The 112,497-nt window shown below is 63.0% G+C and carries 107 protein-coding genes, 6 tRNA genes and 1 pseudogene (2 of these 114 cut by a window edge); 75 read left to right on the top strand and 39 right to left on the bottom strand.

Features of this window, described 5'->3' with window-relative positions; genetic code table 11:
- Window positions 1–18, bottom strand: the 5' end (the start) of a protein-coding gene (locus O0882_RS16585; RefSeq protein ID WP_289949682.1) for a cysteine hydrolase family protein. It extends 627 nt beyond the left edge of the window; the window shows 18 of its 645 coding nt (coding positions 1–18); its start codon is at window positions 16–18; its stop codon lies beyond the left edge, outside the window.
- Window positions 19–130: 112 nt separating this feature from the next.
- Between O0882_RS16585 and O0882_RS16580 the strand changes: the two genes are divergently transcribed.
- Complete coding sequence (locus O0882_RS16580; RefSeq protein ID WP_289949680.1) at window positions 131–1,138, top strand: helix-turn-helix domain-containing protein; 1,008 nt, start codon at window positions 131–133, stop codon at window positions 1,136–1,138.
- Here the strand turns inward: O0882_RS16580 and O0882_RS16575 are convergent.
- Window positions 1,115–1,975, bottom strand: coding sequence for a tetratricopeptide repeat protein (locus tag O0882_RS16575; protein ID WP_289949678.1), 861 nt, complete (start codon window positions 1,973–1,975; stop codon window positions 1,115–1,117). The two genes, O0882_RS16580 and O0882_RS16575, sit on opposite strands and share 24 nt — an antisense overlap.
- Window positions 1,976–2,089: 114 nt before the next feature.
- On the opposite strand from O0882_RS16575, the gene O0882_RS16570 reads away from it, so the two are divergent.
- Window positions 2,090–2,854, top strand: coding sequence for an AraC family transcriptional regulator (locus O0882_RS16570; RefSeq protein ID WP_289949676.1), 765 nt, complete (start codon window positions 2,090–2,092; stop codon window positions 2,852–2,854).
- A gap of 58 nt (window positions 2,855–2,912) precedes the next feature.
- A complete protein-coding gene (locus tag O0882_RS16565; protein ID WP_289949674.1) occupies window positions 2,913–3,857 on the top strand; it encodes a DMT family transporter in 945 nt (314 codons plus the stop codon).
- On the opposite strand, the gene O0882_RS16560 is transcribed toward O0882_RS16565, so the two are convergent.
- Window positions 3,823–4,170 (bottom strand): hypothetical protein, encoded by a 348-nt coding sequence (locus tag O0882_RS16560; RefSeq protein ID WP_289949672.1) that lies wholly within the window; start codon window positions 4,168–4,170, stop codon window positions 3,823–3,825. The two genes, O0882_RS16565 and O0882_RS16560, sit on opposite strands and share 35 nt — an antisense overlap.
- Before the next feature lie 147 nt (window positions 4,171–4,317).
- A complete protein-coding gene (locus O0882_RS16555) occupies window positions 4,318–4,818 on the bottom strand; it encodes an Lrp/AsnC ligand binding domain-containing protein (protein ID WP_034754979.1) in 501 nt (166 codons plus the stop codon).
- A 105-nt stretch (window positions 4,819–4,923) separates the two neighbouring features.
- Here O0882_RS16555 and O0882_RS16550 point away from each other — a divergent pair, with 105 nt between their 5' ends.
- From O0882_RS16550 to O0882_RS16475, 16 genes are all read left to right on the top strand, one after another.
- On the top strand, window positions 4,924–6,213 hold the full coding sequence (locus O0882_RS16550) for a D-amino acid dehydrogenase (RefSeq protein ID WP_289949670.1): 1,290 nt from the start codon (window positions 4,924–4,926) through the stop codon (window positions 6,211–6,213).
- Window positions 6,214–6,226: 13 nt separating this feature from the next.
- The gene (alr, locus tag O0882_RS16545; RefSeq protein ID WP_289949668.1) at window positions 6,227–7,345 is read left to right on the top strand and encodes an alanine racemase; all 1,119 of its coding nucleotides are present in this window, start codon (window positions 6,227–6,229) and stop codon (window positions 7,343–7,345) included.
- Between the two features lie 86 nt (window positions 7,346–7,431).
- Window positions 7,432–7,989, top strand: a complete 558-nt coding sequence (locus tag O0882_RS16540; protein ID WP_289949666.1) for an NAD(P)H-dependent oxidoreductase — start codon at window positions 7,432–7,434, stop codon at window positions 7,987–7,989.
- A 127-nt stretch (window positions 7,990–8,116) separates the two neighbouring features.
- Window positions 8,117–9,709 (top strand): diguanylate cyclase, encoded by a 1,593-nt coding sequence (locus tag O0882_RS16535; RefSeq protein WP_289949664.1) that lies wholly within the window; start codon window positions 8,117–8,119, stop codon window positions 9,707–9,709.
- A gap of 154 nt (window positions 9,710–9,863) precedes the next feature.
- Window positions 9,864–11,279: a cytochrome ubiquinol oxidase subunit I gene (locus O0882_RS16530; protein WP_289949662.1), complete on the top strand. Its 1,416-nt coding sequence runs from the start codon at window positions 9,864–9,866 to the stop codon at window positions 11,277–11,279.
- Window positions 11,269–12,276, top strand: a complete 1,008-nt coding sequence (gene cydB / locus O0882_RS16525) for a cytochrome d ubiquinol oxidase subunit II (protein ID WP_289949660.1) — start codon at window positions 11,269–11,271, stop codon at window positions 12,274–12,276. The genes O0882_RS16530 and cydB overlap by 11 nt, the downstream gene beginning before the upstream one ends.
- The gene (locus O0882_RS16520) at window positions 12,276–12,419 is read left to right on the top strand and encodes a DUF2474 domain-containing protein (RefSeq protein WP_289949659.1); all 144 of its coding nucleotides are present in this window, start codon (window positions 12,276–12,278) and stop codon (window positions 12,417–12,419) included. Before cydB ends, O0882_RS16520 begins: the two co-directional genes overlap by 1 nt.
- Entirely contained in the window at window positions 12,374–12,937 is a 564-nt protein-coding gene (locus tag O0882_RS16515) for a hypothetical protein (protein ID WP_289949657.1), read from the top strand. Before O0882_RS16520 ends, O0882_RS16515 begins: the two co-directional genes overlap by 46 nt.
- 41 nt (window positions 12,938–12,978) lie before the next feature.
- On the top strand, window positions 12,979–13,404 hold the full coding sequence (locus O0882_RS16510; RefSeq protein ID WP_289949655.1) for a hypothetical protein: 426 nt from the start codon (window positions 12,979–12,981) through the stop codon (window positions 13,402–13,404).
- Between the two features lie 113 nt (window positions 13,405–13,517).
- Entirely contained in the window at window positions 13,518–13,850 is a 333-nt protein-coding gene (locus tag O0882_RS16505; protein ID WP_289949654.1) for a hypothetical protein, read from the top strand.
- Window position 13,851: 1 nt separating this feature from the next.
- Window positions 13,852–15,210 (top strand): TolC family protein, encoded by a 1,359-nt coding sequence (locus O0882_RS16500; protein WP_289949652.1) that lies wholly within the window; start codon window positions 13,852–13,854, stop codon window positions 15,208–15,210.
- A 2-nt stretch (window positions 15,211–15,212) separates the two neighbouring features.
- Window positions 15,213–16,595, top strand: coding sequence for a copper oxidase (locus O0882_RS16495; protein ID WP_289949650.1), 1,383 nt, complete (start codon window positions 15,213–15,215; stop codon window positions 16,593–16,595).
- 184 nt (window positions 16,596–16,779) lie between these two features.
- Window positions 16,780–18,435, top strand: coding sequence for a methyl-accepting chemotaxis protein (locus O0882_RS16490; RefSeq protein WP_289949647.1), 1,656 nt, complete (start codon window positions 16,780–16,782; stop codon window positions 18,433–18,435).
- An 82-nt stretch (window positions 18,436–18,517) separates the two neighbouring features.
- Window positions 18,518–19,285 carry a transporter gene (locus O0882_RS16485; RefSeq protein WP_289949646.1) on the top strand — a complete coding sequence of 256 codons (768 nt, stop codon included), beginning with the start codon at window positions 18,518–18,520 and terminating at the stop codon, window positions 19,283–19,285.
- A gap of 93 nt (window positions 19,286–19,378) precedes the next feature.
- Complete coding sequence (locus O0882_RS16480) at window positions 19,379–19,891, top strand: hypothetical protein (protein ID WP_289949645.1); 513 nt, start codon at window positions 19,379–19,381, stop codon at window positions 19,889–19,891.
- Between the two features lie 20 nt (window positions 19,892–19,911).
- Window positions 19,912–21,210, top strand: a complete 1,299-nt coding sequence (locus O0882_RS16475; RefSeq protein ID WP_289949642.1) for an NAD(P)/FAD-dependent oxidoreductase — start codon at window positions 19,912–19,914, stop codon at window positions 21,208–21,210.
- A gap of 42 nt (window positions 21,211–21,252) precedes the next feature.
- On the opposite strand, the gene O0882_RS16470 is transcribed toward O0882_RS16475, so the two are convergent.
- Together O0882_RS16470 and O0882_RS16465 are read right to left on the bottom strand one after the other, a co-directional pair.
- Window positions 21,253–21,768 (bottom strand): DUF6265 family protein, encoded by a 516-nt coding sequence (locus O0882_RS16470; protein WP_289949639.1) that lies wholly within the window; start codon window positions 21,766–21,768, stop codon window positions 21,253–21,255.
- A 50-nt stretch (window positions 21,769–21,818) separates the two neighbouring features.
- The gene (locus tag O0882_RS16465; RefSeq protein ID WP_289949637.1) at window positions 21,819–22,532 is read right to left on the bottom strand and encodes an ATP-binding protein; all 714 of its coding nucleotides are present in this window, start codon (window positions 22,530–22,532) and stop codon (window positions 21,819–21,821) included.
- A 309-nt stretch (window positions 22,533–22,841) separates the two neighbouring features.
- Between O0882_RS16465 and O0882_RS16460 the strand changes: the two genes are divergently transcribed.
- On the top strand, window positions 22,842–23,237 hold the full coding sequence (locus tag O0882_RS16460) for a hypothetical protein (protein WP_289949636.1): 396 nt from the start codon (window positions 22,842–22,844) through the stop codon (window positions 23,235–23,237).
- Between the two features lie 75 nt (window positions 23,238–23,312).
- Here the strand turns inward: O0882_RS16460 and O0882_RS16455 are convergent, their stop codons facing one another.
- Both O0882_RS16455 and O0882_RS16450 read right to left on the bottom strand, forming a co-directional pair.
- Window positions 23,313–24,296 (bottom strand): diguanylate cyclase, encoded by a 984-nt coding sequence (locus O0882_RS16455; RefSeq protein WP_289949634.1) that lies wholly within the window; start codon window positions 24,294–24,296, stop codon window positions 23,313–23,315.
- 309 nt (window positions 24,297–24,605) lie between these two features.
- Window positions 24,606–27,068: an ATP-binding protein gene (locus O0882_RS16450; RefSeq protein WP_289949632.1), complete on the bottom strand. Its 2,463-nt coding sequence runs from the start codon at window positions 27,066–27,068 to the stop codon at window positions 24,606–24,608.
- A gap of 425 nt (window positions 27,069–27,493) precedes the next feature.
- On the opposite strand from O0882_RS16450, the gene O0882_RS16445 reads away from it, so the two are divergent.
- From O0882_RS16445 to O0882_RS16435, 3 genes are all read left to right on the top strand, one after another.
- A tRNA-Arg gene (locus tag O0882_RS16445) sits at window positions 27,494–27,570 on the top strand.
- A gap of 82 nt (window positions 27,571–27,652) precedes the next feature.
- Window positions 27,653–27,729 (top strand) — tRNA-Arg (locus O0882_RS16440).
- 78 nt (window positions 27,730–27,807) lie between these two features.
- Window positions 27,808–27,884 (top strand) — tRNA-Arg (locus O0882_RS16435).
- Between the two features lie 119 nt (window positions 27,885–28,003).
- Here the strand turns inward: O0882_RS16435 and O0882_RS16430 are convergent.
- Window positions 28,004–30,148 carry a hypothetical protein gene (locus O0882_RS16430; protein WP_289949630.1) on the bottom strand — a complete coding sequence of 715 codons (2,145 nt, stop codon included), beginning with the start codon at window positions 30,146–30,148 and terminating at the stop codon, window positions 28,004–28,006.
- Between the two features lie 271 nt (window positions 30,149–30,419).
- Between O0882_RS16430 and O0882_RS16425 the strand changes: the two genes are divergently transcribed.
- Window positions 30,420–30,496 (top strand) — tRNA-Arg (locus tag O0882_RS16425).
- A gap of 55 nt (window positions 30,497–30,551) precedes the next feature.
- Here the strand turns inward: O0882_RS16425 and O0882_RS16420 are convergent.
- Window positions 30,552–31,424, bottom strand: a complete 873-nt coding sequence (locus tag O0882_RS16420; protein WP_289949628.1) for an AraC family transcriptional regulator — start codon at window positions 31,422–31,424, stop codon at window positions 30,552–30,554.
- Window positions 31,425–31,539: 115 nt separating this feature from the next.
- Here O0882_RS16420 and O0882_RS16415 point away from each other — a divergent pair, with 115 nt between their 5' ends.
- Together O0882_RS16415 and O0882_RS16410 are read left to right on the top strand one after the other, a co-directional pair.
- Window positions 31,540–32,496 (top strand): phytanoyl-CoA dioxygenase family protein, encoded by a 957-nt coding sequence (locus O0882_RS16415; RefSeq protein WP_289949626.1) that lies wholly within the window; start codon window positions 31,540–31,542, stop codon window positions 32,494–32,496.
- A 92-nt stretch (window positions 32,497–32,588) separates the two neighbouring features.
- Window positions 32,589–33,734, top strand: coding sequence for an alpha-hydroxy acid oxidase (locus O0882_RS16410; RefSeq protein WP_289949624.1), 1,146 nt, complete (start codon window positions 32,589–32,591; stop codon window positions 33,732–33,734).
- Here the strand turns inward: O0882_RS16410 and O0882_RS16405 are convergent.
- From O0882_RS16405 to O0882_RS16395, 3 genes are all read right to left on the bottom strand, one after another.
- Complete coding sequence (locus O0882_RS16405) at window positions 33,731–34,273, bottom strand: ATP-binding protein (protein WP_289949622.1); 543 nt, start codon at window positions 34,271–34,273, stop codon at window positions 33,731–33,733. The genes O0882_RS16410 and O0882_RS16405 overlap by 4 nt on opposite strands.
- 100 nt (window positions 34,274–34,373) lie before the next feature.
- Window positions 34,374–35,024, bottom strand: coding sequence for a hypothetical protein (locus O0882_RS16400; protein WP_289949621.1), 651 nt, complete (start codon window positions 35,022–35,024; stop codon window positions 34,374–34,376).
- A 9-nt stretch (window positions 35,025–35,033) separates the two neighbouring features.
- Window positions 35,034–35,801 (bottom strand): CPBP family intramembrane glutamic endopeptidase, encoded by a 768-nt coding sequence (locus O0882_RS16395; protein ID WP_289949620.1) that lies wholly within the window; start codon window positions 35,799–35,801, stop codon window positions 35,034–35,036.
- A gap of 178 nt (window positions 35,802–35,979) precedes the next feature.
- On the opposite strand from O0882_RS16395, the gene O0882_RS16390 reads away from it, so the two are divergent.
- The 4 genes from O0882_RS16390 to O0882_RS16375 are packed head-to-tail and all read left to right on the top strand — an operon-like array spanning window position 35,980 to window position 38,522.
- Window positions 35,980–36,543 carry a GNAT family N-acetyltransferase gene (locus O0882_RS16390; protein WP_289949618.1) on the top strand — a complete coding sequence of 188 codons (564 nt, stop codon included), beginning with the start codon at window positions 35,980–35,982 and terminating at the stop codon, window positions 36,541–36,543.
- Window positions 36,544–36,563: 20 nt separating this feature from the next.
- Window positions 36,564–37,100, top strand: a complete 537-nt coding sequence (locus tag O0882_RS16385) for a GNAT family protein (protein WP_289949617.1) — start codon at window positions 36,564–36,566, stop codon at window positions 37,098–37,100.
- A 49-nt stretch (window positions 37,101–37,149) separates the two neighbouring features.
- Entirely contained in the window at window positions 37,150–38,013 is an 864-nt protein-coding gene (locus O0882_RS16380) for a hypothetical protein (protein WP_289949615.1), read from the top strand.
- On the top strand, window positions 38,010–38,522 hold the full coding sequence (locus O0882_RS16375; protein WP_289949614.1) for a DUF1993 domain-containing protein: 513 nt from the start codon (window positions 38,010–38,012) through the stop codon (window positions 38,520–38,522). Before O0882_RS16380 ends, O0882_RS16375 begins: the two co-directional genes overlap by 4 nt.
- Window positions 38,523–38,525: 3 nt before the next feature.
- On the opposite strand, the gene O0882_RS16370 is transcribed toward O0882_RS16375, so the two are convergent.
- The 3 genes from O0882_RS16370 to O0882_RS16360 are packed head-to-tail and all read right to left on the bottom strand — an operon-like array spanning window position 38,526 to window position 40,905.
- A complete protein-coding gene (locus tag O0882_RS16370) occupies window positions 38,526–38,981 on the bottom strand; it encodes a hypothetical protein (protein WP_289949613.1) in 456 nt (151 codons plus the stop codon).
- Window positions 38,978–39,949 carry a D-2-hydroxyacid dehydrogenase gene (locus tag O0882_RS16365; protein WP_289949611.1) on the bottom strand — a complete coding sequence of 324 codons (972 nt, stop codon included), beginning with the start codon at window positions 39,947–39,949 and terminating at the stop codon, window positions 38,978–38,980. The genes O0882_RS16370 and O0882_RS16365 overlap by 4 nt, the downstream gene beginning before the upstream one ends.
- Window positions 39,946–40,905 carry a LysR family transcriptional regulator gene (locus tag O0882_RS16360; RefSeq protein WP_289949609.1) on the bottom strand — a complete coding sequence of 320 codons (960 nt, stop codon included), beginning with the start codon at window positions 40,903–40,905 and terminating at the stop codon, window positions 39,946–39,948. Before O0882_RS16360 ends, O0882_RS16365 begins: the two co-directional genes overlap by 4 nt.
- Window positions 40,906–41,053: 148 nt before the next feature.
- Here O0882_RS16360 and O0882_RS16355 point away from each other — a divergent pair, with 148 nt between their 5' ends.
- From O0882_RS16355 to O0882_RS16335, 5 genes are all read left to right on the top strand, one after another.
- Window positions 41,054–41,266 (top strand): hypothetical protein, encoded by a 213-nt coding sequence (locus O0882_RS16355; RefSeq protein ID WP_158301236.1) that lies wholly within the window; start codon window positions 41,054–41,056, stop codon window positions 41,264–41,266.
- Window positions 41,263–42,123 (top strand): alpha/beta hydrolase, encoded by an 861-nt coding sequence (locus O0882_RS16350; RefSeq protein ID WP_071076623.1) that lies wholly within the window; start codon window positions 41,263–41,265, stop codon window positions 42,121–42,123. The genes O0882_RS16355 and O0882_RS16350 overlap by 4 nt, the downstream gene beginning before the upstream one ends.
- Before the next feature lie 271 nt (window positions 42,124–42,394).
- Window positions 42,395–43,639, top strand: a complete 1,245-nt coding sequence (locus O0882_RS16345; protein ID WP_289949603.1) for an efflux RND transporter periplasmic adaptor subunit — start codon at window positions 42,395–42,397, stop codon at window positions 43,637–43,639.
- A gap of 2 nt (window positions 43,640–43,641) precedes the next feature.
- Window positions 43,642–46,842 carry an efflux RND transporter permease subunit gene (locus O0882_RS16340; protein ID WP_289949602.1) on the top strand — a complete coding sequence of 1,067 codons (3,201 nt, stop codon included), beginning with the start codon at window positions 43,642–43,644 and terminating at the stop codon, window positions 46,840–46,842.
- Window positions 46,843–46,886: 44 nt separating this feature from the next.
- Window positions 46,887–48,332: an efflux transporter outer membrane subunit gene (locus O0882_RS16335; protein WP_289949853.1), complete on the top strand. Its 1,446-nt coding sequence runs from the start codon at window positions 46,887–46,889 to the stop codon at window positions 48,330–48,332.
- Between the two features lie 180 nt (window positions 48,333–48,512).
- Here the strand turns inward: O0882_RS16335 and O0882_RS16330 are convergent, their stop codons facing one another.
- The 5 genes from O0882_RS16330 to O0882_RS16310 all read right to left on the bottom strand — a co-directional run bounded on the left by O0882_RS16330 (window position 48,513) and on the right by O0882_RS16310 (window position 51,233).
- Window positions 48,513–48,776 (bottom strand): hypothetical protein, encoded by a 264-nt coding sequence (locus O0882_RS16330; protein ID WP_289949601.1) that lies wholly within the window; start codon window positions 48,774–48,776, stop codon window positions 48,513–48,515.
- A gap of 42 nt (window positions 48,777–48,818) precedes the next feature.
- Window positions 48,819–49,178 (bottom strand): hypothetical protein, encoded by a 360-nt coding sequence (locus O0882_RS16325; protein ID WP_289949599.1) that lies wholly within the window; start codon window positions 49,176–49,178, stop codon window positions 48,819–48,821.
- Between the two features lie 115 nt (window positions 49,179–49,293).
- Complete coding sequence (locus tag O0882_RS16320; RefSeq protein ID WP_289949596.1) at window positions 49,294–50,313, bottom strand: serine hydrolase; 1,020 nt, start codon at window positions 50,311–50,313, stop codon at window positions 49,294–49,296.
- Window positions 50,314–50,514: 201 nt separating this feature from the next.
- Window positions 50,515–50,853, bottom strand: coding sequence for a hypothetical protein (locus O0882_RS16315; RefSeq protein ID WP_289949595.1), 339 nt, complete (start codon window positions 50,851–50,853; stop codon window positions 50,515–50,517).
- A gap of 38 nt (window positions 50,854–50,891) precedes the next feature.
- Window positions 50,892–51,233 (bottom strand): hypothetical protein, encoded by a 342-nt coding sequence (locus O0882_RS16310; protein ID WP_289949594.1) that lies wholly within the window; start codon window positions 51,231–51,233, stop codon window positions 50,892–50,894.
- Window positions 51,234–51,486: 253 nt separating this feature from the next.
- Here O0882_RS16310 and O0882_RS16305 point away from each other — a divergent pair, with 253 nt between their 5' ends.
- Both O0882_RS16305 and O0882_RS16300 read left to right on the top strand, forming a co-directional pair.
- A complete protein-coding gene (locus O0882_RS16305; RefSeq protein ID WP_289949592.1) occupies window positions 51,487–52,782 on the top strand; it encodes a histidine kinase in 1,296 nt (431 codons plus the stop codon).
- Window positions 52,782–53,513 carry a LytTR family DNA-binding domain-containing protein gene (locus tag O0882_RS16300; protein WP_289949591.1) on the top strand — a complete coding sequence of 244 codons (732 nt, stop codon included), beginning with the start codon at window positions 52,782–52,784 and terminating at the stop codon, window positions 53,511–53,513. Before O0882_RS16305 ends, O0882_RS16300 begins: the two co-directional genes overlap by 1 nt.
- 74 nt (window positions 53,514–53,587) lie before the next feature.
- On the opposite strand, the gene O0882_RS16295 is transcribed toward O0882_RS16300, so the two are convergent.
- Entirely contained in the window at window positions 53,588–53,905 is a 318-nt protein-coding gene (locus O0882_RS16295; RefSeq protein WP_289949586.1) for a hypothetical protein, read from the bottom strand.
- A 373-nt stretch (window positions 53,906–54,278) separates the two neighbouring features.
- On the opposite strand from O0882_RS16295, the pseudogene ligD reads away from it, so the two are divergent.
- Window positions 54,279–55,169 (top strand): annotated as a pseudogene (ligD, locus tag O0882_RS16290) (non-homologous end-joining DNA ligase); the annotation flags it as partial.
- On the opposite strand, the gene O0882_RS16285 reads toward ligD, so the two are convergent.
- From O0882_RS16285 to O0882_RS16275, 3 genes are all read right to left on the bottom strand, one after another.
- Window positions 55,153–57,465 (bottom strand): PAS domain S-box protein, encoded by a 2,313-nt coding sequence (locus O0882_RS16285; protein WP_289949584.1) that lies wholly within the window; start codon window positions 57,463–57,465, stop codon window positions 55,153–55,155. The pseudogene ligD and the gene O0882_RS16285 overlap by 17 nt on opposite strands.
- Window positions 57,466–57,586: 121 nt before the next feature.
- Window positions 57,587–58,435, bottom strand: a complete 849-nt coding sequence (locus O0882_RS16280; protein ID WP_289949583.1) for a Ku protein — start codon at window positions 58,433–58,435, stop codon at window positions 57,587–57,589.
- 3 nt (window positions 58,436–58,438) lie between these two features.
- On the bottom strand, window positions 58,439–59,425 hold the full coding sequence (locus O0882_RS16275; RefSeq protein ID WP_289949581.1) for an SDR family oxidoreductase: 987 nt from the start codon (window positions 59,423–59,425) through the stop codon (window positions 58,439–58,441).
- Window positions 59,426–59,550: 125 nt separating this feature from the next.
- Between O0882_RS16275 and O0882_RS16270 the strand changes: the two genes are divergently transcribed.
- From O0882_RS16270 to O0882_RS16245, 6 genes are all read left to right on the top strand, one after another.
- A complete protein-coding gene (locus tag O0882_RS16270) occupies window positions 59,551–60,120 on the top strand; it encodes a TetR/AcrR family transcriptional regulator (protein ID WP_289949577.1) in 570 nt (189 codons plus the stop codon).
- Window positions 60,121–60,186: 66 nt separating this feature from the next.
- A complete protein-coding gene (sulP, locus tag O0882_RS16265) occupies window positions 60,187–61,827 on the top strand; it encodes a sulfate permease (RefSeq protein WP_289949575.1) in 1,641 nt (546 codons plus the stop codon).
- Window positions 61,824–62,213 (top strand): Imm1 family immunity protein, encoded by a 390-nt coding sequence (locus O0882_RS16260; protein ID WP_289949574.1) that lies wholly within the window; start codon window positions 61,824–61,826, stop codon window positions 62,211–62,213. The genes sulP and O0882_RS16260 overlap by 4 nt, the downstream gene beginning before the upstream one ends.
- A 1-nt stretch (window position 62,214) precedes the next feature.
- Window positions 62,215–62,496 carry a hypothetical protein gene (locus tag O0882_RS16255; protein ID WP_289949573.1) on the top strand — a complete coding sequence of 94 codons (282 nt, stop codon included), beginning with the start codon at window positions 62,215–62,217 and terminating at the stop codon, window positions 62,494–62,496.
- Window positions 62,486–62,863: a DUF2750 domain-containing protein gene (locus O0882_RS16250; protein ID WP_289949571.1), complete on the top strand. Its 378-nt coding sequence runs from the start codon at window positions 62,486–62,488 to the stop codon at window positions 62,861–62,863. The genes O0882_RS16255 and O0882_RS16250 overlap by 11 nt, the downstream gene beginning before the upstream one ends.
- Window positions 62,856–63,044 (top strand): hypothetical protein, encoded by a 189-nt coding sequence (locus tag O0882_RS16245; RefSeq protein WP_289949570.1) that lies wholly within the window; start codon window positions 62,856–62,858, stop codon window positions 63,042–63,044. The genes O0882_RS16250 and O0882_RS16245 overlap by 8 nt, the downstream gene beginning before the upstream one ends.
- A 6-nt stretch (window positions 63,045–63,050) precedes the next feature.
- On the opposite strand, the gene O0882_RS16240 is transcribed toward O0882_RS16245, so the two are convergent.
- On the bottom strand, window positions 63,051–63,758 hold the full coding sequence (locus O0882_RS16240; RefSeq protein WP_289949568.1) for a TetR/AcrR family transcriptional regulator: 708 nt from the start codon (window positions 63,756–63,758) through the stop codon (window positions 63,051–63,053).
- A gap of 221 nt (window positions 63,759–63,979) precedes the next feature.
- On the opposite strand from O0882_RS16240, the gene O0882_RS16235 reads away from it, so the two are divergent.
- The 7 genes from O0882_RS16235 to O0882_RS16205 are packed head-to-tail and all read left to right on the top strand — an operon-like array spanning window position 63,980 to window position 76,115.
- Entirely contained in the window at window positions 63,980–65,824 is a 1,845-nt protein-coding gene (locus O0882_RS16235; RefSeq protein WP_289949566.1) for an FAD-dependent monooxygenase, read from the top strand.
- A 10-nt stretch (window positions 65,825–65,834) separates the two neighbouring features.
- Window positions 65,835–67,718: an FAD-dependent monooxygenase gene (locus tag O0882_RS16230; RefSeq protein ID WP_289949565.1), complete on the top strand. Its 1,884-nt coding sequence runs from the start codon at window positions 65,835–65,837 to the stop codon at window positions 67,716–67,718.
- A 31-nt stretch (window positions 67,719–67,749) separates the two neighbouring features.
- On the top strand, window positions 67,750–68,346 hold the full coding sequence (locus O0882_RS16225; protein WP_289949563.1) for a VOC family protein: 597 nt from the start codon (window positions 67,750–67,752) through the stop codon (window positions 68,344–68,346).
- Window positions 68,343–69,320: a fumarylacetoacetate hydrolase family protein gene (locus O0882_RS16220; RefSeq protein WP_289949560.1), complete on the top strand. Its 978-nt coding sequence runs from the start codon at window positions 68,343–68,345 to the stop codon at window positions 69,318–69,320. The genes O0882_RS16225 and O0882_RS16220 overlap by 4 nt, the downstream gene beginning before the upstream one ends.
- A 55-nt stretch (window positions 69,321–69,375) precedes the next feature.
- A complete protein-coding gene (locus O0882_RS16215) occupies window positions 69,376–70,644 on the top strand; it encodes an outer membrane protein transport protein (protein ID WP_289949559.1) in 1,269 nt (422 codons plus the stop codon).
- A gap of 46 nt (window positions 70,645–70,690) precedes the next feature.
- Window positions 70,691–74,152: an indolepyruvate ferredoxin oxidoreductase family protein gene (locus tag O0882_RS16210; RefSeq protein WP_289949557.1), complete on the top strand. Its 3,462-nt coding sequence runs from the start codon at window positions 70,691–70,693 to the stop codon at window positions 74,150–74,152.
- A gap of 55 nt (window positions 74,153–74,207) precedes the next feature.
- On the top strand, window positions 74,208–76,115 hold the full coding sequence (locus O0882_RS16205; protein WP_289949555.1) for an acyl-CoA synthetase: 1,908 nt from the start codon (window positions 74,208–74,210) through the stop codon (window positions 76,113–76,115).
- On the opposite strand, the gene O0882_RS16200 is transcribed toward O0882_RS16205, so the two are convergent.
- The 7 genes from O0882_RS16200 to tssF all read right to left on the bottom strand — a co-directional run bounded on the left by O0882_RS16200 (window position 76,112) and on the right by tssF (window position 85,299).
- Window positions 76,112–76,438 (bottom strand): GNAT family N-acetyltransferase, encoded by a 327-nt coding sequence (locus O0882_RS16200; RefSeq protein ID WP_289949553.1) that lies wholly within the window; start codon window positions 76,436–76,438, stop codon window positions 76,112–76,114. The genes O0882_RS16205 and O0882_RS16200 overlap by 4 nt on opposite strands.
- Before the next feature lie 145 nt (window positions 76,439–76,583).
- Window positions 76,584–77,603, bottom strand: a complete 1,020-nt coding sequence (locus O0882_RS16195; protein WP_289949551.1) for a T6SS immunity protein Tli4 family protein — start codon at window positions 77,601–77,603, stop codon at window positions 76,584–76,586.
- Window positions 77,604–77,692: 89 nt separating this feature from the next.
- Window positions 77,693–79,615, bottom strand: a complete 1,923-nt coding sequence (locus O0882_RS16190; protein WP_289949549.1) for a hypothetical protein — start codon at window positions 79,613–79,615, stop codon at window positions 77,693–77,695.
- Window positions 79,612–82,209 (bottom strand): type VI secretion system Vgr family protein, encoded by a 2,598-nt coding sequence (locus tag O0882_RS16185; RefSeq protein ID WP_289949548.1) that lies wholly within the window; start codon window positions 82,207–82,209, stop codon window positions 79,612–79,614. Before O0882_RS16185 ends, O0882_RS16190 begins: the two co-directional genes overlap by 4 nt.
- 12 nt (window positions 82,210–82,221) lie before the next feature.
- On the bottom strand, window positions 82,222–82,476 hold the full coding sequence (locus O0882_RS16180; protein WP_289949545.1) for a PAAR domain-containing protein: 255 nt from the start codon (window positions 82,474–82,476) through the stop codon (window positions 82,222–82,224).
- Window positions 82,477–82,504: 28 nt separating this feature from the next.
- A complete protein-coding gene (tssG, locus tag O0882_RS16175; RefSeq protein WP_289949542.1) occupies window positions 82,505–83,494 on the bottom strand; it encodes a type VI secretion system baseplate subunit TssG in 990 nt (329 codons plus the stop codon).
- Window positions 83,494–85,299 (bottom strand): type VI secretion system baseplate subunit TssF, encoded by a 1,806-nt coding sequence (tssF, locus tag O0882_RS16170; protein ID WP_289949541.1) that lies wholly within the window; start codon window positions 85,297–85,299, stop codon window positions 83,494–83,496. The genes tssG and tssF overlap by 1 nt, the downstream gene beginning before the upstream one ends.
- A gap of 174 nt (window positions 85,300–85,473) precedes the next feature.
- Here tssF and tssK point away from each other — a divergent pair, with 174 nt between their 5' ends.
- The 12 genes from tssK to O0882_RS16110 all read left to right on the top strand — a co-directional run bounded on the left by tssK (window position 85,474) and on the right by O0882_RS16110 (window position 100,397).
- Window positions 85,474–86,820 (top strand): type VI secretion system baseplate subunit TssK, encoded by a 1,347-nt coding sequence (tssK, locus tag O0882_RS16165; RefSeq protein ID WP_289949539.1) that lies wholly within the window; start codon window positions 85,474–85,476, stop codon window positions 86,818–86,820.
- A gap of 162 nt (window positions 86,821–86,982) precedes the next feature.
- Window positions 86,983–90,048, top strand: a complete 3,066-nt coding sequence (locus tag O0882_RS16160) for a PAS domain-containing hybrid sensor histidine kinase/response regulator (protein ID WP_289949537.1) — start codon at window positions 86,983–86,985, stop codon at window positions 90,046–90,048.
- Entirely contained in the window at window positions 90,045–92,210 is a 2,166-nt protein-coding gene (locus tag O0882_RS16155; protein WP_289949536.1) for an ATP-binding protein, read from the top strand. Before O0882_RS16160 ends, O0882_RS16155 begins: the two co-directional genes overlap by 4 nt.
- 175 nt (window positions 92,211–92,385) lie before the next feature.
- Complete coding sequence (locus O0882_RS16150) at window positions 92,386–94,590, top strand: EAL domain-containing protein (protein WP_289949534.1); 2,205 nt, start codon at window positions 92,386–92,388, stop codon at window positions 94,588–94,590.
- 160 nt (window positions 94,591–94,750) lie between these two features.
- Complete coding sequence (locus O0882_RS16145; RefSeq protein ID WP_289949533.1) at window positions 94,751–95,593, top strand: urease accessory protein UreD; 843 nt, start codon at window positions 94,751–94,753, stop codon at window positions 95,591–95,593.
- Window positions 95,594–95,605: 12 nt separating this feature from the next.
- On the top strand, window positions 95,606–95,908 hold the full coding sequence (locus O0882_RS16140) for an urease subunit gamma (RefSeq protein WP_289949532.1): 303 nt from the start codon (window positions 95,606–95,608) through the stop codon (window positions 95,906–95,908).
- Window positions 95,909–95,938: 30 nt separating this feature from the next.
- A complete protein-coding gene (locus tag O0882_RS16135; protein WP_071076649.1) occupies window positions 95,939–96,268 on the top strand; it encodes an urease subunit beta in 330 nt (109 codons plus the stop codon).
- A gap of 1 nt (window position 96,269) precedes the next feature.
- Window positions 96,270–97,970 carry an urease subunit alpha gene (ureC, locus tag O0882_RS16130; RefSeq protein WP_289949529.1) on the top strand — a complete coding sequence of 567 codons (1,701 nt, stop codon included), beginning with the start codon at window positions 96,270–96,272 and terminating at the stop codon, window positions 97,968–97,970.
- A 13-nt stretch (window positions 97,971–97,983) separates the two neighbouring features.
- Window positions 97,984–98,499: an urease accessory protein UreE gene (ureE, locus tag O0882_RS16125; protein WP_289949528.1), complete on the top strand. Its 516-nt coding sequence runs from the start codon at window positions 97,984–97,986 to the stop codon at window positions 98,497–98,499.
- Complete coding sequence (locus tag O0882_RS16120; protein WP_289949852.1) at window positions 98,499–99,179, top strand: urease accessory protein UreF; 681 nt, start codon at window positions 98,499–98,501, stop codon at window positions 99,177–99,179. Before ureE ends, O0882_RS16120 begins: the two co-directional genes overlap by 1 nt.
- Before the next feature lie 22 nt (window positions 99,180–99,201).
- On the top strand, window positions 99,202–99,840 hold the full coding sequence (gene ureG, locus O0882_RS16115; RefSeq protein ID WP_096236144.1) for an urease accessory protein UreG: 639 nt from the start codon (window positions 99,202–99,204) through the stop codon (window positions 99,838–99,840).
- 11 nt (window positions 99,841–99,851) lie between these two features.
- Window positions 99,852–100,397: a HupE/UreJ family protein gene (locus O0882_RS16110; protein ID WP_289949525.1), complete on the top strand. Its 546-nt coding sequence runs from the start codon at window positions 99,852–99,854 to the stop codon at window positions 100,395–100,397.
- On the opposite strand, the gene O0882_RS16105 is transcribed toward O0882_RS16110, so the two are convergent.
- Window positions 100,394–101,005 carry a 1-acyl-sn-glycerol-3-phosphate acyltransferase gene (locus tag O0882_RS16105; RefSeq protein ID WP_289949523.1) on the bottom strand — a complete coding sequence of 204 codons (612 nt, stop codon included), beginning with the start codon at window positions 101,003–101,005 and terminating at the stop codon, window positions 100,394–100,396. The two genes, O0882_RS16110 and O0882_RS16105, sit on opposite strands and share 4 nt — an antisense overlap.
- Window positions 101,006–101,255: 250 nt before the next feature.
- On the opposite strand from O0882_RS16105, the gene O0882_RS16100 reads away from it, so the two are divergent.
- Window positions 101,256–101,477 (top strand): hypothetical protein, encoded by a 222-nt coding sequence (locus O0882_RS16100; RefSeq protein WP_289949521.1) that lies wholly within the window; start codon window positions 101,256–101,258, stop codon window positions 101,475–101,477.
- Window positions 101,478–101,526: 49 nt separating this feature from the next.
- Here the strand turns inward: O0882_RS16100 and O0882_RS16095 are convergent, their stop codons facing one another.
- The 3 genes from O0882_RS16095 to O0882_RS16085 all read right to left on the bottom strand — a co-directional run bounded on the left by O0882_RS16095 (window position 101,527) and on the right by O0882_RS16085 (window position 103,441).
- The gene (locus O0882_RS16095; RefSeq protein WP_289949520.1) at window positions 101,527–102,591 is read right to left on the bottom strand and encodes an alkene reductase; all 1,065 of its coding nucleotides are present in this window, start codon (window positions 102,589–102,591) and stop codon (window positions 101,527–101,529) included.
- 56 nt (window positions 102,592–102,647) lie between these two features.
- Complete coding sequence (locus tag O0882_RS16090) at window positions 102,648–102,944, bottom strand: helix-turn-helix transcriptional regulator (protein ID WP_289949518.1); 297 nt, start codon at window positions 102,942–102,944, stop codon at window positions 102,648–102,650.
- A 137-nt stretch (window positions 102,945–103,081) separates the two neighbouring features.
- Window positions 103,082–103,441 (bottom strand): DUF1304 domain-containing protein, encoded by a 360-nt coding sequence (locus O0882_RS16085; protein WP_289949517.1) that lies wholly within the window; start codon window positions 103,439–103,441, stop codon window positions 103,082–103,084.
- A gap of 196 nt (window positions 103,442–103,637) precedes the next feature.
- Here O0882_RS16085 and sugE point away from each other — a divergent pair, with 196 nt between their 5' ends.
- Window positions 103,638–103,958, top strand: a complete 321-nt coding sequence (gene sugE, locus O0882_RS16080; RefSeq protein ID WP_289949514.1) for a quaternary ammonium compound efflux SMR transporter SugE — start codon at window positions 103,638–103,640, stop codon at window positions 103,956–103,958.
- Window positions 103,959–103,981: 23 nt separating this feature from the next.
- Window positions 103,982–104,311 carry an SMR family transporter gene (locus O0882_RS16075; RefSeq protein WP_070280339.1) on the top strand — a complete coding sequence of 110 codons (330 nt, stop codon included), beginning with the start codon at window positions 103,982–103,984 and terminating at the stop codon, window positions 104,309–104,311.
- Here the strand turns inward: O0882_RS16075 and O0882_RS16070 are convergent, their stop codons facing one another.
- Window positions 104,312–105,265 carry a succinylglutamate desuccinylase/aspartoacylase family protein gene (locus tag O0882_RS16070; protein ID WP_289949512.1) on the bottom strand — a complete coding sequence of 318 codons (954 nt, stop codon included), beginning with the start codon at window positions 105,263–105,265 and terminating at the stop codon, window positions 104,312–104,314.
- 147 nt (window positions 105,266–105,412) lie between these two features.
- Between O0882_RS16070 and O0882_RS16065 the strand changes: the two genes are divergently transcribed.
- A complete protein-coding gene (locus tag O0882_RS16065) occupies window positions 105,413–106,525 on the top strand; it encodes an acyltransferase (RefSeq protein ID WP_289949510.1) in 1,113 nt (370 codons plus the stop codon).
- Window positions 106,526–106,542: 17 nt separating this feature from the next.
- Here O0882_RS16065 and O0882_RS16060 read toward each other — a convergent pair whose 3' ends face one another.
- Window positions 106,543–107,007, bottom strand: coding sequence for a hypothetical protein (locus O0882_RS16060; RefSeq protein ID WP_289949508.1), 465 nt, complete (start codon window positions 107,005–107,007; stop codon window positions 106,543–106,545).
- A 148-nt stretch (window positions 107,008–107,155) separates the two neighbouring features.
- Here O0882_RS16060 and O0882_RS16055 point away from each other — a divergent pair.
- From O0882_RS16055 to pheT, 8 genes are all read left to right on the top strand, one after another.
- Window positions 107,156–107,232: transfer RNA gene (locus O0882_RS16055), tRNA-Val, on the top strand.
- Between the two features lie 79 nt (window positions 107,233–107,311).
- Window positions 107,312–107,388 (top strand) — tRNA-Val (locus O0882_RS16050).
- A 210-nt stretch (window positions 107,389–107,598) separates the two neighbouring features.
- Complete coding sequence (gene thrS / locus O0882_RS16045; protein WP_289949506.1) at window positions 107,599–109,506, top strand: threonine--tRNA ligase; 1,908 nt, start codon at window positions 107,599–107,601, stop codon at window positions 109,504–109,506.
- A 51-nt stretch (window positions 109,507–109,557) separates the two neighbouring features.
- Window positions 109,558–110,079, top strand: coding sequence for a translation initiation factor IF-3 (gene infC / locus O0882_RS16040; RefSeq protein WP_081344545.1), 522 nt, complete (start codon window positions 109,558–109,560; stop codon window positions 110,077–110,079).
- A 227-nt stretch (window positions 110,080–110,306) separates the two neighbouring features.
- Window positions 110,307–110,504, top strand: a complete 198-nt coding sequence (rpmI, locus tag O0882_RS16035; protein ID WP_010399216.1) for a 50S ribosomal protein L35 — start codon at window positions 110,307–110,309, stop codon at window positions 110,502–110,504.
- Between the two features lie 26 nt (window positions 110,505–110,530).
- Entirely contained in the window at window positions 110,531–110,890 is a 360-nt protein-coding gene (gene rplT, locus O0882_RS16030; RefSeq protein ID WP_010399214.1) for a 50S ribosomal protein L20, read from the top strand.
- 147 nt (window positions 110,891–111,037) lie between these two features.
- A complete protein-coding gene (gene pheS, locus O0882_RS16025) occupies window positions 111,038–112,054 on the top strand; it encodes a phenylalanine--tRNA ligase subunit alpha (RefSeq protein WP_010399212.1) in 1,017 nt (338 codons plus the stop codon).
- 78 nt (window positions 112,055–112,132) lie between these two features.
- On the top strand, window positions 112,133–112,497 hold the 5' end (the start) of the coding sequence (gene pheT, locus O0882_RS16020; protein ID WP_289949502.1) for a phenylalanine--tRNA ligase subunit beta. 2,062 nt of this gene lie beyond the right edge of the window; the window shows 365 of its 2,427 coding nt (coding positions 1–365); it begins with the start codon at window positions 112,133–112,135; its stop codon lies beyond the right edge, outside the window.

The following is a 112,497-nucleotide window of genomic DNA, read 5'->3' as shown; positions in this document are numbered from 1 at the left end:
GGATAATTCGGTGGACATGGGTTCTCCTGAGATGGTTGAAAGAGGAAGGACTTCCCCGATACAGTCATTTTCAAGCCGTGCGTTACAAACAAAAAGTGGCCTGAAGGCCTATCTGCGATAAAATCGGGCCATGCCTACAATTTCCGATACTTCCGCTACTTCCGCTCCCTTGCGCATCGCCGTGATCGCCTTCGATGGCATGACGCCATTTCACTTGTCCGTGCCTTGCCTCGTGTTTGGCGCCCAGACGGACGAGGCCGATCTGCCGCCTTTTCACGTGCGCGTCTGCGCCGCCGATCCCGCGCCCTTGCGCACGGCGGCCGGCTTTTGCATCACGCCCGAGTTCGGCCTGGAAGGGCTGGAGGATGCCGATATCGTCATCATGCCAGCCTGGCACGACGATTGCCGCGATGCCGCACCGTCACTGGTCGCGGCGCTGCAGGCGGCCAGCCGGCGCGGTGCGCGCATGGTGGGCCTGTGCCTGGGCGCGTTTCCCCTGGCGCAGGGGGGCTTGTTGGATGGCAAGCGCGCGGCCACGCACTGGGGCATGGCGGAGCAGCTGGCGGCCCGCTATCCCAGGGTCAGGGTGGACCGCGAAGTGCTGTATGTGGACGATGGCGCCGTGCTGACGTCGGCGGGCGTGGCGGCCGGTCTCGATTGCTGTTTGTACCTGCTGCGCCAGCTGGCCGGCGCCGAGGTGGCCAACCGCGTGGCGCGCCGGCTGCTGGTGGCGCCACACCGCCAGGGTGGGCAGGCGCAATTCATCGAGCGCCCGCTGCCCGTGTCCGGCAGCGAAGGGCGCTTTGCCGAGGTGCTCGCCTGCGTGACCGCCAACCTGGGCCAGGCGCACAGCATCGACGCGCTGGCCGAGCGGGCCGCCATGAGCCGGCGCAACTTCACGCGCCATTTCCGCCAGGCCACGGGCACATCGTTCAAGCAGTGGTTGCTGAACCAGCGTCTGGCGCATGCGCAAGGCCTGCTGGAAAAAAGCGCAGCCTCGATCGATGTCGTAGCGCAAGAGGCCGGCTTCGGCACGGCCTTGTCGCTGCGCCAGCATTTCCGGGCAAACTTGCAGACGTCGCCGTCGGCGTATCGCAAGCTGTTCCGGCAGCAGCTAGGCCATGTGGGACAACCATAGCGTGGCCGGGTCGCGGCTGCCCTGGGGCAGCATCGCGCTGACGGCAATTTGCCGCGCGACAAATGCTGTGGCATCGAAATCGTAGCGCTCCTGGAAGGACACGGTTTCCGCGCTCATCAGTTCGGCATACGTCTGCATCAGGGTCGAGGCGCAAACATGCTTGCCTTGCTCCACATAGGTGGCGATGGCGGCCAGCAGCACGGGATAATCGGTATTTTCCTTGCTGCCGCCAAAGTTGAACGACAACTGCCCGCAGGCGCGCCAGATGGGGTCGAGTTCTCCGTCCGGCACCGGCTGCGTGCGCAGCCATTGCAAGGCCTTGAATGGCGGGCCGCCAAAGGACGGTGGCGAGATGATCGCCTGGATGGCCACCTTGACGGCTTCCCCGATTCTTCCCGCGCGCACATACTGGCCATGCAGCAGCACCAGGGCGTCCGTATATTCGGGAACGACGGCCAGCGCCGCTTCCAGCAGCGCGATGGCCGCCGCCGGGTTTTGCTGCGCAATCAATTCCTTGGCTTCCAGATAGGCGGCGCGCGGCGAGGCGGGATCATCGGCCAGCGACGGCGTGCCGACATACTCGTCCTCCGCGGCTGCATAGGCTTGCAGAAATGCCGCCAGGCTGGAAAAGTGCGGCTGGATGCGCCACTCGTCGTGCCAGGTCTCGACCACGATCGGTTCGGACGCTTCGCGCCCGATAGGCCAGTAGAGGCCGAAGGTGTCGCCATTGCCCAGCGCGCCTTCGGAAAACGGGGTGAAGCCGAGCGGTGGAAACGCTGTCGTGTGTTGCCAGTCTTGTTCCACCGAAATGTGGGCGAGGTTCGCAGGTTGTTGCATGGAGGCACCGGAATATAAAATGCCAGTGTAGGGCAAGCTGGCAGCGCCAGGCGCGCGTCTCGGTGCACCTGCCTGCTGATAAAATAGGGGCTTATTCACCCGGGCACCCTCGCCATGTCCAGCACACCACAGCCTGCCATCGACCTCAGCTTTCGCAGCTATGCGGAAATCGGTGCGCCGAACCGGCATGATTTCGTGCAACTGGTGCTGCCCCTGCACGGCCAGCTGTTGCTGGACATCGACGGCAGGGCGGGAAAGGTGGATGCGCAGCAGGGCGTGGTGATCCCGGCGCACACCTGGCATGCCCAGTATAGCCAGGTGGCCAACCATTCCATCATCCTCGACGTGGGTGCGGCCACCGTGACCAAGGGCTGCTGGCAGCTGCTGCTGGAGCGTCCTTATACGGCGATCGGGCCGGGCGCCCGCAAGCTGATCGAGTACCTGGGCGTCATGGCGCAGCAGCAGGCGCTGACGCCAGCCATCGTCGCGGGCTGGACGCCGCTATTGCTCGATACCTTGCTGCTGGGAGAGCCGCAGCCCCGTTCGCGCCTGGGCGCGCTGGTTGCCCGTGTGCAAGCCGAGCCGGGCTTGCCGTGGTCGACGGCGTCGATGGCGCGTTTTGCCAGCCTGAGCGTCAGTCGCTTGCACGCGCTGTTCCGCGAGGAAATGGATGCCAGTCCACATGCCTGGCTGTTGCAGCAGCGCATAACGCGGGCTTGCGAACTGCTTGCCGCCAGCGACGCCAGCCTCGCCGGGATCGCGCTGGCGACCGGCTTTTCCGAGCAGAGCGCGCTGACGCGGGCCATGCGTGACAGCATGGATGTCACGCCTGCCGCCTACCGGCGCGCATGTCGCGAGAAACAGTCAATAAGGCAGTAGCTGGCGCCAAGAATGGACGCGGCAGACTTGCCACAATCTCCTTTTCAGGAGATTGAGCATGCATCAAGAAAACAAGAGCCGGCTGGGTATGCTGGCTGGCATCGGCGCGGGCGCGCTATGGGGGCTGGTGTTCCTGGCGCCGGCGCTGATCCCCGCATTCCGGCCGCTGGAAATGTCCGTGGGCCGCTACCTGGCGTATGGCCTGATCGCGGCCGTGCTGGTCGCGCCGTCGTGGCGGCGTCTGCTGCGCACACTGACCTGGCGCGAATGGCGCGGGCTGATCTGGCTCAGCCTGACAGGCAATATCGTGTATTACGTGCTGCTGGCCAGCGCCGTGCAGACGGGTGGCGTGGCCATGACGTCGATGGTGATCGGCTTGCTGCCGCTGGTCGTCACGCTCGTGGGCAGCCGCGACCGGCATGCCGTGCCGCTGCGGCGCCTGCTTCCCTCGCTGCTGCTCAGCATTGCCGGCTTGCTGTGCATCAGCTGGCAGTCGCTGGCCAGTCCCCGTCATGCATCGCTGCCGGGTTTGCTGTGCGCGCTGGCGGCGCTGCTATCGTGGACGGTGTACGCGGTCGGCAACAGCCGCTGGCTGGGGCAGTTGCGTTCGGTCTCGGCGCACGAGTGGAATTTACTGACGGGCGTGGTCACGGGTGGTGCCGCGGTACTGCTGGCCATCCCCGTTGCACTTGCCGCACCTGTCCAGCATGGCGCCACGGCCTGGCTGCAGTTTGCCGGTGTCGTCACGGGTGTCGCGCTGCTGTGTTCCGTCCTTGGCAATGGCTTGTGGAACCATGCCAGCCGCGTCTTGCCGCTGACCCTGATGGGTCAGATGATTGTCTTTGAATTCCTGTTTGCCTTGCTGTACGGCTACTTGTGGGAGCAGCGCTGGCCCACGCTGGCCGAGGCTGCGGCCACCATGCTGCTGCTGGCGGGCGTGCTGGCATGCGCCGCAGCGCATCGGCCGCCTACTTGCGCGGCTCGTGTATCCGGAATTTCCTGACGACACCCGCCTGGTCGAACATGACGGCCACTTCGCGCGTGCCTTTTTCACCCAGCAGGGGGAGCAGCCGCGTCACCTTGGGGGTTTGCAACTGGTTCTTGTAGACCCAGACTTCATAGCCGGGATCGAAGCTGACGACGGTGGCGTTGCCCAGGGCCGCGTCGAGGTCGAGGCGGGTGGTCTTGCCGACCTGGATGTTCTGATAGATGGCGCCATTGTCGGGCGCGCGGTTGACCTTGTATTCACTGGCGGTGCACATGGCCACGGCCAGGCCCGCGAGGCAGGAAGCTGCCAGTTTTATCAATGTGTTCATATGGACTCCCGGTGTGCATCACTGCTTCCAATCTCAGAGGGGACGGGCGTGATGTCAGGAGGGAGTGTGCTTGGGTCGCCACGAATGTGCTACCAGATTATACAAAGGCGCACAAAATGATGCCTTTGGTGCCGGCTGGTGCTACCTTTAGCGGCTCTGCAGCACGTCGGTCGAGAGCGCCAGGGTTTCCTTGATTTCTTCCATCACCACATAGCTTTTCGATTGCGCGGCGCCCGGCAGCTGCAGCAGCATGTCGCCCAGCAGTTTGCGGTACTCGGCCATTTCATGGATGCGCGCCTTGATCAGGTAATCGAAGTCGCCCGACACCAGATGGCATTCTTGCACTTCGGGAATTTGCAACACTTCGCGGCGGAATTGTTCGAAGGCGGACGCCGACTTTTGATTGAGAGTAATCTCCACAAAGACGAGCAGCTTGGCGCCCAGCGCGGCCGGGTTCACCTTGGCATGGTAGCCCGTGATGACGCCGTCGCGCTCCATGCGCTTGACCCGCTCGATGCAGGGCGTGATCGACAGGCCCACCTGTTCGCCCAGGTCTTTCATCGAGATGCGGCCATCCTGCTGCAGGATGCGCAGGATGTGGCGGTCCAGCTTGTCGAGGCCACGTGCCGATTCTTTAAGGATTCTCATGATTTATTGCTGAATATCTCGATTTATACGTGAACAAATACTGGCTCTTTCCCAATATGATAGCGGTTAATCTGGCAATAGCCTAAAAAATATAATGAGGAAACTATGCGTATCGTGATTCTGGGTAGCGGCGTCATCGGCGTCACCAGTGCTTACTATCTGGCCAAGGCAGGACATGAGGTGACCGTCATCGACCGCCAGCCGGGCCCGGCACTGGAAACCAGCTTCGCGAATGCGGGGCAAATCTCGCCCGGCTACGCTTCGCCATGGGCCGCGCCCGGCATTCCCCTGAAAGCCGTGAAGTGGATGATGCAGCGCCACGCGCCCCTGGCCATCTCGCTCGACGGCAGCGCCGCCCAGCTCAAATGGATGTGGCAGATGTTGCGTAATTGCACACCGGAAGCGTATGCGGTGAACAAGGAACGCATGGTGCGCCTGGCCGAATACAGCCGCGACTGCTTCAAGGTGCTGCGCGCCGAAGCGGGCATCACGTATGAAGGCCGCCAGCAAGGCACGATGCAATTGTTCCGCACCGAAAAGCAATACAACGACGCCGCCAAGGATATCGAAGTGCTCAAGGATGCCGGCGTACCGTATGAAGTGCTGCAGCGCAACGAGCTGTCGCGCGCCGAGCCGGCCCTCGAAGCGGTCAAGCATAAACTGTTCGGCGGCTTGCGCCTGCCCAACGATGAAACGGGCGATTGCCAGCTGTTTACCACGCGCCTGTCGGAAATGGCCGAGGCGCTGGGCGTGAAGTTCCGTTACGGCGTCTCCATCGATGCCTTGCTGACGCAGGGCAACGAGATTGCCGGCGTGCAATGCGGCGCGGAAATCGTCAAGGCCGATTCCTACGTGGTGGCGCTGGGTTCCTACTCGACGGGCTTCATGAAGCCGCTGCTCGACATTCCCGTGTATCCATTGAAGGGCTATTCGATCACCGTGCCGATCGTCAACGCGGCCAAGGCGCCCGTGTCGACCATCCTCGATGAAACATATAAAATTGCCGTGACGCGTTTCGACGACCGCATCCGCGTGGGCGGCATGGCGGAAATCGCTGGCTACAACCTGAACCTGAACCCGCGCCGCCGCGAAACGCTGGAAATGGTCGTCAACGACCTGTTCCCCGGCGGCGGCAACACGGCCGACGCCACGTTCTGGACGGGCTTGCGTCCGATGACGCCGGACGGCACGCCGATCGTCGGCCGCACGCCGCTGCGCAACCTGTTCCTCAACACGGGCCACGGCACGCTGGGCTGGACCATGTCCTGCGGTTCGGCGCAATTGCTGGCCGACCTGATGTCGTCGAAACAGCCGGCGATTCTGGCCGACGACCTGTCCGTCAGCCGCTACAGCGGCGCGCAGCGCGGCGGCAAACTGCAATACGCGGGAGCCTGAGATGGCGGCCAGCATGCCTGCAAAGGAACGTAGCGGCGCCATCCTGACGGTGGACCTCGATGCCGTGCGCGCCAATTACCGCTTGCTGCGCGACAAGGCGCATCCGGCCGCCTGCTCGGCCGTCGTCAAATCCGACGCATATGGCCTGGGCGCCGCGCAAGTGGGCGCGGCCCTGTATGAAGAGGGTTGCCGGCACTTTTTTGTGGCGCATCTGGAAGAGGGCATCAGCCTGCGCCCGCACGTGGCGCCCGACGCGGCCATCTTCGTGCTGCACGGCCCGCCCGTCGATACGGAAGGCGAATTCACGGCCCATGGCCTGACGCCAGTGCTCAACAGCGAGCCGCAGGTGGCCGGCTGGCGCGCGCACGCCAAGGCCTTGGGGAAAACCCTGGACGCCATCGTGCAGGTGGACACGGGCATGTCGCGCATGGGCCTGTCGCCGCAGGAAATCGACGCCTGGCTGCTGGATGACCACTTTCTTGACGGCATCAAGGTGCGCTACATCATGAGCCATCTGGCCTGCGCCGACGAGCGCAGCAACCCGATGAATGGCGAGCAGCTGGCCCGTTTCATCGCCATCCGCGCCCGTTTACCGCAATACCGCGCCAGCCTGGCCAATTCCTCGGGCATCTTTTTGTCGCCCGACTACCACTTTGACCTGGTGCGCCCCGGCGCTGCCTTGTACGGCATCGGGCCGCAGGGCGGCGAACCGAATCCCCTGCGCTCGGTCGTGCGCCTGCAAGGCAAGGTGCTGCAGACGCGCACCATCGCCGCCGGCGACCACGTGGGCTACAGCCGCCGCTACACGGCCAGCGCGCCGCGCCAGGTGGCCACCGTCTCCGTCGGCTATGCCGATGGCTGGCTGCGCAGCATGAGCAACCAGGGCCTGGCCATCGTCGACGGCGTGAAAGTGCCGCAGATCGGCGCCATTTCCATGGATTCCATCACCCTGGACGTCAGCGCCATCGCGCAGGAGCGCGTCGCGCCGGGCAGCCTGGTCGACCTGATTTGCGCCGAACACCCGGTCGACGCCGTGGCGGCCATGGCCAATACCATCGGCTATGAAGTGTTGACCAACCTGGGCGGGCGCTATTACCGCGAGTATCAAGGCCTGGCGCAAGCTGCACGCTAGCGCGCAAAACCGATAATTGTGTGGCAAGATAGCCCTGACGTGCATCGCACCTCAGGGCTTTTTCTTAACCATCATCGGGGATTTTCATGAGCCAATATCAAGTCGCAATCATCGTCGGCAGCCTGCGCAAGGATTCCTTCAACCGCAAGCTGGCCGACGCCATCGTCAAGCTGGCGCCGCCCGAGTTTTCCTTCAAACATATCGAGATCGGTGACTTGCCGCTGTACAACCAGGATGACGATGGCGCGCAAGCGGAGCAGGTGCTGCGCCTCAAATCCGACATTACCGCATCGCAAGCCTTGCTCTTCCTCACCCCCGAATACAACCGTTCCATCCCCGGCGTGCTGAAAAACGCCCTCGACCACGGCTCGCGCCCTTACGGCCAGAGCGTGTGGGGCGGCAAGCCGGGCGCCGTGCTGGGCGTCTCCGTCGGCGCCACGGGCACGGCCCTGGCGCAGCAGCATTTGCGCAATGTGCTCGCTTACCTGGACGTGCCGCTGCTGGGCCAGCCAGAGATGTTTATCCAGGCCAAGGAAGGCCTGTTCGACGAGCATGGCGGCATCGGTCCGGCCAGCCTGGGTTTCTTCCAGGGCTGGATGCAGCGCTACGCGGACTGGGTACGCAAGCACGCCGTGCATGCCTGAATGGCCCAGGCTTGTCGGGCGGGGACAAATGGGGCAATAAACCGTTGTCCATGGCACTTTGTTGCTGTATGGACATGTATAATGGCCTTTTTTTTCAGGCGCAATCCCACGCTGCCCCGTCTCTTCCATGCCGCTTCAACCTGTGGCGCAACCTCTGTTGCGCATCAATCTGCGCCGTCTGATCGTGCTGGTGGCGTTTGCCAGCGCCGTGATCTCCCTGGTTAACAGCTTTTATGCCACGTATCAGGTGCAGCGCCAGTTGCTGATCGATACGACCCTGGAGGCCAACCACGCGTATGCGCTGAAGCTGGCCAGCAGCACGGAGAACTTCCTGCTGGCGGCGCGCCAGCAGCTGGCCTACAGCGCCAGCCATCTGCCCCGGCATTTTGCCGACCCGGCTGCCCTCAAGATGGAAGCCGAACGCTTGCGCGGGCAGACCAACAGCTTCAATTCCGTCCTGATCGTCGATGCGCAGGGCAAGGTGCTGGGCGTGTCGCCCGAGACGCTGGCCCTGCAGAACAGCCAACTGGCCTCGGAAGGGGCGCGCCTGGCGCTGCGCGAACGCCGCCCGCTGATCACCCGGCCGTATATGTCGTCGGTGGGCAACCTGGTGGTCTTCATTTCCCATCCCGTGTTCGATCACGGCGGACGCTATCTGGGCTATGTGGGCGGTTCGATTTACCTGAAGCAGAAAAACATCCTGTTCACCTTGCTGGGACAGCATTACTACCGCGATGGTTCGTATTTATATGTGGTCGACCAGAGCCGGCGCCTGCTGTACCACCCCGATCCTTCGCGGGTCGGCGAAGTGGCTGGCAAGAATACCGTGATCGACGCCATCCTGCGCCAGGAAAGCGGCAGCGGGAGCACCGTCAACAGCCGGGGCACGGACATGCTGGCCGGCTATGCCGTGCTGCCGTCAACGGGCTGGGGTATCGTGGCCCAGCGGCCCACGGCCGCCACTTTGGCGCCGCTGAACCAGCTGATGCTCAACACCCTGTGGTATTCCTTGCCCATTGCCTTGCTCAGCCTGCCGTTCATCTGGTGGCTGGCACGCCTCATTTCGCGGCCCCTGGTGCAACTGGCCGAAGGCGCCAGCCGCATGGACGCGCCCGGCATGGCCGAGCGCATCGGCGGCATCCGCGCCTGGTATCTGGAAGCGGCGCAGATCAAGCGCGCCTTGCTGGTGGGAATGTCCTTGCTGCAGAAAAAGATCGGCAAGCTGAAATTCGACGTGCAGACGGACCCGCTGACGGGCCTGTCGAACCGGCGCGGCATGGCGGCGGCGCTGGATGCCTGGCAGGCGCAGGCGCGGCCGTTTTCCGTCATCGCCATCGACATCGACCATTTCAAGCAAGTCAACGACCGCTGGGGCCATGCGGTGGGCGATGAAGTCATCCTGCACCTGGCGCAACTGATGCGCGCCTGCTCGCGCGATGCCGACGTGCTGTGCCGCAATGGCGGCGATGAATTCATCATGCTGCTGCCCGAGGCCGACCTCGACGTGGCGCTGCAGGTGGCCGAGCGCCTGCGCACCCGGGTGGCCGCCGCCGAGATCCCCGGCGCCGGTCCCGTCACGGTGTCGCTGGGCGTCGTGTCGTCGGAACAGGGGGCGGGCAAGGTGCTCGGTGCGGACGCCGTGCTGCTGGCGGCCGACGCGGCCCTGTATGTGGCCAAGGAAAATGGACGCAACCGCGTGGGTCTCGCCGAGCCGGCCTGAGGCGTTTTTGCGCCGGATCAGATTGACCTTGTCATTCGGCAAACGTCAAACTGATCCTATGTTTTCTCCCGTTTCTGAGTCTGTTATGTTTTGCCCGAAAAGCCTAGAGTGGAGGCCTGGGTAAAACAGACGTCACACGTCGGGAAGGCAACACATGTTAGGGCTCACTGCATTGGAACTGGCGCGCGTCCAGTTCGGCTTCACCATCTCGTTCCACATCATTTTTCCTGCCATCACCATCGGCCTGGCCAGTTACCTGACGGTACTGGAGGCGGCGTGGCTGCGCACGCAGGATGGCGTGTACCGCGACCTGTACCACTTCTGGTCGAAGATTTTCGCCGTCAATTTCGGCATGGGCGTCGTTTCCGGCCTCGTCATGGCTTACCAGTTCGGCACCAACTGGAGCTTCTTTTCCGATTACGCGGGCAGCATCACAGGCCCGCTGCTGGCCTATGAAGTGCTGACGGCCTTTTTCCTGGAAGCGGGCTTCCTCGGCGTGATGCTGTTCGGCTGGCACCGCGTGGGGCCGGGCCTGCACATGTTCGCCACGGCCATGGTGGCGCTGGGCACCTTGATTTCCGCCACCTGGATCATCGCCTCGAACAGCTGGATGCAGACGCCGCAGGGCCATGAAATCATCGACGGGCGCGTGGTGCCCGTGGACTGGCTGGCCGTCATCTTCAATCCCTCGTTCCCCTACCGGCTGCTGCACATGAGCGTGGCGGCCTTCCTCGCCACGGCCTTGCTGGTGGTGGCGTCGGCCGCCTGGCACTTGCTGCGCGGCAATGACAACGCGGCCATTCGCAAGATGATGACCATGGGCTTGTCGATGCTGCTGATCGTCGCGCCCATCCAGGCCGTGATCGGCGACCTGCATGGCTTGAACACGCTGGAGCACCAGCCGGCCAAGCTGGCCGCCATGGAAGGCCACTGGGAAAACAAAGGAGGCGAGGGCACGCCGCTGATCCTGTTCGGCTGGCCCGACATGGAGCGCGAGGAAACCCTGTACAAGGTGGAAATTCCCCGCCTGGGCGGCCTGATCCTGGCGCATGACTGGAATGGCACGATACCCGCGCTGAAGGAATTCGCGCCGCGCGACCGGCCCCCTTCCGCCGTCGTCTTCTGGTCTTTCCGCATCATGGCGGGGCTGGGCATGTTGATGATCGCGCTGGGCATCTGGAGTGCGTGGCTGCGCTGGCGCGGTACCCTGTGGCGCTCGCGCCTGTTCCTGCGCTGCGCCCTGTGGATGGGGCCCAGCGGGCTGGTGGCCATGCTGGCCGGCTGGTACACGACCGAGATTGGCCGCCAGCCGTGGACCGTGTACGGCTTGCTGCGCACGCAAGACGCCGTCTCGGCGCACGGCGCCACGCAGCTGGGCATCACCCTGGTGCTGTTCATCGTTATTTATTTTGCCGTCTTCGGCACGGGCATCGGCTACCTGCTGCGCTTGATCCGCGTGGGGCCGCAGCCGCATGAAGGCGAGCGCGTCGAACAAGGCGGACCGGGCCAACAACGTACACCCGCGCGGCCACTGTCCGCAGCACAAGGAGGAAATTCGCATGGGCATTGATCTGCCACTACTGTGGGCCATTATTATCTTGTTCAGCATCATGATGTATGTGGTGATGGATGGCTTTGACCTGGGCATCGGCATCCTGTATCCGTTTTTCCAGGAGAAGAGCGAGCGCGACGTGATGATGAATACGGTCGCGCCCGTCTGGGATGGCAATGAAACCTGGCTGGTGCTGGGCGGCGCGGGCCTGCTGGCGGCCTTTCCGCTCGCCTATTCCGTGGTGCTCAGCGCCTGCTACCTGCCGCTCAGCTTCATGCTGATGGGCCTGATCTTCCGCGGCGTGGCCTTCGAGTTCCGCTTCAAGGCGCGCGAGCATGAGCGCCATGTGTGGGACAAGGCGTTCATCGGCGGCTCGGTGGCGGCCGCCTTTTTCCAGGGCGTGACCCTGGGCGCCTACATCCAGGGCATGCCGGTCGTCAACCGCAGCTATGCGGGCGGCGCGCTGGACTGGCTCACGCCGTTCTCGCTGTTCACGGGTGTGGGGCTGGTGGTGGCGTATGCCTTGCTGGGCAGCACCTGGCTGATCATGAAGACGGACGGAGGCCTGCAGGCGCGCGCGGGGCGCATCACGTGCACGCTGGTCTGGCTGCTGCTGGGCGTGATCGCCATCATCAGTCTGTGGACACCCTTCGTCGATCCGGCTATCGCCGCGCGCTGGTTTGCGCTGCCGCAACTGTTCTGGTTCCTGCCCGTGCCGCTGCTGGTACTGGGCGTGGGCTGGCTGCTGCTGCGCACCGTGCGGCGCGGGCGGCAGACGGCGCCGTTCCTGTGTACCCTGGCGCTGGTCTTTCTCGGCTACACGGGCCTGGGCATCAGCGTGTGGCCCAACATCATCCCGCCGTCGGTATCGATATGGGAGGCGTCGTCGCCGCCGCAAAGCCAGGGTTTTACCCTGGTGGGCGCGCTGTTCATCATCCCCATCATCCTGATGTATACGGTGTGGTCATATTATGTGTTTCGTGGCAAAGTTCAGCCGGAAGATGGATATCACTGATGAAACAATTGGAACAGGAACAACAATCATGGCGGAAACGACTGGCGTGGCTGGCCGGCATCTGGCTGACCAGCGTGGCCACCCTGGGCCTGGCCGCGTGGGCGATGCGCCTGCTGATGCGGGCGGCGGGGATGGGCAGCTGACGGGCATCCGCTGCGAGGTCGGTGGCCAGCTGCACCCGCTGGCCTTCCTCGGCTGCCGCGAACTCAACTACGGCCAGCGCAGCGCATTGCCGCTGCAGCCGTTCCGCCTGAGCGTGCCGGAAGCGGCGCTGGCGGGCTTGCTCGACGAGCCGTTCAACAGTTTTATCCAGACTTGCCGCGCAGACGACTTGCAGTACGAGGAAAGCGACTTGCCCGAAATTAAGGAAGCGGGCTACCCCGACATCACGGCCATGCTGGCGGGGCAGCGGCCGCTGCTGGCCGACATGTTGCTCGACTTCATGATCGGCGACCTGCTGGCCGCCATCGGGCGCGCCAGCGGCTACCGGCCACCGCGCGCGCGCCATTGGGGCGACGTCGAGGCGGCCGATGGCCGCGCGTATTTCACCATCAATGAAGTGCAGACAGTGACTTTTGCCGATGGCCAGGCCCTGTTCGAAGGGCAGGGATATTATGGCGTGTACGTCATCTGGCTGACGCACGGCGACGGGCGCAAATAGGGGCTTGACCTTCCTCATGTGGGAAGGTTTATAGTCCTGCCATGAACCGTGCCTTTTTCCGCTCACTCGCCCGCTCGCTGCTCTGGCTGCTGGCCGTCACGCTGCCCATGCAGGGCTTTGCGTCGGCCATGCGCAGCTGCTGCGTGGACGAGCTGGCAGTGGCGGTCACGCTCGCCGCCGCGGCAATGCAGGCGCCACAGTGCCATGACATGAGCGACATGGCCGACATGCGGATGGCGGACCATCCGATGACCATGGCCATGGACGATGGCGGCGCCATGCAGCATGGCCACGATTGCAGCAACCATGGCGCTTGCACCGTGGGCGCCACGGCGCCACCGGGCATGCCCGCCTTGCACGCCCTGACCCTGCGCGCGCCGCCTCCGGCGCTGGCGCCCGATTCCCTGTTCGCCGGGCATATCCCGCCTGGTCCCGAACGTCCCCCGAGAAGCACGCACTCCGCCTGACCGCCCGTTGAACCTGGCGGTGCCGCCGTCGCACGTCCCTGCACGTTGCCGCGGCCGCGCCAGCGTTCCAGTCGCGCACCTGCCGCGCCATACCCTGTCAATCAAGGAATACCATGAAATACCTGTTCAGCTTCGTGCTGGCTGTGCTGCCGCTGGCCGCCGCAGCGCAATCCACGTCCGCCCCGCAAGAGGCGCAAGCATCCGTGCCGGCCACCACCTACCGCTCCGCCTTCGCCGGCTACCGTCCCGCCGCCGAGGACGATGCCACGCCCGACCAGGCCTGGCGCGCCGTCAACGAGAAAGTCGGCAAGGCTGGCGGCCACATGGGCATGATGAGGATGGAAGGCCACACCATGCCCATGCATAAGCCCAGCCCCAAGCCGGAGGCGAAGCCGGTCGCCCAGCCGGCCCCGCAACATCAGCAACACCAGCATGAAGGACATTGAGATGGCCCGTTTCACAAAATCAACTTGCCTCACGCCGCTGTCGCTGGCGGCTGTCCTGCTGCTCAGTGGCTGTGCCAGTTTCAGCGAGGATGGCGGCATGCGGACCGTGTCCACGCTGGCCGACGTCCGCACGGGCGCCCCTGCGGCATTGACGGACCAGGGCGGCGAGGAAAAATTGGCCTCCCTGCTGGCCCAGCCCCTGGACGCCGACAGCGCCGTGCGCATCGCCCTGATGAACAACCACGGCATGAAAGTGGCGCTGGCCGAACTGGGCGCGTCCGAGGCGGACCTGGTGCAGGCGGGGCGCTTGCGCAACCCCGGCCTGTCGTTCGGCCGCTCGCACGGCAGCCATGGCAATGAAATCGACCGCGGCGTCAGCTTCGACCTGGCCGGCTTGCTGACCATGCCGATGCGCGTCAACATCGAGCGGGGCCGTTTTGAACAGGCCAAGCTGCAGGCGGCCAGCAGCGCCGTGCAGCTGGCGGCCGACACGCGCCGCGCCTACTTCAATGCCGTGGCCGCCGTGCAGACGGAAGCGTTCATGCAGCGCGCGCTGCTGTCGGCCGAGGCGGGCGCCGAACTGGCCACGCGCTTGCAGAAGGCGGGCAACTGGAGCCGCCTCGACCAGGCGCGCCAGCAGGTGTTTTACGCGGACGCCGTCGGCGACCTGGCCCGCGCGCGCCACCAGGCCACCGCCACGCGCGAGCACCTGACGCGGCTGCTGGGCCTGTGGGGCAAGCAGGCCAGCTTTACTTTACCGTCGCGCCTGCCCGACTTGCCGGCCCAGGTGGTGGACGCGGGCAATATCGAGGCGCAGGCGATGGAGCAGCGCCTCGACGTGCAGATGAGCAAACTAGACGTGCATGCCACGGCCGACGCGCTGGGCCTGTCCAAGGTGACGGGTTTCGTCAATGTGCTCGACGTGGGCTATACCAACAAGAGCAGCAGCGAGGCGCCGCGCGAAAACGGTTATGAAGTGTCCCTCGAATTGCCCCTGTTCGACTGGGGTTCCGCGCGCAATGCGAAGGCGCAAGCCCTGTACGAGCAGTCGCTGCAGCGCACTGCGGGCACGGCGGTGCGGGCCCGCTCGGAAGTGCGCGAGGCGTATTCCAGCTACCGCACGGCCTACGACCTGGCGCGCCACTACCGCGATGAAGTCGTGCCGCTACGCAAGACGATTTCGCATGAAGTACTGCTGCGCTACAACGGCATGCTGGCCAGCGTCTTCGAACTGCTGGCCGATGCGCGCGAGCAAGTCGCCAGCGTGAACAGCGCCATCGAGACCCAGCGCGATTTCTGGATCGCCCAAACGGCATTGCAATCGGCCATCAATGGCAGCGGCCCTGCCGACAAGGAATAATGATGATTACACGTAGAAACTTTTTCATGAACGCGGGCGCCGTCGCCCTCAGTGCCGCGGCCGTCAGCCGTGTCGGCGCGGCGTCGCTGCCGGAAGCCGTCAGCATGGCCGGCGCCGACACCAAGGCGCCGCCACCGCCGCCGAACGGGCGGCCATACAACCCCGTCGTCACCCTGAATGGCTGGTCCTTGCCTTGGCGCATGAACAACAACGTCAAGGAATTTCATCTGGTGGCCGAACCCGTCGTGCGCGAGCTGGCACCGGGCATGATGGCGAACCTGTGGGGCTACAACGGCCAGTCGCCGGGGCCGACGATTGAAGTGGTGGAGGGCGACCGCGTGCGCATCTTTGTCACGAATAAATTGCCGGAACACACGAGCGTGCACTGGCATGGCCAGCGCTTGCCCAACGGCATGGATGGCGTCACGGGCCTGACCCAGCCGGGCATTCCTCCTGGTAAAACTTTCGTGTATGAATTCGTCGCCAAGCGGCCCGGCACCTTCATGTACCACCCGCATGCCGATGAAATGACGCAAATGGCCATGGGCATGATGGGGTTCTGGGTGACGCACCCGAAAGACCCGCATTTCATGAAGGTGGACCGCGATTTCGTCTTCTTGCTCAGCAACTACGATATCGACCCGGGCAGCTACACGCCGAAGATCATGACCATGACGGATTTTAATCTGTTCACGTTCAACAGCCGCGTCTTCCCCGGCATCGATCCCATGGTGGTGCGCCAGGGCGACAAGGTGCGCGTGCGCGTGGGCAATCTGACTATGACCAACCACCCGATCCACATGCATGGCCATGAATTCGAGGTGACGGGCACGGATGGCGGCTGGACGCGCCCCGAGTCGCGCTGGCCCGAGGTCACCACGGACGTGGCCGTGGGCCAGATGCGCGCCGTGGAATTTACGGCCACGGACCTGGGCGACTGGGCTTTCCACTGCCACAAGTCGCACCACACGATGAATGCCATGGGGCATGACGTACCCACCATGATCGGCGTCGACCACCAGGGCGTGGCGGCGAAGATCAACCAGCTCGTGCCCGGCTACATGGTGATGGGCGAACGGGGCATGGCTGACATGGGCGAGATGCAGATGCCGATTCCCGACAACACCTTGCCGATGATGGCCGGCGACGGCCCGTTCGGCGCCATCGGCATGGGCGGCATGTTTACCACGGTGAAGGTGCGCAAGGAGCAGAAACCGGGCGATTACCGAGATCCGGGCTGGTACAAGCACCCGGCAGGCAGCGTGGCGTATGAATGGACGGGTGCCTTGCCGGAACCGGTGCGCAGCCAGGGTGCAGGCAAAGCGGCGGCGAAAGGCGACGTCGAGATGACGGTGCGCAAGCCAGCCGGCCACAGCGGGCATTAATCGACGGTATTTCCTGGATGACAGCGGATGGCTTGCCTAGCATGGCAAGCCGTTTCGCATGTTGTTGCAGATCAATGAATTGTTGTTTGGTGACAATTCGAGCATTTTGTTTCGTGGTTTTTCTTTATATTCAAGCCAGTAAGCTCCAGTTACATCGAGTATCGGCCAGTCTACGGGAGAAATCATGTTGAACCGGATGAAGGTGGGAACGCGCTTGCTGGCGGCATTTTTTTGTGTCGCACTGATGGGGGCCATCGTGGCCGGCATCGGCATCTTCAACATGGGCAAGATCGATACCATGGCGGGGCAGATGTACAACAGCGAATTGCTGGGCCTGTCGCACATCAAGGAAGCCAATATCGCCTTGATCAAGGTGGGCCGTGCCCGTAGTAATTTCTTGCTGGCCACTACCGCAGAGGAGCGCGCCACGCGCCAGGCCGACATCGCCAAATTCCTCGAATTAAATAAAAGTTACCTGGACAAGGCCCGGCCGCTGTTCGTCACGCCGGCCGCCAAGGAACTGTTTGCCCGCTTCGCCGCTGTCCAAGCCGAGTATGTTGCCACCATGCAGCAGGCGCTGACCCTGGCCGCGGCCGAGCCACTGGCCCAGCGCAGCGCGCAACTGGTCGAGCTGCTCAACAAGACGCGCCAGCATGCGGACGAACTCGACGGTGTGCTCGATAAATTGTCGCTGCAGAAAGAAGAGCGCGCCAAGGCGGCGGCCGAGCAGGCGTCGGGCGTATACCAGGCCAGCCGCAGCTTCATGATCGCGCTGGTGCTGGGCAGCATGGCGGCCGGCCTGGCGCTGGGTGCGCTGATCACGCGCGGATTGACGCGCCAGCTGGGCGGCGAACCGGCGTATGCCGTCAAGATCGCGGGCGCCATCGCCGAGGGCGACCTGACCGTCGATATCCGTACGGCCAGCCATGACAACGCCAGCCTGTTGTTTGCCATGAAAGCCATGCGCGACAAGCTGGTGGGCATCGTCAGCCAGGTGCGTGCGGGCACGGACACCATCCATACGGCCTCCAGCGAAATCGCCCAGGGCAATCTCGACCTGTCGTCGCGCACGGAAGAACAGGCCAGTTCGCTGGAAGAAACGGCATCCTCGATGGAGCAGCTGACGTCGGCCGTGCGGCAGAATGCGGATAACGCGCGCCAGGCCAATGCGCTGGCCGGCGCCGCTTCCGACGTGGCCGGCAAAGGCGGCGCCGTGGTGGGGCGGGTGGTGCAGACGATGGAATCGATCAATGCCTCCTCGCGCAAGATCGTCGACATCATCAGCGTCATCGACAGCATCGCCTTCCAGACCAACATCCTCGCCTTGAACGCGGCCGTGGAAGCGGCCAGGGCGGGCGAGGAAGGGCGCGGTTTCGCCGTCGTGGCGTCCGAAGTGCGCAACCTGGCCCAGCGCTCGGCCAGTGCCGCCAAGGAAATCAAGACTCTGATCGGCGACTCCGTCGAGCAGGTGGAAATCGGCTCCAGGCTCGTGCATGACGCGGGCAAGACGATGGATGAAGTCGTCACCAGCGTGCGCCAGGTGGCCGACATCATGCAGGAAATCACGGCCGCCAGCGCCGAACAGAGCGCCGGCATCGAGCAAGTCAACCAGGCCGTCTTGCAAATGGACCAGGTGACGCAGCAGAACGCGGCCTTGGTGGAAGAGGCGGCGGCCGCCGCCGAATCGCTGCAAGACCAGGCGCAGATCCTGACGGAACTGGTGGGCGTGTTCCGCCTGCATGCCCAGGCGCAACAGCTGGCCGTGGCGCCGGCCAGCAATGTCACGCCGATGCGCCGGCCGGCGCCGGCCGCCAGGCAGGGCGTGCGGCGCCTGGCCTGAACCCGGCAGTATCGGCGCAACACGCACACCTGGGCTTGGTGGTAGGCTGTCGCTATTGCGCATTTGCCACTTCGGGTCTTCCATGTCTTCTCTCTGCTTGCCGTTGCTGTGTTTCTCCCTGCTGTCCCTGGCGCCATTGGCGCAGGCGCAGGAGGGTGATCCCGTCCTGCCTTACCGGCCTTCCGTGGCCAGTCCCGCCCAGCTGCCCACGCCGGGCCAGCTGGAATTCGAGGCCGGCGGCTTGCTGTCCAAAACGGACGCCACGCGCCGCGCCAGCCTGCCATACACGTTCAAACTGGCGTTCACACCCGAATGGGGCGTGCTGCTCGAAGGCGAGGGCATCGTGCGCGCGCGCGATGACACGGGCCGGCGCGAGACGGGCGTGGGCGACACGACCGTCGTGCTCAAGCGCGCCTTTTTGCTCGACAGCGCCACGGCGCTGGGCCTGGAACTGGGCTGGAAGTTGCCGACGGCCAAGGACAGCATCGGTAGCGGCAAGAGCGACGTGTCGCTGAACGGCATTTTCAGTCGCGACCTGGGCGCCGTGCACATGGACGCCAATCTGAACGCCACGCGCCTGGGCGCATCCGACCCGCATACTGGCAAGGTGCAAACGGGCTGGGCGGCCTCATTTTCCACGCCCGTCAGCGCGCGCTGGGGCGCCACGGCGGAAGTCTCGGGCACGCGTTTGCGCGGCGCGCCGGCCACGGCGCAGTTGCTGCTGGCGGCCACCTGGAGTCCCACGCCACGGCTGGCCATCGATATCGGCATGGCGCGCGGCTTGACGGCGGCGTCGCCGGACTGGTCGCTGTTTAGCGGCCTGGTCGTGCCTATTGGCAAGCTGTGGTGAGATTGGGACGCGATTCCTTATGTGTCCTTGCGCACAAACAGTTGGTCACACAAGGTCTACAATTGCGGCATAACTGATAAAAGGAGTGTCCTCATGAAAACCCTCATTCTCGCCGCCGTCCTGCTGTCGGCAGGTACCGCCGCTGTTGCCCAGGTTTCCGTCACCATCGGCCAGCCCGGCTTTTACGGACGCATCGACATAGGCGACTATCCCGCGCCGCAATTGATCTACGCCCAGCCCGTCATCGTGCAGCGCCCGCAATACTATGCGGCGCACCCCATCTATTTGCGCGTGCCGCCCGGCCATGCGAAACACTGGTCCAAGCACTGCCGCAAGTATAATGCCTGTAACCAAGAGGTCTATTTCGTCCAGGATAGTTGGTATAACAACCAATATGTGCCCCGTTACCGCCAACAGCATGGCGACCATGGCCGTCCCGATTACGGCGACCGCGACCGCGACCGTGATCGCGGCCATTACGACAAGCATGATGACAAGCGCGATAAACATGAAGGCAAGCGCGACAAGCATGATGACAAGCCGGGCCGAGGCAATGGCAATGGCAATGGCAATGGTCACGGCAATGGCAACGGGCACAGGGACTAAACAAATAAGCAGGAGGATCTTTGCATAGTAAAATCGTCATCGTAGGTGGCGGCGCAGGCGGCCTGGAGCTGGCCTGCAAACTCAGCCGCAAGCTCGGCCCCGGCCAGGTGACCCTGGTCGACAGCCGCCTGTACCATATCTGGAAGCCGTCGCTGCATGAAGTGGCGGCCGGCACCCTGGATATACACCAGGAGGGTCTGTCGTACCAGATGTTGGCGCATGACAATGGTTTTACCTATGTCTATGGCCCCCTGATCGCGCTCGACGCCGCGTCGAGCAGCCTCACCGTAGGCGCCATCGCCACCGACAAGCATGAACAGCTCTTGCCGCAGCGCACGGTCCACTATGATCAGCTGGTGCTGGCCGTGGGCAGCACCTCGAATTACTTCGGCGTGCCCGGCGCCAAGGAAAACACGATTTCCCTGAATGCCACGGAAGACGCCGAACGTTTCCGTCTGACCCTGCTGAAACTGCTGGCCATGGCCGAGCAGCGCCAGGGCGACGCGGGCCATCCCGGTGTCGATATCGTCATCATCGGTGGCGGCGCCACGGGCGTGGAGCTGGCGGCCGAATTGCGCGAAGCGAGCGGCGTGTATGCCGCGTATGGTTTCCAGAATCTCAACGCCATCAAGGATGTGCGCATCACCCTGCTCGAAGGGGCGCCGCGCATCCTCGCGCCGCTACCCGAGCGCGTCTCCATCGCCGCCTCGAAACTGCTGCATCAACATGGCATCAGCGTGGTGACCGATACGCGCGTCACCACGATCGAAGCCGACAAGGTGACGGTGGCCAGCGGCACCAGTTATGCGGCCGACATCTGCGTGTGGGCAGCCGGTATCCGCGCGCCCGAATTCCTGGCCACGTTGGGCTTGCCGACCAACCGCGCCGGCCAGCTGGAAGTAACGGGCATGCTCAATGTGCAGGGCCATGCGAATATCTTCGCGCTGGGCGATTGCGCCGCCTGCATGGGGCCGGACGGCAAGCTGGTGCCACCGCGCGCCCAGGCCGCCCACCAGCAAGCCGATTACCTGCTGAAAACTTTCCTGCTGCAAGCGAAGGGCAAGCCGCCGCAAAGCAAGCCGTACGAGTACCTGGACTACGGTTCGCTCGTGTCGTTCGGCCGCACCACCTCGGTGGGCACCCTGATGGGTTCGCTGAAGGGCCTGAGCTGGTTCGTCGAAGGCTTTGTGGCGCGCATGATGTATGTCAGCCTGCACCTGATGCACCACAACGCCGTGCTGGGCAGTGTGCGCACGGCCGTCATGGCCATGGGCCGCTTCCTGATCAAGCGCAGCACGCCGCAGGTCAAGCTGCATTAATTGAATGGGTGTCAGAGCAGAAAGGGGCCTCGCGGCCCCTTTTTATTTGCTGCGCGTAATCGGCGCCGCTTCGCAGCGGCCCCGCGTCATGGGAAAGGCGATGGTGGTGAGCTTGCCTTTCAACGTGCCTGTGATGCTGGCGTGCAAGATGCGCTCGCTGTCGTGGCGGTAGAGGATACGGCTGGGGAAGTCATTGTCCAGGTTGGCGAAGATGAATTCATCCGGCTTGTCCTGGCGCAGCAAATTGAAGATCACGGGCGGCTGGCCCGACGGCTGCACGATGTAGGCCAGCTGGCCCGGTTCCGTCAGGCGGATTTGCACGAATTCAAAGGCCGTCGTCTTGCCGCCCTTGACGGTGCGGCTGGTGCCCAGGAGGGTGCCGCCGGCGGCCGTGCTCCATTGTTCGCCGGAACCGGGCTCGGCGCCGTCGACATTCCAGCAGCCTGCCAGCCAGGCCAGCTTGTCCACGGTTTCCGGCGGTGGCACGGTGTTGTCGGCGCCCTGGGCACTGCCCAGGGTCAGCAGTGCTGCCAGCAGGGTGGGGATCAGTCGTTGCATGCGGTCTCCTGTTGTCGAAGCGTTCAGCGGATGAGGGCGCCTGGCAAGGACTATTCTTTCGGATTAATGCGCGGCAAGACGACGGTCAGCGCCGTGCCGCCTTGCGGGTTGGCTGTCAGGCTCAGGCTGCCGCCCAGGTAATGCACGCGCTCGCGCACGGAGCGCAAGCCGTGCTTGCTCATTTCGACGGGTTCGCTGGCCGGCAGCCCCACGCCATTATCCTTGACGGTCATCATCAGTGCTTCGTCGTTGTCGTCGATGATGATGTCCACCTCTGTGGCGTTGGCGTGCGTGGCGATGTTGCTGAGCGCTTCTTCCAGGGTGCGCAGCAGGGCCACGCCCACGTTGCGGGGGCAAATCAGTTCATCGTCGGGCAGGCTGCAGCGCACGGTAATTTTGTGCTGGTCGGCAAATTGCGCGGCCAGTTCGCCCAGCGCGACATTGACGCCAAGAAACTCCAGCTTGTCGTTCCACAGCTTCATCTGCATTTGCCGGTTGGTTTCAATCACATTCAGCAGCAATTGCTTCATGGTCGCCGCACGGTCGAGCAAGGCCGCTTCCTGCGGCATTTTTTGCGTCAGCAGCGACAGGTGCATGGTCAGCGCCGTCAGCGAGGAACCGAGGCTGTCGTGCAGCTGGCGCGACAGGGCGCGCCGTTCATTGTCCCAGCTGGTGTTGACATGACCGAGCAACTCGCTGAGATCGGCGGCGCGTTCCGCATCGGCCTGGGCCGCTTCCTTGTTCGGATCTGTTTGTGCGGACATAGCGCCCCGTGAATGGTGAAAGGTGGACCAAATTCAAGTGGAGGATCATACATGAGGATTTCATCGCAAGGCGCATGGATGGAAAATTTCTGTCTTTTCGGCAATTTTAATCTCCGCCCATCATTTTTATATCATAGGCAAGATTATCGTTTGCGCCAGGGGCGCCGTTCCCGCCGTTGCGTACGGCTGCGCACATACCGGGGCGCCGCGCGCTGCCATAGTGGGGCCATGCATTCTCCCCATGCAGCATAGCCGCTCCGCGGCGCAGGGCGCAGCACCGGCCCGCTTATTGAAACGAAAGGACATGCCATGAATATCGATACCATCGTCGACCAGGAATACCTCGACAAAAGCTTCCGCGACATCGTCAATGCCCCCATCAGCGCCCTGCGCGGCGTCAGCGCCAAGGATGCCAAGGCCTTGCAGCAAGCGTTCGGCGTGACCACCGTGCGCGAACTGTCCAACCTCAATTTCGTCAAATGGGCCAGTGCGCTGGCCATCCTGGCCGATGAAGAGGGCATGAGTGGCGAAGAGCGTGCCAAGGAAGAGTTGCTCGACGATGCCGTCGAAATGACCTTCCCCGCCAGCGATCCGATTTCCGTCGATGCGGGCATCACGCGCATCGAAGTGGCGCCGGACACCGTGAATGCGCAAACGGACCACCAGCATGCGGGTCAGCATGAAGTGACGGCGGGCAAGAAATAACGCCTGCCAGGCAGAAAAAAACCGGCTGGCCGTGAGGCTTGCCGGCTTTTTTCATGTGCCGCGCGAAAAGCAAGTTCAGGCGATCGAGGGGATGCTGTTTTTCTGCATGTTGACCTGCGACGCGATCACTTCGTGGGGCGAGCAGCAAAAGCGGTTCTTGCCGGCACGCTTGGCTTCGTACAGGGCCGTGTCGGCCGCGCCCAGCAGGGATTCGACGGTGCTGGCATCGTCCGGGTAGATGGCGATGCCGATGCTGGTCGACAGGCGCAAGGTCAGGTCGTTGATGAAATACGGCTCGGAAATGACTTCGATCAGCTTGGCGGCCGGTTCGCGCGCATCGCCCTTGCCGGCCAGGTTGCCCAGCACGATGACGAATTCGTCGCCGCCGATGCGCGCTACCGTGTCTTCCTTGCGCGAGGCGCCCACCAGGCGGGCCGCCACCATTTTCAGGATGTCATCGCCATAGCCGTGGCCGTAACTGTCGTTGATGGCCTTGAAGCCGTCCAGGTCCAGGTACAGGATGGCCGACTTGCCGCGGCTGCGGGCCGATTGCTGCAAGGTGTGCTCGATGCGGTCTTCCAGCAGGCGCCGGTTGGGCAAGCCCGTCAGCGGGTCGTGCAGCGCCAGTTCCTGCTGCTGCTTGCTGTATTGCGCCAGTTCCTTGTACAGCAGGCGCACTTCCAGCATGTTGTGGATGCGCTTGTGCACTTCCATCAGGTCGAAGGGCTTGCTGATGAAGTCGCGCGCCCCCGCTTCCAGGGCGGCGATCTTGAAACTCGGCTGCGCCGTCAGGGCCAGCACGGGCAGATAGCCGCCATGCTCGATTTCCTTCAAGCCTTTCATGACCTGGAAACCATTCAGTTCCGGCATTTGCAGGTCCAGCAAGATCAAGTCGTAGCAATGCTCCCGGTGCAGGGGGCAGACCTGGGCCGGACGCATGGTGGCCGTGACATTGGTATAGCCGGCATCGCGCAGGATTTCCAGCATCAGGTCGACATTGTCGGGCGAATCGTCGACGACCAAAATTTTGGCTTTCAAAATCTCATCTTGGCTGGGCATGTAGGGTCTCGGTTAATACGGTCTATGCAACGCTGGCTTCTACCGCTGATGATCGGCTGACGGCGGTGGGAAAGATAGTAGCGCCTTGCAACAAGATACGGCGCACAACAGCGCTTGAACTCGCTTCTGCCACTGATGGCAGCCAAGGCTGCCTGTCTCCTGCCTGCCGTGCAGGGTGTGCTTCTGCATTTCAGTGTAGCAAACTTCAGCTTAGTTGCTTGTAGGACAGTGCCGCGTCTGGAAGTAGGAAGGCCAACCTGCAAAAATAGTCATTTTGTTCTGCAGTATGTATTTCTTTGCATCATCTTTTCAAGAGTGGGCCGTGACACGCGTGGCGACCAGTTGCGCCACGGCCGCCACCAATTCGGCCGGCTCCAGCGGTTTCGAGACCCAGGACTGGAAACCGTTGGCCAGCGCCCGCTGGCGATCCTGCGGTTGCGCGAATGCCGTCAGCGCCAGCGCGGGCAGGCGGGCGGCGTCAGGCGGAGCGTGCGCGCGGATTTGCGCCAGCAAGTCGAAACCGTCGGCATCGGGCATGCCGATGTCGCTGACCAGTACATGCGGGCGCACCTGCTCCAGCAGTTGCAGCGCCTGCGCCACGCTGCCGGCGCTGTGTACTTCGGCGTGATTGTCGCGCAGGATGCGTTCCGTCAGTTCGCGCGCATCGGCTTCGTCATCGACCAGCAGCACCCTGACGCCGCGCAAGTCAGGGCTGGCGGACGGGGCGCCGCCCTCCTGGCGCGCGGTAGCGGTGGGCGTGTCCAGGGGCAGGCGCACGGTAAAGCTGGCGCCCAGCATGTCGCCTGCGCTGCTGGCCGTGACCGTGCCGCCATGCTGTTCCACCAGGTGCTTGACGATCGCCAGTCCCAGCCCCAGGCCGCCGTGCCGGCGCGTGGTGGAGGCGTCCGCCTGGCGGAAACGGTCGAATACGTGGGGCAGGAAGTCTTTCTTGATGCCCACGCCGTTGTCGGCCACCGTGATGGCCAGGCGGCTCGCCTCGCGGCGCACGCCGATATCGACCCGTCCCCCTTGCGGCGTGAACTTCAGGGCATTCGACAGCAGGTTCCAGATCACTTGCTGGATACGGCCGGGGTCGCCCATGATCGTGCCCGCATCGCTGGCGATGCTGCTGTGGATGGCGATGTGCTTGGCGTCGGCCGCCGGGCGCAGCGTTTCGATGGCCGAGGCGATGACACTGGCGGGCGCAAGGGGCTGCAGGTCGAGCAGCACCTTGTCGGAGGTGATGCGGTTCATGTCGAGCAAGTCTTCGATCAGTTGCGCCTGCGCGCGCGCATTGCGTTCGATGCTTTGCAAGCCGCGGTGCAGGTCGGCCTGGTCGCGCGTACCGCGCCGCAGCACCTGGGCCCAGCCCAGGATGGCCGACAGCGGCGTGCGCAGTTCATGCGACAGGGTGGCGAGAAAATCGTCTTTCAGCTGGTTCGTGCGTTCGGCTTCGGCGCGCGCTTCGCGTTCGCTGTCGAGCAGCACCTTGCGCTCGTCGGCGGCGCGCGTGGCGGCCGCGTACAGGCGCGTATTGTCGAGCGCGACGGCGGCCTGCGCCGCGATGGCCGAGACGATGCGTTCGCTGCGCGCGCTGAACATGCCGGCCTGCGGATGACCGAGCAGCAAGCGCCCCAGCAACAGGCCCGAGCGCGAGCTGACGGGCAGGCTCAGGCAGCTGCGCAGCGGCGGCATGCCATCGGCGCTGGCGTCGGGTGCGGCCAGCAAGTCGTTCTGGCGCATGGCCGGTCCCTGGCGCAGTTCCGCGGCGATGGTGTCGGCCTGGCGCAGGCTGATGCCGTTGACGGCGCGCGCCGCAGGGTGGGCATCGCCCGCATCGTCATAATACAAGGCGCCGAAGCGCGCGCCGCTGATGCGCGTGGCCGCATCGACGGTTTCCTGCAGCAGGGCTGGCAAGTCGAGCGTGCTGGCCAGGGCCGCGCCCGTATTGTTGAGCAATTCCAGCACGCGCGTCTCGTCGCGCAAGGCTTCCTGCGCGCGCTTGACCTGGTCGACGTCGGTACTCGTGCCAAACCAGCGCAGCAGTTGGCCGCCACGGTCGCGCACGGGATTGGCGCGCGTCAGGAACCAGCGGTACTGGCCGTCCGCGCCGCGGATGGGGAACTCCATTTCGAACGGCGTCCCATCGCGCAAGGCGGCCTTCCAGCCTTGCAGCATGGGCGGCAGGTACCGCGTGTCATAGGCGATGCTCCAGCCGTCGCCCGCCATCTGTGCGGCGCTGGTGCCCGTGTAGTCGTGCCAGCGCTGGTTGTACCAGGCGATGGTGCCGTCGAAGCTGGCGATCCAGGCCAATTGCGGGATGGAGTTGGCCAGCGCGCGCAAGTCTTCTTCGCTCTGGCGCAAGCTTTCCTCGGCCGCCTTGCGCTGGCTGATGTCCTGGATATACGTGGTCAAGCCTTCGCTGGACGGGAAGATGCGCACTTCCAGCCAGCGCCCCAGCGGCGGATACAGCAGCTCGAAACTGCAGCTGTGCTGCTGCGCCATGCTGCGCCGGTACTGCACTTCCAGTTCCGTGCCCTGCAAGTGGGGGCAGGCTTGCCACAGGCTGCTGCCCGCCAGCTGGCTGCCGGGCGGACGTTGCGGCGCGAGCATGTCGGCGCCGCGCGTATTGATGTAGCGGATGGTCCAGTCGTGGTCGAGCAGGCAGAAGCCGTCGGTAATGCTCTCCAGCAAGTTGGCCAGGCGCTCGTCTGACAGGCTCAGCGGCGCTGATGGGGGGAGCAGATCTTGCTTGTGGTCATGCTTAGCCATCGGAAATCCTGCAACGGTGAGTCTGCCGCACGGGCTGGTGCCTCGCCGGGCCGCCGTCGCCAAGCTCAATGCGTTGGTCATGATGGAATTGCCTGCCGTCATGCATGAGCGGAGACACGAGCGCCCCTGTCTGCTGGTATTGTAGCTCCAAGCGGCGTGGCGCCACCGCACGCTTGCGTGCCGCCTGCAGATAGCACTGGACAGACGGGAAGGCAGTCCCTATAATCCCGCTTCTTTCGAGACAGCAACTTCTCGATGCGCTGGATGCCACTGTGAAAGCCGTTGTGTCCATCGATGAAAGGCGTGCGCTTTTCGGCAGTGAAAAGGTGGCTGATGGTGCGGGGTGGTATTCTGCAAAAATCAGCTAAGCGATTGAAAAATCGAACTTTTCAAAGCGAAATGAATACGCTATAATGTTTGCCTGCGCGGCTGTAGCTCAGCTGGATAGAGTACTTGGCTACGAACCAAGGGGTCGTGGGTTCAATTCCTGCCAGCCGCACCAGAATACTGAAAATCAGACTTTGCCTGGTTTTGTTGTAACAAGTTTCACCTCCATGTTGTTCATGGAATGTTGTAGAAGTTTTGCGGCTGTAGCTCAGCTGGATAGAGTACTTGGCTACGAACCAAGGGGTCGTGGGTTCAATTCCTGCCAGCCGCACCAGTATTACCAGGGTGGAGTTCACTTCATTCTGATGAAAGTTTCAAGCTTCGCGCCGTCAGGCGAAGTGTGTCAGAGTTTGCGGCTGTAGCTCAGCTGGATAGAGTACTTGGCTACGAACCAAGGGGTCGTGGGTTCAATTCCTGCCAGCCGCACCAGTATCAGCAGTAAAGAAAAACCCGGAAAGCATGCTTTCCGGGTTTTTTTTCGTCCAGCCAAACTGTTGCTTGAAACACGCCGCCAGCAGCGCGGCATGTTTCAGTCCGTTAACGGGGCGTCAATTCGGATAGGGCTGGCCTGAGGAGGCCTGGTTGCCCAGGACGATGGTGGTCACCCACAGTCCGCCATTCGTCACGGGTCCCGTGAACTTGAATAGCGAGGCGCCCGAATGTGCCTGGTCCGGCACATTCGATGCCAGGGAATTGAGCCCCGAGGTCGTGAAGGTGCACGAGGTTTCTTGTCCAACTGCATTTTGTTCCGCGTTCAGCACCGGCGTGGCGCCATTGAACAGGGACAGGCCGCAATTATCCATTTTGGAACCGTAGGTGGCAGACTGCGTGTAGTTGAAGGTCACCACGCCGTCCAGCAGGGTGGCGGCGGGGAGGGATGACAGTTTCGCCGGCGTGATGCCGGTGAGCGTGGCAAACAGGCTGGCCTGGTTGGCCCTGGCAAAGGCTTTTGACAGCGGTACGGCATTGATCTGGAACGGGAAGGCGCTGACAGGGCCATTCGGCGTTTTCAGGGTCCAGACATATACCTTGCCCGGCGCGACTTTCGTCTCGTCGATGCAAGCCGTGCCGGCGCCCAGGCCCGGCGTGTTGGCGGGCAGGCTGGCCAGGTCCTGGCAGCTTTGAATGGCTTCCGCGTTATTGTAGAAAGCGCTGGCGGCGCCATTGCTGTCGGCCACCCGCATATGGGTGTAGCCGGTCGCTGGCAGGATCAGCTGCAATTTGCTGCCGGCCGTGCCGGGTAGTTGGAAGTCGCCAAACGTCGTCAGGCCCGGTCCCCGCACATCGATCTTGTTGATGGCGGGATTTTCCTGCAGCACGGTGTCGAGTTCCACGTGCGCGGCCCATTCGCGCGCAAAGCTGGCCGTGCCCGCGCCATCGACACTGCGCTGGATGCGCGCATTCATGTGCATGTCCAGGTGGCCGCTGCCGGCCAGTTTCCAGCCGCCGGCGCAGGCACTGGTGTCGCTGGTCTTGACCAGTTTCCAGTTGAGCATGCCCGCGTCGCCGCCTATGCGCAACTGCACCCATGCACTGCTCGGCTTGCCTGCGGTAAAGGTGATGGCCGTCGCCCCGGCGCCAAGGCGATTGCCGATGAAGTCCGCGACGCGCGTTGTCGAGGTGCTGGACGAGGAAGTCAGTGTGGCAATTTCATCCGTGCTCAAGGGCTGCATGTTGACGCTGGCCAAGCCCAGTACTTCGATCATCAGCCCCGCATGGGCGGCCTGGTCCGTGCTGGTCAGGGCCGACACGATGTCCGCCTGGCCCACCCCTGCCCCCAGATTGAAGGTGCTGTCGATAAACGGCGACACTGCCGCCGTCGACGGTACGACGAAGTCCGTCTTCGGATACAGCGCGCTGAGCGAGGCCATGCAGGCGCGGATTTCCGGCAAGACGCTGGCTGCGGCGCTCGCCTTGGTCAGGTCGGCATCCGATGGCGGTGTCGCCGCCGGTATCGTCGCAGCGCCGCCGGCGGCGGCAGGCAAGGTCACGCTGCCCAGCGCGCTGTTGGTGGCAATCAGGGTGACGGTCGCCATGGCGCCTTGCGCTTCCGCAGGTGCGACGAGGATCTGGTCCAGCACGGCGTCCATGCCCGTGCCGTTGGCAACAAAGGCGCCCGTCAGCGGATTGGCATTGCCGGTATTGATGGGTTTGATCATGGCGATGACGGCGGCCACGGCCGCATCGAGCCGTTGCTGGGTCGCCGCCGTGGCCAGCGCCGTGGTGCAGGCGGCCGAGACCGTATTGGCGACGGGTGCGCAGACGGTGGCCAGGGCCGTGCCGCCGGGCTGGCCCGACGCCGTGGAGACGATCAGGTCCGTCAGCGGCGTGATGTTGACGGTTTGCCCCGCCGCGGTGGCGATGGAATTGAGCGTCACTTGCTTGCCGCCGGACGTGCCGGTGATACTGAGGAAAAACGGCGCCGTCATGCCGGCCACATCGACCGTAAAGGCTCCGCCGGCGCCGGTGTTGACCGCCACGGACACTTTGCCCTTGCTGTCGATGGCCACGACGCTGCCCGCGACGGGCGCGCCGACGGCTGCCGTGCCGCTGAGCGTGGTTGCCAGTACGACGGGGGGAACTGGTGGCGCCGGGTCGGCGGGGGTGCTGCTGCCGCCGCCACAGGCGGCCAGCATGAAGGTGATGGTGCAGGCGGCAGCCAGCGGCAATAATAGGTGCAAATTCTTTTTCATGACATCCCCTTGGTATTTTTTTTGGAATTACTGCCAGTAAACATTCTCAAAATTTTCCATGAATTGCAATTCATTTTTCATGGATGCATTGATAATGACTAAGAAGAAATAAACCTGTCGGTTTTGCGCCGCAGTCAGAAAATAAATGTGATGAAAGATGCAAGTGAGCGGAGCGGGTCGGCCCGTGAAAAATAGGGGAGGCCGTCAATTGTGAAATAGTGCCGCCACGCCCTTTGCCATTCTGCAAAGCCCTGCTATAATCTTGTCTTAGGCGGCTGTAGCTCAGCTGGATAGAGTACTTGGCTACGAACCAAGGGGTCGTGGGTTCAATTCCTGCCAGCCGCACCAGAATATCGGGGATCAGATTGTATAATCTGATCCCCTTTTTCGTTGTCCGGACGCTTTATGCCGCCACTCTGGTGGCGTGCCGGTATTGCTGGCGGAACGCGCGCGGCGTGACGTGCCTGGCGGCGCGGAACTGGCGGTTGAAATGCGCAAGGTTGCGATAGCCCGCCTCTTGCGCGATGACGGCGATGGCGAGATTGCTCTCGATCAGCTGTTGGCAGGCGCGGCCGATGCGCAACCGCGCCAGGTACTCGCCCGGCGTGCAATGCGCGTGGCGCTTGAAGCAGCGGTGGAAAGCGCCCAGCGACAGGGCCGCCTTCTGCGCCAGGCTTTCCAGTGCGATCTCTTCCCGGAAATGCGCGTGCATGAAATCAAACACGCCGGCCATGCGCTTGTGCTGCCCATCGGGCAGCGGCGCCTGCGCCATCGAGGCCAGCGGCCGCGCGCCCGTATCGCCCGCCAGGTCCAGCAGCACGTTGAGCAGCAGCGGCAAGCGCTGCGGCACGGGCAGGGCATTCAGTTGCAGCAGTTTATCTGCGCTGCGCGCGCTCGCTGCCGGCGAAAAGTGCAGGGCAGGGCCGGCCCGGGCCGCCAGTTGCCGCAAGCTGTGCAACTCGGGAAAACAGGCCGCCAGCTGCTCCACCCATTCCAAGGAAAACCACACGACAACGGCCAGCATCGGCTGCGCGCCGTCGATGCGCTCGCTGGCCGACCACGTGTGCGGCAAATTCGGCCCCAGCAGCACCAGGTCGCCCGGCTCGAAGTCGCCCAGGTGGTCGCCGATGTAGCGCTGTCCCCGCGCATTGACGGTCAGGGTCAGCTCGAATTGCGGGTGGTAATGCCAGAGGAAGGGAATGGTGTCGAGTTCGCGCCACAGCAAGCCCCAGGAGTGGCCTGTTGGTATCGTGACTTGTTCGAATAAAGGCGTCATTCTGACGTTTGAAGCGGATGAATAGTCAGGATAGTATCAGTATTGGCCGCTCAGCGCGCATTTCATGGCGCCGTGCCATCGCACAATCTGTCTCACACCAACACAGGAGACAGCCATGCAAGACAAATATCAATACGGCGAAGACCGTCCCGGCAACCCGTCCGTGGCCTACACGGAACAGACGCAGTTGCGCGACATCGAGAAACAGCTGCCCCTGCGCGTGCTGTCCGACAGCGAATTTTTGCACTGGCAAACCTACGGTTATGTCATCGTCAAGGATGCGGTGTCGCCGGAACAGGTGCGGCGCACGACGGATTTCCTGTGGGAATTCCAGGGACTGGACCAGCACGATCCTGCCACCTGGAACCGGGACCAGCTGCGCGACCACGCGATGAAGGAACTCAACGGTTCCGGCATGGTCGAGGCCTATCACAACCAGACCCTGTGGGATAACCGCCAGACCCAACGGGTATATGACGCCTTCGTCGACATCTGGGACCGTGAGGATTTGTGGGTGACCATCGACCGCGCCAACCTGAACACGCCGAACCATGGCAAGCGCAAGTTTGGCGGCTTCATCCACTGGGATGCGGACACCACGCTCGACCCGCTGCCCGTCAACGTGCAGGGCGTGCTGGCCCTGTCCGACACCTCGCCCGAGAGCGGCGGTTTCCAGTGCTATCCGGAACTGTTCAATAATTTATTGAGCTGGCGCAAGACCGTGCCGGCGGATCGCAACCCGTGGCAGCCGGACTTGGCGACGGTGCCGTATCCGATGCAATTCATCGCCATGAAGAAAGGCGAGTTGTTGATCTTCAACAGCCTGCTGGCGCACGGCATCCGCCCGAACACGTCCACGGACCAGGTGCGCCTGGCGCAATATATTTCCTTCACGCCCGCCCAGGAAGACAATCAAAGTCTGCGCGACTGGCGTGTGCAAAGCTGGCGCGAGCGCAGCGCGCCGCAGGGCTACGCGTTTCCCGGCGACCCCGAGGAAAAGGAAAAGCTGCGCTATCCGCAGGCGTGTTTGACTGCGCTGGGCGAGCAGATCCTCGGCGCGCGCGACTGGTAAGCCACGTTCTGTCCGCCAGTCTTGCCTGCCGGATAGACAATTGCGGGTAAATGCACGATCATGGTTCGACTTGCCATCGACCGAGGAAACGCATGAGTATCATTACCTGCATCGAAGACTTGCGCGTGCTGGCCCAGAAACGGGTGCCGCGCATGTTTTACGACTACGCCGATTCCGGTTCCTGGACGGAATCGACGTACCGCGCCAACAACAGCGATTTCGCCAAGATCAAGTTCCGCCAGCGCGTGGCCGTCAACCTGGAAAACCGCAGCCTGGCCTCGACCATGGTCGGACAGGCGGTTTCCATGCCGGTGGCCCTGTCGCCGACGGGCTTGACGGGCATGCAGCATGCGGATGGCGAAATTCTCGCCGCCCAGGCCGCTGAAAAATTCGGCGTGCCGTTCACCCTGTCGACCATGAGCATTTGCTCGATCGAAGACGTGGCGGCGAACACGACAAAACCGTTCTGGTTCCAGCTGTACGTGATGAAGGACCGCGAATTCATCAACCGCCTGATCGACCGCGCCAAGGCGGCCAAGTGCGGCGCGCTGGTATTGACGCTCGACTTGCAGGTGCTGGGCCAGCGCCACAAGGACTTGCGTAACGGCCTGTCGGCGCCGCCGAAACTGACGATTTCCAACATCATCAACATGGCCACCAAGCCGCGCTGGGTGGCGGGCATGCTGGGCACGAAGCGGCGCGGCTTCGGCAACATCGTCGGCCACGCCACGTCCGTCTCGGACATGTCGTCCTTGTCGGCCTGGACGCAGCAGCAGTTCGACCTGAGCCTGTCGTGGGCGGACGTGGAATGGATCAAGCAGCGCTGGGGCGGCAAACTCATCATCAAGGGCATCATGGACCCGGAAGACGCGCGCCTGGCCGTCAACAGTGGCGCCGACGCGCTGATCGTCTCGAACCACGGCGGACGCCAGCTCGACGGCGCGCAGTCGTCGATCGAAGCCTTGCCCGCCATCGTCGACGCCGTCGGCAGCCAGATCGAAGTGCACATGGACGGCGGCATCCGCTCGGGCCAGGACGTGATCAAGGCCGTGGCCCTGGGCGCCAAAGGCGTGTACATCGGCCGCCCGTTCCTGTACGGCCTGGGCGCCATGGGCGGGCCGGGCGTGACCAAGTGCCTGGACATCATCCGCAACGAACTCGACCTGACGATGGCCTTTTGCGGCTTGCGCGACCTGCAACAGGTGGACAAGAAAATCCTGCTGCCGGGCACGTTTTAAGCCGTCACGCGCACGAGCGTAAAACCTTCCGATGCGGCGGGCGGCACGAAGTGGCGCGTGATGGCGTCAAAATCAGCGTCGCTGGTGGAGAACGGGTGCAATCCGCTGGCATTGCGCTGGCGCAAGCGCGCCTTGCATTCGTCGTCCGTCACGTCGAGGTAATGCAGCACGTGCGGCGTGCCCGCCTGCTGGAACAATTCGCGCATCCAGGCGCGGCTGGCCGGTGTATTCGCGGGGAAATCGAGGACGACGGATACGCCCGCCTGCAGCATCTGCAGGGCCAAAGGGGCGATGGCCGCGCGCAGCCGCGCCGCGCATGCCGCGTAGTCGGCCAGGCTGGCGATCTGGCCCGGATACAGCTGCGCCAGCAGACTGTCTTCGCTGATGCGCACGGTGTGTGGCGCGCAGGCCAGCCGGGCGGTCAACGTGGATTTGCCGGATGCAATCTTGCCGCACACGAGGTGCAAGGTGGGGGAAACAAAGCCTGCGAGACGCCAGATGAAGCAAAGCCGCCTTGCAGGCGGCTTGGTCAATGTCATTCCTGCCTAGCCACCATGGTTTGAATGGTGGCAATAATCGATGACAGGGGCGGGAATGGCGATTGCATGGCTGAACGATGCCATGGAATGGCTGGCGCTGTCAATTGCTGATGCGCGTCCATGGCTCGCGGAATGTGGCCGCATCGAGCGGCCGCGCATGCGGGTCGTCCGGCTGGAACAGGCCGCCGATCAGCATATCCTGGATGGCGCCCGTGAAACCGCCGTAGGGAGAGGCGCGGCCCCACTGGCGCCGTGTGCGGGCGAAGACGACGGCATCTTGCTGCGCGGCCAGTTGCGCCAGCGCAGCCTGCAAGGTGGCGGCCGCCTCTGGCCCCATGTCCGTGGCGATGGCGCACACCAGGCGCTGGCCGAATTGCAGGGGCTTGCCTGCCAGGCCCAGCAGCGATTCGTTGGCCAGCGCGAGGAACAGGTCGGGCGCCTGGTCGTCTTTTTCGCAGAGGGCCCAGGTGGGCGCCCACGCTTCCAGGGTCATGAAGCGCGCTTGCGTCGTAGCCGCCGTGTGCGTCCACTTCGCGTGCGATTTGGCGTCCCAGCCCAGGCGTCCAAACGCAATCGGCTTGCCCTTGGGATTGTATTGATGGCTGCGCACGCCGGCCTTGCCCCGCGTTTGCGCGATGAGACCATCGAGGCTGGCGGCAAACGGCGTCCATTGCGCCGCATTCCACAGCGGTGCCGCATCGGGCGCGGCCAGCAGCAGGAACACTTCGTACTCACGGGAAAAAAACGTCATGTGGATTCGTTATGGTTGCAGTTGAGATATGGCCGCCCTCTGGCTGGGGCGCAGCAGGTAGACGCCATACAGGCACAGGGGCAGCACGGCCAGCAGGGCGATAGTCGGCAGGATGGAGGCGCCGTCTTCGGCCGGGTTCGGCAAGGTGGCCGTTACCAGCGCGTAGTCCCATAGTCCATGCACGAGGACCATGGGCCATACCGAGCGGGTGCGCAGGCGGATGGCAGCATAGCCGACGCCCTGCAGGGTGGCGGCGACGGCTTGCCACAGGGCGCCGCTGACGTCGCCCGTGGCCAGGCCGTTGGCCAAGTGGGCCAGGCCGAACAGCGCCGATGACATCAGTACGGCGGGCCAGACGGCGTAGCGGTCCAGCATGCCCTGCAGCAAGATGGCGCGGAACATCAGTTCTTCCGAGATGGCCACCAGCGCCGCATTGCATGCCACGATCAGCAGCACGCGCGGCTGCGGCCAGCCGCCGGCCCAGGCCAGCAGCAACATCAGCAAAGCATACAGCAGCGGCGGCCAGACCAGCCACGTGGTTTTCCATGGCTGCGGCGCACCCAGGCCCGCTTCGCGGCGCCGGCTTGATGCCAGCAGCAGCGCCAGTGCGAACACGGCGGCCAGCGCCCACGACAGGCCAATACGGCCGGTGACGGCTGCGCCCGGCAAGGCGTAGCCGGCCGCTTCCAGCCAGCGGCCGCCCATGCTCAGGCCCAGCCAGATGGCCAGTGCGCCGATGGCGAGCGGCATGGTGAGGTGGATTCTAGGGATGGACATGGTCGGCTTCGGTGTGTGCTGCTTCTTTTACTGCATGCATGAGCGGATCATGAAGTTGCATCTATGATATGGAGAAACATTGCCATAGTACATTAGAAGCCGCGCTGCAAAGTTGCCACATCATTACAATTGCATGGAATAATAAGCATTGCCCGTCTCAACCTTTGATTGGAGTTGTATGGCCTACGCGAAAATCCTCACCACTGCACGCCTGATCCTGCGCAAGCCGCAGCCATCCGATGAAGCGCACTTCTACGCCATGCATGCCGACCCCGAAGTGATGCGCTATTTCAGCGAACCGCCATGGCAGGATGCCAGCATTGCCGCGCGCAAGCTTGCCGAGGACATCGCCGCTTTCGAGAAAGAGGAATTCTTCCGCTTCGCCGTCACGCTGAAGGCGACGGGCGAATATATGGGCAGCTGCAGCCTGTTTTCCGAGCACCGCCAGAACCGCCGTGCCGAAATCGGCTATGCGCTGGCGCGCCCGCATTGGGGCAAGGGCTATATGCAGGAAGCCCTGTCGGCACTGCTGGAATACGCCTTCGTCGAGCGCGACTTGAACCGGCTGGAAGCCGATATCGACCCGCTCAATACGGCTTCGGCCAGCGCTCTGGAACGCCAGGGCTTCAAGCAGGAAGGTTTCCTGCCCGAACGCTGGATCGTTGGCGGCCACGTCAGCGATACGGCCCTGTACGGCTTGCTGCGGCGCACGTGGGAAGCGCGGCGCAAGGACGCCGCGTGAGCCACCGCGGGAAGCCGCGATTGCCGCTCACCGATCATCCCCTGGTGACCTTGCGCCACCTGGAACGTAGCGACGCGCCCGCCTGGTATGCCTACCTGGCCGACCCTGTTGTCGTCGAGCACACGAGCTGGGACTTGCGCAGCATCGACGACTTGCAGTCCAATTTCGATGACTATGCATCGGCCCAGCCGTCCTCGCCCATCCGCCTGGCCGTGGTCCTGCGCGACGGTGGCCGGCTGGTGGGTACCATCGGCTTGAATGCCATTTCCCCGCAGCACCGCACGGCGGAAATCGCCTATGACCTGGCGCCTGCTATCTGGGGCCAGGGTGTGGCCACGGCCATTGTGAACGCTGTCGTGGACTGGGGTTTCCAGCGTCTGGGCTTGCTGCGCATTCAGGCGACCGTACTGGAGAGCAATGTACGTTCGATCCGCGTGCTCGAACGCTGCGCTTTCGAGCGCGAAGGTTATCTGCGCTGCTACCGGCAGATTCGTGGAAGATCCGGTAACTTCTGGCTGTATGCGCGCATTGCCGACGTTCCACCAGTGGCAGGCTAAGCATCCCGCTGGCAACGCAGCACAGCTATGACGTGGTACGGCGCCCGGGATGGCGTACTGGCTGGCGCAGGAAGCCAGGCAATTTGAGCCTGGCAGCACGTTGGGCTGCAGCGAACGCGAGCGTCCCGACGAGATCGGTTTCCTGGCGCGCGGCCTGGAAACCACTTTTGCCGAACTGCAGGCGGTGTTGCGGCGCGAACAGGCCTTCGCGCGCCACGTCAGCCACGAACTGCGCACGCCGCTGCCCCTGATGCACAACACCCTGGCGCTGGCCCATGCGCAGCTGATGATGTTGCTCATTAATAATTGCCTGGCGCATGCGCCGTTCCATGTCGACCCCGCCATCGCCGTTGACGCCATGCTAGCATGGCGGCCATCGCTGCAGTGCTATGCGGCAAATCAGGGAAGGGGGAGCACGGTGGCAATGTCAGAGGCAGGTATCGCGGCCATGGCCGAGGCAATCTTCGCCAAGCCCGGCGCGGCCGTGGCAGAAGCGTATTCGGCGCCGGAACGGGAAACGCTGCATTTTCACTCGCCTGCCGAGCTGTGCGCGTATGCGGCCAGGCTGGAGGCCGAAGGCGCCAGCGAGGTGCTGCTGGCCGTGCATTACCCGGACATGGGCGGACACTTTGCTCCGCGCCGTATCGCGCTCGACCCGGCCAAGTGCGATGGCCTCACTTACCGTTACGTATGCGAAGGCTGGGGCGTCATCCGTGTGTATCTGCGCTTGTCCAACGGCAAGGGCCTGGACTCGAACGTGGGCGCCAATTCGCAGAGGCGCGCGGAAAAATGGCAGCGCCATTACCCGGCATTCGGCCTGACCGACGCCTGGGATTGGGATGCCGTGGGTCGCCACGAACGCCGGCTGATTCGCGTGTTGAAAAAGGTCGCCGCACAGGAGGGCCAGTCATGACGGAGCTGATGCGTATCAACCCCGCCGCCATCTTTTGCCGCTCGCTGGCGCAGTTGTCCGCCATGCTCGACAAGACGGGTACGGCGCCGCAACTGCTGGCGGCGCGTTTGCACCCGGACATGCTGCCGTTCGCCCAGCAGGTGCGCGCGGCCGTGAGCTTTTCCCTGCGCGGCTGCTGCCCGCTGGCGGGCCTGGACGTGGCCGATTTCAGCGCCGCCGCCAGCCTGCAGGAACAGATCGCGCAGACCATGCGCTACCTCAAGACGATCCCCGCGGAGCGCTTTGACGGGCCGCTTGACCGCCTCTGCCGCGACCGCGCCGGCTTCGCCGACATCGCCTTGCCGGCAGGCGAGTATTTGAATCTGTACATCCTGCCGAATTTCTACTTTCACTTCGGCATGGTGTATGCGATCGCGCGCAGCGCCGGCGCGGCCATCGGCAAGGGTGATTTCGACGGTTATCACGCATATGCGCCCGGTTTCAGCTTTGAGCGATCTACCGCGCCATAGTTCCTACAAGCCCGCTTCTTTCCATGAGGACAAACCGAGCCGCTTCAACAGCCGGCCCGACAGCCCGCAACTCCAGCAACTGATCTGGATTTGCCGCTGCCGTGCGGGCGCCGTATGCCAGGCTTGCTCTGCGTAGTCGAGCAGGGCCTCGCTGAGCGGGGAGGCGTCGGCTGTCGCAGGCAGGCGTGTCATCAGTTCAAACACGCCATGGGTGGTCTCCCTGATCTGCAGCAAACCGGTCAGCAAGGCGCGCAGCACGGCGCCGTCAATGGAACCGCTCGCTTGCGTGAACCGTTGCTGCCAGGATAGGCCGCGAACGCGCCACAGGGCCAGCAGCGCGGGCACGTCGGCGGACTGCAGTTGCCCGATCAGCTCGTCCGCATCGAGAAACAGGTCGAGGCGCTCGTATTCATCGTCGTCCAGTCCCAGCAGTGCATCGAGTTCCTGCAAGTCGCTCATGCCACCACGTTCACGGGCGCCCCGCGTTCAAACGCTTCCACGTTGCCGATCAAGATGTCGGCCAGCTTTTGCATGGCCTCGCCACTGGCCCAGGCCGTGTGCGGCGTGAGGATGAAGTTGGGCAGGCGCAAATTGAGCAGCGGGTTGTCGGGCGGCGGTGGTTCCTTCGATAACACGTCGAAGCCCGCGCCGGCGATCACGCCACGGGTCAACGCATCGGCCAGCGCCGCTTCATCGACCAGGCCGCCCCGCGCCGTGTTGATCAATAGCGAGGTCGGCTGCATGCGCGCCAGCTCTTGCTCTCCGATGATGTTGCGCGTCTTGTCCGTCAAAGGCAGATGCAGGCTGAGCACGTCGGAGCTGGCCAGCAGTTCGTCAAAACTCACTTCCTTTACGTCGTCTTCCTGGATCGGGGAACGGTTGTGGACGATCACCTGCATGCCGAAGGCGCGCCCCAGCTGGGCCACGGACTTGCCCAGCGCGCCGTAACCGAGCAAACCCAGGCGGCTGCCGGCCAGGTCGCGGATCGGGTGGCCGAACAGGCAGAAGCGGTCCGATGCCTGCCACAGGCCCGCTTCCACGTCCGCGCGATAAGCGACCAACTGGCGGCGCAGGGCCAGCATCAGGGCCAGCGTATGCTCGGGCACGGTGGCGCGCGCATAGTCGCGGATATTCGCCACGACGATGCCCCGTTCGCGGCAGGCGGCCAGGTCGAGGATATCCGTGCCGGTGGCGGCCACGGCGATCATTTTTAAATCCGGCAACTGGGCCAGCTCGGCTGCGCGCAGCGGCACCTTGTTCGTGATGGCGATCGTGGCGCCTTGCAGGCGGGACACCGTCTGTTCGCTGCCCTTGGTGTGCGCATACTCTTCCCAGCTGTGCGCAAAGGCGGGCGGACGCACAGTGGCGATCAGGCTGTCGCGGTCGAGGAAGACGATGCGGTGGGACGATGTGCTTGCTGCGGTCATGGCTGGGCCTCGGTCTGGGCGGCACGCGCGGGAAGATTGCTCTTGCCCTTCAGTTGCGTGGCCGGGTGGTTGGTAAACATGTCGGCGACCCATTCGACAAACACGCGCACCTTGGCGGACAGATGGCGGTTGGGCGGATAGATCACGTGGATGGGCAGCGGGTCGGATTCCCATTCATCGAGCAATTCCACCATTTTGCCCTGTTCCATCAGCGGCGCAAGCATGAAATGCGTCATTTGCACGATACCCAGGCCCGCCAGGCCGGCCGCCGCGTAGGCGTTCGAGTCGTTCAGGGCGATATGGCTGGGCATGGACATCTGGATGCGTTCGCCCGCGCGCGTGAAATCCCAGTCAAACGTTTTGCCCGTCTTGGCGGAGAAAAAATTCACACCCCGGTGCTGCGCCAGGTCGTTCGGGTGCCGCGGCGTGCCGTACCGCGCCAGATAGCCGGGCGCGGCGCAGGTGATGAAATGCAGCACGCCGACACGGCGCGCGATCAGGTTCAAATCGCCCAATTCTCCGCCGCGCACGGCGCAGTCGACGCCTTCCTCGATCAGGTCGACGGGACGGTCGCTGCAACCGAGTTCCAGCGAGATGTCCGGGTAGCGGGCAAAAAAATCGGGCAGGGCGGGGATGATCAGTTCGCTGGCCAGGGCCGTGGGCGCATCCACGCGCAGCCGCCCGCTGGGACTCAAGCGCGTGCGCGACAGCGATTCCTCGGCCTCGCGCACGTCGGACAGGATGCGCACGCAGCGCTCGTAATACGCCGCGCCGTCCGAAGTAATGCTGACGTGGCGCGTGGTACGGTTGAGCAACTTGACCGACAGGCTCGCTTCCAGCGACTGGATCAGGGTCGATACGGTGGCTTTCGGCAGCTGCATGTTTTCCGCCGCGCGCGTAAAGCCGCCCGCATCGACGACTTGGATGAAAACTTCCATGGCTTGCAGCTTGTTCACTTGATTCCTTATCATGTTATGCGCGATTGTTCGTAATCCTGAACAATCAATTCGTCATTGCACTCTTTATCAGATTGTAGATCAAGTCTATAGTTGTTGTACTGCAGCATAAATGTGATGCCGCAGGAAGTACAACAGGAGAAATATCATGGGTCATCGGAATGGAAACTTTGCAGTATTCGCCCTCGTGGCGAGTGTACTGGCTTTGGCCGCGATGGTATCGACGGATGCATATTCACTGGCGGCGCAAAGCGAAGCCAGCGGGTATAGCGCCCTGACCCATGAAGTGGGCGGCGTCGCCCTGTTGTGCCTGAACGACACGGTGCTCGATGTTGCGGTGCAGCCGGTGGTGGCGCAATGAGCGTTGCCGACACCGCGGCCGAGCTGGCACCTGGCCAGGCGCTGAAGATACGCGACATCGAGGTGCAGGGCGCGCAGGATGCGCTCGCCGCGCGCGTCTACACGGCCGGCGTGCCGGGCGCCAGGCAATCGAGCCTGATCGTCTTCTTCCATGGTGGCGGCTTCGTTGCCGGCGACCTGGAGGACGCGGACGACTTCCTGCGCTGCCTCGTGCTGAGCAACCCCGACCACGTGGTGCTGGCCGCCAACTACACCTTGGCGAAGGTGCGGCCATTCCCCGCCGCTGTGGAAGACGCGCATGCCGTGCTGTTGTGGGCGAAAAAGAACAAGTCCAAGCTGGGCTGGACGGGCAAGCAGATGGTGGTGTCGGGCATCGAAGCGGGCGCCAACCTGGCCGCCGTGTGCGCCATGATGTCGCGCGACCGGGGCGGACCGCCGCTCGCGGGCCAGGTGCTGATCATGCCCATGCTCGACCCCGGCCTGTCGACCTGCTCGATGCGCAGCTTGCCCAGTTGTCCCGACCTGGCGGAAGTGGCCGATCAATGCGCCGCCGCCTACCGTGGCTACCTGCCGAATGCCGCTGACCGTACCCATCCGTACGCGTCGCCATTGCAGTCGAGCCGCCTGAAGAACCTGCCGCCAGCCTTGATCCTGTCCAGCGAAGATGATCCATTGCGCGACGAAGCTGAACAATACGGCAGCAAACTGATCGCCTGCGGCATCAAGACCACGGTGCGCCGCATGGCCGCCGCGCCGTTGCAGGATGCCGGTGCCCGCAACGAGTGCGCCTGCAAGGTGCAGGTATTGAGTGAAATCGCCAGCTTTGTCGCTGGACTGGGGCAGGAGCCCGAGTCATGAAGCCGCCATCTGCGGCACCGCAAAAAAACTTACACTAACTAGTTTACTTTTTGAGTTTCGGTTGCTACACTACGCAGTGTAGTTCCCATCTTGTCTGCGTTGTGCGCTCGCACAGCCAGCTTCGTCGTCCCCGTCCGCTTTTAACCCGCTGGCGGCCTGTTTACCTTTGATCGAGCGCCGTCGGGCGCCATGGCACCACTTTTCACTTTGTCAGTTGGGTTGCTTCCTGCCGCCCATACCATTAGAAATTTTCATAAAACAGGGAAATAAAATGAAAAACGTTCAACAATTTTCCACTCTGCTGAAGCCCCTGGCTGCCTCGCTCGCGCTGGCAGGACTGGTGGCAGTAAGCCTGGCCGGCTGCGATTCGGCCAACAGCAAGGTGCCCGACGCGCCAGCAGCCGGCGGCCCGCCCATCTCGGCCGCCGCCGTCATTGAAAAACAGATCACGGAAACGCAGGAATTCTCGGGCCGCCTGGAAGCGATCGAGCGCGTGGAAATCCGCTCGAGAGTCGGCGGCTTCATTACCGCCGTCAATTTCAAGCCGGGCAGCGAAGTCAAAAAGGGCGAGGTGCTGTTCGTCATCGATCCGCGTCCGTTCCAGGCTGAAGTCTCGCGCGCCGAAGGCACGGCAGCTTCCGCCCGCGCCAAGGCGGAACTGGCCAAGCTGGAACTGTCGCGCGCTGAAAAGCTGCTGGCTGAAAAAGCCATCGCCCAGCGCGAATTCGATGAAAAGGCCTCGGGCCTGAAAGAGCTGGATGCGAACGCCCGCTCGGCACAAGCCGCGTATGAAGCGGCCAGGCTGAACCTGTCGTACACGCAGGTGCAGGCGCCGATCAGCGGCCGTGTCAGCAAGGCCGAAATCACCGTCGGCAACCTGATCGACGCTTCCGCCATCCTCACTTCCGTGGTGTCGACGGACCGCATCTACGCCAGCTTCGACGGCGATGAAGATACCTATCTGCGCGTGGCCGGCACGGCGCAAAAGGGCACGCCCGTCACCGTCAAGGTGGGCCTGGCCAATGAAACGGGCTTCCCGCATGAAGGCAAGCTGGAATTCGTCGACAACCAGCTCGACCCGGCCACGGGCAGCGTGCGCATGCGCGCCACCTTCGCCAACGCCGAGCGCCAGCTGGTGCCTGGCCTGTTCGCGCGCATCTTGCTCGACGGCGGCAACGGTCCGCAGGCGCAAAGCACGGCCCTGTTGATCTCCGACCGCGCCGTCGGCACGGACCAGAGCCGCAAGTATGTCTACGTGGTGGGTGCCGACAACAAGGCCGAGTACCGCGCCGTCAAGCTGGGCCCGAACTCGGACGGCTTGCGCGTGGTGCGTGAAGGCTTGAAAGCGGGCGAAAAGATCGTCGTCAACGGCTTGCAGCGCGTGCGCCCCGGCGCACCGGTGACGCCGCAGATGGTGGCCATGGATTTCGATCCGACCGCGCCCGTCGCCCCCGCAAAACCTGAAGCAAAAGACGCCAAGATCGCCGCGAAAGCCGCATCGACTTCCAAGGAATAAACATGAATTTTTCCCGCTTTTTCATCGACAAGCCGATTTTCGCGGCGGTGCTGTCGATCGTCATATTCGTGGCCGGGCTGCTGTCGATATTCGGCCTGCCCATCTCCGAATATCCGGACGTCGTGCCGCCATCCGTGGTGGTGCGCGCGCAATACCCGGGCGCCAACCCGAAAGTGATCGCCGAAACCGTCGCCGCGCCGCTCGAAGAGCAGATCAACGGCGTCGAGAACATGCTTTATATGTCCTCGCAAAACACGTCCGACGGTTCGATGATGTTGACCGTGACCTTCAAGATCGGCACCAACGTCGAGCAGGCCGAGACGCAGGTGCAGAACCGCGTGCAGCGCGCCTTGCCGCGCCTGCCCGAGGAAGTGCGCCAGATCGGCGTGACGACCGTCAAATCGTCGCCGAATCTGACCATGGTGGTGCACCTGGTCTCGCCGAACAAGCGCTATGACGACATGTACCTGCGTAACTACGCGGTGCTGAACGTCAAGGACCAATTGGCCCGTCTGCCCGGCATGGGCGACATCCAGATCTTTGGCGCCGGCGACTATGCCATGCGCATCTGGCTCGACCCGCAAAAGGTGGCGGCGCGCGGCATGACGGCCAATGACGTCGTCGACGCCATCCGCGAGCAGAACGTGCAGGTGGCTGCCGGCGTGATCGGCGCCTCGCCAGCGAAGAACTCGGAATTCCAGCTGACCGTCAATACCCAGGGCCGTCTGCAGACGCCCGAGGAATTCGGCGCCATCATCGTGCGCACCAATGCCGACGGCGCCATCACGCACCTGAAAGACGTGGCGCGCGTGGAAATGGGCGCCAACAGCTACTCGCTGCGTTCGCTGCTGAACAATAATCCGGCCGTCGGCATGGGTATTTTCGAAGCGCCGAACGCCAACGCGCTGCAATTGTCTTCCGACGTGCGTTCCAAGATGGAAGAGCTGAAAAAAGACTTTCCGCAAGGCGTGGAATACCGCATCGAGTACGACCCCACGCAGTTCGTGCGCTCGTCCATCGAAGCGGTGATCCATACCCTGCTCGAAGCGATCGCCCTGGTGGTGCTGGTGGTGATCATCTTCCTGCAAACCTGGCGCGCCTCGATTATTCCGCTCTTGGCCGTTCCCGTGTCGATCGTCGGTACCTTTGCCGTGATGCTGGGCTTCGGCTTCTCGATCAACACGCTGTCGCTGTTCGGCCTCGTGCTGGCCATCGGTATCGTCGTCGATGACGCCATCGTGGTGGTGGAAAACGTCGAGCGCAACATCGAGGAAGGCCTCTCGCCGCGCGACGCCACCATTCAGGCCATGAAAGAGGTCAGCGGTCCTATCGTCGCCATCGCCCTGGTGCTGTGCGCCGTGTTCGTGCCGATCGCCTTCGTGCCGGGCCTGTCGGGCGAGTTCTACCGCCAGTTCGCGCTGACCATCGCCATTTCGACCGTGATCTCCGCTTTCAGCTCGCTGACCCTGGCGCCGGCCCTGTCGGCCGCGCTGTTGAAACCGCACGATGCGCCGAAGGATGCGCTGACGCGCGGCATGGACATGGTCTTCGGCCGCTTCTTCGCCTGGTTCAACCGCTTCTTCGGCCGCGCTTCGCACCGCTATGAAGCGGGCGTGAAGGGTGTATTGGGCCGCAAGAGCGCCTCGCTTGGCGTGTATGCGCTGCTGGTCGTCGCCGCCATCTTCACCTTCAAGTCCGTGCCGGCCGGTTTCGTGCCAGCGCAGGACAAGCAGTACCTGGTGGGCTTTGCGCAATTGCCCGACGCCGCTTCGCTGGACCGCACGGAAGATGTCGTGCGCCGCATGTCCGATGTCATCAAATCGGTGCCCGGCGTCGAATCGACGATCGCCTTCCCCGGCCTGTCGATCAACGACTTCACCAATGCGCCGAACGCCGGCATCGTCTTCGCTACCCTGAAGCCGTTCGACGAACGCACTACCAAGGAATTGTCGGGCGGCGCCATCGCGGCCGAGATCAACAAGCGCCTGGGCGGTATTCAGGACGCCTTCATCATGGTCTTCCCGCCACCGCCGGTCAACGGCCTCGGTACCATCGGCGGCTTCAAGATGATGATCGAAGACCGTGGCAACCTCGGTTACGACGCGCTGTACAACGCCACCCAGGCGCTGGCCGCCAAGGCCTACCAGACGCCGGAACTGGCGGGTGTGTTCTCGGGCTACCAGATCAACGTGCCGCAGCTGTTTGCCGACGTCGACCGAGTGAAGGCCAAGCAGATGGGCGTGCCGCTGGCGACCATCTACCAGACCTTGCAGATCAACCTCGGTTCGCTGTACGTGAATGACTTCAACCAGTTTGGCCGCACCTACCAGGTGCGCGTGCAGGCCGATGCGGCGTTCCGTTCGCATGCGCAGGATATCGCGCAGCTGAAGGTGCGTAGCAACAAAGGCGAAATGATCCCGCTGTCGTCGCTGATGCGCGTCAAGGATAGCTATGGTCCTGACCGCGTTCAGCGCTATAACGCTTACGCCGCAGCCGATTTCAACGGCGGCGCCGCCCCTGGCGTATCGAGCGGCCAGGCGCAAGCGGCGCTGGAACGCATCGCCAAGGAAGTGCTGCCGCAGGGGATTTCGTATGAATGGACGGAGCTGACTTATCAGGACATCTTGTCCGGCAATACGATGATCTATGTCTTCCCGCTGTGCGTGCTGCTGGTGTTCCTGGTACTGGCCGCCCAGTACGAAAGCTGGACCCTGCCGCTGGCCGTGATCCTGATCGTGCCGATGTCCATCCTTTGCGCCTTGCTTGGCGTGAAACTGACCGGCGGCGACAACAATGTGTTCACCCAGATCGCGCTGTTCGTGCTGGTGGGGCTGGCGTCGAAGAATGCGATCCTGATCGTGGAATTTGCCCGCGAACTGGAAGAGCATGGCCGCAGCGTCGTGCAAGCGGCGCTGGAAGCGTGCCGCCTGCGCCTGCGTCCGATTCTGATGACGTCGATCGCCTTCATCATGGGCGTGGTGCCCCTGGTGTTCTCGCACGGCGCCGGTTCGGAAATGCGCCATGCCATGGGCGTGGCGGTGTTCGCCGGCATGCTGGGCGTGACCTTCTTCGGCCTGTTCCTGACGCCCGTGTTCTACGTACTGCTGCGCACCCTGGCGCAGCGTTTTGAGAAAAAACCAGCCGCCGCTGCCGCCAAGCCAAGCGCTGCGCCAGTGCTGGACCTGGAAGGAGATATATATTGAAAACCAAGGAAATCATCGGGCGCGTCAAGCCCGTCTTGAGCGCCATGGCCGCCGCCGTGCTGCTGGCCGCCTGCGCGGCGCCGGAGTTCAAGCAGCCGCAGATCGAGACGCCGACGGCGTTCAAGGAAGCGCAAACCTTGCCGGCCGTGCAGACGGCGGCCGATGGCACGCGCTGGAAGCAGGGCGTGCCCGCCGAGCGCCAGGCGCGCGGCGAATGGTGGCTGGCATTCAATGATCCGGCCCTGACCAGTCTGATTAATGAGGCCACGCAGGCGAATGCCAACCTGGCCGTGGCCGCCGCCCGCGTCAAGCAGGCGAGGGCGATTGCCGGCATCGCCGAAGCGGACCGCATCCCGCAAGTGGGCGTCAACGTGGGCGGCCAGCGCAACCGCGCTTCCGCCGTGTCGCTCGGCTTGCCGAACGGCGCGCCGGTGGCGGCGACCAATGTCTACCAGGCCAGCCTGACGGCCAGCTACGAAGTCGATTTGTTCGGCCGCGTGGCATCGAACGTCAGCGCCTCGCGCAGCGATGCGCTGGCCGTGGAAGCGACTTACCGTTCCGTGCTGTTGTCGCTGCAGGCCGACGTGGCGCAAACCTACTTCCAGCTGCGCGCCACGGATGCCGAACTGGCGACATTGGCCCAGACGGTGCGCCTGCGCGAGGAAAGCGTGCATGTGAACCAGCGCCGCTATGACCTGGGCGACATCGGCGAATTCGATTTGTCGCGTGCCCGCACGGAGCTGTCGACGACGCGCGCCGAGGCCATCGGCCTGCAGCGCCAGCGCGCCACCGGCGAGCATGCGCTGGCCGTCCTGCTGGGCAAACCGGCCGCCAGTTTCACTGCGAGCGTCAACCCGCTGCAAGACAGCGGCTTCCTGCCCGTGATCCCGGCCGGCATGCCGTCGTCCCTGCTGGAGCGCCGTCCCGACATCGCGTCGGCGCAGCGCACCATGGAAGCGTCGAATGCGCGCATCGGTGTGGCGAAATCGGCCATGTTCCCGGCCCTGACCCTGAATGCGTCCGGCGGCGGCGCGTCCGATACCTTCTCGGACATCTTCAAGTGGAGCAGCCGCTCCTGGCTGCTGGGCGCCCTGATGTCGATGCCGATCATCGACGGTGGCCGCAACAAGGCGGCCGTGAGCCGCAGCGAAGCGCAGCTGGAAGAGTCGGTGGCGACGTATCGCCAGAGCGTGCTGGTGGCCTTCGCCGAGGTGGAAGACAACCTGGCCGGCTTGCGCATCCTGTCGGGCCAGACGCAGCAGATCGACGAAGCCGTCGTTTCGGCGCGCCGTTCGGCCGACCTGGCGCAAAAGCTGTACGACGCGGGCCGTTCCAGCTACCTCGATTTGCTCGACGCGCAGCGCAACCTGGCGGCCATCGAGCGCAATGCCGTGCAATTGCGCGGCAACCGCGCCGTCACCACCGTGGCGCTGATCCGCGCGCTGGGCGGCGGCTGGGGCGAAACGGAGCCGCAGGTCGCGGCCAACTAGTTTCCCGGCACCGCGGGCTGGAGTGTCCGGCCCGCGGCAAGGGATGCCTATCGAGAACGGCGTCGTGCGCTTGCATGGCGCCGTTTTTTTCACCCGGTGCTGATGCCGAAATAAATACACGAAAAAGCGGACGAAAAAAAGACAGGGAAAACCCTGTCTTTTTGGCTTGCGCGGGCGCGATTACTTGGCTGGCGCTGCTGCCGGTGCGGAAGCTGCTGGTGCGGCCGGAGCTGCTGGCGTTGCCGCTGCCGCTTTTTTCGCCTTGTGATGCTTGGCTTTCTTGTGCGTCGCAGGCTTGACGGCGGCGGCCGGCGCTTCGGCCTTGACGACTGGGGCGACGACAGGAATCGGTGCCACTGGTGCGACTGGCGCGACGGCTGGCGTCTGGGCGAAAGCGGCGGTGGCGAACAGGCTGGCGATCAGGGTGGCGATAACTTTTTTCATTTTAAGATCCTTGGTATATGTGGTCAGTCAGGTGTGTCGGAATTACTTGGCTGGTGCTGGGGCTGGTGCAGCGGCGGTGGCCGATGCCAGCTTTTCGTCAGCCTTGGCTTTGGTTTTCTTGGCCTTGTGGTGCGCCTTGGCTTTCGTGGTGGCCGCTTCCGCTTTGGCGCTGGCGACGTCCGTTTTCGCGGCGACGACGGCTTTCGCTTCTTTCGCATCCGCTTTGACGACCGTTTGCGCTTCCTTGGCGTCCGCTTTCACGACGGCCTTGGTATGGGCCGCTTCCACTTTGGCGGGCACCGAGGCTGCTGCGGTAGCATGCGCTGCCGGAGCTGCCGGGGTTTGGGCGAAGGCTGCGGTTGCGAACAGGCCGGCGATCAGGGTAACAATTGCTTTTTTCATGGTGCAGTCCTCGGTGGTGGTTTGTCTGGTATGTCTGTTGGTGGCGGGATGATTCCCGTGTCACTGAGCATAAAACGCGCCCCCGGACGCTTGCGTTGACGCTCATTACAAACGCTTACATCTGCGTTGCATCCGCCTTCAGGATGGCTTTGAGGATGTCTTCCGAACGGCGCTGTCCATAACCCTTGCCATACGCGCTCGATGCGATGCTGACGACCATGCGGCGCGCCGGTATCACATAGATCTTGTTGCCGCCATTGCCCGAGGCGAAATGCACGGCGATCTTTTGTCCTCCGATGTCCTGCGTCTTCGCGTACCAGAAATAGCCATAGCTGTCGGCGTAGCGGTCCACGGCGCCGATGGTCACGCGCGGTGCCAGCGCGGTCTTGATCCATGCCGCATCGATCACCCGTCGGCCATCGACCACGCCGTCGTCGAGCACCATCTGGCCAATCTTCGCCGTGTCGCGCGCGCGCAGCGACAGATTGCCCTGTCCTTTCGGGTGCTTGGCCACGTCGCGGCCCCAGCTCCAGCGCGTGATGCCCAGCGGTGCGAACAGCACCTTGGCGGCGTAGTCTTCCAGGTCGGCGCCGCTGGCGTTTTCCACCACTCTCCCCGCGATGTAGGAACCCAGCGAGTTGTAACGGTAGATGCTGCCCGGCTTTGTTGCTGCCGGCACGCCGCGCACGAAGGCGGCGGGATCGGGCGCGGCATCGAGCTTGTCTTCATTGCCCGGCGACTGTTCGTCTTCATCAAAGGCCGCCAGGCCCGAACGCATGGTCAGCAAGTCGTCGAGGGCGACCTTGCCGGCCGGGCTGCCAGTTACTTCGGGCCAGTACTCGCCCACGGTTTTTGTTGTCGCCAGCTGGCCCCGTGCCACGGCGGCGCCCACCAGCAGCGCGGTGATGCTCTTGCCGGCCGAACGGATGTCGTGCAGGGTGTCGGCCGTCTCGCCGTTGTAATAGCGTTCGGCGACGATGGCGCCATCGCGCAGCACGACGACTGCGCGCAAGTCGCCATGGCTGTCGCCGTCCTGGGCTTGCAGGGCTTGCTCCAGGGTGGCGGGGGTGTCTTGCGCGCTGGCGGCGCAAGGCAGGCACAGGGCGGCAATCAGGAGCAAGGGCAGGTGGCGCATGGGCTGGGCTTCGTGGCAATCGTCGGAGTGCCAGTGTCCCTCATGTGCGTCGTTTTGTCGCGCGCAAGCTGGCCTGTTCGATGAAGTTTGCATGAACGAGCGCCATGCAAAAAGGACAGCCGAAGCTGTCCCTGGTAGTGCAGGCGAAGAGGCCACGCTAGCGCAGACCCGGCGGACGCGCTCCCGTGGCTGTGTTCGCGATTACTTCGCTGATGCTGGCGTTGCCGGAACGGTTTCTGCCGCTTTCGCTGCATCCGCTTTCACTTTGGCTTTGCTGGCCTTGTGATGGGCCTTGGCCTTGGTGGCTTTGGCATCGGCCTTGGCGCTGGCGACATCGGCTTTCGCATCGGCGGCGACAACCGCTTCTTTCGCGTCGGCTTTCACGACAGCCTTGGTTTCCTTGGCTTCAGCCTTGGCCACGGCTTTCGTGTGGGCCGCTTCCGCCTTGGCCGGAGCCGAGGCTGCCGGGGCGGCAGGGGTTTGAGCGAAGGCTGCGGTAGCGAACAGGCTGGCGACGAGGGTGGCGATAACTTTTTTCATTTTATTTTCCTGGCAAGTGGTAAGTGATGGTGTGTCGATTACTTGGCTGCTGCTGGTGCTGGAGCAGGTGCAGGTGCTGCAGCGCTGGCCGAAGCCAGTTTTGCATCGGCCTTGGCCTTGGTGTGCTTGGCTTTGTGATGCGCCTTGGTTTTGGTGGCAGTTGCTTCCGTTTTGGCGCTGGCCACTTCCGTCTTGGCGGCGACGACGGCTTTCGCTTCTTTGGCATCGGCTTTCACGACGGCTTTGGTGTGGGCCGCTTCCACTTTCGCAGGAACCGAGGCTGCCGGGGTGGCAGGAGCTGCTGGCGTTTGAGCAAAGGCAGCGGTAGCGAACAGGCCGGCGATCAGGGTAGCGCTCAGGTTGAAAATGCGTTTTTTCATGGTGCAGTCCTCAGTGGTGGTTTGTCTGGTATGTCTGTTGGTGCCGGGATGATTCCCGTGTCACTGAGCATAAAACGCGCCCCCGAACGCTTGCGTTGACGGACCTTACAATCGCTTACACTCCGATCCATGCAGGTGGCACTGATGCTCCGTAGAGGGGACTTCATGCCGTACCGGCGCCCGCCCGTCGCATGCCTCCCTGGTGCCGGGAGATGGGCGCTAGAATGACGATAAGTTCACTCACACGCCTGCCATGTCCAAGCCTTCTTTCCTTTCCTTTGCCGCGCCGCCCGTACTCCACGATCCGCGCCTGGTACGCCTGTACATGCGGCAGACCCTGCTGCGTTTTTACGGCGCAATACTGTTGCCGCTGGCGCCAGTAATGGTGATGATGATGCTGTTGTTGAGGTACTTGCCGAAAGGCGGAACGGTCAGCTGGGTGCAACTGGTGAGTGGTGTTTACATGCTGCTGTTACCTGCGATCGGCGCCCGTTCCATGGTGCTTCAGCAGTTGCGCAAGTTCAGCGAAGAAGGCGTTACCCTCAGCAAGGAGCTGATCTCGGCCCGCGTCTCGCGCGAGCTGGCCTCACCCTTCGATATCTTCACCAGTTTCGACCTGTGCGCGGAAGCGCTTTCCGGTCTGGCCACGGGCCAGGCGCTAGGTCTGGCGGGGCCGCCGGCCTTTGCGCACGATCCGTTCAAACGCATCATCGTGCTGGGACGATCGCGCCCATTTTTTATGTTCGGCGCCACGGAGGTGCGCCTATGTGCCGAAGAAGGGCAAGGCGTGCGCATCCGCGTGCGGCGCATCCTGAGTGCGCAATGCCTGTGCATGCAGACCGGTAGCGCATTGCGCGCCGTGGAAGCGGTAACAACACAATTGCAAGCCAGCCTTGCGCGGCGTCGGCGTGCTCAGGATGCCGTGTTGCGCGAACAGGCGGCCGAACGCGAAGCTTTGCAGGCACGCCTGTCTGCCCTGCAGGCGCAAGTGGAGCCGCATTTCCTGTTCAATACCCTGGCCAATTTGAAATACCTGATGCGCACGGACACGTCCGCGGCACTGGAGATGCTCGACCATCTGATCGGCTATCTGCAGAATGCCTTGCCCGACATGCGCTCGATATCGTCGACCCTGGGGCGCGAAATCGATTTGGCGCGCGCCTACCTGTCGCTCATGCAGATACGCATGGGCCAGCGTCTGCGCTTTTTCATCGACGTGCCGGAAGGTCTGCGCGCCTTGCCGATGCCGCCGGCCATGCTCATTTCGCTGGTGGAGAATGCGCTGCGGCATGGATTGCAGGGATTGCCGCATCCAGGTTCGCTGCGTATTGGCGCCGTGCTGCAAAGTGGCACGCTGGAAGTGACTGTCCATGATGACGGCGCTGGTCTGGGTGGTAGCACGGGACATGGCCATGGAGTGGGGCTGTCGAATATCCACGCCCGGCTGGCATTATTGTATGGCGATGCGGCCACGCTGCAGGTGCTGCAGGCACAACCGCGCGGAGTGACGGCCATCGTGCGCTTGCCGGTTTCGTCAGGAGCTATCTGATGCCGCGCGCCTTGATCGTTGAAGATGAGCCGCTGCTGCGCGCGGAGCTGCGCGACCAGTTGCAGTTGCTGTGGCCATCCTTGCAGATTGCGGGCGAGGCAGGCGACGGTATCGCGGCCCTGGCCTTGATCACGGAGCAGCAGCCGGACATCGTTTTTCTCGATATACAGATGCCAGGCTTGAATGGCCTGGAGGTGGCACAGCATCTGCCCGCCCGCTGCCAGGTGGTTTTTGTTACCGCGTATGCGGAATACGCGCTGTCGGCGTTCGATGCGGGGGCTGTTGATTATCTGGTTAAACCGCTGGCGACGGCGCGGCTGCTGCAGATGATACGGCGCTTGCAGGCGCGCGGCGTGGCGGCAGCGCCGCCGCCGGCCGCCGTGTGGCAGCAAGTGTTTGCGCCGCCGTCCTACCTGAAATGGATCAAGGCGTCGGCCGGCAATACCTTGCGCCTGCTGCTGGTGAGCGAGATCGATTTTTTCCAATCCGAAGGAAAATACACGCGCGTGGCCAGCGCTGGCGGCGCAAGCTTGATCCGTCTGAGCCTGAAGGAATTGCTGGAGCAACTGGACCCGGCGCAGTTTGTGCAGATCCATCGCAGCAGCATCGTCAACCTGCATGCGATCGAACGCATCGACAAAGACGGTACGGCGATGTATATCCGTCTGAAGGGCGGACATGGCTCACTCTCTGTCAGTGAAGCGTTTGCGCGCCAGTTCCGGCAGATGTAGCGACAGCGCTGCCCATGCACAAAAAGACAGCCGAAGCTGTCTTTTTGTGTGGCGCAAAAAACGCGCGGTACTGATTATTTGGCTGCTGCTGCGGTCGCTTCAGTTTTGGCTTCGTCAGCCTTGGCTTTGGCTTTTTTCGCTTTTTTATGGGCTTTCGCCTTGGTGGCGCTGGCGTCGGCCTTGGCGCTGGCGACATCGGCTTTCGCATCGGCGGCGACGACGGCTTCTTTCGCATCGGCTTTCACGACGGCCTTGGTTTCTTTTGCTTCTGCTTTGGCCACTTCCTTGGTGTGCTTGGCTTCGGCCTTGGCCGGCGCTGCTGGTGCTGGGGTTTGAGCAAAGGCTGCGGTAGCGAACAAGCCGGCGATCAGAGTAGCGATTACTTTTTTCATGGTGCAGTTCCTCGAGAAGTGGGTTGTAGTTCAGGAGATGCATTTCCCCTGTCACTGAGCCAAAAACGCGCCGTGCGGCAATTGCGTTGACACGCCATTACAAATACTTACACTTGCCGTGTGACCGCCTTGCAGCCAGGCCTGCGCGCATCGACGCACTCTGTTAGCGGGCGTACCGCGCGGCCTGGACTCGATGCCATCATCACCGCATGAGTCCGCCATGAAAGCCGCCCTGAAACCCTGTCAAGCCAGGCGCAATTGCGCCGGCAGGCGGCGAGGACACGGGCAAAAAACCGGACGCCACCGTGCGCAAGCGGGCACAGCGGATCAACAGGAGAAACCGATGCCAAGCAAATCCATGCCCGACAGCGTCTTGCCGGCCAGTTTCAAGGTCAGCCATGCGGACCGGGTGATCGACCAGGACAGCGGCGCGCGCAAGATCGATCTGGTGCGCTATTACGCGCTGGTGGGCAAGCTGATGCTCGTGCATTTGCGGGGCCGGCCCGTGTCGCTGGTGCGCGCGCCGGCCGGCGTGGGCGGCGAGCTGTTTTTCCAGAAGCATGCCGATACCGCAACCATGCCCGGTGTCAAACAGCTCGATCCCGGCCTCGATCCCGAGCATACCGCCATGCTGGAAGTGGCCAGCGTACAGGGCTTGTTGTCGGCGGCGCAGTGGAATGTGGTGGAGTTTCACACGCAAAACGCGCTGGCCAGCGCCTACGATACGCCGAACCGTCTGGTGTTCGACCTGGACCCGGGCAAGGGCGTGGCCTGGCCCGCCATTCGCGAAGCGGCCGTGCTGCTGCGCGCCTTCCTGACGGAGCTGGGGCTGCCCGCCTGGCTGAAAACCAGCGGCGGCAAGGGCTTGCACGTGGTGGTGCCGATCCGCCCGAAATACGACTGGGACACGGTCAAGGCGTTTTCGCAAGCCATCGTGGCGCACATGGCGCAGCAGATACCGGCGCGTTTTGTCGTCAAGAGCGGTCCCGCCAACCGCGTCGGCAAGATCTTCATCGATTATTTGCGTAATGGACGAGGCGCCACCACCGTGTGCGCGTGGTCGGCCCGCACGCGCTCCGGGCTGGGCATTTCCGTACCGCTGGCCTGGGAAGAGCTCGACAAGCTGAAGGCGGGCGATCAATGGACGGTGAGCAACGTCCACAGCCGTCTCGACGTGGGCAATGCACCCTGGGCTGGCTATGCGCGCAGCGCCAGGGGCATCGATGGGGCCATGCAGAAACTGGGTTTTACTGCGGCGGCCTGAGCGGCAGGCTGGCGCGCGCCAGTTGCAGGGCTTCGTCGATGGCAGCGTTGAGCTGGGGAATCTCGACGGGTTTGGTCAGGTAGCGGAAAAAGCCCGCGGCCAGGCCGTGGTGGATGTCGCCCTTCATGGCATTGGCCGTCAGCGCGATGACGGGGATGTGCGCCGTGCGCGGATCGTTGCGCAGGATGCGCTGCGCCTGGTTGCCATTCATGCCGGGCAGGTTGATATCCATCAAGATCACATCGGGGCGGCGCTCCAGTGCCAGCGCAATGCCATGGCGCGCGTCGGTGGCCGAGATCATGCGCAGATGGGGCAGGAAGCTGATGATGTCTTCCACCAGGCGCAGGCTGGCCGGATTGTCTTCCACGTACAGCAGCAGGGCCTGGCCGTCGGCATCGTCGGCGGCGTCGCCAGCAGGTTCGACCAGCCCCTGCGTGTCCAGCGGCATCCTGGCGGGCGGCGCGGCCATGGTGTCGAGTTCGATCCAGAAGACGCTGCCCACGCCGACGCAGCTGTGCACGCCCATGGCGCCGCCCATCAGCTCGATCAGGCGCTTGGTGACGACCAGGCCGATGCCCGTGCCTTCCTCGCTGCCCGCCTCCTGGCCCAGCCGGTTAAACGGCTGGAACAGTTCGGCCATCTGCGCGTCGTCCAGGCCCTTGCCCGTGTCGCGGATGGCGATGCGCACGCGCTGCGCGGCGGGTTGCGAGATTTCCAGCTCCACCTTGCCGGCCGTGCGGTTGTACTTGATGGCGTTCGACAGCAGGTTCAGCAGCACTTGCTTGAGGCGCGTATGGTCGGCCCTGACGGTCAGCGGCGCGCAGACCGAAAAGACCATCTCGAGCTGGCGCTGCTGCGCCTGTTCTTCCACCATCACGCGCACTTCCTCGATCAGCGCGGGCAGCGCCACCGCCTCGATCGACAGGCTCAGGCTGCCTGACTCGATCTTCGCCAGGTCGAGGATTTCATTGATCAAGGTGAGCAGGTGGCGGCCCGAGGTGACGATATTTTGCACGAAGGTGCGCTTTTGCAGCACGGTCGCGGGCAGCGATTCGTTGGCCAGCAACTGGGCAAAGCCAAGGATGGCATTGAGCGGTGTGCGCAATTCGTGCGACATGCTGGTGAGAAAGCGGTCCTTTGCCTGGCTGGCCCGCTCCAGTTCGATTTTCTGCTCATTGAGCGTGTGTTCGATGCGCTTGCGCTCCGTGATGTCGCGGATGGCGGACGACACCAGCACGCCTTCTTCCGTTTCCAGCGGCGACAGGCTGATTTCGACGGGAAATTCGGTGCCGTCACGGCGCAAGCCATACAGTTCCAGGCCTGCGCCCATGGAGCGGGCGCGCGGCGCCGTGGAAAAGGCTTGCCGGTGTTGCGGATGATCATGCGCGTAGCGGGCCGGGATCAGCACTTCTACATTGCGTCCCAGCAGCTCCGCGCGCGAATAGCCGAACAGGCGTTCCGTTTGCGAGTTGACGAGCACGATCTCGCCATCGCCATTGACGATGACGATGGCGTCCGGCGCCGATTCGAGCAAGCCGCGAAATTTTTGCTCGGCCCGGCGCCGGTCGCTGACGTCGCGGATGGCGCTGATGACGAAGGTGCCGATCTCCGTCTGGATGGGCGAGAGGCTGATTTCGACGGGGAATTCGACATTGTCCTTGCGTAAACCCAGCAATTCCAGGTCGGCGCCCATGGTGCGCGTACGGGGCTGGTCGAAATAGCGCGCGCGGTGCCCCACGTGCGCGTGGCGCAGGCGTTGCGGCAACAGGCTATCGATTTGCCTGCCGCTCAATTCTCCTTCCGCATAGCCGAACAGGCGCTGCGCCTGCTGATTGGCCAGCACGATGGCGCCCGTGGCGTTGACCATGATGACGCTGTCCGGCGTCGATTCGAACAGCACCCGGTAGCGCACGTCGACAAACTGGGCGTCGCGCGCCGCCTTCAGCAAGGTCGTGTCCTTCATGGTGGAAATCAGGTAGCAGGGGGCATCCGGCGTGGCGCGTGCGGCCTGGCAGGCCACATCGACGTAGATGAGTTCGCCATCCTTGCGCCGCCGCAGCGATTCGCGGTCATAGCTGCCCTGCAGCGCCAGTGTCTCGGCGATCAGCGGGGCCGCTTCGGCCTGTCCCGGCAGCGAGATCAGTTCCCACAGCGTGCGGCCCAGTGCCTCGTCGCTGGCATAGCCGAAGATGCGCTGCGCGCCGATCGTCCAGCGCACGACGACATGCTCTTCATTCGTGATGACGACGCCGCCAGGGGCGCCGCTGAGGATAAGCTGATCTAACTCGGCATCCATTGTTTTCCCGCACGTATGACAGGGCTTGCCGGACGGCAGGCTGTGTGCATACGCTAGCGAGAAGCTTGATCAAAGTCAATGCATTTATATGGTTGCCTATTTTCGCTGGCCGGGATGGGCATCAGGCCTTCTTGCGCCTGGCTGGAGGCGGTTTGCGGGCGGGCACGGCGGGCGCCTTCTTGCCCAGACTTTGCTGCAGCAGGGCGACCAGGTCGATCACATTGCTGCCGTGCTCTGCTTCCGGCTCGGGCGCGGGCGCGGTGATGGTCTTGGTTTGTTTCGCCTTGATTTTCTTCTTGACCAGCGCCAGCACGTCTTCGCGATAGCTGTCGTGGTATTGCCCGGGTTGCCACGTTTCGCTCATGCCCTCCACCAGCGACAGGGCCATCTTGAGTTCCTTGTCGGTAATACCCGCCGCCTTCAGGGTACTGCCGGGCAAGTCCAGGTCATCCGTGGGGCGCAGCTCATCGGCGTAGCGCAGGGTGTTGAGCACGATGGCGTCACCGACGCAGACGAGCGCGCACAAGTGCTGCTTGGTGCGCATGACTACGCTGGCGATAGCCACTTTATCGGCCTTGCGCAAGGTTTCGCGCAGCAGCGCATAGACTTTCTCGCCGCCCTTGGCGGGCAGCAAATAATACGGGTGCGCATAAAAGGTCAGCGGCACCTCGACCGCATCGACAAAGGTGTCGATGGCGATGGTTTGCGTGGCATTCACATTCGCCTGTTTCAAGTCTTCTTCGGACAGCACCACGTACTCATCCGTCTTGTATTCATAGCCCTTGATGATGTCGTCCCATTCGACTTCCTTGCCCGTGCGCTTGTTGTAGCGCTTGTAGCCGATGGGCGCGAAGTCGCGCCGGTCCAGCATGGATAAATCCAGTTCATGGTCGAGGCTGGCTGAAATCAGCTCGACGGGGATGTGCACGAGGCCGTAGCTGATGGCGCCTTTCCACAATGCGCGCGCCATGGCCTAGTTCCCCACGCTGCCGGTGACGGGCAGGATGATGCCCGTGATGTAGCTGGAACAGGCGGGCGAGGCCAGGAAGACGTAGGCGGGCGACAGTTCCTCGGGCTGGGCCGGGCGGCGCATGTCCGTGTCGGCGCCGAATTTTGCGATGTCCTCGGGCGACTTGTCGGCCGGATTGAGCGGCGTCCAGACGGGCCCCGGTGCGATGGCGTTGACGCGGATGCCTTTGTCGAGCAGGTTGCCGGCCAGCGCCATGGTAAACGCATGGATGGCGCCCTTGGTGGTGGAATAATCGAGCAAGTGCCTGGAACCATGCAAACCCGTCACGGACCCCGTGTTGATGATGGATGCACCGCGCTGCAGATGGGGCAACACGGCCTTGGCCATGTGAAAGTAGCCGTAGACATTGGTTTTCATGCTGAGGTCGAAGCGTTCCTCGCTCAGGTCCAGCAAGGATTCGGCGTGTTCCTGGAAGGCGGCGTTGTTGACCAGTATGTCGATGTGCGTGAACCGTTCCAGCACCTGGTTGACGGCTTGCTGGCAAAAGCCCTGCTCGCGCACGTCGCCGGGAATCAACAGGCAGCTCTGGCCTTCCGCTTCCACATAGCGCTTCGTTTCGTTGGCGTCCGCGTGTTCGTTCAGGTAAATGATGACGACATCGGCCCCTTCGCGCGCGTACAGCACGGCCACGGCGCGGCCGATGCCCGAATCGCCGCCCGTGATGATGGCCACCATGCCGGCCAGCTTGCCGCTGCCGCAGTAGTCGGGCGCCAGGAAGCGGGGCTTCAATGACATCTGCGCTTCGCTGCCGGGCTTGATCAGGTGCTGGGCGGGCAAGGGCGGGGCAGGCTGGTTGCGGCTGCCCGTCTGCACGGGTGACTCGCTTTCCTTGCCGGACTTGGCGGCATCGTGCTGCTTGTCTTCCTGATCCTGCTCCTGCTGTATGCTGCGCTGCAAGTTACCGGCGGACTGGTCCTTGTTCTCGTTCATGCTGGCCTCCGTGGAAACGAAACTCCAGTATCGGCGCGGCACCGGCATCGAACGGTGCGCTTGCTAACAGAGTGGCGCAAACGGGTGTAAAATTAGATGATGATTGACATCATAGTGGAGGCGGCATGAAAGTGAGCAGGGAACAGGCGGCGCTGAACCGCGAGCGCATCGTGGACGTGGCGGCCAGATTGTTCCGCGAGAAGGGTTACGACGGCATCGGCGTGGCCGACCTGATGAAGAACGCGGGCCTCACGCATGGCGGCTTCTATGGTCATTTCGCGTCCAAGGAAGACTTGATGATCGAGGCGTGCCAGCATGCCTTGAACAAGTCGCTGGAAGGCTGGCGGGCGAAGGTCGCCAGCGACCCGCAGCGGGCGCTGCCGGCCATTATCGAGAACTATCTGACCACCAGGCACCGCGACCAGCCGGGCGGCGGCTGTCCGGCGGCGGCCATGGGCGTCGATGCGGCGCGCATGTCGCCCGGCGCGCGTCCCGCGTTTACGCAAGCCACGCGGCAGCAGTTCGCGCTGCTGGAAGGCTTGCTGCCCGATGGCGCACCGGAAGCACGGCGCCAGCAGGCGATCGCCACGTTTGCCGCCATGGTGGGCGCCATGGTGCTGGCCCGTTCCGTCGATGACGAGGCCCTGTCGGCGGAAATCCTCGAGGCCGTGAAGGCGCAATTGCTGCCAGACTGAACATATCCCCCTGTCAGCCGGCCGCGTCGCATGATAGGCTTCGGTTTTCAGATTTCGGGATCATTCATGCTGCTCTGGCTCAGGCAATACCGGCGTCCTCTGTTGGCCGGAGACATCACCGCCGGTATCGTCGTCGCCATGATGATGGTGCCGCAGGGCATGGCCTACGCGCTGGTGGCCGGCTTGCCGCCCGTGGTGGGCATCTATGCCAGCATTCTGCCGCCCGTGTTGTACGCCTTGTTCGGCAGCAGCATGACGCAATCGGTGGGCCCCATGGCCATCGTCTCGCTGATGACGGCCGCCGCGCTGGCGCCGCTGGCCGACCCAGGCTCCTCCCTGTATATCGTCCTGGCCGCCCAGCTGGCCTTCATCAGCGGCCTGGTCCTGCTGCTGTGCGGCGTGCTGCGCCTGGGCTTCATGGCCAGCTTTTTATCGCGTCCCGTGATCAGCGGCTTCAGCAATGGCGCGGCGATCCTGATCATCTGGGGCCAGATCACGCCCTTGCTGGGCGCCAGCATTCCCCACTGGCATGCACCCAGCCTGGTCCTCGGGCTGTCCGGCCTGCTGTTCCTGTGGCTGGCCAAGCGTTACGCGTCGCGCCTGCTGCAGCGCTGTGGCTTGAACCCGGTGGCGGCCGACGTGGGCGCGCGCCTGGCGCCGATGGCGCTGGTGCTGGCCGGCATCGCGCTCGTCGCCTATGGCGGCCTGGAAGCGATGGGCGTGCAGACGACGGGCCACGTGCCCAGCGGCTTGCCGGGCCTGAACCTGGCCACCTCCGGCGCCCATTGGCGCACCTTGCTGTCGCCGGCGCTGCTGATCGCCTTCATCATCTTTTTGATGAGCATGTCCGCCGCCCAGACCCTGGCGCAAAAACGCGGTGAAAAGCTGCATACGAACCGCGAACTGCTGGGCCTGGGCGCGGCCAACGTGGCCAGCGCGCTGTCGGGGGGCTTTCCCGTCACCGGTTCCATCTCGCGCTCGGCCGTCAATTTCCAGGCGGGTGCCAACACGCCGCTGGCCAGCATCATCACGGCGGGCTTGCTGGCGCTGGCGCTGGTGGCGCCCACGGGCTGGCTGGCCCTGCTGCCGCTGCCGGTCCTGGCGGCCACCATCATCTTTGCCGTCAGCAGTCTGCTGGACTGGGACACCCTGAAACTGTCGTGGCGCTATGACCGCAGCGATGCGCTGGCCCTGCTGGCGACCACGGCCGGCGTGCTGGTGCTGGGCGTGGAAGCGGGCGTGGTAATCGGCGTGCTGCTGTCGATGGGCACCCTGATCTGGCGCGCCAGCCGTCCGCACATCGCCGTGCTGGGACGCATCCCGAATAGCGAGCACTTCCGCAACGTGGAACGCTACGAGGCGCAAACGTTACCAGACGTCTTGCTGCTGCGCATCGATGCGGGGCTGTTTTTCGGCAATGTGGAAGCCGTCACCGAGCGCGTGGAAGACGAATTGCGGGGACACCCGACGGCGCGCCACCTGGTGCTGGTGCTGTCGGCCGTCAACCAGATCGACAGCACGGCCTTGCTGGGCTTGATCGAGCTCAACAGCGCGCTGGCCAAGCGCGGCATCAGCCTGAACCTGGCCGAAGTGAAGGGCCCCGTGATGGACCGCCTGCGCCAGAGCAGCCTGTTGCAAGACCTGAGCGGCAAGCTGTACCTGAGCACGGCGCTGGCGACGGCTGATTTAAGTGGAGAACATGCATGACGATGGAACTGAATCTGCATGGCGAGGCGCATGTGATGGATAGCCTCCTTGCGCTGGAACAGGCGCTGCAGCAAGCGCGCGCTCTGGCGCAGTGCGAGCTGTGGCTGACCCTGGCGACCGATGCGGCACAGGGCCCGGCCCTGTGCATGCTGCGCAATGGTGGCAACGCCTGGCTGATGTATCTGTCGGGGCAGGATGACCTGAGTTTTCACTCGCTGGGCGATGAGGAGGCAGACGGCGTTTGCAGCTATCTGCTGGCCAATGGCCAGGTGGACGAGTATCCGGAAGCCTGGTGCGTGGAGGTGGAACATTGCCAGCGTGCCTTTGTCGCGTTTTTCAGGACAGGCGGCGCGCAGCCGGCCAGCATCGCGTGGGAGGCGGATTGAGATGCTGCAAACCACGCAAACCATCCTCGCCGACATCGACCGGGACTTGCTGGCCGCGCTGGACGCCAGGGCAGGTTTATTGACGCTACGCGCGATCTTGCTGCGCTACCACGCCAGCGGCGTGACGGCGGCGCAGGTGGCCGCCTTGCTGCAGGACCTGCGTCCCGCCACACAGGACGGCCCGCTGGAGGACGTGATACTGGACGCCCTCGACATGGTGACGGGCTGGTGCACGCCGCAGCTGCGGGTATGGGACGGGGTGGGGGAAAACCGTGCATCCTGAAAAGTTCAAGCAGGTGGCGGGGCTGCCAACGGCCGAACGCCATGCCTATTTTGTGCGCAAGGTAGCTGATACGCAAGAAGTGTGGGGCTTGTACCATGCAGGCTGGGCCACGGCGCAAGTCTACGGCAAGGTCGCCATCCCGTTCTGGCCGGAAGCGGCCTTTGCGCAAGCGTGCACCAGCGGCGACTGGGAATATTTCCAACCGCGCGCCATCGCGCTCGACGATTTTCTGAATAAATGGCTGCCCGGCATGGCGGAGAATCACCAACTGGCGTTCGTCTTTCCCGTGCCGCAAGGCAGCGCCAGCGTCGCGGCGCCTGCCGATCTGCTTGCCGACCTGCGAGAGGAAGCCAGACAATATGAATAATCAGGAAGAACGCCTGGACGCCTGGTACGACGGCTCGGCCATTTGCCTGATCGCCGTCGGCGCGCACGGCGATCCGCTGGACCTGGGCGACGACGAAGTGCGCGCGCTGATCGCCAGGCTGGAGCTGTGTCTGGCGCAATCGCAAGCCGATGCCGGCCCTGCTGGCCAGGGCGAGAACTAGGCCAAGCTAGGCCGCACGCAGCGCGACGCCGTCGAAGAGGGCGTCGATCAGCTGATCGGCGTGCAATTCCGCCTGCTGCGCCGTCATCGTGTCGATGCCGTAGATGCCCTTGAGCAGGTTCATCGACGATTGCACGGAGGTCAGCATGCCGGTCATCATGATGCTGCCATACTCGACGGGATAGCGCTTGAGCAGCCCCTGTTCCTGGCATTCGAGGATCAGCGCGTCGAGCCGCGCGTGGAAGGGCTTCATGTAGGTGGCGATGATCCAGTCCAGTCTGGGACCGCCCTGGGCCACTTCCTTGAAGACCAGCGCATGCGCGGCCGGGTGCAGCACATTGATCACGGCAAAGGTCTTCAGCTGCGCTTTCAAGTGCGTCAGCGGGTCGGCCGACGCCAGCGTCTGGTCCACCGTGCGGGAAAACTCTTCCGCTTCCGCATACGCGCCCGCCACGACGGCGCGCCACAAGCCCTCCTTGCTGCCGAAATGGTAATTCAACAGCGGCTGCTTGACGCCGGCCCGCTGCGCGATCGACAGCACGGACGCGCCTTCATAGCCTTTCTGCGAAAACTCGATCTCGGCCGCCTGTATCAGCCTTTGCTTGCCATTCGCTTCCGGTGCCGCTGCCGGCGGCATGTCGGCATTGAACAGCGTGGCTCTCCAGGCGGGGCCGGCTTGTGTGGATTGCTTGTCGTCTGCTGTCATCTTTTTCATTCAAGGTCACGCCACCGGGCTGTTCTGCCCGGATTCCATTTCATCCTGTCGCGCAGCCGCAACGCTGCCGCTTGCGCGCCATTATACGGCGCGCGCGCCGCACGCCGGCGTCCGATGCGTGCCGTGGAATTGCTGTTGACTTCAAACTTATAACTATATAAGCTGTGCTGATACTTATATAAATTGACGTGGCGGACCGACCGTCATGACAGGAGGCAGACATGCATGAAACAGACGTACCGGTGCTCATCGTGGGCGCCGGCCCCATAGGCATGCTCATGGCCGCCTTGCTGGCGGACCGGGGCATCGCATCCTTGATCGTGGAGCAGCGGGACGATCTGCACCTGGCGCCGCAAGCCCATGTCATCAACAGCCGCACGCTGGAAATCCTCGCGGAAATCGGCATCGGCGACGACGAGCTGGCCGGTATCGCCACGCACGCGGATGGCGCCAGCCATGTGACGTGGCGCCGCACCCTGGCCGGTGGCGACCTGGCCAGCATCGATATCGGCGGCCCCGCATATGCGGCGAAGCTGGCGCGCTCCAGCGGCAAGATCACGCGCAATATCCCGCAGCACCAGCTGGAGCGCCTGCTCTTCCAGCACCTGTCGCGGCGCGTGCCGTGCCGCACGGCCTTCGGCCACACCTGGCTGGGCGCGCAGCACGGCGAGGATCACGCCATCTCGCGCCTGAAGGATGGCGCCACGGGCAAGGAGTACCGCGTGCGCAGCGACTGGATCATCGCGGCCGATGGCGCCGGCAGCCGCGTGCGGCGCGAGTGCGGCATCGCGATGGAGGGGCAGACGGACCTGGCCAATTTGATCACCATCAATTTCGAGGGCGATATCCGCCATCTGGTGCAAGACCGGCCATCGATCCTGTTCTGGATCATGTCGGCCCGCAGTCCCGGCACCTTCATCGTGCACGACGCGGCCCGCTATTCGGTGTTCATGACGCCGTATTTCCCCGCCTGCGAATCGCCGCGCGACTATCCCGTCGAGCGCTGCGAGCGCATCGTGCGCGCCGCGCTGGGCGACGACGCCATGCCGCTGCGCGTCACGTCCACGTCCAGCTGGACCATGCAGTCGCACACGGCGCAACGCTACGCCCAAGGCCGGGCTTTCCTCGTCGGCGATGCGGCGCACCGCTTCCCGCCCACGGGTGGCCTGGGCCTGAACACGGGCGCGGCCGACGCGCACAACCTGGCCTGGAAGCTGGCCCTGGTCATCCAGGGCAAGGCGGGGCAGGCGCTGCTGCAAACCTATGAAGAGGAGCGGCGACCGGTGGCGCTGGCCAATGGCCAGGCCAGCACGGTGAACCACCACAAGATGCGCGAAGTGAGCGATGCGCTGGGCTTGAATATGGACCATTTGCCGCGTCTGGCCAGGCTGCGCGCCAGCCTGGCGGCGCGGATCCTGCCGCGCGCCGTGCGCAGCGGCGTCAAGCGGCTGCTGGTGGCCCCCATCGAGGCGCGTACGGACAAGGTGCAACTGGCGGCCGGCGGCCCCCATGCATTGCAAAGACGGCGGGTGCAGCAGGCGGCGGAAAATCAGTTCGCCCATTTCAATACGATAGGACTGGACCTGGGCTACCTGTATCGCAGCGCTGCCGTGCGCGGCGACGGCAGCCGCGCGCCGCAGGCCGGCGATCCGGTGCTGGAGCACCTGCCATCGTTCTACCCTGGCGCGCGCTTTCCCCATTTCCATCTGGCGGCGCCCGCCGGCGTGAAGCTGTCGTCGCACAGCCTGCTGGGCGGTGAACGCTTCGTATTGGCGGGCATGGGGCGCCACGCCGGGGCCGTGCATGCCCTGGCGCGCCAGGTCGCCGCCGCGCTGGGCGTGGCGCTGCATGGGGCCGATCTCGACGCGCTCGTTCATCCGGACGAGGCCAGCCGCCTGGCCGGCTTCAACCAGCGGCAGCCGGACGGCCTGTTCCTCGTGCGTCCGGACGGCCATATCGCCTGGCGCCATGCTCACGCGGACCTGCCGCAAGCCGATGAGGTGATCGGCATCTTTGCCAGCCTGTTCCATCTTGGTTTGCCCGCCCGGGCGGCCGCTCTTCACTGAAGGTATCGCCGTGATTTCAACTCAAACAGATAGCCACCGCGCGCGCGGCGGCGAAACGGCGCCTGTCGCCATCGTCGGCGCCGGCACGGCCGGCTCCGTGCTGGCGCTGCTGCTGGCCCAATATGGCATCCGCAGCGTGCTGGTGGAGCGCGGCACGCAAGCGGACCCGCACCCGCGCGGCAACGTCTGGTCGATACGCTCGATGGAAGTGCTGCGTTCGATCGCGCCGGATCTGGCGGACGATTTTCGGGAAGCGAGCGCGCCGCCGCTCAAGCTGCGCTACATCACCTGGTGCACGTCGCTGGCCGGCGTGGACCTGGGCCGCTGCGTGCCGCTCGGCGATCCCGGCCACACGGCGGCCTTGCTGGCATGCAGCCCGTGCCGACCCTTGCACCTGTCGCAGAACGTGGCCGATCCCATCCTGCGCGCGCAAGTGCTGGCGCAGCCGCTGATCGAATTGTTGCCCGGGCATGCGCTGGTCGCGCTGTCGCAGGACGCGCAAGCGGCCACGCTGACCCTGCTGCACTGCGCCAGCGGCACGACGAGCCGGCGCGCGGCGCGCTACGTGATCGGCGCCGATGGCGCGGCCAGCGCCACGCGCGAGGCGCTGGGCATCGCTTCGGCGACGACGCCCTTGCAAGCGGTGGCGCAGATACATTTCCGGGCAAATCTGGCGCACCTGACGTCGGCCCGGCCCAGTCCCCTGTACTGGATACTCAACGCCGACGTGGCCGGCGCGCTGTCCGCGCACACGGCCGACGACAGCGAATGGGTGCTCAGCTGCGCCGTGCTGCCGCCGCAGCTGACGGCGGCCGACATCGGCGACGCGCAGGCGCTGGCCATGGTGCGCGCGGCCATCGGCGACGCCGGGGTGCCGGTGGAACTGATGTCGGTGCGGCCGTGGAGCATGGAATTGCGCCGCGCGGCGACGCTGCGGCGCGGCCGCGCGCTGCTGATCGGCGACGCGGCGGCTGGTTTTTCCGCCATCGGCGGCTTCGGCATGAACCACGGCATCCAGGATGCGGCCAGCCTGGCCTGGCGCCTGGCGCTGCTGCTGCGCGCCGGCGATGCGGCCGCCTTGCGCGACGTCTTGCTGGACAGTTATGTCAGGGAGCGCCAGCAGAGCATCGACGACCATGCGCGCCGCACGCGCGAATTGTCCGGCCTGTCGGACCAGGTGATGGGCGCGGCGGGGCTCGATCCCGCGGGACTGGGCAAGCTGGCCGCGCTGTCGGCATCGGCCCCCGTGCGCCTGTTGCCGCGCGCGCTGGCGCGCAAGCTGGTCGGCGGCTTGCTGGCGGGCGGCCTGAAACCGCTGGCCAGGCTGGCCGAGGTGTCGGACGATGGCGCCGCATTGCGCGCCCGCGTGCGGCGCGCCATCGACCGGCAGCGCGAAGTGTTTGTCACGCTGGGCATGGACCTGGGCCACGCGCTGTCCTGCGGTTTTGTCTGCCGCGAGCCGCATCCGCATCCCCGTTCGCCGAATGAACATACCGAGTACTGGCCCACCACCAGTCCCGGCGGCCTGATTCCCCACGCATGGAGCGGGCAGCGCGGCAGCGACCTGTCCACGCGCGACCTGGCGCGCCAGCATCCGCTGACCCTGCTGGTACAGGCCTCGCAACGGGCCGCATGGCTGGCCGCACTCGATGCCGTCAATGCGCAATGGGGCATACGCATCGCCTGTCCCTGCATCGACGACAGCGACGCGGCCCAGTTCCGCCTTGCCGCGCCAGCCTTCGCGCAGGCGCTGGAAATGGAGCCGGACGGCGCGCTGCTGGTGCGCGGCGACGGCGTGGTGGTGTGGCGCAGCCGCCGCCGCTGCGCCGCGCCCGCGCAGACACTGGCGGACGTCTTTGCCACCCTGTTTTCCCACAACAATTACCAATCCTGATGCGCAGGACAGACCCCACCAAGGAGACACCATGAGCCATACCATGCAGCAATTCCCGATTCCCTGTCCCGACCCGCAGGCGCGCCAGCCGGCCAAGCTCGCGCACATCGTGCTGGCCTCGCGCCATTTCGAGGCAACCATCGACTGGTGGGCCATCGTGCTGGGCGCGCGCATCATGTTCCGCAACGAGCTGCTGTGCTTCCTCTCGTATGACGAGGAGCACCACCGCCTGGCCCTGATCAATACGGCCAATTTCAGTTCGAAACGGCGCGAAAGCACGGGTCTCGATCATGTGGCGTTCACCTACGCCTCGCTCGACGACCTGCTGCACACCTACGAGCGCCTGAAGAAGATCGACATTACGCCCGTCTGGTGCATCAACCACGGGCCGACGACGTCGATGTATTTCCGCGATCCGGACGGCGTGCAGGTGGAACTGCAGGTGGATAATTTCTCCAGCCAGGAAGAACTCGACGTGTGGTTTCACTCGGGGGCGTTTGAAAAGAACGCCATCGGCGTGGAATTTGACCCCGACTACCTGCTGGAGCGGCACCGGCAGGGCGAGGCGGAGCAGGTCTTGCTCGGCGCGGGCAATGTCGTCAGCCGCCGTTTCGTCACGCTGCCATGAGGCTGTGCACCTTTTCCGCGCCGGGCATCGAGCGCCATGCGGGCGTGGCGCTCGATGGGGGCTGCCTGCTCGACCTCACGGCCCTGCATGCGTCCGATGCGCGCTTCGCCAGCCTGCTGGCGATCATCGAACACGAGGCGGCCACCTTGCCCGCGATTCGGGCCAGCCTGGGGCGGCTGGCCGGAGCATCCGTCAGCGCGCACATCCACGCCGTGCATGCCGTCATGCTGGAGCTGCCCTTGCAGCCGCCGCAAATCCGCTGTTTCAGCGCCTATGCCCAGCATCTGAAGAACGCCTTCGACCAGATACTCAAGCGCAAGAAAAATCCGCTGGCGTCCCTGCTGCTGCGCGCCCTGTTCAAGATTCCGCCGTCTTTTTATGCCGCGCCCGCGTACTACAAGGGCGTGCGCCTGAACCTGTCCGGCCCGGGCGACACGATCGCGCCGCCATCGTCCGGTCCCATGCTCGACTACGAGGCGGAACTGGGCGTGGTCATCGGTCGTGGCGGCAAGAATATCGCGGCCGGCCAGGCGATGCGGCATGTGTTCGGCTACCTGATCTTCAACGATTTTTCCGAACGCTCGCAATTGATGAAGGAGATGGGTTCACGGCCCAGCGCGGGACCGGCCAAGGGCAAGGATTTCGATGGCAGCAACAGCCTGGGGGCCTGGCTGGTGACGCGCGACGACATCGCCGACCCGCACGCGCTGCAGGTGACGGTCAGCGTGAACGGCGAATTGCGGGGCAGCGGCACGACGGCCTCGATGAGCCACAGGATAGAACGCATCGTCGAGTACGCGTCATGGAACGAGACCTTGCAGGCGGGCGAATTGCTGGCCACGGGCTGCGTGCCCAACTGTGCGGGCATCGAACAATGGCGCTTCCTGGCGGCCGGCGACCGGGTCGAGGTGGCGATCGAGGGCCTGGGTTCGCTGACGAACCTCATCGGCGGCAAGCAGGAAGGAGGGCAATAAGCGCAGGCGTTTCAAAAAGAGTGTTATCCAAAAATTATAAATAACGGAGACTTGCATGCAAACGAAACATCTGGCCATCGCGATGGCCGGCGCGCTCGCGCACACCCTGGCCCAAGCGGACAATGGTTTTTTCCAGGTCGGTTATGGCGCTGAAGCGCGCGGCGTCGGCGGCGCGTCGGCGGCCGTCACGCGCGAAGTGCTGGGCGGCGCCAGCAATCCCGCCACCACCATATGGATCGACGGGGCCGGCGAACGCCTGGAAGCGGGCATGGCCATCATCCAGGGCAGGACGCGCATGTCGCGCAGCACCGCCGCCGCGCCCCTGCTCGACACGCACACGGACAGCGAACGGGCTTTCGAACCCGTGGGCGAATTCGCCTATGGCACCCTGATCAGTCCTACCCTGTCGGCCAGCGTGGTGGCGTATGCGAATGGCGCCTCGACCTTCTTGCCGGCCGCGACCACGGCCTGTCCCGGCACGCTGGGCAATGCCATGTGCGGCGCGGGCAAGACGGGCGTCAGCATCCGCCAGCTGATCGTCGCGCCCAGCGTGTCGATGAAGGTGGCGCCCGACGTGTCGCTGGGCGCCTCGCTGCTGCTGGTGGGGCAGTTGTTCAAGGCGGAAGGCTTGCAGATGCTGGCCGCTTCGTCGCAGTCGCCGGGGCGGGTCAGCAACCAGGGCACGGCGACGGCCCACGGCCTGGGGCTGCGCCTGGGTGCGTACTGGCGCGCCAGCGAACAACTGGGCCTGGGCGCGTCCTGGTCGCCCCGCGTGCGCATGAGCGAGTTCGGCAAATACCGGGGCTTGCTGGCCGACGCGGGACGCTTCGACGTCCCGGAAAACTATCTGATCGGCCTGTCGCTGGCGGCCACGCCGCAGCTGTCGCTGCTGCTCGACTACCAGCGCATCAATTACCAGGGCGTGGCGGCGCTGGCGAACCGGCCTTTCGATGGCGGCAATCCGTTCGGCAGCGCGGGCGGCGCCGGCAACGGCTGGCAGAACATGGATGTCTGGAAGGGCGGCATGCGCTTCCAGGCCACGCCGCGCCTGCACCTGTCGGCGGGCCTGTCGTATAACACGGCCGCGTTTGCCAGCGCCAGCACTTCGGCCAACATCAATTCGCCATCCACGTTCCGCCGCCATTACACGCTGGGCGCCGGCTATGCGGGCGGCGGCGCGCAGTGGTCCGCGTATTACCTGTATGCGCCGCAGGACACGCGCAGCGGCCCCTCCGCGCTGGCCGCCGCCATGGGCTCGTCCGGGCGGGAAAGCATCGGCACGCGCCAGCAAATCATCGGCCTGCAATACAGCCATGGCTATTGAGTACCCCTATTGACCACCCATTGATCACCTTGGAAATCCTGACCCCATGAACGCTCGCATCACACCACTAGCCGAGGCCCAGCCCACGTCCCTCGATGACCGCTTCCTGCTGGAAAAGGGGCAAGTCTATCTGACCGGCAACCAGGCGCTGGTGCGCATTGCGCTGGACCAGCGCCGGCTCGACGCCGCCCTGGGCAAGAACACGGCCGGCTTCATCTCCGGCTACCGCGGCTCGCCGCTGGGCCGCTTCGACATGGAATTGTGGCGCGTCGCGCCCGTCCTGAAGGCGGCGAACATCCACTTCCAGCCCGGCGTGAATGAGGACCTGGCCGCCACTGCCGTCTGGGGCAGCCAGTTCGTCGGCAGTTTTCCCGGCGCCAGGGTCGATGGCGTGTTCGGCATCTGGTATGGCAAGAGCCCCGGCGTGGACCGCGCCGGCGATCCGCTCAAGCATGGCAACCTGGCCGGCACCTCGCCGCTGGGCGGTGTGCTGGTGCTGGCGGGCGACGACCACAGCGCGAAGTCGTCCACCACGGCGCACCAGTCTGACTTTGCGCTGATCGCGGCCGGCATTCCCGTGCTGTACCCGGCGAATGTGCAGGATATCCTCGATTTCAGCCTGCGCGGCATCGAGATGTCGCGGCAGACGGGCTGCTGGGTGGGCATCAAGCTGGTGACCGATGTCGTGGAGTCGGCGGCGGAAGTGGCGGTGGGTCAGCTGGCGCCGCTGCCCCAGCCCGCGCCGGCCCCGCCAGGCGCTTCCCTGCACATCCGCAAGTTCGAAATGGCGCCCGCGGCGGAAGAGCGGCTGTACGTGCACAAGCTGCCGGCTGCCGTGGCGTTTGCCCGGATCGCCGGCCTGAACCGGCTCGTGTGGCCGGCGCCGCAGGCGCGCGTGGGCATCATCACGGCCGGCAAGTCGTATGCCGATACCATGCAGGCGCTCAAGCGCCTGGGCGTCACCGCCGACGGGCCGGCCGGGCAGCGCCTGCGCCTGCTGAAGATCGGCATGGTGTGGCCGCTGGAAGACCAGATCGTGCGCGACTTTGCGCAGGGGCTGGAAACGATACTGGTGGTCGAGGAAAAGCGCCCGCTGCTCGAAGCCCAGCTCAAATCGATCCTGTTCGACGCGCGCCTGTCGCCGCCGCCCGTGGTGCGGGGGAAATTCGACGGCGCGCCGGAATGGTCGAGCTTGCGGGGACGGCCGGAGCTGCCCATCTGCTACGAACTCAACACGGCGCAGATCGGCGCCGCCATCGCGAAACTGCTGGGGATGGCCGTGGTGGAAGAGAGCGCGCCCGCCTGCCAGGCGCCAGCTGGCGCCGTACCGCTGCGCAAGCCGAGTTTTTGCGCCGGCTGTCCGCACAATATTTCAACCCGGCTGCCGCAGGAAAGCCGGGCGCTGGCGGGCATCGGCTGCCATACCATCGCCATGCTGAACGACCCCCTGAAAACCAATACGGTATCGCACATGGGCGGCGAGGGCGTGATGTGGATGGGGCAGGCGCCGTTTACGGACGAGGAACACGTGTTTGCCAACATGGGCGACGGCACCTACTTCCACTCCGGCTACCTGGCCATCCGGCAGGCCGTGGCGGCCAATTTGCGGATGACCTACAAATTGCTGTTCAACGGCTTCGTTTCGATGACGGGAGGCCAGCCCATCGATGGTGACATCAGCGTCGACAAGGCGGTGGCGCAGCTGCAGGCCGAAGGCGTGCGCAAGATCGTCATCGTCACGGACGACGTGGCCGCGTATGCGCAACGCCGCCAGGCGCTGAACGTGCCCATCTGGGACCGCACGGCGATGGAGCGCGTGCAGCAGGAACTGCGCGCCTATCCCGGCTTGTCCGTGCTGATCTACGACCAGGCCTGCGCCACGGAAAAGCGCCGCCTGCGCAAGCGCGGCCAGCTGCCCGATCCTCAGGTGCGCACCTATATCGACCCGGAAGTGTGCGAAGGCTGCGGCGACTGCGGCGAACAGTCGGGCTGCCTGGCGATCGAACCGCTGGACACGCCGCTGGGACGCAAGCGCAAGATCAATCAATCGTCGTGCAACAAGGATCTGTCGTGTGTGCAGGGTTTTTGCCCCAGCTTCGTCACCTTGCACGGCGCGACCTTGCGCAAGGCGGCCGGCGCGGCGGCGCTGACGATTCCGCCGCTGCCCAGCCCCGTCATCGCCGACCGTTTTGAGCCGGTATCGCTGCTCGTCGCCGGTATCGGCGGCACGGGCGTGGTGACCATCGGCGCCGTGCTGACGATGGCGGCGCACCTCGATGGCAAGGCGGGCAGTTCGCTGGACTTGACGGGCATTTCGCAGAAGTATGGCGCGGTGGCGTCGCATATCCGCCTGGCGCCCACCGCCAGCGAACTGCATGCGGCGCGCATCGGCGAGCACGAAGCCGATGTGTTGCTGGGTTGCGACCTGATCGTGGCGGCCGGTGCCGAGGCCATGTCGCGCCTGCGTCCGGGCCTGGCCAGGGCCATCGTGAATACGGAAGTGGTGCCGACCAGCGATTTTACGCGCCAGCCCGACTGGTCCGCCGATGCGGACAGCCTGGCGCAAGGCATGCGCAGCGTGCTGGGCGAGCGTGCGCATTTCGTCGATGCCTCGGCGCTGGCGCAAGCGTTGCTGGGGGACGCCATCCTGTCGAACATGCTGCTGCTGGGCTGTGCCTGGCAACAGGGTTTGCTGCCCGTGAAGCTGGACGCGATGCGCCGGGCGATAGAGCTGAACGGCGTGGCCGTCAAGGCCAACTTGCGCGCGTTCGACGTGGGCCGCTGGCTGATCCACGACCCGGCCGCCGTGCGGCGGCAAGTGCTGCCGGCCCAGCAAGTGCATTTCGCGCGGGCGCAGCAGCTGAGCTTGCCGGCGCTGATCGAAGACCGTTGCGCCAGGTTGCAGGTATACCAGGATGCCGGGCTGGCCGCGCTCTACCGCGAGCGGATGCGGGGCATGCGCGCGGCGCTGGGCCAGGACGCGGCGTCGGAAAAGATCCTGCGCCAGGCCGCCACGCAGTATTTCCGCGTGCTGGCCGTCAAGGATGAATTCGAGGTGGCGCGATTGTACAGCCGCAAGGAGTTCCGCCAGTCGCTGGCCGGCAGCTTCGAGGGCGACTTCCGGATCCGCTTCCACCTGGCGGGCGGGCCGTTCGGCAAGACCGATGCGGCCACGGGACAGGCGCGCAAGACGGCCGTGGGCGCCTGGGTGTTGCCGGCCTTCCGGCTGCTGGCCAGCCTGCGTTTCCTGCGCGGCGGGAAGCTCGACCCGTTTGCGCGCGGCGCGGAAGCGGCCTTGAACCGGCGCATCCGCAGCCTGTATGAAGACGACTTGGCGCGCATCGCGCAAGGCAAGGATAGCGGCGGGCAGATGCTGGAACTGGCTTCCTGGCCCGAGGGCATACGCGGCTACGGCCATGTGCGCGCACGCATGGCCGACGCTGCGCTGGCCAGGCGCGCCGGCATTGCGGTATGCTCCCCGCTGACAGCTGTTCAGCCTACCTTGTAACGGACTCAATATGCCAACTTCGATGCCTGCCCCAATACTGACCTCCTTGACTTCCTTGACATCCCTCGCCAGCGTCGGCGACTTGCTGGCCCTTGAAGCGGCCAGCGATTTGCCGCTCGATGGCGTCGCCAATACCTACGACTTGCTGCGGCGGGGCGCGGCGCTTGCGCCCGATGCGCCGGCGCTGTCCTTTTTCATGCGCGCACAAGACTATGCGCATGCCCATGTCTGGAGCCATGCCGAGAATCTGGGGCAGATCACGCGCGCGGCGAATATGTTCCGCAAGCTGGGCCTGGAGCGGGGCGAGCTGGTCGCCTTTATCCTGCCGAACCTGCCGGAAACCCACTGGACGATATGGGGCGGCGAAACGGCCGGCATCGTGATGGCGATCAATCCCATGCTGGAAGCCGGCACCATCGGGCAATTGCTGCAAGCCGCGCAGCCGCGGCTGGTGGTCACCGTGGCGCCCGCCAGCGGCCAGGAACTGTGGGACAAGGTGGCGCAAGCCGTTGCCGGTATCGCCAGCCTGCAAGCCATCGTGGCCGTGTCGACCGAACACTATGGGACGGCGGCGCAGGGCGCAGGCGAGGCCGCACCGCAGCAGGTCGACTTGCCCGTGCACGATTTCCACAGCCTGCTGATGCGCGAAAGCGCGCAGCAGCTCGATTTCGCCGCGCCGGCACTGGACGATGTCGCTTCCTACTTTTGCACGGGCGGCACGACCGGCATGCCAAAGATCGCCGTGCGCACCCATCTGACGGAAGTGGCCAATGCGCTGCAGGTGACGGCCGTGATCGGCGATGCGCTGATGGGCCCGGGCGACACCATGTTTTGCGGCTTGCCCCTGTTTCACGTGAATGCGCAGCTGGTGACGGGCTTGTCGAGCTGGAGCCACGGCGGCCATGTGCTGCTGGCCACGCCGCAAGGCTACCGTGCGCCGCAGCTCATTTCCCTGTTCTGGGAAATCGTCGCCCACCACCGGGTGGTGGCGTTTTCGGGCGTGCCGACGATTTATGCGGCGCTGCTGCAGGCGCCCAGCGCGGGACTGGACCTGTCCTGCGTCAAGCTCGGCATCTGCGGCGCGGCACCCATGCCGCAGGAACTGTTCAAGCGCTTCATGGATACCTTCGGCATCCGCATCGGCGAAGGCTACGGCTTGACGGAAGGCGGCTGCGTATCGACCCTGAACATCCCGGGCGGCGATTACCGCTATGGCTCGATCGGCTTGCGCCTGCCGTGGCAAGGCGTGCGCATCGCTATCCTCGATGCGCACGGCGCCCACGTGCGCGACGCGGTGGATGACGAAGTAGGGGCCTTGCTGATCCGGGGGCCGAATCTGTTCAAGGGCTACCTCGATCCCGTGCATAACCGGGGCATCTGGGTAGCCTGTCCGGATGGGGAGGGCAGCCAGCAGGACTGGTTCAATACGGGCGACCTGGGCCGCATGGAAGCGGACGGCCATGTCTGGCTTGCGGGCCGGACCAAGGAATTGATCATCCGCGGCGGCCACAATATCGATCCGAAGTGGATCGAAGAGCCGCTGTGCCGCCATCCGGCGGTGGCGCTGGCCGCCGCCGTGGGACGGCCCGATGCCTATGCGGGCGAGCTGCCCGTCGCGTATGTCCAGCTGCACCCGGGCGCGACGGCCACGCCGGAGCAGCTGCAGCAATTTGCGCTCGAGCACATACCGGAACGGGCCGCATTGCCGAAAGCTATCCATATCATGGCGGCATTGCCGACCACGACGGTGGGGAAAATCTTCAAGCCCGACTTGCTGCGGCGCGAAATCCTGTCCGTCGTGCAAGCGGAGGCCAGCGCCTTGCAGCTTGAGCTGCTGACGCTGGAAGCGCACCCCGATGAGCGGCACGGCACCGTCATCGAATGGAGCGCCGCAGGCGACACGACGGCATTCCAGGCCGCGCTGGCGCGCTATACCTTCCAGCACCGGGCGCGGGCGCTCTAGCCTATGGCGGACCGCCAAGCCAGCGCCTTTTCCATCGCCACGCTGGCCAGGCTGATGCCGCTGGGGTGCGCATACGCTTGCCCGCGCATGGCAACAAAACCGGCGGCACGGTAAAACGGCACGGCGTTGAACGACGCGGACAGCTGCAGGCGGACTATGCCGCGCCCGCGCGCCAACAGCTCCAGCGCCGCCAGCAAGCGCTTGCCGATGCCCAGGCCCGCACGGGCCGGATCGACGAATACGGCATCGACTTCCTGCTTGTCCAGGTCCAGCATGGCGTAGCCGGCAATGGTCTCGCCCTGCATCGCCACGATGCCGCCCATACGGCGATCTGTTCCGGCGCATAGTGGGCGGCACAACCGACGCGCACGGCCACCGTGCGCAAGGCCCACAGGGCGTCGATGTCAAGGGGCAGGGCGTGGCGCAGGGTGATGGGCATGGACGCTTCCAGGCAAAAGGATCATGCTGTCACTGCGCCGGCTTGTCCGGATCGATGTAGTACGAACCCGGCGGCGCACCCGGCACTTTCACCCGGAACTTCAAGCCGGACAGCAGCTTGTCCCACAAGGCGATGGCCTCTTCGTCCGTCAGCGACGCGGCTTCGGCGGCGCCGACCATGTTGTGGGCGACTTTGGTGTACATCTTGACTTCCAGCACAGATGGATTTGCGATGTCTTTCGGTTTGCCTACCAATGCCCATTCAAAATCATGTACTCCATCAGGGCGCAGGATGAGTGACTCTTCCCCCTTCCAATGCTGAACGTCCCGCTTCCCTTCGCGTAACAAGTTCCGCTTGGGATAAGTCGCTCCCTGTATGTCTTTTGCACTCTGTATGCGGTTGAGCAAGGATAATTCGCCACGCAGGCGCTTCTCAAATTCTTCTGAAGAGTAATCGCCGTATGCATCCTTGTTGGAACTCACCGAAAAAGTCACATCAGGAATACTTGGAAAATGAATTCCGACGTTATCAATCTCTTGCTCTTTATATAAACTTTCTGCCAGGAAGCCATGTTCGAAGCAAACGCCAGGATCTGAAGGAATTTCCTCCGTATCACGCAACCGTATGTTTTTTGCGAGAAGCAGTTGTCGACGAGAAATTTCTTCTTCTCGTTCACCGATATCCACATCTACAGCATCTCCAGCAATAAATGTAAAATCTCCTTTTGTAATATAAGTTTTAAAAAATAGAAATTTCATTTCCTTTGCATGAATACTGTTGTAATAGCGTAATTGCCAACTATTTTTAATTGGCCCTTCAAGGTTGTATGTTATTTCTGCGCTTTTATTTTTTTTAAAAATTTCTTCTATGTCTTTTTTTATTTTATAATGTAAATTATCTGGTGTTATTTTTTCAACATCAATAGTATTGGTTCCAATAATAAGTTTTGATTCGACTGGAACTTTCAAGGCGTAGCGGCCGAAACATAATAATTTAGTTTCTGAAAACATTTTTTCTAATCGCCCATTCAATTTCGTTTTTTCAGACACGATTTCCTCCTTGATCATAGAATTTTTTGTGCAGGAAATTATCGGGGAAAATATGAAAATTATTAAAATATATTTAATAAAAACTGGTTTCATTTTTTATCCCAATTTGCTAATTTTGCAATTTGAATTATGGAGTAAAGCATAGATGCGAGCACGTTTTTGTTCAAGTAACTATTTTGGTGTTCATAGCCGCCACCATCTGCTAATCCATGACGAAAAATATTTCCTGTAATATGGCGGGCAGACCGGATTGCTGGAACTGTTTCATCTCCAAGTTCTTTTGCAGGCTGCAACTTGAGTTTTAGTATGTGTGACCCTGCTTGAACGGTTAGGGTTCCTTTTGCATCATCGTTGGTTAGTTTCCATTTCTCTGCATGAGGAGCAGTAAATTTCTTAAAAAAATCTGTCAGTCCACCACCCATACCGTTAGTAACTTTGAAGATTACCTCGCCATAAGATAGGTAGTCTTTTGATTCACAGTAACTAGCGTATGTTTGTTTGTGGAAGTATTTTTCGATGGACTGTGAAAATGCAAAAGCATCTTTTATTCGCTGGGTTACATTTTTTAGTCCGCCACCTTTTTCATTGGAAATGTTCGCTGGATTTACCCACATTGGATTAATAAGGCGCCACCAATTATTGCTTGGTCGTAGATAAATGCTATCGAGTGCGTTCTGGCCTTCTTGCGGCCAGCTCCATAAAATTCGATCTTTGTCGTCCACGACTTTAAGCCAATTCGCTCCGTAGGCAACGCCTGGCATCATTTCCAATGCAGCTGGAGCATTTGCTACCATTGCAGTTGCATGCTCTCCGTCAATTCCCAGAACTTGTGCCGTTTTTTTATTGAATGGGCCAGATTTTTCCAGAAAACCGAAGCGCATACGTTTATAGGCGCTTGCGGCACCTATCGACGGCATGACGTTATGATAGACGCCAAGTACTTTTACTTCCTTGTCGTTAACAAGATTTCCATAACTTGGATGCATTAAGGTGCGGGCAAGCAAACCTCCCATGCTATGTGTGACGAGAATGACCTCTTCGCATTTGAATCCGCAGCCCACATAGCCTTTGACAAGTCCACGTATCCGCTCAGCGATGACGCCAGCAGAGGTAGCATTGCTCTGCAAGAAGTTGTAGCCCATGGCGTGAACAGGATACCAGCATGGAGATATTTTTTTTAGATCAGCCTCGGTAATTGCAGTACCGGATGTGGCACCGAAGGCGCTGGGTGCTTGTAGCACTAATTTTGAAATTTCAGGATATGGACCTTGATTTTTCTTAGAGTGAATATCTCTTATCTGCCAATGGGGGAGAATATTTTTGTCTTTGATAATGTTATTCATGAAAAATTCCGCAGTCTTTAGCATTTCACCATAAGCCCCAATAAAAAGTATCTCGCTCCAGCCGCGCCAACGTGCAATTTGTGCCGGTGTTTCACGCAAGGCTGGGGGTAAGGAGGTATCTACTATTCCTGGAATATTGTACTTTGCATTCTCTTTTATTTTTCTTGGACTAATGGCAATCAATGGCGGCACTCCAGCAAAATCATGTGGAATGTTGGTGTGACGAAAATCGGAAAGTCCTGTGATGTTGCCACTTGGTTCAAATCTTCCTTGATTTGTGCTGTAAATATAATATTCGACCTCGGTTTCATTTGGATCGAGGGCCATCTGTCGATCTCTCGGTGATGCATTTTTATACCATCCACCGATGCCATAACCTTCTACGACACTCCATTTTCCGGCCACGCTCATCATGTCATCTGGCCTCCAGGTGATGTTATCGCTTTTGTCCAGCTCTTTCTGGCGTACCTTGCTCATGCGTAAATTACTACCCATCACGCCTGGTAAAAAGATGATAGGAATTATTTTCCCAGGAGGAATGGTTACGTCATGACGAATCGTGTCGTTTATTTCAGTCATACTGACGGTGTACTCAGCCCATCCGCCAACAGTCTGCCGAAATTCGCCTTGGTGATTGCCGTGTTCATTCAGATCCGTATCGTCACTCATGGAAGTTCTCCCTTATAGCGTATGGTGTAGCTATCCATGCCGTCTCCTTTCTGTACTGGGGTGAGCCCGTCACTGCTACTCTTTTCACTGATTCTGTGGCCATCTTCGCGTATTAACTCAAAAGCTATATCGGGAGCTGGTGTGCCATCGACTTGCAGCAGTCGAACGGCCTGATCAAAACGCGCTACTGGCCTCTCATTAAATTCCTGCGACACGCTCTTCGGCGCCAGGGTTTCCAGGTTGCCGTTGAAGAGCACGGGGGATGAAGTGAAGAACTGCACCTTGTCGCTGATTTCCAGCATGTGGTTGGCGCCGTGCAGGCGTATGCCTTTCTTGCCCTTGATGTTGACCCAGTCCGCTTCGCTGATCAGCGACAGCACTTTCCGGGCGAGGATTTCCACCTCGTCGCTGTGCGCTTCGATGGACACCTTGCCGCTGGCGGCGATCAGTTTCATGCCGGCCTTGTGCACGAACAGGCTGAAGCTCCTGGCGATGCTGGCAAACATGCTGTCGCCGCTGGCGAGTGAAATATGCTTGCTGCTGCTGAGCGCCACATGCTCGCTGGCGGCCAGGTGGACGGACTGGGCCGTGCTCAGTTCGATGCCGGCCGGGCTGGCCAGCAGCAAATGTGGCTCGGACAGTTCCGGGAAATCGTCGCCGGCGCCTTTGATGGCGGCGTTTTGCCGCTGGATGGAATCGGCCACGGCGCCCTGTTGTGCGGCGCTGTCTTGCGCACCCGCGTCGACAGCCATGCCGGCCAAGCCTTGCTGCAGTTGGCGTGCCTGCGCCAGGCGGGCTTGTGCTTCGTCGAGCTGTTTGACTGATCCCGTTCCTGTTGATGTTTCTGTGGTGATCAGCATGCCTTTGGCTGCGCGCAGGGCGCCCCAGGCGTTGCTGGCCAATTCAAAGCCGACGCCGCGCGCTTCCTTGCGTCCGGCGTTGTCGTCGATGCGGGTGATGTTGCCCAATGACAGACGGCTATCCTGGTGCTCGCTGCGCAGCTGTGCCTGGATCGCGCCCTTGGTGTCGTCGAGCACGAGATGGTTGGCGCCGCGGGCGCCCAGTTCGCGGCTGCGCAAGCCGGACAGGGCACGCTGCTGTGGCAATTGCCATGGCGGCGGATTGGCGCTGTTGTAGACCACGCCGATGACGATGGGATGGTCGATATTGCCGTCCTGGAATTGCACGACGACTTCCTGGCCTACACGGGGCAAGGCGATTTGTCCCATTTGCGGCCCCGCCATCGGCATCATGACTCTTATCCATGGCGAGCTGCGTTCATCGAATGTACCCAGGCGGTCCCAGTGAAATTGCAGGCGGATGCGTCCCAGGGCATCGGTATGGACTTCCTCCCCGGCCGGCCCGACCACCAGCGCCGTCTGCACGCCGGCAACGATGCATGGCGTGCTGTTGTAGCCACGGCCCGGCCGCCAGCGGATGTCCCGGCGCACGCACATCATATTGTTGACATAGTGGGAGGGGGCGTTCGGGCCAACCTGATAATTATTGCTGGCGCTATGCAGCACTGACAGGATCAGGTAGTCGCGTTCGGCAATACTGTCAGGGCGTTCCTGGCCAGGCTGGTAGTGTTTTTCCTCGGCGCTGAAATGCCCATCGAGGCGGAAACAAAGGCCGGGCTGTGCGCCACGATGATTGCCGGCCGCCTCGAAATACTGGCGCAGATGGTCGCTTTCTTCCATGCGGCGTTGTGCCAGCGATTCCCCATCATCGACATTCTTGTAGCCATAGGCGCCCGTGTTTTCGTACAGTTCGTGGGCAAATACATCACCCTGGCGATTCAGGGAGTAGCCGCTGGCAAGGCGTGGCTGCGGATTTTTATAGTCGAAACTGGCCAAGGTCAGCTGCCCGGAGCCGATCCGGCGCACGGCTTGCCACTGTTGCAGACCATCGTCTTCCATGGAACCCGATTCGGAGTGGAAACGCATGGCACCGTCGCCGGCTACCGTGGCGATCATGTCCGCCAGGGTGCTGTTGTCTGCGAGCCACAGCGTATGCCCATCGGCGCGGTGTTCGTACCAGTAATGCCAGCCCAGCGCCTCCCAGCGCCGGTGCAGGTGGTTGTAGTCGGTTTCATTGTGCTGATTGGCGCAGGTGAGCTGCGGATCGTCGCCATGGATGCTGGTTTTCCAGTCGCGCTGCCCGTAGTGGGCAAAGGTCGTCTCGGTCAGCTGCATCACGCTTTGGCCATGAAAGGACACATTGTCCTGACGCAGCCGGGCAAAGGCCAGCCACGGTTGCAGCACCATGCGGTACCATGCAAAGCCGCCATCGGCGCGCAGCAGGCAAAACTCGCCCACATAGCCGTTAAAGTGGCGCAGCGTGCCATCGTCGCGCAGCATGGAAATGGTCACCATGCGGCCCATCATGGCCTTGAGTGCGATGTGCGCGTCATCGGACAGCAATTCGGCTTCGAAACGGAAGTCGCGCGATACCTCTTCCCTGGCAGTGAGCGAATTGACCAGCAGGATGGCGCCGGCCGGCCCATCTTCATGGGGGAACTCGATCTTCAGCAAGCGCCGCTCTTGCGCGGCGAGGTCGAAGGCCGATAGTGCCGCCTGGATGCTTGCATGCATGGCCTGCCTCCGTTATAGCGATGTGATCAGGTGGGCGCCGCAGGCGGTGGCATCGCCGTCATAGGCATACGGCTTGCCCATGTGTTTTGCGCCGGCGCCGTCCGGCGTGATGGGAAAGTTGCCCTTGCACTTGGGGCAGAAGGTTGTGTCATCGGCCAGCGCCGCCGTCTTCCCCATCACGGTGGTGCCGGATGATGCGCTGGTGACCTTGCCGCCATGATCGGTTGCGTCTCCGAGCCGGATGACGCCGCGTCCCGCATGTTTCATGCTTGCCTCGCTTTCCAGGGATGACTGCTCAAGCCAGTTGCAGCAAATAACGTACTTCGGCGCCGCCTGCCTTGCCTTGTGCTGTTTGCAAGAACGTCGTCCAGCCAAGGCGCCGTCTTTCTGACGGGTTGGCGCTCAGGAGCAGGGGGGTAATGCATGGCGGACTCAATATCAGCCGCACTTCATATTGCAAGTCCGGCACGCCAAACAGCGTCAGCATTTTTGCCAGTGCCGCCGCACCTGCGCTGCGCGGCAAAAAGCGTTGCAGGCTGGCGGGATCCAGCGGGCCGAGATGCAGGCAGATGCGCCTGTCCTGGCGCCACAGCCGCAGGCCCAGCGTTGCGCCGCGCGCCAGCGTAAAATTGACACTGCCTAACAGGCTGCGCCGGTTTTTTTCCAGATAGTCCCAGCCACCGACAAATGGTTGCAGGGTGACGGGGACGCCGCAGTATTCGGCCAGCACGCGGCCCATCGCTTGCGCGGAGACGGGACGGCAGCGCAGCAGACCCGCGTACCAGGCCGCGACGTCCTGCGTCACGGCATCCGGTTCGGCCCTCGGCGGCAGCGCAGTGCGCCGCACGCCGCCCAGTGCCAGCAGCAAAGGCAGTTGTGCATCTTTTGCCTGGGTCTGCAGCGTCGATTCCAGCCGATACTTTTCCCACGCCTGGTAATACAGCGCGACCATGCGGTGCGAAAAGATATCGAGGAAGGCCGAGACGCCGGCATCCTTGCTCGACAAGCGGTAGGCGGCGATGCGTTCCGAGTGATGCAAGGGCAAGGTGCCGCCAACGCCCAGAAAACGCATGAACGTCGGTATCAGGACCAGTTGTTCATTCTCGTCAAGCGAGAGCTGTTCGATTTCACTGGCGGGGAAACTCAAGGACAAGCTGTTTTTGAAGCGCAATACCTGGCTGAAAGCTTGCACATGGGATACGTTCTGCTGACGTAGCCAGCACAGCAGAATACGCACCGCCTGGATGAACTGGTAGCGGTATGGCTCGGCCATCAAGTGGCGCATCACACCAGATTCTGCAGTCCGCTTCTTGGTTTGCATCGGATCAGCTCCTCTCCGCTTTGCAGTGACAGCACCACCAGTTCGATGAAACTGTTGATTTGCACGTACAGCCCAAGGAAGTGATCGATCACTTGCACAAACAAGTGCATGCCGCTGCCGACGAACGCTTCCTCGTCCAGCGTGATGCGCACCTCCACGCCATGTGCCAGCGAGGTGCCGCGCTTGTGCCGCAGCCATGTCGTGGTCGGCGAGTGCGCCAGCGCGGCGATGCCGCCGATCTGGCGTTGCGAGCTTGCCGATTGGGACAAGTCATACAGCGTGAGCATTTCGCGCAGCGCCGGCAGCCCCTCCTGGACCAGCGCGTGATGATTCAGCGCCAGGTGCGAAATCAGGCGCCAGTGCAGGCCCGCGCCAGGCGAAAAGCGGCGCGGCTGGCTGGGGCGTCGCAGCATGTGCAGCATGGGGCCGCCGCCGCACGGTTGCAAGTCTCCTTGCGGCTGGCCGTATTTGAGCGACAGCGGGAGATCGCGGTTGCTGCACGTCAGCGACAGCGACAAGCTGGCCTTTTCATGGATCAAGGGATTGAAGTCGCTATCGACCAGCGTGATTTTCTTTTCATGACCAGGACTTTTGATGGCCAAAGCCGTATCGTGGCGCATGACCCAGTAATGGTCTTGTTGCGCCGTGCCCTCGCCATGGCGCAGGCTGTACAGGGGGCGAAATTCGCTCAGCGTGCTTTCGCCTCCCCGTTGGCGCAGCAAACGCACCGCATCGACGGAGACGACTTCATAGCCATGCGCATGGGTAGCATGGGCCAGCACGGAGTAGTCGGTTTTTTGCCGGGTGACGGAAATCGGCACGCCTTCCTGGCGGAAGAGATTGACCGCCGGACTGCAGCCCAGCCTCAAATTTTCGCTGGAAATGCTGGACAACATGCGCGCCGTAGCGGAATCGGGCCGCAATCCGGCCATGCACAGATGCAGGGTAAAGCGCCGGCAAGCAGGCGGCAGGGCCGCACTCAGCGCAGCGATATCGATATCAAAGAAATTGAATTTTTCCGGATACGCAAAATACTCGCTCAGCACGCGGTAGGCGGGCTGCGAACGCGCACCGAAAGGTATCAAGCCATCCGTGTCGGCGAAGCCGACGGGCGTCACAGGCACGGCGGGCAAGGCCATCCATTGCAGCGCGTCGATCGACACGAAAGCGCAGACTGTATGCATGAACAAGGCATCGCGCAATGCGGCGGAAAAAGACGCTTCGCCATCGATGAAAACGCGCAGCGATGCGGGTGCCGCGTCGAGATGCCGGATGCCGATGTTCAGCGAGGAAGTCGCTGATGCTGGCAGGCGTACGCCTGGCGGTGCCTTGATCATGGCGTCGAAAGCCGCGCTTTCCAGTGCCGATGCTCCTGTCGTCAGGTCGTAGACCGTCTTGAAGCGGCAGCGCACGCCGCGCACGGGCGTTGCATCCATTTCACTGCCGGCCGGCAGGTGCAATAGGCCCGCTCCGGCCGCCGGGGCGGGCTGGTGCACGATCGTGCACGATGGAAAGGGCCGCAGATAATGCGGGAACAGGGCTTCGAACAAGGCTTCGGTAAATTGCGGATAGTCGTCATCGAGCCGTTTTGAGATGCGCGCCGCCAGCATGGCCACCGATTCGATCAGGTGTTCGACGTGCGGATCTTCGCAAGACTCGCCGGACATGTGCAATTTGCCGGCGATTCTCGGATAGCGCTCGGCAAACTCCCGGCAATGCCGCCGCAGCATCACCAGCTCGCGTTCGAAATACGGCAGCAAATCCTCCATCTCTTTTTTCCTGTGTCTTTGCGGTGGAATGGCCAGTATCCGAGCGTTTTCTCAACGGTAAATTGCGTTTGCGCAAGTAATTGAACAGGTTGCTGCGCAACATCAAGGGCTTCCAGGCTAACAACATCAGACTGGCAAGGCAGCAAGATTCCAACGGTCAACATGGAGAACGCAATGACATTGCCATCCAAATTACTTTGGTCCGAAGGCCTGGCCATCGGCCCCCAGCAATTCCAGCAACTGGACCGCTACCATGAAGCGCGCCTGCAGCGTCTGGCCTCGTTGATTAATCCCCATTTATGGGGCGTGCATGGCGTCAGCTGGAATGCGGATGCACTGGCCAACAATAGCCTGCGGGCGGATGCCATGTCGCTTGTCTTTCAGGATGGAGAGCTGTTTGAGGCGCCGCTTGGCGATGTATTGCCCGGTGCTGTGGATCTGTCCAAGCTGCCTTCCAGCGAACATAGTTTTACTTTTTATGCCGCGCTACCGGCGCTGCAGGCACATGGCGGCAATGTGAGCTCCGCAGGCGCGCGCTATGTCCAGGCCGATATCGAGACTCCGGATCTGTACAGCGAAGCAGTCAGCATCGAGGTGGCTTACCTGAAAAAACGCGTGTACCTGCTGTCGCAACTGGACCCCCTGAATGATTACTTTGCCATCCCGGTGATTCGTCTGTACCGTGCCGGCAACGGCGGCTTCGAAGTCGATACTTCCTTCATTCCACCTGGCCTGACCATCAGCGCCGAGTCTACGCTGCAGAAAATGCTCGAGTCGCTGATCGACCGCATGGGCGCGAAAATTGAAGCGTTGTACAGCCGCCACCGCCAGCCCGGTAACCATACGGTGGAATTTCATGGCGGCGATGTTTCCTCGTTCTGGATGCTCAATACCTTGAGCACGGCCAGCGCCACGCTCAGTCATTGCGCCAGTTACCGGCGCCACCATCCCGTGTATTTGTTTGAAAAATTGATGGCATTGGCCGGTGGCTTGATGACGTTTTCGAAAAAATACACACTGAGCGATTTGCCGGCCTATTCTCACGATGATGCGGCTCCCGGTTTCGGCAAGCTCGATGGCATCATTCGCGACCTGATCGATACGGTGCTTCTGTCGCGCTACTTCCCGATCGCGCTATCGAACGACGCGCAACAAAACACCCACTATCACGGCTTGCTCGATGCCAAGCGGATTGACCGTCAGACCGAACTCTGTCTTGCGGTAAACGCCGATATGCCGGCGCTGGAACTGGTCGCCACGGTGCCGTTGCAGTTCAAGATTTCATCTCCGGACAATATCGAGCTATTACTGGGCCGGGCACTTCCGGGTGCCGAGTTGCGTCATATGGCCCAGGTTCCCGCTGAAGTGCCGGTGCGGCCCAATACGTATTACTTTTCGATCGAGAACAAGGGCAGTATTTATGACAGCATGATCAAAGCCCAGGCGATTGCGATTTATGTGCCGTCCGGCATAAAAGGACTGAAGCTGGAATTATTCGGTATCAGCGGCACCGCCGCGTAACGATGCTGGGTGTGGTGAGCGGGTGGATTGTCAAAAGATTGCCCTAAGGAATAGACTTGCCCCTGCAGTTGACGTTATCATGTTTTTGTAAGTGTCGGTGGCTGATCAGCCAGCGCATGGGTGAAACATGGTGACAGGCGGGAGTAAGCATGGGCATGGCGAATGATGCGTGATGTGCCGGGCGGTGGGCAGGGCAGGGCAGCGGTGCGCCGCTGCTGCCGCGCATTGCTGCTGGCGTTGTGCGTCGCCGCGCCCTGCGTCGCCTTGCCGGCAGCGGCGCCGGCCGTCGCGCCGCCGCACCAGGGGCAGCGCGTGCTGTTCCTCAACGCTTACGATTATGGCCGCGCCGGCGTGGAATCGTACACGCGCACCTATGTGGCCGCCATGGTGGCCGCGGGCCTGGCCAGCGAAGACATCATGGTCGAGCACCTGAACCTGAATACCCAGGGCGACCCGGCGCTGCGCAACGAAATGCGTGATTTGTTGCTTTTAAGATACACCCAGATGATGGGGCGCAAGGCCGACCTGATCATCGCCATGCAGCAGCCCGCGCTCGATTTTTTGCTGTCGGACCTGGCGCCGCTGGCGCGCGGCGTGCCCGTGCTGGCGATTAACACCTCGGGCTTGGCCTTGCCTGCCGGCAGTCCGGCTGCCATCTGGCAGCAAAAGGCGAATGTCGACTTTCCCGGCACCCTGGCGCAAGCCATGGCGCTGTTCCCGGAAACCAAAACCATCGTCATGGCCGTCGGCACCAGCGAAGCCGACCAGGCCTTGAAGCGCAGCATGCAGCAGGCGGCGCTGGCGTGGCAGGGCAAGGTGGCCATGCGCTACCTCGATGACCTGACCCTGGAGCAGATGCGCGCGGCGGTGGCGCACTTGCCCGCCGATAGCGTGCTGGTGGCGGGCAATGTCAACCGCGACGTGGCCGGCATCATCGCCACGCCCGTGCCGTTTTCCGTGCAACTGGCGCGGCTGGCCAATGTGCCCACCTTTGGCATGTACAACGCGACGGTGGGCAAGGGCATCCTGGGTGGCTCCATCCTGCACATCGAAGGGGCCGCGCAGCAGGTGGCGCAGATGTCGCTGGCTGTGCTGGCGGGCAAGGCGCCCGCCGCGCCGGGCGCCTTGCTGCCGCCGGCCCGTCCGGTGCCCATGTATGACTGGGACCAGCTGCAGCGCTGGGATGCGGACATCAGCCGCCTGCCGCCGCACACGCTGTTCTTCAACCGGCCGCCGCAACTGTGGCACGAGCACCGCGTCGCCGTGCTGCTGGTGGGCGGCGTTTTCATCGTGATGGCCGGCTTGCTGAGCGCCTTGCTGCTGCAGCGGCGGCGCCTGCGGCGCGCCGAGAGCGAGGCGCGCGAGAGCGAGCAGCGCTTCCGCATCCTGGTCGAGCATGCGCCGGAAGCTATCCTGGTGTACGACCTGGACCTGGACCGCTTCGTCGACGCCAACGGCAGCGCGCAGCGCATGCTGGGCCTGTCGCGCGCAGCGCTGCTGGCACGCGGGCCGTTCGACCTGTATACCGGCAAGCAGCCCGATGGCTTGCCGCTGGGGCTGATGATGGAAGAGCATCTGCGCCGCGCCATGCTGGGCGAGCCTGTCCTGGTGGAACGCAATGTGCGGCGTGCCGACGGCAGCATTTTTCCCTGCGAGGTGCGGCTGGTCAAGTTGCCCATGGAAGGCCGGCGCCTGGTGCGCAGCGGCATCGTCGACATTTCCGAGCGCAAGCACAGCGAGCAGGAATTGCTCGGCTACCGCGACCACCTGGAAGAACTGGTGCAGCAGCGCACGGCGGCCCTGTCGGTGGCCGTCACCGAGGCCGAATCGGCGAATCGCGCGAAAAGCGTCTTCCTGGCCAACATGAGCCACGAATTGCGCACGCCCTTGAATTCCGTGATCGGTTTTTCGCAGATGATGGCCGATTCGAGCAGCATGTTCGAGGAAGAAAAGCATAACCTGGCCATCATCAACCGCGCCGGCCACCACTTGTTAACCTTGATCAACGACATCCTCGAACTGTCGAAAATCGAAGCGGGCCGCATGCAGCTGCAAACGGGACCCGTGGACTTGAATGGTTTGCTCGACGAGGTGCTCGAGATGGTGCGCATGCGCTCGAGCGAGCAGGGCATCGCGCTGCAGATCGAACGTTCCGGCGTGCCGCCGCTGGTGCGCCTCGATGGCGCGAAGCTGCGCCAGGTGCTGCTCAATTTGCTGTCGAACGCGCTCAAGTTCATCGAGCAGGGCAGCGTGACCTTGTCGCTGGCGTGCCAGGCGGCAGAAGGTGGGCAGATGGCGCTGGCCTTCGCCGTGCGCGATACGGGCAGCGGCATCGCGCAAGCGGACCTGGAGCGCATCTTTGAACCGTTCGTGCAGGCCGACAGCGCCGTGGCGCAGGCCGGCACGGGACTGGGGCTGACCATTTCGCGCGAATTCGTGCGCCTGATGGGCGGCGAGCTGCGCGTCGACTCCACCTTGGGGGCCGGCTCCGTATTCCGTTTCGACCTGCGCGCGCCGGTGCAGCAGCAGCCGGCCATCGCGGCGCTGGCACCGGGCCGCGTGGCGCGCCTGCCGCCGGGCCAGCGCGGGCGCATGGTGCTGCTGGTCGACGATGACGACAACTGCCGCAAGCTGCTGGCCGGCTTGCTGGCGCCGCTGGGCTTCCAGCTGCGGGAAGCGGCGGGCGGGACGCAGGCGCAAGCCATGCTGACGGCGCAGCGCTATGACATGGTGCTCAGTGACTGGCGCATGCCGGACATGGATGGCCTGGCGCTGACGCGCTGGCTGCGCGCGCAGCCGGCGCTGGTGCAACCGCGCCTGGTGATCATGACCGCCTCCGCCTTCGAAGAAGAAAAGCAGGAGGCGCTGGCGGCCGGCGCCGACGGCTTCCTGCGCAAGCCGATCGAACAGGAACACCTGTTCGCCATGCTTGAGCAGCAACTGGGCGTGCGCTTTCAGCGCACCGCCGGCGCGCCGCCGCGCGTGCCGGCGGCGGCCTTTGACTTGCCGCAGGCGCTGGGCCAGCTGGGCGCGGCCGAACGGCAGGCGCTGCTCGAATCGGTGCAAGCCCTCGATTTGCGGCGCAGCGCCATCGTGCTGGCCGGCGTGGCGACCGGCCTGCCGCAGCTGTCCGCGCACATCGCCGCCATGCTGGAACAGCACCAGTACCAGCCGCTGTGCGCCTTGCTGGCGCAGCTGGCCAGCGAACCGCAGGGCGAAGACGCATGACTTTTAACGCATCCAAAGGCGCCCGTTTGGGCGGCGTGTCCATCGTGCTGGCCGTCAGCGTGGCGCTGACCTTTGTCGTCACCGTGCTGCTGCTGGTGTTTGCCGTGCTGTTTTACCAGTCCGAACGCGAGCAGCGCTGGCAGCACCTGCATCGCAGCCTGGCCGTCAGCGCGGACCAGCTGGCCGTGGCCATCGAACTGCCATTGTGGAACCTGGATGAAAAGCAGATGCAGGCCATCATGCGCAGCATGCTGGGCAAGCGCGACCTGGTGGCCAGCTCCCTCACGCCGGGCATCGGCAAGGAGGCGCTGGTCCTGCGCCGCACTGCGGACGGCGCCATCGACAGCCTTTCCGCGCTGTCCGCCGAACCCGGCTGGCTGGTGCAGCGGCGCCCCGTGACGGTGGGCGGACAAGTCATCGGCAGCGTTGCGGTGTACGCGACGCCGGCCCTGCTGGACGCGGAGCTGCGGCAGCGCGCGCTGGGCATCGGTGCGATGATCGTGGCGCTCGACGTGATCCTGGTGGCCAGCATCTGGCTGCTCATGTGGTGCCTGATGCTCAAGCCCCTGAAGGTGATCGGCCAGTACGCGGCGGGCGTCAAGGCGGGGCAGGGCGAAGCCTTCGGCACGCCGCCGAAAGCGTGGTTCCTGGGCGAGCTGCGTACCCTGTACCGCTCCATCCGCGACATGGTGGCGCTGCTCGACAGCCGCTACCGCGCCCTGCAGCGCAGCGAAGAGCGCGTGCAGATGGCCACCGGCGCGGCCAGCATCGGCATCTGGGACTGGAACGTCATCAGCGACGCCTTGCAGTGGGATGAGCAGATGTACGCGCAGTTCAAGGCCGACGCGGCCAGCAGCATGTCGCCGGCGGCGATCTGGCGCGCGGCGCTGATGCCGGACGACGTACCGGTGGCCAAGGAAGCCCTGCGCGCCGCGCTGGGCGCCGGCCAGGCGTTCACGCACGAATACCGCATCTTGTGGCCCGATGGCGCCATCCGCTACATCAAGGCCGATGCCGTGATCTTCCGCGACGGGCGGGGCTTGCCCATGCGCCTGGTGGGCTCGAACTACGACATCACGGCGCACCGCGAGGCCGAACTGGAACTGCTGCGCCACCGCCACCACCTGGAAGAACTGGTGGCCGAGCGCACGAACGCCCTGTCGGTGGCCGTCAGTCAGGCGCAGGCGGCGAACCGCGCCAAGAGCACCTTCCTGGCGAACATGAGCCATGAACTGCGCACGCCCTTGAATTCGGTGATCGGCTTTTCGCGCCTGATGGCCGCCTCGCCCAACATGCAGGACGATGAAAAGCGCAACCTGGCCATCATCCACCGCTCCGGCAATCATTTGCTCACCCTGATCAATGAAATCCTCGAACTGTCGAAGGGCGAGGCGGGGCGCTTGCAGGCTCAGGCGACCGTGGTGGCGCTGGCGCCCCTGTTGCAGGAAGTGATGGACATGCTGGACATGCGCGCCGAGCAGCAGGGACTGGCCCTGCGCCTCGATTGCGCGGACCTGCCGGCGGCGGTGCTGCTCGATGCGACGCGCTTGCGCCAGGTGCTGTTGAACCTGATGTCGAATGCCGTCAAGTTCGCCGGCAGCGGCGAGGTCACCTTGCGCGTGCGCGGCGAGCGGCGCGATGGCGATCAATGGATGCTGTCGTTCGCCGTCAGCGACACGGGCATCGGCATCGCGCTGGAAGACCAGCAGCGCATCTTCGAACCCTTCGTGCAGGCCGACAGCGCGGGACCGAAGGATGGCACGGGCCTGGGCCTGGCCATCTCGCGCGAATTCGTGCAGTTGATGAAAGGCGAACTGACGCTGGAGTCCATGCCGGGGCAGGGCGCCACCTTCCGCTTCAGCATACCCGCGCAGGCGGCACAGGCGCCAGTGCCGGCTCTCGTGCCGCCGGCCATGCCGGCGCAGGCGGCTGTGCCGCCGGCGCTGCAGGCGCAAGACTTGCTGCTGCTGGCCGGGGCAGAGCGCGCCGCCTTGCTGGTGGCGCTGCGCGAATTGAACCTGGCCAGGGTGGCGCAGCTGCTGGCGGCCCTGTCGCCTGCAGCGGCACCGTTGCTGGTGCCGCTGCAGGCCATGCTCGAGCAGCACCAGTACCGTCAGTTGTGCGTCTTGCTGGAGAGCGAGGGCGCGCTGGCGCATACATGAAAGTGTGGGCTGACAACATCGGATTCGATGAAAAGACGGACTAAGTGCCGTGGATGGATGGTGCTAAATTGCAATAAAGATTATGATGATAGTACGTAGTTCATCGCAAAAGAAATGTCTTGTCCAGCGTGGCAATCGACCGCCGCGCCTCATCCAAAGCTGAGAGAACTGCTACATGCACCGCGATTTTTCCGAAGTGAATGCTAAGGGCGAAGTACTGATCGTTGAAGATACACCGGCTTCGCTGAAGTTGTTGAGCGACTTGCTGGGCGGCGCCGGCTATGCGGTGCGTCAGGCACCGAACGGTGAACTGGCCCTGTGGACGGCCCAGGCGCGCCCGCCGGAGCTGATCCTGCTCGACGTGCGCATGCCGGGCCTCGACGGCTTTGAAGTCTGCCGCCGCCTGAAGGAGATACCGTCCCTGCGCCAGGTGCCGGTGATTTTCCTGTCGGCCCAGTACGATACGGACGACAAGGTGCGCGGCTTTGCGCTGGGCGCCGTCGATTTCATCGCCAAGCCCTTCCAGGCCGAGGAAATCCTGGCCCGCACCGATGCGCACGTGCGCCTGGCGCGGGCGCAGCTGCAGCTGGCGCAGGAGCGCGCCAACCTGGAGCGGCGCGTGGCCGAACGCACGGCCGAACTGGAACAGGTGGCCAGCACCCTGGCGCGCGAAGTGCAGATTCGCCGCGCCAACGAAGAATTGCTGCGCCTGTCCGGCCAGGTCTTCGAAGCCACCCAGGACGCCATTTTGATCACCGATCCGGCCGGCGTCATCGTCACCGCCAATCCCGCGTTTACACGCATCACCGGCTACGCGGCGCAGGAAGTGGTGGGCACGGACATCATGCGCCTGCACGCCGAATACACGGGCGAAGCGGTGCTGCTGGCCTTGCGTCAGGGCTTGCGCAGCAGCGGCTGCTGGTCGGGCGAAGTGCAGACGCGGCGCAAGAGCGGCGACACCTATCCCTGTTTGCTCAGCGTGTCCACCGTGCATGGCCCGGACGGCACCGTCGTAAACTATGTGGGCGTCTTCCTCGATATCAGCGAACGCAAGGCCGAGCAGCACTTGATCGACTTCCTCTCCTACCACGACGCGCTGACGGGCTTGCCGAACCGCGTGCTGCTGCGCGAGCGTTTCGAACAGGCGCGCGCCAACGCCCTGCGCGACAGCCAGCAAGTGGTGCTGATGTGCCTGGACCTGGACCGCTTCAAGAACATCAACGATTCGCACGGCCAGGCCGTGGGCGACAAGGCGCTGCAAGTGGTGGCGCGTTTTCTGTCCGGCTGCGTGCGCGAGGGCGACACCGTGGTACGCCAGGGCGGCGACGAATTCCAGATCCTGCTGCAGGACGATGCCCTGTTGGGCCGCACGCTGGCGCTGGCGCAAACCATCCTGGCCGGCTTGCGCGAAGAGCTCAGTGTCGGTGGCGAGCGCCTGGCGCTGACCACCAGCATCGGCATCGCCATGTGCCCGGCCGATGGAGACAGCCTCGACGACGTGCTGCGCCACGCCGACACGGCCCTGGTGCGCGCCAAGGAAATGGGGCGCGACCATTACGCCTTCTTCACGGAGCGCATGGGCAGCGATATCCGCGCTCGCCTGGCCATGCAGCAGCAGTTGCGCGGCGCCATCGGTCGCGATGAATTCACCGTGCATTACCAGCCGCAAATGTGCTTGCACACGGGCGCCATGCTGGGCGCGGAAGCCTTGCTGCGCTGGGATAACCCGGTGCTGGGCAAGGTGCCGCCCGGCCTGTTCATCGCGCTGGCCGAGGAGTACGGCTTGATCACGGCCATCGGCGAATGGGTGCTCGAAAGCGTCTGCGCGCAAATCCGCGCCTGGCACGACGCAGGCCTGGGCAGCATCAAGGTGGCCGTCAACCTGTCTGGTAAACAGTTCGCGCAGGATCGCACGGTGCCTTTCGTCGAGGCGGTATTGCGTAAATACGGCATCGCGCCCGCCTGCCTGGGTATCGAGATCACGGAAAGCACGGTGATGGGCGATCCGGACAAGGCGGTGGCGGCGCTGACGCGCCTGAAGGATATCGGCGTGGGCATTTCGCTCGACGACTTCGGCACCGGCTATTCCAGCCTGGGCTACCTGAAGCGTTTTCCCATCGACGTGCTGAAGATCGACAAATCCTTCGTCGACGACGTCACCACCAGCAGCAGCGACGCGGCCATCGCCCGTTCCGTCATCTCGCTGGCACACAACCTGGACATGCGCGTCATCGCCGAAGGCGTGGAAACGCGCGAACAGGTGGACTTCCTGACGGAACACGGCTGCGACGAAATGCAGGGTTATTATTTCAGCCGGCCCCTGGCTGCCGCGCCATTCACGGCCTTGCTGCGTGAACGGCGCACCCTGGCCGTGGCCTGAGCATCCACGCCGCGGTGCGGCCGATGCACCATGCCGGTGCGTCCGCAGCGGCGCGGTGCAGGATGCTCACTTTTCTTTCCCCTGACGCTGGCACATATCCTGCTTAGGTAATCGCTTATTTACGCGATTGCCCCGCATGCCAGACAGTACCTATCCAGTCATGCCTTCACAGCCCAGCGCGCACGGCGCCTGGCAGGCGCATTTGCGTCTGGGCTTTGCACTGCATGATGGCGTCAGCCGCCTCGTCGAGCGCACGCACAGCGGCCCTTTGCGCGTGCAAAAACCCCTGTACCCGGAAGGCGATGCCGTCTGCCACGCCATCATCATCCATCCGCCCGGCGGCGTGGTGGGTGGCGACCAGCTGGCCGTCAACGCCACCGTGGGCGCAGGCGCGCATGCCTTGCTTACTTCTCCCGGCGCCGCCAAGTGGTACCGCGCGAATGGCCATGTCTCGGGCCAGCACATTGCGCTGCGTGCCGGTGCCGGCGCCGCCATCGAGTGGCTGCCGCAGGAAAGCATTTTCTTCGACCAGGCTTGCGTGCGCCTGCGTCACGAGGTGGAACTGGCGGTCGGCGCCAGCTACATCGGCTGCGACATCGTCTGCCTGGGGCGCAGCGCCTCGGGAGAAATTTTTAACACGGGCAGCATCAGCCAGCAGGTGCAAATCCGCCGTGGCGGCAAGCTGCTGTGGTGGGAGCAGGGCGTGCTGGCGGGAGGCGGCGCCCTGATGGCCAGCCCCCTGGGACTGGCCGGCCACACGGTATGCGCCACCCTGATCGCCGTCGGCACACCCGTTTCTCCATCCGTACTGGCGGCCGTGCGCGAGATCGCCGTACCGGCCGGCGCCGTGTTTGGCGCCACCCACATGAAATCGCTGGTGGTAGTGCGCCTGCTGTGCGGCGACAGCGAGGCGGCGCGCCGGATCATGCTGGCCGCCTGGCAGCTGCTGCGCCCCGCCATGCTGGGACGCGACGCCGTCGTGCCCCGCATCTGGAACACTTGAACTAGGAAACCCATGGACCTGACTCCCCGCGAAAAAGACAAGCTGCTCATTTTTACGGCCGCGCTGCTGGCCGAACGGCGCCTGGCGCGCGGCTTGAAATTGAATTATCCGGAAGCGGTTGCCTTGATCAGCGCCGCCATCATGGAGGGCGCGCGCGATGGCAAGTCGGTGGCGCAGCTGATGTCGGACGGTACCAAGATACTCTCGCGCGCCGACGTCATGGACGGCATCGCCGAGATGATCCCCGATATCCAGGTGGAAGCGACCTTCTCCGATGGCAGCAAGCTGGTGACCGTACACCATCCGATACCGTAAGCACACAAGCGACATTGACAGGAGGCGCTCATGACCCCAGGTGAATACAAATTGGAAGAAGGCGAAATCAGCCTCAATGCGGGCCGCGCCACGGCTACCGTGGTGGTGGCCAACCGGGGCGACCGGCCGATCCAGGTGGGCTCGCACTTTCACTTTTTTGAAGTCAATCCGGCGCTGGCCTTCGAGCGCTGGCGCGCCTACGGCATGCGCCTCAATATCACGGCCGGCACGGCCGTGCGCTTCGAACCGGGCCAGCAACGCACGGTGGAACTGGTGGCGCTGGCGGGCGAACGCAAGGTCTACGGTTTCAATGGCGCAGTGATGGGCGACCTGCAAGACACTCCACCGGGAAAGGATTGAGATGGCCAGCATTCCCCGCAGCGCATATGCCGAAATGTTCGGCCCCACCAAGGGCGACCGCATCCGCCTGGCCGACACGGAATTGTTCATCGAGATCGAGCATGACTATGCGATCTACGGCGAAGAAGTGAAATTCGGCGGCGGCAAGGTGATCCGCGACGGCATGGGCCAGTCGCAGCGCTGCGCGGCCGAGGTAATGGATACCGTCATCACGAATGCCGTCATCCTTGACCACTGGGGCATCGTGAAAGCCGATATCGGCTTGAAAAATGGCCTGATCTTCGGCATCGGCAAGGCGGGCAACCCGGACATCCAGCCCGGCGTGACCTTGCCCATCGGCGGCGCCACCGAGATCATCGCGGGCGAAGGCCTGATCGTCACGGCCGGCGGCGTCGACACGCACATCCACTTCATCTGCCCGCAGCAGATCGAGGAAGCGTTGATGAGCGGCGTGACCACCATGCTGGGCGGCGGCACGGGACCGGCCGTGGGCACGGCCGCCACCACCTGCACGCCGGGGCCGTGGCATTTGCACGCCATGCTGGCGGCCGCCGACGCCTTCCCGATGAACCTGGGCTTCATGGGGAAAGGTAACGTCAGCCTGCCGCTACCGCTGGAAGAACAGGTGCGCGCGGGTGCCATCGGCCTGAAACTGCACGAGGACTGGGGCAGCACGCCTGCCGCCATCGACAACTGCCTGTCCGTCGCGGACCGCATGGACGTGCAGGTGGCGCTGCACAGCGATACCCTCAACGAGGGAGGCTTCCTGGAGCACACGCTGGCCGCCTTCAAGGACCGCACCATCCACACGTTTCACACGGAAGGGGCGGGCGGCGGCCATGCGCCCGACATCATCGCCGCCGTGGGGCAGGCCAACGTGCTGCCGTCGTCGACCAATCCGACGCGCCCGTTTACCGTCAATACGCTCGACGAGCACCTGGACATGCTGATGGTATGCCACCACCTGGACCCGGCGATTGCCGAAGACGTGGCCTTTGCCGAGTCGCGCATCCGCCGCGAGACCATCGCTGCGGAAGATATCTTGCACGATATCGGCGCCATTTCGATGATGTCGTCCGACTCGCAAGCCATGGGGCGTGTCGGCGAAGTGATCATGCGCACCTGGCAGACGGCGCACAAGATGAAGGTGCAGCGGGGGCCGCTGGCGCCCGACACGGCGCGCAGCGACAATTTCCGCGCCAAGCGCTATATCGCCAAGTACACGATCAACCCGGCCATCACGCATGGGATTTCCCACGTGGTCGGTTCCATCGAGGCGGGCAAGATCGCCGACCTCGTGCTGTGGAAGCCGGCCTTCTTCGGCGTCAAGCCATCGATGATTTTAAAGGGCGGCATGATCGCCGCCGCGCAGATGGGCGACCCGAATGCCTCGATTCCCACGCCGCAGCCCGTGCATTACCGCATGATGTTCGGCGCCTTCGGCGGCGGCCTGAAAAAGTCGTTCACGTTTGTGTCGCAGGCGGCCTATGACCTCGATATCGGGCACCAGCTGAAACTGAACAAATCCGTCATCGCCGTGAAAAACATGCGCGGCTTGCGCAAGCACGACATGATCCATAACAGCGCCACGCCACACATGGAAGTGGACCCGGAAACCTACGCCGTGCGCGCCGACGGCCAGCTGCTGGTGTGCGAGGCCGCCGCCGTGCTGCCGATGGCGCAGCGCTATTTTCTATTTTAAGCGGGAGACAAGCATGCTGACTTTGCATACCAAACTGGGACCTGGCGATGAACGTACGCCGTTTGCCCAACTTGTGTTGCCCTATGACCAGCGCGAAAAATGCCGGCTGCGCGCCGTGCTGTCGAATGGCGACGAGGTGGCCGTGTTTACCGTGCGCGGCACGGTGCTGCGCGACGGCGAGCGCATGACGGGGCCGGAAGGGCTGGTGGTGCGGATCGTCGCAGCGCGCGAACCGACTTACCTGGTGCGCTGCGCCGACGCGCACACGCTGCTGCGTTGCGCTTTCCACCTGGGGAATCGCCACACGCAGGCGCAGGTGGGCGACGGCTTTTTGCGCATCCGCAAAGACCCCGTTTTAAAGGAGATGCTGCAAGGCTTGCAGGCGATTGTGACGGAAGAAAGCGCGCCGTTCGAACCGGAGGCGGGCGCGTATGGCGGCGGCCATGGCCACCACGATGGCCACGGCCAGCACTTGCTGGCGCCCGTGCCGCTGCGGCAGAAAATTCACCGCCCTGGTGACACTGCATGATGCAGGCCTCGGCCCTGCTGCATTTGCTGCAGTTCGCCAGCCCGGCCTTGCCGATCGGCGCCTACAGCTATTCGCAGGGGCTGGAAGCGGCGCTGGAGTCAAACCTGGTGCACGACGCGGCCACGGCGCGCGCGTGGATCGCCCAGCATCTGGCGCTGGTGGTGGCGCGCTGGGAAGCGCCGCTGTGCTGGCGCTTGATGCAGGCGTTCGAGCAGCAGGATTTGTGCGCCGTGCAGCGCTGGAGCGAGCGTTTCATCGCTTCGCGCGACACGGCGGAATTTCGCGCCGAAACCATCCAGATGGGGTATTCCTTGACCCGCCTGCTGGCCGAGCTGGGCGTGGCCGACGGCGTGCTGATCGACATGCTGCAAGGCCAGCCGGAAGTGGTGCTGCCCACGGCCTATGCCTGCGCCGTGGCGGCGCTGGCGATTCCGCGCGAAGAGGCGCTGCTGGCCATGCTGTTCGCCTGGGCGGAAAACCAGGTGCTCGTCTGCGTGAAATCCGTGCCGCTGGGGCAGGTGGCGGGCCAGCGTTTGTTGCTGTCGCTGCGGCCGGAGCTGGAAGCGGCGGCGCTGACGGCGCAAACCTTGCAAGACGACGACATGGGCAACTGGGCGCCGGGCCTGTCGCTGCTGTCGATGCGGCACGAAGTGCAGTACAGCCGCCTGTACCGTTCCTGAACTATTCAATGAGAGAGCAAACATGACATCGATTACCTCCAATCCCCTGCGCGTGGGCATAGGCGGCCCGGTCGGTTCGGGCAAGACGGCCCTGTGCGAAATGCTGTGCAAGGGCATGCGCGAGCGCTACGACATGGCCGTCATCACGAACGACATCTATACCAAGGAAGACATGGAAATCCTGCTGCGCGCCGATGCCTTGCCGGCCGAGCGCCTGATGGGCGTGGAGACGGGCGGCTGCCCGCACACGGCCATCCGCGAAGATGCATCGATCAACCTGGAAGCGATCGCGCGCATGCAGGCAGATTTTCCGCATCTCGACTTGATCCTGGTCGAATCGGGCGGTGATAACCTGGCCGCCACCTTCAGTCCGGAATTGTCGGACCTGACGATTTACGTGATCGACGTGGCGGGCGGCGAAAAAATCCCGCGCAAGGGCGGGCCCGGCATCACGCGATCCGATTTGCTCATTATCAACAAGACGGACCTGGCGCCGTATGTGGGTGCCAATCTCGACGTGATGGCGCAGGATGCCAAGCGCATGCGCGGCGAGCGCCCCTTCGTGTTTACCAACCTGCGCAGCGGCGACGGCGTGCAGGTGGTCATCGATTTTATCCGCGAGCAAGGTTTGCTCGATCAACCAGGCAAGGAGCTGCAATGAGCGCAAGACTGATGACAAAAACGACCGCCGTGGCGGCGCTGTGCCTGCTGGCGCTGCCCGCCATGGCCCACCCCGGCCATGGCGACAGCGTGGGTTTTCTGGCCGGTTTCGCCCATCCGTTCACGGGCATCGACCATTTGCTGGCCATGCTGGGCGTGGGCATCTGGGGCGGCCAGCAGCGCTGCGGCCTGGGCCAGAGCGCCACTTTCCTCGGCATGATGCTGCTCGGCGCGCTGGCCGGCATGGTGGGCTTGACGGTGCCCGGTCTGGAAACGGGCATCGCCGCCACGGTGGCGCTGGTGGGGCTGGCCATCGCGCTGGCGCTGGCTTTGCCGAACTGGCTCGGCATGCTGCTCGTGGGGGTGTTTGCGCTGGCGCATGGCAATGCGCATGGTCAGGAATTACCGGCTGCCTCGGCCGCGTGTGGCTTCCTGCTCGCTTCGGCCATGCTGCTGTGTGCGGGACGTTTCGCCGGCCAGGTGCTGGCCGGGCGCGTGCTGCGCGTGGCCGGCGTGGCCTTGACAGCCGCCGGCGTGGTGCTGATGGGAATAAATTAAGCGCCGGGGCGCTTGTCGGACAGTACGATGGGCGCTGCCTTTTCCGGGTGCAAGCCCTGATGGCCCGCATACACGGCGGCGATGGCGGCCATGTCGGCCTCCTTGTCGCCCGTCAAGTAGATATGGTCGACGACGCCCAGCACCTTGTTCGGGTAGTCGATATACACCAGCAACAGCGGCACCTTGGCAGCCAGGGCCAGGTGATAAAAGCCGCTTTTCCAGTTCGGACGGTAGCTGCGTGTCGCTTCCGGCGTGATGGCCAGCCAGTACCAGTCGGCGGCCAGCATGCGCTCGGCCTGGCGTTGAATCGTGCCGCTGGTGGTGCTGCGGTCGACGGGTTCGCCGCCCAGGTAGCGCAGCACCTTGCCCAGCGGGCCGCGGAACAGGGAATCCTTGGCCAGCCAGCGGAACGGCAGCGACAGCGCCCATTTGCCGAACAGGCCCACCATGAAATCCCAGTTCGACGTGTGCGGGTAGACGACGACGATGCCGCGCGGCCCCGGCAGGGGACGGAAGCGCATGCGCCAGCCAAACAGCCGCAGCACGCGCAAGGCGCAGCGCTGGTGCCAGGTCGGCAAGTCGCCCATCTGTACAAATAAATCGTCCATTGATACCCTTCAGTGACACTGTTTTTAATCGGATGGCGCTGCTGGCCATTTTCCTTGAAGCAAAAATTCTGCGCAGGCATTCTATACGGGGCTGGCGGTGGCGACAAGCAGCCGGGGCCGCTATTCATGCGGTGTCGGGCCGGCTGTTGCTGCTATTTTAACGATGCTTTGCCACGGTGGTGGGCACTAAATGCACACAATGTGGTCAAAACTTGATGCAGCATTGATCCACCCGACAGGGAGCCATGGCATGAAAAACAGTATCGGGGAACTAGCTGGGGAGAATGTCCGAACGGACAAAGTGATGGCCGAGCTCGTCGAACGGGGCGTGGCGTTTCATCACGCCCTGGGCCGGACGGTGGCGACAGCCTACTTGCGCGAGCACGCGGTGCCGGCCGAGGTGATACGCCGCGTCTTCAGCAGCGTGCAGGCGCGCCGTCCGCCCCGGCCGGCGCGGCGCCGATGGCGCTGAAGGGCAGGCAACAGCGACGACCTGCCGCAGCCGTCGCCCGCAGCGCCGTTCAAGCCTGTGCCGCCAGTGCCGGGTAGTCCGTGTAGCCGGCCGCGTCCGGTGCGTACAGCGTGTCCGGGTTCAGCGGATTCAAGGGCGCGTCGCTGTGCAGGCGGATGGGCAGGTCGGGGTTGGCGATGAACCACAGGCCGAAGGCCACGGCATCGGCTTCGCCCTTGGCCAGCAAGGCTTCGGCCGCCGCCTTGTCCATTTTCTCGTTGGCGATGTACACGCCGCCGAACTCCTGTTTCAGGTACGGACCCAGGCGGTCGTCACCGAGTGCTTCGCGCGCGCAAATGAAGGCGATGCCGCGCTTGCCCAGCTCGCGTGCCACATAGCCGAAGGTGGCGCGCGGGTCCGAGTCACCCATGTCGTGCGCGTCGCGGCGCGGCGCCAGATGCATGCCCACTTTGTCCGCGCCCCAGACTTCGATGCAGGCGTCCGTCACTTCCAGCATCAAACGGGCGCGGTTTTCAATCGAGCCGCCATAGTTGTCGGTGCGCAAGTTAGTGCTGTCTTGCAGGAACTGGTCGAGCAAATAGCCATTCGCGCCGTGGATTTCCACGCCGTCGAAACCGGCTTTTTTCGCATTCTCGGCGCCCAGGCGGTAAGCCGCCACGATGCCGGGAATCTCTTCCGTATCAAGCGCGCGCGGCGTGATGAATTCCTGTTTCGGGCGCAGCAGGCTGACATGGCCGGCCGGCTTGACGGCGCTGGGCGCCACGGGCAGGTCGCCATCGAGAAAGACGGGCGCGGAAATGCGGCCCACATGCCATAGTTGCAGCACGATCAGGCCGCCCGCGTCATGTACGGCCTTGGTGATGTGTTTCCAGCCTTCCACCTGTTCCTCGGACCAGATGCCCGGCGTGTCGGCATAGCCCACGCCTTGCGGCGTGACGGCCGTCGCTTCCGAGATGATCATGCCGGCCGAAGCGCGCTGCGTGTAGTACTCGGCCATCAGGGCGTTGGGTACGCGGCCCGGATTGCCGGCGCGCGAACGCGTCAGCGGCGCCATGATGATGCGGTTTTTCAGTTGCAGGCTGCCAATGGTGATGGGGTCAAATAAAGTTGCCATGATTACTATCTTTCCTGTCGAGAGTGCCGCGGGCGGCGATATGGATGGGGCTACGGTTACAAACCTTGCTGCATGTGCTGTAGAAAAGCCTGGAGGGTGGCTTCGTTGCGTTTAAAAAAGCTCCATTGGCCAACTTTCCTGGCTGAAATCAAATCGGCCTTTTGCAAGGTGGCCAGGTGGGCCGAGACCGTCGATTGCGACAGACCCAGCTTGCGGTCGATCAGTCCGGCACAGACGCCGAAGTCGAGTGGGTGCTCTTGCTCGGCGAAATGCTGCTGCGGCTCCTTCAGCCATTGCAGGATCTGTCGCCGCACGGGATTGGCCAGCGCCTTGTGGATGGCGTCGATGTCCATGGTGTTTCTCCTGATCGATGTTCGTCTGTAGACGATATATGGTTCGTCTTTTGTGAATTTCAATATCGTAATTTTACGATATAAGTAAAAAGCCTGCTGGCGGCGTGGATTTTTCAAGCAGGGCCGCCCGGCAGGGATCAGGCGAAGTGGAACAGCAGCAGGGCGATGACGGCGGGCACCGTTTGCAGGTAGAGGATGCGCGTCATGACAGTCACTGCGCCCCACACGCCGGCCACGGCGATGCAGGCCAGGCCGAAGACGGTGAACGCATGGGCGATGGCCGCGTCCGGGTGAAAAAAGCCCAGCGCCAGCGCCGCGACGAGAAAGCCGTTGTAGCAACCCTGGTTCGACATGGCGGGACGCACGATCTCCGCTTTTTCCCTGGACAGGCCAAACACCTTGCGTCCGCGCGCATCGAACAGCACGGTTTCCAGCAGCACGATGTAGACGTGCAGCAGCAGGATGAGGGCGGTAAGGATTTGGGCCAGAAGCAGCATCATTGTTCCCGAGAGTGAGTGGATGCAGCGATTATGCTGCCATCAGCCTATTTTTTGACTACAGCACTGGAAAAAATGTGCTGGCGGCAAGAGCTTGCACCCGATGGTATACTTTTCCTTTTGCTCCTGTGGGGACGACCCCGCTTGATGTGGGGGCTGTATGGCGGGGACGACCCTGCCGCCTCAGGAGAAGTGCATGGCGTGGATTATTCTGGTACTGGCCGGTTTGCTGGAAATCGGCTGGGCCATCGGCCTCAAATACAGCGCGGGGTTTACCCGCCTGCTGCCGTCCGTACTGACGGCTGTTTCCATGCTGGGCAGCGTGGTGATGCTGGGCCTGGCCTTGCGCACCTTGCCGTTGGGCACGGCGTATGCGATCTGGACGGGCATCGGCACCGTGGGCACGGCCATCTTCGGCATCATGGTGCTGGGCGAACCGGCCAGCGCCGCGCGCATCGCCTGCATCGCATTGATCGTGTCCGGTATCCTGGGCTTGAAACTGCTCAGCCCTCAATAAAGGATGCCAGCATGAGTCTCACCATGACGTATTTCTACCTGGCCATCGCCATCATCGCTGAAGTCATCGCCACCAGCGCCTTGAAGGCGTCCGAGGGCTTCAGCCGTTTGTGGCCCAGTGTCATCACCGTGATTGGCTACAGCATCGCCTTCTGGTGCTTGTCCCTGACCTTGAAGGTCATTCCTACCGGTATCGTGTATGCGATCTGGTCCGGCGTGGGCATCGTGCTCATTTCCGCCGTGGGCTGGTTCTGGTTCAAGCAAAGCCTCGATACGCCGGCCTTGATCGGCCTGGGGCTGATCATTGCCGGCGTGTTAGTGATCAATTTGTTTTCAAAGTCCGTCGGCCACTAATCAAAAGCTGCTGGCAACCCGCGCCAGGTAATACCACTCGGCATTGGCCGCCGCATTGACGTCAGGGAAGAGGATGTAGGCGTCGAACTCGGCCGTCACGGGCGTGCCGTCCGCGCGCACGCCAATTTGATCACCCTGTTTGACCTTGTCAAAGCTGGACCAGGTCTTGATGAAGCGGTCGTCCGCGTGCAGCTTGTCGTGCACGACGACCATGTTCAGCGCTTCCATGTCCGCGTCGGCGATCGGTTCAGGCTGTGGCGCACCGATAAAGCCGAGGAAGGCGAGCGTGTTCATGATGGCGCGGTAGGCAACATCCGGCGCGGCCGGGTCCGCGTGCTGGCCGCATTCCAGGGTCAGCGCATAGCCGCCCGTCGAGCGCATGTATTCGGTGGTGCCCACGCCATAGCGCAAGACCAGGCCCACCTGGTCGCTATTGCCCAGGCGGCGCTGCACGCCCTGGCCATACGCATGCAGCCAGCCATCGACGAAGCGGCGTACGCCCAGGCGGCGCGCCAGCGCGCGTTCCTTGTCTTCGTGCTGGAATGGTTGCAGCGGGCCATCATTGTTGCGCGGCCCGACCATGACGAAGGGCTGACTGTCGGCATTGAACGAATGCAAGTCCAGCAGCACGTCGTGCTGGCCCAGCAAGGGGCACAGCCAGTTGGCGATGCGGTCTTCGAAATCCTGTGGATGGTCGTTCGGGAACAGGTTGCGGTTCAGGTTGCGGTCGCCGCTGCGCACGCCCTTGGCGTAGGCCAGGGGATTGGTGATGGGCACGAAGGTGACGCTGCCGGCCACGATGGAGAGGGCGCCGCTGTCGAGTTCAGCCATCACGCGGTGGATGCCCTTGGTGCCGCAGGTTTCATTGCCGTGCACGGCGCCCGTGACGATCAGGCGCGGGCCGCTGCCCTGGCCCGTGTAGTTGATGGATTTGAAGTGGAGTGCGCTGCTCATGCTGGACATATCCTATGCTGTTGCGGGAAGGGAAAGCGGGGTCGGCATATTTTAGCGGGATTCGCCGTGCACGCCTGCAAAAAGTTGGCCATGGCAAGGTGCGGCGTGGCATGATCGGCGCCACCGTTGTTTTTCCTTGCCGATCCCATGCCGTCTTCTTCATCTTCTTCCCGCCTGTATGGCCTCGATACTTTGCGCGCGCTGGCCATCGTGCTCGTCTTCATGAATCATTATGTGCTGTTCGTCAGCGAGGGCGGGGCGTTTGGTTTCTGGGGCGAAATCGGCTGGGTCGGTGTGGACCTGTTCTTTGCCCTCAGCGGCTATCTGATCGGCAACCAGATCTTTGCGGCCCTGCGTAGCGCGCACGGATTTTCCTTGTCCCGCTTCTATGCGCGGCGCTTCCTGCGCACCTTGCCCAGTTTCTATGCCGTGCTGGCGCTGTACTATCTGTGGCCCGCGTTTCGCGGCGAGAGTGCGCTGCTTCCCCTGTGGAAATTCCTGACGTTTACGCAAAACATCAATCTGACGCCGGGCACGGCGTTCTCGCATGCGTGGTCGCTGTGCGTGGAAGAGCAGTTCTATGTGCTGCTGCCGGCCGTGGCCTTGGCTGTCGCGGCCTGCCGCAGATCGCTGCTGTGGGCGTGGCTGGCCGTGGCCGCCAGCTTGATCGTCGGCATGCTGCTGCGCGCGTATTTGTGGGATGAATATGTGCAAGTGCCGCGCGGCGGGCTCGGCTATTACAAATACATTTACTATGCGTCTTGGTGCCGCTTCGACGAACTGGTGGCGGGCGTGGCGCTGGCGCTGCTGAAGAATTACCACCCCATTGCCTGGACGCGCCTCACGTCATACGGTAACCGCATCTTGCTGGCGGGAATCGCTGGCACGGCGCTGATGTTTTACGTGTTTCTCACCGATCACTATGGTTATTGGGTGACCGTGCTCGGCTATCCGGCCCTGGCTGCCAGTTTTACTTTGCTGCTGATCGCCGCGCTGAGTCCCGGCAGTGCGCTATATCAACTGCGCGTGCCGGGCGCGGCCAGCCTGGCCCTGTGGTCGTATGCGATTTATTTGCTGCACAAGCAACTGTGCATCCTGCTGCGCCCGCTCTTGCAGGATATCGGTTACGGGCCGGACAGCCTGCCGGCGATCCTCGTGATGATTATTCTCAGCATTGCCACGGGCTGGCTTTTATATGCATTGGTGGAAACGCCGTTCATGCGCTGGCGGGCACGCTATGTTCCCGCCAATCATGCGTGACGGCTACATCTCGATCATTACATATCGATCACGTCGAGTCCCCGTGGCGTGCCCACCAGCAATTCCAGGATCGCATGCACGCGCAGATTCGTGTCTTCATGTGCCGTGTTGAAGATCAGGGCGCGCAGGCCGGGCACGGCTTCCGTGATGTGGTCGCTGGCGTAGGCATGGATCAGTAACAAGACCAGGTCGGTGGCGCCCGCGCCGGGCTGGCGCCGCAGCCGGTCGTGGATCACGTTCAGCAGCGCGCGCTGCATGCGCGGCGTGGGATTGGTGATATAGGCGAAGACGCTCGGCGTGTTGGCGATGGCCGCGCAGATGCGCCGCTCGATCTCGTCGGGCTTCACGTCGGAGGCGATATCGAAATACGCGGCTTCCCAGCGCGTGCGCGCGTATGGGTGATTGGGCGGGAAGGAGTCGGCCGTTTCAAAACCGCAGATGCGGCTCAGGGTTTTCAGCCAGGCTAATATAGTGGAGTTCATGCCGCGATTCTAGCGGCATTCCGCGTGTGCCGGGCCGACTCTCTATAAAGAGGGCTGACGCCCGGGAAGCGGATGAAAAACAGATTAAAGTTTCCTGTAAAACAGCCCTTGTCATTCTGGGAAAGCCTCTCTATAATGCTGGTCTTCGGGGCGGTTAGTTCAGCTGGTTAGAATACTTGGTCGACATCCAAGGGGTCGGGGATTCGAATTCCTCACCGCCCACCAGAATTTTGCAGTAGATAGTTTTTAAGCTGGCGCAAGCCGCAAGCGGTCATTTGAAATGCAATGATCAAAAAAGTTTTACGGGCGGTTAGTTCAGCTGGTTAGAATACTTGGTCGACATCCAAGGGGTCGGGGATTCGAATTCCTCACCGCCCACCAGAATGCAGTTAGAGAGAAAGGTAAAACCGGTTATGACACCGCGAACTACTACCAAGCTTTGGGAGTGACGCTAGTCGAACGGGTTTCCTTTGTCTCAAGAAAGTGAAAAACGCGGCTAGTCCGCGTTTTTTTGCGTCTGCGTTTTCCTTTCAGTATTTTACCCATCACATCGCAGTTTTACCTGGCGCCAGCGCCGATATGGAGATCAATATGCTTACAATCCGACTTCCCGATGGTTCCGCCCGTCAATTCGACGGCCCGGTCACCGTGGCCCAGGTTGCGGCCAATATTGGTGCCGGCCTGGCCAAGGCTGCCCTGGCCGGCAAGGTCGACGGCAAGCTGGTCGACACCTCCTATCTGATCGAGCAAGACGCCGAACTGGCGATTGTCACGGACAAGGATGCCGATGGCCTGGAGGTGATCCGCCACTCGACGGCCCACTTGCTGGCGTATGCCGTCAAGGAACTGTTCCCGGACGCGCAAGTGACCATCGGTCCCGTGATCGACAACGGCTTTTACTACGACTTCGCCTACAAGCGCCCGTTCACGCCGGAAGATCTGGTCGCGATCGAAAAGAAAATGGCGGAACTGGCCAAGAAAGATGAGCAAGTCACGCGCAAGGTCGTCGCCCGCGATGAAGCCATCGAATACTTCAAGGGCATCGGCGAAGCCTACAAGGCTGAGCTGATTGGCTCGATCCCGGCCGACCAGGAAGTGTCGCTGTATTCCGAAGGCAAGTTCACTGACTTGTGCCGTGGTCCGCACGTGCCATCGACGGGCAAGCTGAAAGTCTTCAAGCTGATGAAGCTGGCCGGCGCCTACTGGCGCGGCGACTCGAAAAACGAGATGCTGCAGCGTATCTATGGCACGGCCTGGGCCAAGAAGGAAGATCAGGAGCTGTATCTGCACAACCTGGAAGAGGCGGAAAAGCGCGATCACCGCAAGCTGGGCAAGCAACTCGACTTCTTCCATTTCCAGGAAGAAGCGCCGGGCCTGATCTTCTGGCATCCGAAAGGCTGGTCGATCTGGCAGCAAGTCGAGCAATACATGCGCAATGTGTACCAGGTCAACGGCTACCAGGAAGTCAAGGCGCCGCAAATTCTCGACCGTGGCCTGTGGGAAAAAACCGGTCACTGGGATAATTACCGTGAAAATATGTTCATCACGGAATCGGAAAACCGCGCCTATGCGCTGAAGCCAATGAATTGCCCCGGCCACATCCAGATTTTCAACAATGGCATGCGCAGCTACCGCGACCTGCCATTGCGCTACGGCGAATTCGGCCAATGCCACCGCAACGAGCCATCGGGCGCCTTGCACGGCATGATGCGTGTGCGCGGCTTTACGCAGGATGACGGCCACATCTTCTGCCTGGAAGAGCAGATCGCCGGCGAAGTGACGGCGTTCCACCAGCAGGCGATGGATGTGTACACGGCTTTCGGTTTTACGAATATCGACGTGAAGCTGGCCTTGCGTCCCGATAACCGCATCGGCACGGAAGAGTCGTGGGATTTTGCCGAGGAATCCCTGCGTTCGGCCCTGCGCGCCTGTGGCGTGGAATGGACGGAATTGCCGGGCGAGGGCGCTTTTTATGGTCCGAAGATCGAATACCATCTGAAAGACAGTCTGGGTCGCGCATGGCAAGTGGGCACCGTGCAGATCGATCCGTCGATGCCGGGTCGCCTGGGCGCCGAATACGTGGCCGTGGACAATACGCGTCAGGTGCCGATCATGCTGCACCGTGCGATCGTCGGTTCGCTGGAACGTTTCATCGGCATCCTGATCGAACACTATGCGGGCGCCATGCCGTTGTGGTTGTCGCCGGTGCAAGTGTCGGTGTTGAATATTTCCGACGCTCAAGCCGACTATGTACAGGAAGTTACAACAAAACTGCGCAAAGCGGGGCTGCGCGTGCAGGCTGATTTGCGTAACGAGAAGATTACCTATAAAATACGTGAACATTCCGTACAAAAATTGCCTTACATCTTAGTAATTGGCGACAAAGAGCGGGATGCAAATACAGTGGCCGTGCGGGCGCGGGGCAATATCGATCTGGGCGTTATGTCCGTCGATGCCCTGATTGAGCGACTCAAACATGAAGTCGACACCAAGGCCTGACGAGGAAACTCGCTGCACGACCGTCTTACAAGATTTTTAAAGGAAATTACAATAGCTACTGACAAGTCACATCGCATCAATGGCGAAATCACTGCCCCTGAAATGCGTTTAAGCGGGGTCGATAACGAGCCACTCGGTATCGTAAGTTTGGCTGAAGCCTTCCGCCTGGCGGAAGAGGCAAACGTCGACCTGGTGGAAATTGCGCCTACCGCGCAGCCACCGGTTTGCCGTTTGATGGACTACGGCAAATTTAAGTATTCGGAGCAAAAGAAAGCTCACGAAGCCAAATTGAAGCAAAAGATCATCCTCGTGAAGGAAGTCAAATTCCGTCCGGGGACTGATGATGGTGACTACAATATCAAGTTGCGTAATCTCATCAAGTTCCTTGATGAAGGTGATAAAACCAAGATCACGCTGCGTTTCCGTGGTCGTGAGATGGCGCATCAGGATATTGGCTTCCGCATGCTGGAACGTCTGAAAGCCGATCTGGAGCCGTATGGCCAGGTCGAGCAGTTCCCGAAGATGGAAGGCCGCCAAATGATCATGGTTCTTTCGCCTAAGAAGAAGAAGTAAGCTACAATAGCGTTTTACTGTGAGTCGACGTGATTTGCGCCAGTCTTGGTGCGGCACCCGATTCCAGGCAGAATTTGCGCGGCCCTGACAGCAATGTCCGGGCCGCGCGAACTGTAGCGGACTCGCATCCGCTGCACAGCATGTGAAAGCAGGCATCTAAGCGCAGCGTCGTGTTGCCACCTGCAATCCTGTTATAAATGGAGCTGTCCGTAAGAGGACAGATTGCTATGCCTAAAATGAAGACCAAAAGCTCTGCGAAAAAACGTTTTCGCGTGCGCCCGGGTGGTACTGTTAAATGTGGTCATGCGTTCAAACGCCACATCTTGACCAAGAAAACCACCAAGCTGAAACGCGCTCTGCGCGGTACCACCAATGTCGCTGCGTCTGACGTGAAATCCGTCTACCGCATGATGCCGACTGCTTAATCTCACACTCAATATAAGGAGTTACTATGCCTAGAGTAAAACGTGGGGTTACAGCTCGTGCCCGTCATAAAAAGATTCTTGTACAAGCTAAAGGCTACCGTGGTCGCCGCAGCCGTGTATACCGTGTTGCCAAGCAAGCAGTTATGCGCGCTGGCCAATACGCTTACCGCGATCGCCGCAACAAGAAACGCGTTTTCCGCCGCCTGTGGATCGCCCGTATCAACGCCGCTTCCCGTGAGCATGGCGTAACGTACAGCGTATTCATGAACGGCTTGAAAAAAGCAAATATCGAACTGGACCGTAAAGTCCTGGCCGATATGGCTGTGATGGACAAGCCAGCATTCGCTGCGATTGTCAACGCAGTTAAAGCAAAAATCGCTGCGTAAGCATCGGTCATTGCACGACGTCATCCGTAGGGTGGCGTCATAAAGAGCGGGGCAGGGGTTTTAACACCTTATGCCCCGTTTCCGTTTTTGATTGTTGGATTTTAGATAACCGAGTCCAGAATTGATGTCCAAAACAGGAAATGCCGCATGAACTCCCTAGAAGAACTCGTCGTCTCGGCCCAGGCTGACTTTATCGCCGCCGCAGACGCTGCCGCACTTGAAAACGCCAAAGCCCGCTACCTGGGCAAGACTGGCCAGATTACCGAAATGATGAAGGGCCTGGGCAAGCTGGACCCGGACGCGCGCAAGGCGCAGGGCGCCCTGATCAATGCCGTCAAAGTGCAGATCGAAGACGCGCTGACGGCGCGCCGTGATGCGCTGGCCGATGCCCAAATGCAAGGCCGCCTGAACGCCGAAGCGATCGACGTGACCCTGCCAGGCCGTGGCCGCATGCCCGGCGGCATCCATCCCGTGATGCGCACGTGGGAGCGGGTCGAGGAAATCTTCCGCTCGATCGGCTTCGACGTGGCCGACGGCCCCGAAATCGAGAACGACTGGACCAACTTCACGGCGCTGAACAGCCCGGAAAACCATCCAGCCCGTTCCATGCAAGACACCTTCTACATCGATGGCAACGACACCGATGGCAAGCCCTTGCTGCTGCGCACGCATACGAGCCCGATGCAGGTGCGCTATGCGCGCACGCATACGCCGCCGATCAAGGTCATCGCGCCGGGCCGCACCTACCGCGTTGACAGCGATGCCACCCATTCGCCGATGTTTCACCAGGTCGAAGGCCTGTGGATCGCCGAAGACATCAGCTTTGCCGACCTGAAGGGCGTGTACCTGAATTTCGTCAAGGCCTTCTTCGAGACGGACGACCTGCAAGTGCGCTTCCGTCCGTCGTACTTCCCATTTACGGAACCGTCGGCCGAGATCGACATCGCCTTCGGCTCGGGTCCCTTGAAGGGCCGCTGGCTGGAAGTGTCGGGCGCTGGCCAGGTGCATCCGAGCGTAGTGAAGAACTTTGGCCTCGATCCCGAGAAATTCATCGGTTTTGCTTTCGGCTCCGGCCTGGAACGCTTGACGATGCTGCGCTATGGCATCAACGACCTGCGCCTGTTTTATGAAGGCGACTTGCGTTTCCTGAAGCAGTTCAACTAAGCATTGTTCCGTTTGATTCATGGCGCTTGAGCGCCTGTGCGCTCGCGCTGTGAGCTTTGACCCTTTGAAGGCTTGATTATGCAATTTTCCGAAAACTGGCTCCGTACCATGGTCGATCCGAAGATGACTTCGGACGAACTGGCCCATCTGCTGACCATGTCCGGTCTCGAAGTCGAGGACGTCGATCCCGTCGCCCCGCCGTTCTCGAACGTGGTGGTGGGTCTGGTCCTGGAGATGGAAAAACATCCGAATGCGGACCGCCTGAATGTGTGCCAGGTCGATGTCGGCACGGGCACCATGCTCAACATCGTCTGCGGCGCGCCGAATGTGCGCCCGGGCTTGAAAGTCGTCTGCGCGATGGCGGGCGCCGTGCTGCCGCCTGGCGCCGATGGCAAGCCGTTTGAAATCAAGGTGGGCCAGCTGCGCGGCGTCGAGTCGCAAGG

The organism is Janthinobacterium sp. SUN073, from assembly GCF_030397665.1.
In the GTDB taxonomy this organism is placed as follows: Bacteria; Pseudomonadota; Gammaproteobacteria; order Burkholderiales; family Burkholderiaceae_D; genus Janthinobacterium.
This window is presented reverse-complemented; position numbering and strand designations above follow the sequence as displayed.

Bases quoted from the DNA above. Each gene is read 5' to 3' on its own strand.
- O0882_RS16075 (WP_070280339.1), top strand. From the start codon at position 103,982: ATGACGTATTTCTACCTGGCCATCGCCATCATCGCTGAAGTCATCGCC.
- O0882_RS16325 (WP_289949599.1), bottom strand. From the start codon at position 49,178: ATGAAAAAAGCAATTGTTACCCTGATCGCCGGCCTGTTCGCAACCGCA.
- O0882_RS16305 (WP_289949592.1), top strand. From the start codon at position 51,487: ATGTCCAAGCCTTCTTTCCTTTCCTTTGCCGCGCCGCCCGTACTCCAC.
- O0882_RS16335 (WP_289949853.1), top strand. From the start codon at position 46,887: ATGGCCGCCGCCGTGCTGCTGGCCGCCTGCGCGGCGCCGGAGTTCAAG.
- O0882_RS16505 (WP_289949654.1), top strand. From the start codon at position 13,518: ATGAAATACCTGTTCAGCTTCGTGCTGGCTGTGCTGCCGCTGGCCGCC.
- O0882_RS16105 (WP_289949523.1), bottom strand. From the start codon at position 101,005: ATGGACGATTTATTTGTACAGATGGGCGACTTGCCGACCTGGCACCAG.
- O0882_RS16060 (WP_289949508.1), bottom strand. From the start codon at position 107,007: ATGAACTCCACTATATTAGCCTGGCTGAAAACCCTGAGCCGCATCTGC.
- O0882_RS16565 (WP_289949674.1), top strand. From the start codon at position 2,913: ATGCATCAAGAAAACAAGAGCCGGCTGGGTATGCTGGCTGGCATCGGC.
- O0882_RS16315 (WP_289949595.1), bottom strand. From the start codon at position 50,853: ATGAAAAAAGTTATCGCCACCCTCGTCGCCAGCCTGTTCGCTACCGCA.
- O0882_RS16330 (WP_289949601.1), bottom strand. From the start codon at position 48,776: ATGAAAAAAGTTATCGCCACCCTGATCGCCAGCCTGTTCGCCACCGCC.
- O0882_RS16395 (WP_289949620.1), bottom strand. From the start codon at position 35,801: ATGTCCATCCCTAGAATCCACCTCACCATGCCGCTCGCCATCGGCGCA.
- alr (WP_289949668.1), top strand. From the start codon at position 6,227: ATGCCTGCAAAGGAACGTAGCGGCGCCATCCTGACGGTGGACCTCGAT.
- O0882_RS16390 (WP_289949618.1), top strand. From the start codon at position 35,980: ATGGCCTACGCGAAAATCCTCACCACTGCACGCCTGATCCTGCGCAAG.
- O0882_RS16185 (WP_289949548.1), bottom strand. From the start codon at position 82,209: ATGCATGCAAGCATCCAGGCGGCACTATCGGCCTTCGACCTCGCCGCG.
- O0882_RS16275 (WP_289949581.1), bottom strand. From the start codon at position 59,425: ATGAACGAGAACAAGGACCAGTCCGCCGGTAACTTGCAGCGCAGCATA.
- thrS (WP_289949506.1), top strand. From the start codon at position 107,599: ATGCTTACAATCCGACTTCCCGATGGTTCCGCCCGTCAATTCGACGGC.
- O0882_RS16210 (WP_289949557.1), top strand. From the start codon at position 70,691: ATGAACGCTCGCATCACACCACTAGCCGAGGCCCAGCCCACGTCCCTC.
- O0882_RS16320 (WP_289949596.1), bottom strand. From the start codon at position 50,313: ATGCGCCACCTGCCCTTGCTCCTGATTGCCGCCCTGTGCCTGCCTTGC.
- O0882_RS16190 (WP_289949549.1), bottom strand. From the start codon at position 79,615: ATGAGTGACGATACGGATCTGAATGAACACGGCAATCACCAAGGCGAA.
- O0882_RS16240 (WP_289949568.1), bottom strand. From the start codon at position 63,758: ATGAAAAAGATGACAGCAGACGACAAGCAATCCACACAAGCCGGCCCC.
- O0882_RS16415 (WP_289949626.1), top strand. From the start codon at position 31,540: ATGCAAGACAAATATCAATACGGCGAAGACCGTCCCGGCAACCCGTCC.
- O0882_RS16155 (WP_289949536.1), top strand. From the start codon at position 90,045: ATGACTTTTAACGCATCCAAAGGCGCCCGTTTGGGCGGCGTGTCCATC.
- O0882_RS16520 (WP_289949659.1), top strand. From the start codon at position 12,276: ATGAAACAATTGGAACAGGAACAACAATCATGGCGGAAACGACTGGCG.
- O0882_RS16350 (WP_071076623.1), top strand. From the start codon at position 41,263: ATGAGCGTTGCCGACACCGCGGCCGAGCTGGCACCTGGCCAGGCGCTG.
- cydB (WP_289949660.1), top strand. From the start codon at position 11,269: ATGGGCATTGATCTGCCACTACTGTGGGCCATTATTATCTTGTTCAGC.
- O0882_RS16490 (WP_289949647.1), top strand. From the start codon at position 16,780: ATGTTGAACCGGATGAAGGTGGGAACGCGCTTGCTGGCGGCATTTTTT.
- O0882_RS16310 (WP_289949594.1), bottom strand. From the start codon at position 51,233: ATGAAAAAACGCATTTTCAACCTGAGCGCTACCCTGATCGCCGGCCTG.
- ureC (WP_289949529.1), top strand. From the start codon at position 96,270: ATGGCCAGCATTCCCCGCAGCGCATATGCCGAAATGTTCGGCCCCACC.
- O0882_RS16460 (WP_289949636.1), top strand. From the start codon at position 22,842: ATGAATATCGATACCATCGTCGACCAGGAATACCTCGACAAAAGCTTC.
- O0882_RS16455 (WP_289949634.1), bottom strand. From the start codon at position 24,296: ATGCCCAGCCAAGATGAGATTTTGAAAGCCAAAATTTTGGTCGTCGAC.
- tssG (WP_289949542.1), bottom strand. From the start codon at position 83,494: ATGCGCCACTTGATGGCCGAGCCATACCGCTACCAGTTCATCCAGGCG.
- O0882_RS16570 (WP_289949676.1), top strand. From the start codon at position 2,090: ATGTCCAGCACACCACAGCCTGCCATCGACCTCAGCTTTCGCAGCTAT.
- O0882_RS16065 (WP_289949510.1), top strand. From the start codon at position 105,413: ATGCCGTCTTCTTCATCTTCTTCCCGCCTGTATGGCCTCGATACTTTG.
- O0882_RS16410 (WP_289949624.1), top strand. From the start codon at position 32,589: ATGAGTATCATTACCTGCATCGAAGACTTGCGCGTGCTGGCCCAGAAA.
- O0882_RS16200 (WP_289949553.1), bottom strand. From the start codon at position 76,438: ATGGGCGGCATCGTGGCGATGCAGGGCGAGACCATTGCCGGCTACGCC.
- ureG (WP_096236144.1), top strand. From the start codon at position 99,202: ATGACATCGATTACCTCCAATCCCCTGCGCGTGGGCATAGGCGGCCCG.
- O0882_RS16150 (WP_289949534.1), top strand. From the start codon at position 92,386: ATGCACCGCGATTTTTCCGAAGTGAATGCTAAGGGCGAAGTACTGATC.
- O0882_RS16300 (WP_289949591.1), top strand. From the start codon at position 52,782: ATGCCGCGCGCCTTGATCGTTGAAGATGAGCCGCTGCTGCGCGCGGAG.
- O0882_RS16180 (WP_289949545.1), bottom strand. From the start codon at position 82,476: ATGAAACATGCGGGACGCGGCGTCATCCGGCTCGGAGACGCAACCGAT.
- sulP (WP_289949575.1), top strand. From the start codon at position 60,187: ATGCTGCTCTGGCTCAGGCAATACCGGCGTCCTCTGTTGGCCGGAGAC.
- O0882_RS16260 (WP_289949574.1), top strand. From the start codon at position 61,824: ATGACGATGGAACTGAATCTGCATGGCGAGGCGCATGTGATGGATAGC.
- O0882_RS16535 (WP_289949664.1), top strand. From the start codon at position 8,117: ATGCCGCTTCAACCTGTGGCGCAACCTCTGTTGCGCATCAATCTGCGC.
- O0882_RS16400 (WP_289949621.1), bottom strand. From the start codon at position 35,024: ATGACGTTTTTTTCCCGTGAGTACGAAGTGTTCCTGCTGCTGGCCGCG.
- O0882_RS16090 (WP_289949518.1), bottom strand. From the start codon at position 102,944: ATGGACATCGACGCCATCCACAAGGCGCTGGCCAATCCCGTGCGGCGA.
- O0882_RS16550 (WP_289949670.1), top strand. From the start codon at position 4,924: ATGCGTATCGTGATTCTGGGTAGCGGCGTCATCGGCGTCACCAGTGCT.
- O0882_RS16110 (WP_289949525.1), top strand. From the start codon at position 99,852: ATGACAAAAACGACCGCCGTGGCGGCGCTGTGCCTGCTGGCGCTGCCC.
- O0882_RS16255 (WP_289949573.1), top strand. From the start codon at position 62,215: ATGCTGCAAACCACGCAAACCATCCTCGCCGACATCGACCGGGACTTG.
- O0882_RS16480 (WP_289949645.1), top strand. From the start codon at position 19,379: ATGAAAACCCTCATTCTCGCCGCCGTCCTGCTGTCGGCAGGTACCGCC.
- rpmI (WP_010399216.1), top strand. From the start codon at position 110,307: ATGCCTAAAATGAAGACCAAAAGCTCTGCGAAAAAACGTTTTCGCGTG.
- O0882_RS16365 (WP_289949611.1), bottom strand. From the start codon at position 39,949: ATGACCGCAGCAAGCACATCGTCCCACCGCATCGTCTTCCTCGACCGC.
- O0882_RS16295 (WP_289949586.1), bottom strand. From the start codon at position 53,905: ATGAAAAAAGTAATCGCTACTCTGATCGCCGGCTTGTTCGCTACCGCA.
- O0882_RS16380 (WP_289949615.1), top strand. From the start codon at position 37,150: ATGGCGTACTGGCTGGCGCAGGAAGCCAGGCAATTTGAGCCTGGCAGC.
- O0882_RS16575 (WP_289949678.1), bottom strand. From the start codon at position 1,975: ATGCAACAACCTGCGAACCTCGCCCACATTTCGGTGGAACAAGACTGG.
- O0882_RS16245 (WP_289949570.1), top strand. From the start codon at position 62,856: ATGAATAATCAGGAAGAACGCCTGGACGCCTGGTACGACGGCTCGGCC.
- O0882_RS16510 (WP_289949655.1), top strand. From the start codon at position 12,979: ATGAACCGTGCCTTTTTCCGCTCACTCGCCCGCTCGCTGCTCTGGCTG.
- O0882_RS16280 (WP_289949583.1), bottom strand. From the start codon at position 58,435: ATGGCGCGCGCATTGTGGAAAGGCGCCATCAGCTACGGCCTCGTGCAC.
- O0882_RS16100 (WP_289949521.1), top strand. From the start codon at position 101,256: ATGAAAAACAGTATCGGGGAACTAGCTGGGGAGAATGTCCGAACGGAC.
- ureE (WP_289949528.1), top strand. From the start codon at position 97,984: ATGCTGACTTTGCATACCAAACTGGGACCTGGCGATGAACGTACGCCG.
- O0882_RS16465 (WP_289949637.1), bottom strand. From the start codon at position 22,532: ATGTCCGCACAAACAGATCCGAACAAGGAAGCGGCCCAGGCCGATGCG.
- O0882_RS16345 (WP_289949603.1), top strand. From the start codon at position 42,395: ATGAAAAACGTTCAACAATTTTCCACTCTGCTGAAGCCCCTGGCTGCC.
- O0882_RS16160 (WP_289949537.1), top strand. From the start codon at position 86,983: ATGATGCGTGATGTGCCGGGCGGTGGGCAGGGCAGGGCAGCGGTGCGC.
- O0882_RS16215 (WP_289949559.1), top strand. From the start codon at position 69,376: ATGCAAACGAAACATCTGGCCATCGCGATGGCCGGCGCGCTCGCGCAC.
- O0882_RS16470 (WP_289949639.1), bottom strand. From the start codon at position 21,768: ATGCAACGACTGATCCCCACCCTGCTGGCAGCACTGCTGACCCTGGGC.
- O0882_RS16095 (WP_289949520.1), bottom strand. From the start codon at position 102,591: ATGGCAACTTTATTTGACCCCATCACCATTGGCAGCCTGCAACTGAAA.
- O0882_RS16340 (WP_289949602.1), top strand. From the start codon at position 43,642: ATGAATTTTTCCCGCTTTTTCATCGACAAGCCGATTTTCGCGGCGGTG.
- O0882_RS16580 (WP_289949680.1), top strand. From the start codon at position 131: ATGCCTACAATTTCCGATACTTCCGCTACTTCCGCTCCCTTGCGCATC.
- O0882_RS16135 (WP_071076649.1), top strand. From the start codon at position 95,939: ATGACCCCAGGTGAATACAAATTGGAAGAAGGCGAAATCAGCCTCAAT.
- O0882_RS16140 (WP_289949532.1), top strand. From the start codon at position 95,606: ATGGACCTGACTCCCCGCGAAAAAGACAAGCTGCTCATTTTTACGGCC.
- O0882_RS16540 (WP_289949666.1), top strand. From the start codon at position 7,432: ATGAGCCAATATCAAGTCGCAATCATCGTCGGCAGCCTGCGCAAGGAT.
- O0882_RS16430 (WP_289949630.1), bottom strand. From the start codon at position 30,148: ATGAAAAAGAATTTGCACCTATTATTGCCGCTGGCTGCCGCCTGCACC.
- O0882_RS16560 (WP_289949672.1), bottom strand. From the start codon at position 4,170: ATGAACACATTGATAAAACTGGCAGCTTCCTGCCTCGCGGGCCTGGCC.
- O0882_RS16370 (WP_289949613.1), bottom strand. From the start codon at position 38,981: ATGAGCGACTTGCAGGAACTCGATGCACTGCTGGGACTGGACGACGAT.
- O0882_RS16355 (WP_158301236.1), top strand. From the start codon at position 41,054: ATGGGTCATCGGAATGGAAACTTTGCAGTATTCGCCCTCGTGGCGAGT.
- O0882_RS16285 (WP_289949584.1), bottom strand. From the start codon at position 57,465: ATGGATGCCGAGTTAGATCAGCTTATCCTCAGCGGCGCCCCTGGCGGC.
- O0882_RS16485 (WP_289949646.1), top strand. From the start codon at position 18,518: ATGTCTTCTCTCTGCTTGCCGTTGCTGTGTTTCTCCCTGCTGTCCCTG.
- pheS (WP_010399212.1), top strand. From the start codon at position 111,038: ATGAACTCCCTAGAAGAACTCGTCGTCTCGGCCCAGGCTGACTTTATC.
- tssF (WP_289949541.1), bottom strand. From the start codon at position 85,299: ATGGAGGATTTGCTGCCGTATTTCGAACGCGAGCTGGTGATGCTGCGG.
- O0882_RS16500 (WP_289949652.1), top strand. From the start codon at position 13,852: ATGGCCCGTTTCACAAAATCAACTTGCCTCACGCCGCTGTCGCTGGCG.
- rplT (WP_010399214.1), top strand. From the start codon at position 110,531: ATGCCTAGAGTAAAACGTGGGGTTACAGCTCGTGCCCGTCATAAAAAG.
- O0882_RS16225 (WP_289949563.1), top strand. From the start codon at position 67,750: ATGAGCCATACCATGCAGCAATTCCCGATTCCCTGTCCCGACCCGCAG.
- O0882_RS16555 (WP_034754979.1), bottom strand. From the start codon at position 4,818: ATGAGAATCCTTAAAGAATCGGCACGTGGCCTCGACAAGCTGGACCGC.
- O0882_RS16270 (WP_289949577.1), top strand. From the start codon at position 59,551: ATGAAAGTGAGCAGGGAACAGGCGGCGCTGAACCGCGAGCGCATCGTG.
- O0882_RS16450 (WP_289949632.1), bottom strand. From the start codon at position 27,068: ATGGCTAAGCATGACCACAAGCAAGATCTGCTCCCCCCATCAGCGCCG.
- O0882_RS16220 (WP_289949560.1), top strand. From the start codon at position 68,343: ATGAGGCTGTGCACCTTTTCCGCGCCGGGCATCGAGCGCCATGCGGGC.
- O0882_RS16070 (WP_289949512.1), bottom strand. From the start codon at position 105,265: ATGAGCAGCGCACTCCACTTCAAATCCATCAACTACACGGGCCAGGGC.
- O0882_RS16530 (WP_289949662.1), top strand. From the start codon at position 9,864: ATGTTAGGGCTCACTGCATTGGAACTGGCGCGCGTCCAGTTCGGCTTC.
- O0882_RS16120 (WP_289949852.1), top strand. From the start codon at position 98,499: ATGCAGGCCTCGGCCCTGCTGCATTTGCTGCAGTTCGCCAGCCCGGCC.
- O0882_RS16235 (WP_289949566.1), top strand. From the start codon at position 63,980: ATGCATGAAACAGACGTACCGGTGCTCATCGTGGGCGCCGGCCCCATA.
- O0882_RS16085 (WP_289949517.1), bottom strand. From the start codon at position 103,441: ATGCTGCTTCTGGCCCAAATCCTTACCGCCCTCATCCTGCTGCTGCAC.
- sugE (WP_289949514.1), top strand. From the start codon at position 103,638: ATGGCGTGGATTATTCTGGTACTGGCCGGTTTGCTGGAAATCGGCTGG.
- O0882_RS16145 (WP_289949533.1), top strand. From the start codon at position 94,751: ATGCCTTCACAGCCCAGCGCGCACGGCGCCTGGCAGGCGCATTTGCGT.
- O0882_RS16375 (WP_289949614.1), top strand. From the start codon at position 38,010: ATGACGGAGCTGATGCGTATCAACCCCGCCGCCATCTTTTGCCGCTCG.
- O0882_RS16495 (WP_289949650.1), top strand. From the start codon at position 15,213: ATGATTACACGTAGAAACTTTTTCATGAACGCGGGCGCCGTCGCCCTC.
- O0882_RS16405 (WP_289949622.1), bottom strand. From the start codon at position 34,273: ATGACATTGACCAAGCCGCCTGCAAGGCGGCTTTGCTTCATCTGGCGT.
- tssK (WP_289949539.1), top strand. From the start codon at position 85,474: ATGACATTGCCATCCAAATTACTTTGGTCCGAAGGCCTGGCCATCGGC.
- O0882_RS16420 (WP_289949628.1), bottom strand. From the start codon at position 31,424: ATGACGCCTTTATTCGAACAAGTCACGATACCAACAGGCCACTCCTGG.